The following is a 115,343-nucleotide window of genomic DNA, read 5'->3' as shown; positions in this document are numbered from 1 at the left end:
GGACCTCGCCTTCACCGACGGCACGTACCTGAGCGAGCTGAAGGCCACCGACAGCCACGGCGGGCTGCTGACGCCGCAGGGCCAGGCGGACGCCAAGCGCCTCTACGTCAACCAGTGGAACAAGGTCGCCGCCCGCCTCGGCACGGTCGCCGCGGGCAAGACCGTCGACCGGATCCTGGTGGCGTACGACTCCCCCAAGGGGAAGGCGAAGTTCCAGGGCTGGATCGACGACATCACGATCGCCCCGAGGAAGCCCGAGAAGCGCAAGGCGCATCTGTCGGACTACGCGCTGACGACCCGCGGCACCAACTCCAGCGGCGGCTTCTCGCGCGGCAACAACATTCCGGCCACGGCGGTCCCGCACGGCTTCAACTTCTGGACGCCGGTGACCAACGCCGGTTCGCTGAGCTGGCTGTACGACTACCACCGGGGCAACAACGCGGACAACCTCCCCACGCTCCAGGCCTTCAGCGCCAGCCATGAGCCGAGCCCCTGGATGGGCGACCGGCAGACCTTCCAGCTGATGCCGTCGGCGGCGAGCGGCACCCCGGACGCGTCCCGGACGGCCCGCGCGCTGCCGTTCCGGCACGAGAACGAGACGGCGAAGCCGCACTACTACGGCGTCACGTTCGAGAACGGCCTCAAGGCCGAGATGACGCCGACCGACCACGCGGCCCGGATGCGGTTCACGTACCCCGGCAAGGACGCGAGCCTGGTCTTCGACAACGTCACGAACGACGGCGGCATCACCCTCGACCCCAAGACCCGCTCCTTCTCCGGCTATTCGGACGTCAAGAGCGGCCTGTCCACCGGGGCGACCCGGATGTTCGTGTACGGCGTCTTCGACGCGCCGGTCACCGACAGCGGCAGGCTGAAGGGCGGCGGGGGCGACGACGTCACCGGGTTCTTCCGCTTCGACGCGGGCAAGGACCGCACGGTCAACCTGCGGCTGGCCACCTCGCTGATCGGGGTCGACCAGGCGAAGCAGAACCTGGCCATGGAGATCCCGGAGTCCGCCTCCTTCGACCGGGTGCAACGGGGGGCGCGGGGCGCCTGGGACGACATCCTGCGGACGGTCGAGGTCGAGGGCGCCGACGCCGACCAGCTGACGACGCTCTACTCCAGCCTCTACCGGCTCTACCTCTACCCGAACTCCGGCCACGAGAAGGTGAAGGGGAAGACCAGGTACGCCAGCCCCTTCTCCAAGGCGGTGGGCGAGAACACCCCGACGAAGACCGGCGCGAAGATCGTCGACGGCGAGGTGTACGTCAACAACGGCTTCTGGGACACCTACCGCACGACGTGGCCCGCCTACTCCTTCTTCTCCCCGAAGAAGGCCGGCGAGCTGGTGGACGGCTTCGTCCAGCACTACAAGGACGGCGGCTGGACCTCGCGCTGGTCCTCCCCCGGCGCGGCTGACCTGATGACCGGCACCAGCTCCGACGTGGCGTTCGCCGACGCGTACGTCAAGGGCGTGAAGTTCGACGCCGAGGCGGCGTACGACGCGGCCCTCAAGAACGCCACCGTGGCCCCGCCGTCCTCGGGCGTCGGCCGCAAGGGCCTTCAGACCTCGGTCTTCACCGGCTACGCGGACACCGAGACCCACGAGGGCCTGTCCTGGTCGCTGGAGGGCTACGTCAACGACTACGGCATCGCCCGGATGGGTCAGGAGCTGTACGAGAAGACGAGGAAGGCGCGGTACAAGGAGGAGTCCGAGTACTTCATGAACCGCGCGCAGAAGTACGTCAAGCTCTTCGACGACAAGGCCGGGTTCTTCCAGGGCAAGAAGCCGAACGGGGACTGGCGTCTGCCCTCCGGGGAGTACGACCCCCGCGTCTGGGGCTACGACTACACCGAGACCAACGGCTGGGGCTATGCCTTCACCGCCCCGCAGGACAGCCGGGGCCTGGCCAACCTGTACGGCGGCCGCGACGGTCTCGGCAAGAAGCTCGACACGTACTTCTCCACGCCGGAGACGGCGGGTCCGGAGTTCGTCGGCAGCTACGGCGGCGTCATCCACGAGATGACCGAGGCGCGTGACGTGCGGATGGGCCAGTACGGGCACAGCAACCAGGTCGCCCACCACGCCACGTACATGTACAACGCGGCCTCGCAGCCGCACAAGACGCAGGAGAAGGTCCGCGAGGTGCTGGGCCGGCTGTACGTCGGCAGCGAGATCGGGCAGGGCATCCACGGCGACGAGGACAACGGCGAGCAGTCGGCCTGGTTCCTCTTCTCCTCGCTCGGCTTCTACCCGCTGGTCATGGGCAGCGGGGAGTACGCGATCGGCTCGCCGCTCTTCAGAGAGGTCACCGTCCGCATGGACAACGGCCGCAAGCTGACCGTCAAGGCCCCGAAGAACAGCGACAAGAACATCTACGTGCAGGGCGTGAAGGTCAACGGCGAGAAGTGGACCTCCACGGCGCTCCCCCACGACGTCCTGGCCAAGGGCGGCACGCTGGAGTTCGACATGGGCCCGAAGCCGTCGGCATGGGGCACGGGCAAGGACGCGGCCCCGGTCTCCGTCCAGAAGGACGACAAGGTCCCGACGCCCAAGGGCGACGCGCTGAAGGGCGACGGCCCGCTCTTCGACGACACCTCCGCCACCTCGGCGACGGCCGAGTCGGTGGAGCTGCCGGTGTCCTCGGCCACGAAGGGCATCCAGTACACGCTGACGTCGGCGGCGGCCGACAAGGCGCCTGAGGGCTGGACGCTCCAGGGGTCGACGGACGGCGAGAAGTGGACGGACCTCGACCGCCGCTCGGGCCAGTCGTTCGCCTGGGACAAGCAGACCCGGGTGTTCTCGGTGGCGAAGCCCGGCTCGTACACGCAGTACCGGCTGGTGCTGACGGGTTCGGCGACGCTCGCGGAGGTGGAGCTGCTCTCCTGACCCGTACGCGATGGGCGTCGGCGGCCGGTACCCCGAGGGTGGGGTACCGGCCTCCGGCGTATCGGCGGCGGCCCTGACCCGGCAGGCCCTGGCCCGGCAGGCCCTGGAGGCTTTCGGGCAGGGCGACGTCAGTGCGGCTGGAGGCTTTCCGGCAAGGCCAGGTTGAGCGCGGCGACGACCGGCCGGCCGTGTTCGGTGCCGAGCCGGGAGAGGGCGCCGGTGGCGAGCTGGAAGAGCCGTCCCTCGGCCGGGGTCAGGCCGAGGTAGCGGGCGGTGAGGACGCGCAGGAAGTGCGAGTGCGCGACGAGCGCGATGTCCGCGCTCCCGATCCCGTCGGCGGCGGACCGGACGCCCGCGAGGACCTGGTCGGCCCGTTGCCCGATCTGGGCGGGGCTCTCACCCGGGTGCTCCTCGGAGCCGGGGTCGACGCCGTCGGTCCACAGGTTCCAGAAGGGCCGGGTGCGGCGGATCGCCGGGGTGGTGATGCCCTCGTAGCCGCCGTAGTCCCACTCCCGCAGCTCGGGGGTGACCCGGGGATCGGGGAGCCCGGCCAGCTCGGCGGTGCGGCGGGCCCGGATCATCGGGCTGGTGAGGGTGAGCCCGATGGTCCGGTCGGCCAGCAGCGGGACGAGCGCGCGGGCCTGCCGCTCCCCGACGTCGGTGAGCGGGAGGTCGGTGTAGCTCGTGTGCTGTCCGGAACGGGACCACTCGGTCTCGCCGTGCCGGATGAGGATCAGCTCGCCCATGGGGTCCGTTCGCCTTCTGTACAGGTGGTGCGGGTGGGGCCACGTACCGTAAGTCCCTCACCTGATCCTTTTCCCGTGGGGGGACCACATGTCCGACTACTTCCCGCCTCCGCCGCCCGAACAGCCGCAGCCGGAGCACCGGGCTCCGGTGGGTGCGCCGCCGCCTTCGCCGTGGGCGGCCCCGGCGGCGCCGCCGGGCAAGCAGCGTACGGGACTGATCGTGACGCTCGCCGTGGGCGGCGGGCTGGTCGTGGCGGGGGCGCTGGTGGCGCTCGTCCACTCGGTGATGGAGTCGGTCTCGGACTCCATCGCGCTGCCGCCCGGGCGGTCGGACGCGCCCTACTCCGAACCGTACGAGAGGGAGCCGTACGCCGAGGAGCCCCTGGAACCCGCCCCGCCCGGGCCGGCCGCCGGGGACGTCACGGTCACGAAGTGCACGCGCGACTCCCTGATCGGCTGGCCGCACGCCGACCTGAAGATCGTGAACAGGTCCGGAAGTCCGGCGGCGTACATCGTGTCCATCACGTTCGTGGACGCGGACGGCGCCGTGGTGTCCGACGGTATCGCGACCACCGAGGAGGTCGCCCCCGGCGCGTCGGTCGAGGTGAGGGCCCAGGGGTCCGGCGAGGTGGCCGCGGGCACGAGGTGCCGGATCGGCGAGGTCGATCGGCATGCGCTGTGACGGGCCGTTAGCCCGACAACACGCGGAAGGGCCGCACCCCGGGGAAACCCGGGATGCGGCCCTTCCTGCTCGGTCCGGCCCGCCTACTTGCGGATCAGGCTGCGGAGCACGTACTGCAGGATGCCGCCGTTGCGGTAGTAGTCCGCCTCGCCGGGGGTGTCGATGCGCACGACGCCGTCGAACTCCACACCGGTGTCGGTGGTGACCTTGACCGTGCGCGGGGTGGTGCCGTTGTTCAGCTCGGTGACGCCGGTGAAGGAGAAGGTCTCCTCGCCGGTGAGGCCGAGCGTCTCGGCGGTCTGGCCCTCGGGGAACTGGAGCGGGAGGACGCCCATGCCGATGAGGTTCGAGCGGTGGATGCGCTCGTAGGACTCGGCGATGACGGCCTTGACGCCGAGGAGCGCGGTGCCCTTGGCTGCCCAGTCGCGGGACGAACCGGAGCCGTACTCCTTGCCCGCGAGGATCGCGAGGGGGGTGCCGGCGGCCTGGTAGTTCTGCGAGGCGTCGTAGATGAACGACACGGGGCCGTCGCCCTGGGTGAAGTCGCGGGTGTAGCCGCCCTCCGTGCCCGGCGCGATCTGGTTGCGCAGGCGGATGTTGGCGAACGTGCCGCGGATCATGACCTCGTGGTTACCACGGCGCGAGCCGTAGGAGTTGAAGTCACGACGCTCGATGCCGTGCTCGGTGAGGTACTTGCCCGCCGGGGTGTCGGCCTTGATGGCGCCGGCCGGGGAGATGTGGTCGGTGGTGACCGAGTCGCCGAGCTTGGCGAGCACCCGGGCGCCGGTGATGTCCTCGACCGGGGTCGTCTCCATCGTCATGCCCTCGAAGTACGGGGGCTTGCGCACGTAGGTGGACTCGGAGTCCCACTCGAAGGTGTTGCCGGTCGGGATCGACAGCGCCTGCCACTGGGCGTCGCCCGCGAAGACGTCCTTGTAGGACTTGTTGAACATGTCCTCGCCGATGGCGTTCGCCACGACGTCGTTGACCTCGGCCTCGGAGGGCCAGATGTCGGTCAGGTAGACCGGCTTGCCGTCCTGGTCGACGCCGAGGGCGTCCTTGGTGATGTCGACCTTCATCGAACCGGCGATGGCGTACGCGACGACCAGCGGCGGGGACGCCAGGTAGTTCATCTTGACGTCGGGGTTGATCCGGCCCTCGAAGTTACGGTTGCCGGAGAGCACCGAGGTGACCGCGAGGTCGTTCTCGTTGACCGCCTTGGAGACCTCGTCCGGCAGCGGGCCGGAGTTGCCGATGCAGGTGGTGCAGCCGTAGCCGACGAGGTTGAAGCCGACCTTGTCCAGGTACGGGGTCAGACCCGCCTTGTCGAAGTAGTCGGTGACGACCTTCGAGCCCGGGGCGAGGGTGGTCTTGACCCACGGCTTGCGGGTCAGGCCCTTCTCGACCGCCTTCTTCGCCACGAGCGCGGCGGCGACCATGACGTAGGGGTTCGAGGTGTTGGTGCAGGAGGTGATCGCGGCGACGGTGACGGCGCCGTGGTCGATCTCGTACGTCGAGCCGTCGGGGGCCGTGACCGTGGTCGGCTTCGACGGGACGCCGTTGGAGGAGGCCGGGGAGTCGGAGGCCGGGAAGGACTCCTTGCCCGCCTCCTCGTCGTCGGCGACGTAGTTGCGGACGTCCTGGGCGAACTGCGCCTTGGCGTTGGCCAGGACGATGCGGTCCTGCGGACGCTTCGGGCCGGCGATGGAGGGGACGACCGTGGAGAGGTCGAGCTCCAGCTTCTCGGAGAAGTCCGGCTCGGCGGCCGGGTCCAGCCAGAGGCCCTGCTCCTTGGCGTACGCCTCGACGAGGGCGACCTGCTGCTCGTCGCGGCCGGTCAGACGCAGGTACTTCAGCGTCTCGTCGTCGATCGGGAAGATCGCCGCGGTGGAGCCGAACTCCGGCGACATGTTGCCGATGGTGGCGCGGTTGGCGAGCGAGGTGGCGGCGACGCCCTCACCGTAGAACTCGACGAACTTGCCGACGACGCCGTGCTTGCGGAGCATCTCGGTGATGGTCAGCACGAGGTCGGTGGCCGTGGTGCCGGCCGGGAGCTCGCCGGTCAGCTTGAAGCCGACGACGCGCGGGATGAGCATGGAGACCGGCTGGCCGAGCATCGCGGCCTCGGCCTCGATGCCGCCGACGCCCCAGCCCAGCACGCCGAGACCATTGACCATGGTGGTGTGCGAGTCGGTACCGACGAGGGTGTCGGGGTACGCCTGGCCGCCCCGGACCATGACCGTACGCGCCAGGTGCTCGATGTTCACCTGGTGGACGATGCCGGTGCCCGGGGGGACGACCTTGAACTCGTCGAAGGCGGTCTGGCCCCAGCGCAGGAACTGGTAGCGCTCCTTGTTGCGGCCGTACTCCAGCTCGACGTTCTGGCCGAAGGCTTCCTTGGTGCCGAACTTGTCGGCGATGACGGAGTGGTCGATGACCAGCTCGGCCGGGGCCAGCGGGTTGATCTTCGCCGGGTCCCCGCCGAGCTCCTTGACGGCCTCACGCATGGTGGCGAGGTCCACGACACACGGCACGCCGGTGAAGTCCTGCATGATCACGCGGGCCGGCGTGAACTGGATCTCCTGGCTGGGCTGCGCCTGGGAGTCCCAGCCGCCGATGGCCCGGATGTGGTCGGCGGTGATGTTCGCGCCGTCCTCGGTACGGAGCAGGTTCTCCAGCAGGACCTTCAGGCTGTACGGGAGGCGCGCGGAGCCCTCTACCTTGTCCAGCTTGAAGATCTCGTACGACTCGTCGCCCACGCGCAGCGTGCTGCGGGCGTCGAAGCTGTTCGCCGACACGACAGTCTCCTTCTTCAATGTGCGCGTATCTCCGCGCCGCGCCTCATTGGCAGTCGGCGCCGCGTTTTGCCGTCTACTGCCCCGACCATCCGCTAAGGTAAGGGTTACTTAGGTAACCCTTACCGGGTGGCGACTGCGGTGCGCCTCGGCAGATATCTCGATGTCGAGATAACTCTAGTACATAGCCGCCGCTCGGTCATGCCCAGGTGCCCCACCACACCGTCCGTGACCGCCGTCATCCGATCGAGGCGCCTGACAGCGAACCCAGCCGTTCCGGCTTCCTTGCCGGCGGACCTGGACGTACGGGGACCGCGTGACGGCCCGGTCCGAGGACGTGGCTGACGTACGACCGAGTCGCTGAACGGATCGAGCCGAAGGGCGGATCGAGCCGAAGGACGCTGAGGCGTTCGAGATCACCCGCCTGGCCTGCGACCGGGCGGGGTGGGGGTTCGAGCGGGTCGGGGCGCCAGGGGCAGTGCTGCTGGCGCATGTCCGTTGGCCGTCGCGCTACCGGCATCCCCGGTGCCGACGCGGGCTGGTCGTGGACCACCTCCTGGGGCTCAAGACGTTCCCCGTGTCGTCCCACCTTCTATGGCTCCGGGCCGTGTCCGCCGAGGGACTGGCGGTCGTGTTGACCCGCAGGTCAGCGCCGCCTGCCTGCCGACTGACTTCGCTGTCCGAGGACATCGGTGTCCTTGGACCTTCAACCCAGGCGTTCGACACCGACCCAGTCGCTTCGGCTTTCTTGCCAGTGGACCCAGGCGTACGAGGCGCGTCGTCCTCCGACGTTCCGTCACTCCTCGGGTGGAGCGGTTGGAGTCGCTCTCGCCCGCCCGGCGGAGGCGGTTCAGTACGCGGAGGGATCCTGACCGGCCTCGTCGGCTGCGAGTCTCGAAGCGCGGGCCGTCCGGCCCTCTGACGTCAGGAGCGCAGATGTCCATGACCAGGCCGACCACGACGAACGAAGGACCGGCACACGCGCCACGCGGAGAGGGGCGTCTGCGGCGGGCGTGGCGTGCGGCTCACGAGCCCGCCGCAGGGGTACCGCGCTGGGCCCGCCGGGTCGCCTACACCGTGCCGCTGGTGGTGCTCCCGTCCGGAATCTGGCGCCTGGGCGTGCTGTTCTCCGAGGACAAACGGGGCGGGGCCATCGAGGACTGGGCGATGAACGGCTACATCGTCCTCCTCACCCTCCTCTCCGAGGTCCTCGCGTTCACGGCCGTCGGGCTGGTCGCCCGCTGGGGCGAGGTGTTCCCGCGCTGGATGCCGAGGCTGCGCGGGCGCCGGGTACCGACAGCCGCCGCGGTCGTCCCGGCCACGATCGGGGCGACGATCCTGACCCTGGTCTTCACAGTCATCGCGACCGTCACCACGGTCACCCAGTCCAAGACCAATGGCGATCCGCTGCCGGCCGACTTCCCGAGCAAGGCCGGTGGCTGGGAGACCGTCTACTTCTACGCCGCCTACGTGCCCCTGGTCCTGTGGGGCCCGATGCTCGGCATCCTCACGTACGCGTACTGGCGTCGGCGCGGGTCGGCGACGACCGGGCCGCTGCTGCCGACGACGGTCGGCACCAGGTGGTAGGCGTTCCCCCGGGGCCACGGTGTCGACGGACAGAGCCGGCTCCACGTGATCCTCTGCCCATCACATCAGTCGCCGCAGGCCAGGGCGCGTCGGACGACCGGCTTCGTTGTCCAAGGACCTCACCACACCGCCGGACGCGCGCTACGCCGCGGTCGCGAGCGGGATCCCGCCGGTAGAGTCCGGGGGAGAACGACATCACTTGGGGGATTGATGACGACACCGGACGCGTCACCCATGGCCGCGGACGCACTGCCCATGGTCTTCGTGCACGGGACACGTTTCAGCGCGGGTCAGTGGAGCAGCCAGCTCGCCGCGCTCCGGAAGGAATTCCCGGTGGCCGCCGTCGATCTGCCGGGCCACGGAGCGCGCTCGGACCAGCCCTGGAGCATGAGCGCCGCGACCGGGATCATCGCCTCAGCGGTGGACTCGCTCGGCCGCGGACCTGCCCTGGTCGTCGGACACTCACTCGGCGGATACGTCGCGCTGGAGTTCGCTCGACGCCACCCGGAGCGGCTGCGGGGACTGGTCCTCGCCGCTGCCAGCGCCTCCACCCGCGGCGCGTGGGCAGCGCCGTACCGGTGGGCCACCGGACTGGTGCCCCGTATACCGGCGGACCGCCTGGCCCGGTGGAACGACTGGTTGCTGCTGCGGCTCTATCCGCCGGAGGTGGTGGAGGCGACCATCAGCTCCGGGTACGCCTTCCACACCCTGCCCGCCGCCTGGGGTGAGGTACTGGGGCGCTTCGACGCGGGTGCGATGCGACACGTGGCGGCACCGGCACTGATCCTCAACGGCGAGAAGGACAGCGTCTTCCGGTCCGGGGAGGCGGACTTCGCCCGCGCGCACCGGCACGCCCGTGTCGAACTGATCCCGCGGGCAGGGCACCTCGCGAACTTCGACGCGCCGGAAGCCTTCACCGATGCCGTACGCCGCTTCGCGCGGCAACTCACCGCGACCGGCTGAGCGCCACGCCCACAACGCGCCCGTACCCGGGACGGAGTGCCCGGAGCACGCCCGCACGCGGGACGGAGTGCTCAGACCACGCCCGCACGCAGAACGCGGTCGAGCGCCGCCCTGCCCGCGGGCCCCCAGGTCGGCTTGCCGCCGGGAAGTCCCCGGTCGCCGTTCCGGCCCATGAGCATGAGGACCAGGCTTTTCATGGCGGCCAGCCCGCGGGCGCGCCGGGCCATCGCCTCGTCCGCACGCCCGTACACCTCGAAGAACCGTGGGGCGGCGCCCTCCGGGAGGATGACCCAGGCGGCCGCGAGGTCCCACGCCGGATCGCCGGCGAACAGGTCGCCGAAGTCGATCACGCCCGAGAGCGTCCCGTCCGACACGACGACATTCGCGGGGTGGAGGTCACCGTGCACCCATACCGGCGGCCCCTCCCATCCCGGAGCCGCGACCGCGTCGTCCCAGACGGCCCGGACCTCGTCGGCGACGCCGTCGGGGACGACGGCGTGGAAGAAGTGGTCGAATCCCTCCGTGTGCACACGGGGATGACCACCTCGGTCCGAACCGGCCGGAGCGTCGACGGGCGCCTCCACGTGGAGCGCCCGGAGGAAGTCCGCCAGCACGACGGCCGCATGGTCACCGCGGCTGATCGAGGTGCGGTCCAGGGGCTCGCCGGGGACCCACGTCATGATCGTCCAGGGCTTCGGGAAGCGCGCTGACGGCTCCCCGGCCCGTACGGGGTTCGGGACGGGCAGCGGCAGGCGAGGAGCCAGGACCGGCAGCCACCGGCGCTCCTTGAGCTGAAGTTCCGGAGCGCGTTCCGTACGCGGCATGCGGACGGCCAGCTCGCCCCCGAGGCGCCACTGCTGGTTGTCCCATCCGCCCGCGACCTCCCGGACGGCCAGCCCCGCGAGGTCCGGATGCTGCTCCTGGAGCAGACCGCGGACCAGGTCCGCCGTGATCTCGATCTCGAAGTCGGTCATGCGGAGCCACGGTAGTGGGGTGGACGCGCCGGACGGGACTCGGGACCGCCCGGCGTGGGCGGGCCCCGGGGGCGTCAGTCGAGACAGAACTCGTTGCCCTCGACGTCCTGCATCACGAGGCAGGACTCGTTCTCCTCGTCGGCGAGCAGCAGTTCCCCGCGCACCGCGCCGAGCGGGATCAGCCGCGCGCATTCGGCCTCCAGCGCGGCGAGGCGCTCCTCGCCGACGAGTCCGGTGCCGACACGGACGTCGAGATGCACCCGGTTCTTGACGACCTTGCCTTCGGGAACGCGCTGGAAGTACAGCCGCGGGCCCACACCCGAGGGGTCCTGGCAGGCGAATCCCGCGTCCCGCTTCTCGGGCGGCAGTGAGAGGTCGTACTCGTCCCACGTGGCGAACCCCTCCGGCGGCGGCGGTACGACGTACCCCAACACCTCGCACCAGAAATACGCGACGCGCGAGGGTGACGCGCAGTCGAAGGTGATCTGTACCTGCCTGATCGGAGCCATCGGGCCACCCTAGTTGCACACCCGTTCGTCGGCCTCCGAGTTTCCCCCCGCAGGATGCGTAGGAGACAGGAGTCGTGCGCGTCGCACCGCGGCCGGAAAAAGGGGAAGCGGCGTGCGAAGTGCGCTGAAAGGATGACGAACTCCAGGGCCGACCGACACAGCGCGGCACACGGGCCGGGCCAGGTGGGCCTGGCCCAACCGGCTCGGCTCGGCCCACCCGGCCGGGCCACTTGGCCGGCTCGACCCAACCGGCCCGGCCACCTGGCCCGTCCGGCAACCCAGCACGATCAGCACACCCAGACAGACCCGGCGCGACCGGCGGGCCCGCACGCCCACCACGCGCCCCAGCACCAGGAGACGTACCCACCGTGACCCGCACCAGCGCCGTTTCACTGATCCGTTCCCGCACGCTCTCCGATGTGGCCGAGTACGCCTACGCGGCCACCGCGCCCGCCGAGTCCCGGCTGATCTTCCTCGCCGGTTCGTGTCCGCTCGACGAGCACGGCGACACGGTCGCCGTCGGGGACTACGCGGGCCAGGCGGCGAAGTCCGTGGAGAACCTGCGGACGGCACTCGCCGACGCGGGCGCTTGGATCGAGGACGTCATCAGCACGCGGGTCCTCGTGGCATCGGCTCGGCAGGAGGATCTCGTGGCCGCCTGGGAGGTGGTCCGGGACTCCTTCGGCGACCACGACGTGCCCAGCACCCTGATGGGCGTCACCGTGCTCGGCTACGCGGACCAGCTCGTCGAGATCGAAGCCGTGGCCGCCGTCCTCGACGCCCCGACGCCCTCGGCGTAGTGGCGGTGTGAACCTCCGCGCCCCCTCACACCGAAGGGTGCGAGGGGGCGCCGTCGGGCGTGGCGCTCACCCCGTACGGACGCGCGGACCGCGCCCTTCACTCCGGCGCGCGCCACGATGGGGAGGAGAGGCCACCTGCGCGGAGCCGGTACACACCCGTCACTCGAACGGCACACCCCCACAGCAGCCTCATCTCATATCTGAGATAACCTGCCGTCATGTCAGACGATTACCTCGTACGCATCGGCAAGCTCATCCGTGACGCCCGTCAGCACCGGGGCTGGACACAGACGCAGCTGGCCGAGGCGCTCGCCACCAGCCAGAGCGCCGTCAACCGCATCGAGCGTGGCAACCAGAACATCAGCCTTGAGATGATCGCCCGCATCGGTGAAGCACTCGACAGCGAGATCGTGTCACTCGGTTACGCCGGACCCATGCATCTGCGGGTCGTCGGCGGCCGGCGGCTCTCCGGGGCCATCGACGTCAAGACCAGCAAGAACGCCTGCGTCGCGCTGCTGTGCGCCTCGCTGCTCAACAAGGGTCGGACGGTCCTGCGCCGGGTGGCCCGGATCGAGGAGGTGTTCCGGCTCCTGGAGGTGCTGAACTCCATCGGGGTCCGCACCCGCTGGGTCAACGACGGCGTGGACCTGGAGATCGTGCCGCCCGCGCAGCTTGACCTGGAGGCGATCGACGCCGACGCCGCGCGCCGCACCCGCTCGATCATCATGTTCCTGGGTCCGCTGCTGCACCGGACGGAGCAGTTCACCCTGCCGTACGCGGGTGGCTGCGACCTCGGCACCCGCACCATCGAGCCGCACATGATCGCGCTGCGCCGGTTCGGCCTGGAGATCGCCGCCACGGAGGGCCTGTACCACGCCCAGGTCGACCGCTCCGTCTCCCCGGGCCGGCCCATCGTACTGACCGAGCGCGGCGACACCGTGACCGAGAACGCCCTGCTGGCCGCCGCCCGCCACGACGGTACGACCGTCATCCGCAACGCCTCCTCCAACTACATGGTCCAGGACCTGTGCTTCTTCCTGGAGGCGCTGGGCGTGCGGGTCGACGGGGTCGGCACGACGACGCTCACCGTGCACGGGGTCCCGCAGATCGACGTGGACGTGGACTACTCCCCCTCCGAGGACCCGGTCGAGGCGATGAGCCTGCTGGCCGCCGCGGTGGTGACCGAGTCCGAACTCACCATCCGACGGGTGCCGATCGAGTTCCTGGAGATCGAGCTCGCGGTCCTGGAGGAGATGGGCGTCGACTGCGACCGCACCCCGGAGTACGCCGCCGACAACGCGCGCACCCGCCTGGTGGACCTGACCGTGCGGCCCTCCAAACTGGAGGCGCCGATCGACAAGATCCACCCGATGCCGTTCCCCGGCCTCAACATCGACAACGTCCCGTTCTTCGCGGCGATCGCCGCCGCCGCGCACGGCCAGACCCTGATCCACGACTGGGTCTACGACAACCGCGCGATCTACCTCACCGACCTCAACCGCCTCGGCGGCCGCCTCCAACTCCTCGACCCGCACCGGGTCCTGGTAGAGGGCCCGACCCGCTGGCGCGCCGCGGAAATGATGTGCCCGCCGGCGTTGAGGCCCGCCGTGGTGGTGCTGCTGGCGATGATGGCGGCGGAGGGCACCTCCGTACTCCGCAACGTCTATGTGATCAACCGCGGTTACGAGGAGCTGGCCGAGCGGCTCAACTCGGTGGGCGCGCAGATCGAGATCTTCCGGGACATCTGACGGGCGGGGTGTTGTGCCCCTTGAAGGCAAGGGGCACAACACCTCAACATGCCAGCTGACCTGCGGATATGCACTTCACAACCCTCCACTGATCACTGTTGTTTTTCAGCACCTTGTGCAACGCACGTGCAAGATGATCTTGAACGGCTGATGATGCGTCAGAGATGACTGAGCATCCGTCAGCCATCACGGAGGGTTCTCGCCGAAGTGGCCTCGCAACGTCCGATGTCGGTCGTGCCACGCCGACCTCGTGTGGTCGACGAGGTGAACAGTCATCTGCCCGACGTCTCCGGCCTCGCGACGCAGCCCGGGGTCCGGCCGCGCATCCGAGTCCTCCGGCTGACCACTTCGCCACGCAGAAGAGGACCCGCACCACGTGGGCGCGGGTCCTCTGTCGTAGACGGGCGCCGTGTCACGGGCTCAGCCTGCGCCCACCTCGTGGGAGCACCCGCCATGACGTCCGGGCCGGCGGGGTGTCGGGCCGCCCTACGATGAGCAGCGTGACAAGCCTCCGCGCCCCAGGCTCTGGCCCTCAGCACATAGCCGTGGGGACCGCCGAGACCGACCGACAGCTGACCGACTCCACCCGCCTGATGTACTCCTCCGACATGGCCGCCTTCACTGCCTGGTGCGCGAGCGTCGGTCGGCGGCCGCTGCCTGCTACCCCGGAGACTGTCCCTGAGTACGTGGCGTACTTGACCGTAACCCCGTCACCGCCGGACGAGGGTGACGGCCGGGGCGGTGTGCTTCTCGCGGGCCATGACGTGGGCCTGTACGCGGACGCTTGAGGCGAGGACCACGGGGCCACTGGAGCGTTCGGCCTCAGCCATCGCTCGGCCGACCGCGAGCCAGGCGTTGCCCTGGTCGTGCTGTTTGAGCAGCAGGCTGGTCGAGTTCTGGTAGGCCGTGGCCAGCAACGCGGCGCGGGCGTATCCGTCGTCCCCTTCGTTGGCGGCCGGCCGGAGGTCGGCGATCAGGCCGGGCAGGATGCGTGTTCGGTCACGGTCGCACCATGCTCACGGTCAAAGCACTCACCGCGCTGAGAAGTACCGACGGGGCTTGGCCGAGATCGAGAGCGTGCTGGTGCAGCACGATGCCGGAATGGCGAACCATGTGGCCGGCGTGCGGTGCGTTGCCTTTCGCGTACACGAGGTGCCCGTTCTTCAGCCCGAGGGAGGTGCAGTACGCCAGCATCTGGTAGAGGTCGGCATCGGGATAGCCCTGCGGTCTGCCCGCCTTGTACTTCGCGTCGGCCACAGCCAGCGGAACTCCGGACTCCCCGTACCAGACGAGGTCCGGTCGCATCCGGATGGCGCCGCCTTCATCCAGGTGGATGTTCCTGGCCTGCAGTGTGGCGTGCCCGCCGTATGCAGTCAGGGCCTCGCGGAGCGCAACGCAGACGAAGTCCTCGAAGACCTTGTTCATGTCGAAGAGGAAGCCGTTCATCCGCAGCCCGCCCGGCAGATGCTCAGCCGACGCCCCGTCCAGCACCAGGCCTGCCAGATGGAGGGCGTGGTGATACCGGGCGTTGAGACGGTTCGGCTGCCATCCCGGGACCGCCTGCCCCCTCACGAGTGGGGTGGCGTCCCCAAGTCTTGCCCGCTGGTGCATCAGACGCGTGCGTACGGCTCGGGGCACGCCGGGCAGGCGCAGCAGTCGTTCAACTCCGGCCCTTAGGATGCGATTCTCAGCGATGTCCGTGGTGAACTCGTCGTACGCGATCTCCACCGGTAGCGGGGCACCGAATCGGCGCCGGATCTGCTCGGCTTCGCGGATCCGGCCTCGTACGACGAACGCCGTGGCTTCGGTGGGCCGGTAGCCCTGCAGCAGCCCCTGCCGTAGTGCCTGGTCCGTCTGCCGCTCCACTGCGTGGGCAAAGGCGGGCAGCAGTTCGTCGTGTCCGGCGGCGTCAACCGCTCCGTCCCGCCAGCCGCGCGGGTCGAGGCTGTAGCCAAGAAGGAAGAACAGGCGCTCGATGGGCACTTTGGGCGTGATCCGCAGCCGGACGGTCTCGCCTCCAGGGACGTCGAGCGCCACGGCCCCGACCTTGCTTCCTGCCCGCAGCCGCCACAGCGCCGGCTCGTACGGATCGGGTACGGCGTCCACGATCTTCGAAGCGGCCAGGGCCCGCCCTGCCGCGTCCGGGAGGGACACGACTTTCGCCGGGGCGTGTTCGACGAGGTGAACTTCGGTCACGGCGTGCCGGGGCCTTCGATGGAGTCATCCGCTTCCGGTGCCCTGCGCGCGGCCACGGCGGCCTGTAGCGCCGCCAGCCCGTACCGTTTCTCGATGTCCACGCCTTCCCCGTAATGGTGTTCTTCCAGCAGGGGCAGGATCTTTGTCCGCCAGGTGCGTTCCAGTCCGCCTTCGCGGTAGACGCCAGGTTTCATCAGGTAGGACGGCCCGAGCCGGAAGTCGGCGTCGTCGATACGGGCGTTGAGGGCGTCGAGCAGGTCGGCCGGTTCGGCGTCCTTTCCCTCGCCCTCCAGCCAGCGCCTCAGAAGTCCGCTGGTGGGCTCGGTTCTCGGCGAGAGCTCCACGAAGGCGAACCGCCGTCGCATCGCCGCGTCCACCAGCGCGATGGACCGGTCGGCGGTGTTCATCGTGCCGATCACGAACAGGTTCCGAGGTAGGGCGAAGTCCTCGCCCGAGTAGGTGAGCCGCACCGACTTCTTGCGGTACTCCAGCAGGAAGTACAACTCACCGAAGACCTTGGCCAGATTGGCGCGGTTGATCTCGTCGATGATCAGGAAGTGCGGGATGTGCCGGTTGCCCTCCAGGCGGGCGAGGTCGGCCAGTTCGCGCAGCGGGCCGGGGGTCAGCCGGAACGCGACCTCGTGTGTGTCCGGGTCTTCCCGGGGCCGGAACCCTTCGAAGAAGTCCTCGTAGGCGTAACTGGGGTGAAACTGGACCAGTTTGACCTGCTCCGGGCCGCCGCCTAGGAACTCGGCGACTTCCTGCGCGAGGTAGGTCTTGCCCGTTCCGGGCGGCCCGTAGAAGATCAGCTGACGTTCGTCCCAGAGCAGGTCCCGTACCTCGCTCAGCCACTCGAGCTTGTCAACGTTGAGCTTCCTGCGCAGCGCCTCATCGGGGTGGGGGAAGTCCAGTTCACGGCGGGCGGCGATGGCCTGAAGCGCGACGCCGGAGGTGTCGGCGGATTCCTCGGCCGCCTTCTTCAGTTCCTCGTCAGAGAACCAGAGCCCGTCGAGGATGCCCTTGACTGCCGTCAGATCGACCAGTTCGTGTCCGGCGTTCAATTTCTGCTGGAGCTCCTCCGGGAGCTCTTCGTACGGATAGCCCTCGCTCCACTCCACCGGGCGCCGCAGAACGCTCCGTCCGTCTTCTGCGGCGACCTGCTCCGCGTTCCCGGTGATCTCACCCACGTACAACTTGCCGCCGGGGAACACGCAGACGGTGTCACCCGGTCTCATCCGGGAGAGGAACGCATGAAATTCGTCGACGAACCGGGCCTTCTGGCTGTAGGCGACCGCGGATTCGTAGTCCTCGTCCACGATCGCGCGCAAGTGCTCCTTGCTGACGCCCGGGGCAACCCCTGGCCTCAGCCGGTCCGCGGCAAGCGTCACCCGTCCCTCAGTCAGCCACTCCTGGTCGGCCGAAGCGATGTCGGTGACGTTGGGGTCGCGGACCAGCCAGGCTCGGCTGGGGCCGGCCGATGCCTGTTCCAGGAAGTCGGCGAGCGGCCGACCGTCGGTTGTCTTCCACTCCAGCCAGCCGTTGGCGCTGCGGCCGAGGAGGATCTCCGCCGCGGCGGACGGTGAGTTGCACTCAACGTCGCTGACCACCTCGAGCCACCCGGGCCAGGTCGTCGTCTCCTTGATCGTGCCCTCTTCCCTCAGTTGCTCCCGCAGCCGGTGGGAGGACGGCATCCGCAAGGGGAAGGAGGGTACGACCTCGGGGCGGGCCGGCGAACCGGCCAGGACCACCATCTTCTGGCTGCCGTTGGTCCCCTTCTCAGTGAGCAGCCGCCCGCGCGCCGACGGCCCGCCGTGCGGCAGGCGCAGCAGGAACTCCGGGTACTCCTCGGTCATCCGTCTCCTCAGTCGCTCAGGTCAGGTTCAGGAACTTACGCGAGACAAGGTCCTGGCCGCTCAGAATGTAGTTCGGACGGTCCCGGCAAACCGGCCCTCGGGCGCAGCTGCGGAAGCCGTCATCTGGCCCGGACGGCTGCAAGGCGGTCCCCTGACACGGCATTCGGGCATTCTCCGGGCGGTGCGTGCCCGGATCACAGCCGTAGGAGCGTTTCCGGCCAGCGATCGGAGCCCGGATTGCCTTCCGAAGCGGGCTGCGCCCATGATCTGTTCCGATGGGGCACGATCATGAGGGGGAACAGTGAGAAGCGGAACGACAGCGGCGACGGGGAAGCCGCAGGCGGAGCCTCTGCCCGCAGCACTGGGCATGTCAGTGACGGAGCTCGTACAGGCGGTGGGCGGCTTCGAGTGTGACCCGGCCGAGATGGTTCGAGCCTCGGTGCGGACGGCTGAGCGTGCGTTCGCCGAACTCGACGCGTGCGACGACGTGATCGACAAGGCCTCGGAGGCCGGTGGGAAGGTTGCGGGCCGCCTGCGTGTCCATCTCTCGGCGGAGGCCGCTGCGGACATCCCCGCCGAGTTGGAGGAGCTGGAGACTGTCGCTGCCGGGGTGCGGAGCACCGATGAAACCCGTCGGCTGCTGAACCGTGTACTGGGCAGGGAGAACCGGGATGCGTTCACGCCTGTTGCTGTCGTCCGCCTCACCGCTGACGGCCTCCCCAAGCTCCCGTCTGCCTACGCCGAGCCCGACGACTATTCGGATCTGCTCGCGGTGGCCGGCCGCGAAGAGCAACTGAGGCCCCTGCTGAAACTCGTGCACGCGGAACGGATCGTTCGGGTGGCCTTACATCTGGTGACCGTAGTGGACCAGGTCGCTTCGGTCGGCTTCGCCGACAAGCGATTCGCCGGTGAGTCACTTCGCGAGGCATGGCACTCGTACGAGTTGTGGCAGAGGTGCTTGGCAGAGCGCCGACGGGATCTGAGCTAGGAGTATCGACAGGCCAAAGCCTTCCGCTTCCGTGACAGACGCGCTCACACAGTTCCGGTGATCTTGAATGCCGCCCAGAACAGCGGATTCTCGGCAACCTGTTGGTCCAGGTAGCTTCGCCAGTCCGGATGCACCGAGTCAATGGCCGATTCGGCGGAGAGCGCGGGCCCTGTGCGAGAGGGCGCTCGCCACTGATGTCCACGGAGGTAGCGGACGGTTTCGGCGTGAGCGGTGTGGGGGTCCGCGCTGGCACCGAGATGCGCGTGGAGCAAAGCAGAGAAGGCGATACCTTGCAGGTCAGTGATGCCCCACAGGGTGGAGATGACCGCTTTTGCGCCGCGGGCAAGGAACGCGGACTCGATGCTGCGCAGGGTCTGTACGGTACGACCGGTGCCTTCATGCGTGCCAGTTCTGCAGGCGTTGAGGATGACCAGGTCGACGCTGGAGAAGGCGCCATCGGCGAGGATCCCGCCCCGGGTGAGTGCGGCTTCTCCGAGTGAACTGCCTTGCAACGCAAGTCCGGCAGCCCAACGATCCGGGTGCGTAAGGCCATGTGATGCGACATGGACGATTCGCGCCCTGGACATCGCGCGCAGAGCACGGGCCGGGGTCGCCTCCTCTTGCGTGAGTACTTCCACGCTGTCGTGAAGGCCGGCGATCAGGTCGGCTTCGTACAGCGGCCCGCCGATCGGGGCCAGGTCGGGAATGTGGCCACCGCCGTGCGCCACCACTAGCACCTCAACCGCGGCTACATTCCGCTGGGACCATTGGATCGCGGACACAAGACGGGCTGCAGGCGCGTAGGAGACGTAATCAAAGGCATCGTTCAATGTCAAAGTGCGCGCGCTGTCGAGTGGAGCGGCATGCAGCGGCAGTAGCTCCAGCGGAGCCGTGGGGCTGAGCAGCAGCCGACGGAATTCATGGGGCGCGGCCATCTCGATGATGGCCTGCGCCAGCTCACCGCACACGGTGACCAGCTGTTCCAGATAGTCGTGCCAGATACGCCCGGGGTCATCCAGTGAATGTCGTGCCCATTCACTCACCGCGTCAGCGAGATACGTGAGGGGGAACTCCTCGCACGAAACCAGATCGAAGCGCGAGCGGCCCGCACGAGTCCGGCATGCCGCGAGCTGCAGTCTGCCATGCCGGTTGATCAGGTGGACGAACACCGTTTGTTCGTCCAGCAGAGGATTGTCAGGGCGGTCATTTGATCTCGCCTTGCCGTTCCGTCGGTCCACAGCCGCCCGGAGGAGTTCCAGAGTGCGCTGCCTGTCCTCGACAGCGGCCTTCAACTCCGCTTTCACCTCATGTGCATTTTCCCCGTCGAGCAATCGGGTGGCATGTCGAGCACGCACTCGAGCGAGGTGACGTGCGGATCTCATGAAATACCGGTACTCAGCAGCGTCGGACACCAGGGCGAGCTCGTCATGAATATCCTCGCCCTTCGCGTTTTCGCAACTCCGGAAAGCCACCTCTGCGGCCTGATCGTTGCCTTCGAGGGCAATCCTCTGCTTCATCGTCTGCGTCTCATCGCCGACAAGCCGACGAAGTGCTGTGATCGCGGCCTCTTTGCTCCGGGCGCGCACCCCTTCCGGCATCGCGAGCCAGATGCTGCCCACGGCCTGAAGTTCGCCGTCGCCGACAAGCCGGACGACGCTGAGGCGGGCATATCCGACGGTCGCGAGATGCAGAAGCTCCCAGGCGTGTTCCACCCAGGACAGGGAGTAGGTGTACGGGGCTCTGAGCGGAGGGCCCGGGTCATCCAGGGGCGTGGGATATACAAACCACAACCTCAGGCCGTCGTCGTAGTCCTCGACTTCGAAGGCGTACTGGGCGCCCGGCTCCATCAACGCCTGTGTGGCGGCGAGATGCGTGTCTGTCTCGGCTGCAGCCAACCAGACAGGGTGAGGACCTGCCTGTGCATGGAAGAAGCGCGTACCGCAGGTGACGATTTCCTCGACCATCCAGTCGGGCACTGAAGAATTCGAGGCAAGGGAATTCGGTTCCCACAACAGAGCGTCTTCCAGCATCAGTTGGGCTTGATGCAAGCCCCTGCCCTCAACCAAGCACTCTTCTCCGTACCGATCATCGCTCGTCGTGGGCGTCATGAGCGTGAACTCATGTCCCGTCAGATGGGATCTCAGCTGATCCATCTGGGCATCCCACGCATCGAGATCCTTGCGTAGACCCGCCGAGATCTCTGCTGAAAGATTCCTGACGCGACGCACCGTCTCTTCCAGATCGATGCGGTGGTGCAGGCGTTTCGCGACCTCCGTGAGGTCCGGTCTGTCAGCCAGCCCCGGCCTGGCTCGCAGGAAATCCTCAGCGATGGTGATCTTCATCCAGCCTCCGGCGACGAGGGCGTGCATACACGCCTTCGCCGTTCCGGTGGCGGACTCCTGAAAGAAGTCCGGAGGCAAGGAGGCAAATGGATCTACCGCGTTGAGGAGGACGACTTCGACATGCCAGTCCGGAACGCGCCACACCCTCGTGAGCTCATCGTGGACCGTGTCCACCGGATGAGTCGACAGCCGGCGCCCTGCCCACAACTCGACGAGCAGTTCATGGAGGCCGACCACGTCCCACCACCGCTCCCACGGCGCCCCACGCCTGCGAACCGTGCGCAGGACAGGCATGACGAGGGTGCCTACCACGACAGATTCGGGCATCCCGGGGACGACGAGGCCGGTCGATCGCAAGTGATCGCTGATGGTCTGCGGAGAACTGCCTCTGATGTCCTCCACAGCGATGCGGAGCATCACGGCAGCAAGGGCCAGTTGATCATCCGCGACCCACGAGGGGAACATGTCGGAACGGCATGCTTCGGGCCGGAGCTTGCGACAGACCTGAGCTGCCAGGCCGTCGACCCAAGCGGTTCGCATCCGTAACAGGTTGTCTCGCATCGGTCGACCCCCGGCATCCCCAACGATGAGCAATTACCACGGCAGTATGTCTGTGGCACCTGCAAGTCACCGCGAGATCGCGGAAAATCAGGCCGTCAGGGTGCGAAGCTCCCGCACCCGCTGTCCGGAAGGATCCACGGCGATGCCGCATGCGCCCACAACGGTCACCCAGGTCGTGATCGTTCTTCTCCTGGTACTACCCGGCGTGACCTACCAGTTCGTCCGCGAACGCGCCCGTGGTCTGACGCCAGGTCACAGAGATCTCGGAGAGCGCATACTCCGAGCGGTGACGGCAGGTATCGCTCTCGACACCCTTTACGTCCTGCTCGCCGGCCCATGGTTGCTGCGCCTCGTCTATGACCGTCGCCAGGGCTGGCTGGCCGGCGCGGCCGACAACCCTCGCGTCGCCGCGCTGACCGCGACAACCCTGTTGATCGTGGTGCCGGCCGTCGCCGCGTGGCTCACCTCCCGGCTGCGCTCGCGAGGAAGTCGATCCACCTATGATCCGGTCCCCACGGCATGGGACAAGGTCTTCCAGCGTCGGAGCCACTGTCTGGTACGTGCTCGTCTGAAGAGCGGTACCTGGATAGGCGGCTATTACGGGGAGAGGTCCTACACGTCGAGCTACCCGGAAGCCGCAGACCTGTATCTGCAGACCACGTGGGCCGTGTCCGAGACCGGACTGTTCGAACGCCCACTGGAACATTCCGGCGGGATCTATATTCGGATGGATGATGTGGAGTTCCTCGACTTCGTCGAAGTACCTCCCGTGACCGACGACGGAGACGGAGACACGACAGGTGACCGAAACGCGACCGCAGTTCGACCCCAACGAGAAGAGGGGGTATCGGCCCGTCGGCAGCCGTCCCGAGCCGACGCAGGCTCCGCCCACGCCTCCTCCGATCGCTGAGCCGGACACCGGCACGGCCGGCGAAGAGTGACGCGACAGGCGTCCGCCGTACACAGCGACCGCGTATTTCGCCGTGGCCAAGGTCATGGCCCATCATCACCTGAGTTGACCGGCCCCTCCTCCCTTCGGTGCGTGGTCTAGCGTGACGATGAACACCTGCCCCGGCTCGCTTGTCCCGAATGTGAGGCCTCACGTGCACATCGCGCCCCTCAGCCCCGACGACCCAGCCGAGCTGGGCGGATACGAGCTGCTCGGGCGGATCGGGCAGGGCGGCATGGGTCAGGTGTATCTGGGGGAGTCGCCGGGCGGGGAACCGGCCGCCGTGAAGGTGATCAAGCCGTCCGTCGTGGACTACGAGACCCGGCTGAGGTTCGCTCAGGAAGTGGAGATCCTCAAGACGGTCTGGGGGGCTCGGATCGCCGCCCTTCTGGACGCCGATCCGGAGGCGGACCCGCCGTGGCTGGCGACCGAGTACGTCGAGGGGCTGGACCTGAGCAGGCATGTGGGCAGCCACGGCCCACTCGACGCCCTGCTCACCGCCTCGCTCGGCGCGACGCTCGCGGAGGCGCTGGCGACGGTGCACAAGCAGGGTCTGCTCCACGCGGCAGCGGACGGTCGTCGGGGGCTCGCCGTCGCCGGCGACGGCAGCGTCCTGGTAGCACCGGGGACACGTCACCGTGCGGTCCTCCAGCCCTGCAAGCTCCGAACGGAGGCGCGCCATGCGCTCGTCCACATATGCCTGAATCCGGTTGAGGCCCTGGCGGACGGCGCCATATCGTTGTCGGCCCGGGAACGGTCCGACAGGCCTAGGACGGGAAGTAGTTGCTCGTCCACGAACGCAACCAGGAAGTCCAGGACGGTGGCAGCAAATGGTTCGATCTCCTCGCGCCTGGCGCTCAGCCCGTAGTGCTGAAGTTTATTCCTCAGCCCATGCAGTGATGCGAGGGCGCCAGCGCCCTTCGAGGAGATCTCCACGCCGGCAATGTCCCGCAGCCGACGTACAGCCTCTGCCGATCCGATGCTGTTGAACTCGCCCTTCGTGTACCTGTCCCAGGTCACGGCGTTCGTGATTCTTTCGATCACCAACGTCCAGTGAATCGCCTCCAGTCGGGCCTTGAGCAGCACTTCGGCAGCAGCTTCCAGGTGCAGCACGGCGTACTTGAGGGCGCGGGCGCTGGGCGCCTCACCTTCCTCGTCGGGCTCCAGATGGTCCACCACGCTGACGAGGTAGTCCAGGCCATTGTCGACAGGTGGGAACGCCAGGTCGGAGCCCGGGATGTCGGCCGGCCGCCACACCGGGCTCCCGAGGTGCTGCGCATCCCTGAGCCGCGTGAGCCAGTCCTCGGCCTCCGGTAGCTCCGTGGCGAACTCGTCGTCGTTCACAGTCTTGGTCCGTCTCTCTGTCGGGTAACCGGTATGCCAGGGAGAACATCCGGCAAGACCACTGCATCCATGGTCCCCGAGGCTGCACGGGTAGGCAACGATCTGTAACGATGAACAGCAACCAGACCACGCACACTCCGCCGCAGGCACCTCACGGCAGTCCTAACTGCGGGATGGAACGACACGTGATTCCACGTCGCCCCTACCCAGGCAGACGCGTCATCCGCCCTTCGCTGCAGGGACTTTTCAGGAACTTTCAGCCCTGTCTGAGGGACTTCCGAGGGACTTTCCGCTGCCTAACGCAGCAAGCCCCCGAAAGATCGGAAAGGGCCTCCGACGCAGGTCGGAGACCCTCTTAATACTCCAGCTGTAGATCGTGATCTTCATGTCTGACAGGCGGCTTGTCGGTGGTAGTGGCTGGTTCTGGATCGGGCCTGGTGGCGGCGCCGCCAGAGGGACTAGCGCAGCCGGTGGACCGAATCGGGAGCGGGGCCAACGAGCGCCGTGAACAGCCGCTGGATCTCGTTGCAGGTGAGCGGGACCAACCCGTCCGGAGCGGGATGGCGGGCATGTTCTGCCGCACGGGTGACCGCCAGGAAAGCGTGCGCGAGCATGGCCAGGGTGACCCAGCGCGAGGTGAAGCGGCGCACCTGGTGCTCGTCCAGTCCCGCAAGACCCTTCCCCGATTGGAATGTCTCCTCAACTCTCCATCTCGACCCGGCGACATGGACCAGCGTGGCAAGGGGTGCCGGAGCGGGCGAGGAGCAACGGTAGTAGGCCCGTTCGCCGGTTGTACGGTTGCGGCGGATCAGCAGTTGGTGATGATTCGGTCCGGAGTCTGTCGGCCGGGACCGGGGTCAAAGGGCACCGCTTCTACGACTGGGCAGTCATCGACTTGGCCGCTTCTTCAGGTCGCCGGTCTCGTCGACGACGAGACTGCCCGCTCGTCGTGCAGATGCTCCACGACATAGTCGCGTACGTCGTCCCGAACCACGTCGGTGTCCCAGGACGCCCGGCACAACAGATGCTGCATGCCATGCGGTGTCGCTTCCCCGGCCCACTCGGCGATCGTCCAGCAGTTCTTGCGCGGCAGGTCCGAAAGCAGCCCGAGCACCAGCCGTCCCGCCCGGCGCCGGGCCTCCACCCGCGCGAACCGTCCGGCTATGCGTCCCATCAGGCCCTCGAACCCCTCCTGCCAGCGGGCAGGGTCTACGCTGTGACCTGCGGCCACCGCATGATCGTTTGTCTTCACACACTGATGATCAACGGTGGCCGCAGCCATACCGGGCAGGAGGAACACCATGCAGATCGCTGGCGTCGACATCTACGTCAATCACCCCGTTCTGCACCTCGGGGCAACCGACTGGGTGCCACTTTCCCTCGCTCTGGACGCCGCCCCTGCAGCCAGTTGCGACACCCACGTGGCCGTCAGGGTTCGACCCCAAAGGGGCCTGATCAAGGTGCGCCTCTTCGTACCGACTGATGACCCGCAGGTCCAACGCCCGGACCCGGCGTTCACCACCGTCTTCGACGGCCCCCTCCTGCTGTCCGACGGGCGCATCGCAGTCGGCGATGTCGAGCAGCAGACCCGCTTCGTGCACCGAGTGGGCGACCGCGGCCAGTTCAACGTACGCGTCGCCGTGAACGCACCGGGGCCAGACGCCAGCGCCATCGACGTCGTCATCACCGGCTCGAGCAAGTGACCCGCGAGACGCCCATTCCAGCATGAGACCGCTCAACTCGAGGTGGCCGCCTCCTCAAGATCACGATCTACAGCTGGAGTACTAACCAGGGGCAGACAGGACGCCAGCCGCCTGAAGGGCTACGAGCGCCAGCGTCGCAGTAGCGAAAAATGCGGTTCCACCGTAGGAAGCGCTAGTCAGCACCTCCTTGCCGGCGGCCTGCGCCACGTTCGAAACGAACAAGCCGATAACGGCCCCGACAAGTAGCGCGATTATCACGTACAGCCCTGCCACCTAAATCTCCTTAACCAATTCAACTTCGTCGGTTCGGAGCGTTTAGGAATCAGTTCGCTCGTACGGATTCCGTCCACGCCAAAGAATGCCTCTTTCAGGCAGATTTCCTTGGCGGGGTCGGCAGACACGATACCCCGACGCGCACGGCATCACCAACCGTGCAGCTCAGGGCCGCACTTGGCCATAATCACCCAGGAGGAAAGCACATTCCCACCGCACAGCACGAGGTCGTCAAGCCCCAGAAGCTCGTGAACGCCGCAGTCGGAATGCTGGAGCAGGAGCTTCTCATCCCGAACCTATTCCAGAAGCAGGGCGTCGACCAGCTCAAGGGTGCCGAGAACGACACGATCAGCATGAAGGTGGAGGGGATTCTCCCCTTCCACGACTACGCATGGCGCAACGACCGAAGCTCCCCGATCGTCTTCGACGAGTACGCGGAGCGGACCCTCGCAGTCACCTTCGGCGGCAACGTGTACTCGGCCCGTCAAGCTTACCGACGAGCAGAATGATTTCGACATCGACAACTCGTCGAAGCTTCTGCGCCCGCAGTCCAAGGCCATCGCTCGCGGCCTCCAGCACCGGGCCGTCAACATGCTGACCGGCCAGGCATACAACGTCACCATCGGGAACGCCGGCCAGGCACTCCGCGGTGCCCTCATTGAGGCCCGCCGGGTTCTCAACGCCTTCCATGCCCCGAGGGGGGCCGGTACCTCCTGGTGGGTACCGAGTTCGAGTCGGCGCTCCTGAGCGACGAGAAGCTCAACCTGGCGCAGAACGTTGGTGATAGCGAGGCCGAGACCGCGCTCCGCACCGCCTCGATCGGTCAGCGCTTCGGCTTCAACATCGTGGTCGACCAGACAATCCCGTCCGATGCGGCCTATGCGTTCTCCTCGTCCGGCTTCATCTTCCTCTCCGGTGCACCGAGTGTCCCGCAGTCCGTTCCTTACGGCGCGACCACGAGCTTCGAGTCCATCGCGCTGCGGTGGGTCCGTGACTACGACCCGCTCTACATGCAGGACCGCTCAGTCGTGAACACGTACGCCGGATTCCGATCGGTACCCGACGTGCCGGTCGGCTGGGACCAGACCACCGAGAAGGAGATCGTCTCCACTCAAGAGCACTTCGTTCGCGGCATCAAGCTGACTCTCGACGGCAAGAGCGACTACCCCGAGGCCGCGAGCGAGCTGGGCCGGATCACCGGCGTCTCGGACGCGAAGGCGTGGACCCCGTCCGGCATGAAGGCGGAGACCGACCCGGCCAACGCCTAACCCAGCCGGTGGCGGGGGCGGGGATTCAGGCAGTCTCGCTGCCGCCCTCGCCCCCCGCCTCGATCTCCGCACGTTGCTTGTCGAGATGATGCTTGTGCCCAAGAATTACCAGGAGCTCTTCGACTGTTGACATGTCTGCGGGGTCAACGTCCGCGAGCAGGGGCACAAGGTCTCGCACGGGCTCGGGAACCTCGTCGTCGGGGCGCACTCCATACCATTGCTCAGCGACGAGTTCTTCTACGCGCCGCTCGGAGATCTTGAGCACGCTGGCAATGCCTGGGATGTACTTCGGCCCGGGTGGCGTCTCCATCTGGTAGTTAGCCATGTTGTTCCACCACCCCGCTGACCGGCTCCCCTCCTTGCCCCCTACCTCCCAAGTCTTTGCCTCCATCTGGCTGTAGGTCATCCCCCGGGCGTTACGTCGTCGCACTGCCTTGCTGAAAGCGTCATCGTCTGCGGCCACGCCTCCATCATTCAGCCAGATGTACAGTCTGTCTACTGAAATGGACAAACTGAGGTGACGTCCTGTCGATCCCACTGAACGAAGGAGGGCGGGTGTCTTATGCAACCCTCGACGAGCTGAGGGGCCGTCTCGACTGGGACCTCGACGCCGACGAGCTGCGGATCGCAGCCGGCGCGCCGGAAGACGCGTCCGACCTGGCGGCTACGTATGGCCGCGAGTGGCCCGAAGAGGTTTTGCCCCGCCTCGTGCGCACACTGGTCCTGAAGTCCGCCGCACGGTACGTACGCAACCCCAACGGCTACACCCAGAGCCGGGCCGGGGACGAGACGCTCGCCTGGTCCGACGCCCACGGCCGGGACTCCGGGTCCGTCTACTTCACCCGCGAAGAGATCCGGCTCCTGGAAGAGCTGGCCGGTCGCAAGCGCGGCATCGTCAGCGTGGCCGTGTCTGCGTGGGGAACGCGCGCTTCGAGCCGGGCCCGTTCCTCGACGAAGCCGAGGTGGAGCGGGTCAACTTCGCCAAGCACCGAGACATCGACCCAGAACGCGTGGAGTCGATCGTCATCGTCAAGCGCCGGGGGAAGAACTGGCGCAAGGCGTTCGTGCTGACCACGGTCGAGGCGTACTTCGGGCTGGATGCGTGATCACGACGACGCACGAAGAGGAAGCTGAACGCGACCGGCTGGTAGTCGAGTTGGGACGCTTCGACCTGAGCACAGCACCCGGCCAGGGCCTTGAAGAACTCGGATACGACGACAACAAGGGCTGGTTCGTCGGTCGGCGGCGCCAGCCAATCTTGGTCGATCAGGTCGCGCGATTCACTGCTTGAGCTTCCAGCCATGCCTCTACCTCCGACCAGCGGTAGCGCAAATAGCGGCCGACCTTGTGGGCTCGCGGACCCTGGTGTCGGTGATTCCATATGTAGACCGTATTCAGAGGTACGCCCAGGAAGTCGGCCAGCTCCTCCGCGCTCATCAAGGGACAACGGGCCCCCGCGCCACTAGCGGCTCCTTCCGCGCGGGCAGTGGTTCGACGCATGGGCACTCCAGAACGGTTCGAAGCGGGCAGGAAAGAACCACGTGTGCGGTATTCCGCCGTGGTGGTGCACGGAACGTTTGCATTAAATTCCGGCCAGAGCAAACAGAGGGACTTTCGACGAAATGCCTACGACTCTTGCGAACTCTCGAAGGACACCGGTGAATGCTTCTCTACCGCTCTGCACCCTTTGTCGCGAAGACCCCAAGAATGCATTTGACATCTTCAGCTCGCCTGGATCAACATCCAATTCACTCAGGGCGCGATGAACGGGCAGACAATCTCGCCGTCGACGATGGCCCTGATTAAAAAGAGTCCACAAATAGACTCAAAGGGCCGTTGGAAACTAGGAGTTGAGTCGATGCCGTACGACCGCTGGCACAAGTCGCGCCCGAAAGGCGGGGAGTCGACCTGCAAGGAACACGGCAAAGTCCCGACACGGGATCACGGGACGGGGAAGCGGTGGCAGGCCCGATGGCGCAACCGGGAAGATGTCCAGCAGACGGAGCTGTTCCGCACCGAGGTCGAAGCCCGCAGGCACGAGACCAAGATGCGGTCCGGAGTGGACGACGGCTCGTACATCAACCCTCGTGCCGGCGAGGTCAGGGTGGGTGAACTCGCCCTCACGTGGCTTAAGGGGCACGAACACAAGAATCCACGGACTTACCGACGCCACAAGGAGCGGATTCACCTGCACGTCGTTCCTACCGCAGTGGGGAAGATGCGCGTAAAGGACGTGAACGCCTCGTCTTTGCTGGACTGGCTGCACGACCGTCGCAGGCTGCTCGAAAGTTCCACGCTGCGCCTGGTCTTCGACAATCTTCGGGCCCATGTGCTCGCGCAGGGGGGTGGCCACCGCCCTCTGCTGATCTCTGTTGTTCTTCTCACCCGGCGGCAAGTCCGTCCGGGCCGAGCTGTCAGCGCCTTGAACAGTGTGTGGCCACTCATGGTGGGGTTTGCGCTCGGACGACAAGACCGGCAACGCGTATCTACGAAGCCCTCCGAGCCCACGGCCAATGCCGGCCTTCCTCCTGCCCAACGCTGCAGTAGGGCCGGCAGGTTCGGTGCGCCGTCAGGTGACCTGAACCGGTAGGTTCGATACTTCGGGCAGCTACGGTCTTCCTCAGCGCAGTCGACGGGCCTCAGGAACCCATCCCTTGCGATGGGCCGGTAGCCCCGGATCTGCGGCAGTAGCAAGAGCCTCCGTGCCCGGGGGGACTCAAGCTCCGAATCAGGAACGATCTCCCTGCCGGGCCCCTGACGGTCCATGAGAGCAACAGAGCCTCCTGTCTGCCGTGCCCTCAGACACGCATCCCCAGCTTCAGGGCAGCTTCGCGGGTCCTCTCGTCGGCCATGGCGATGAGTCGCTTCCGGCCGCCGTGGGTCTGGAAGTCCGCCCGCGACTTGGCCAGGAGGCTTTCCGCTCGCTCCGTCAGTTTGTGCGCTGCGTTCAGTGTCTTGATGCGGTCCTTGGTAAACCGGTTGGACGGCAGCGCGTGAACCACACCCGTCTGCGCACGGACGCTAGTGATCAGGCGGCGCACGGTCTGGCGCTGGGCTTCCAGCTCAGCGGCGCGCTGGATCGCGCGCGAGTTCGGGGACTGCCCGCGCCCGGAGCCCACGTGACTCCAGCTGGGCGTCGTCCGGCTCCATCCGGCGGTCCGGTCCTGGCGAGCAGACAGCCGAGACGCTGCCGGGTTGACTGGAGTAATGTGGCCGAGCTCCAGGAGGGAGAACAGCGCGACCCCCCTCTCGTCCGCAAACTGCAGGGCACTGGCCGTATAGCCGCCGGACGCGTAGAACAGCAGGTGGTGGTGCGCCTCCGCCACCCCCCGCAGTTCTCGGATGGGGCCGACACCGATCGGCTGACCGTAGTGCTTCACCTGCGCAATGGCATCGTGGGCGATCACGTCGATACCCCCGTCCGCACCGGAACCTGTCACCTGCGCCTCGGCGAAGCCGATACTGCGCATGTGGTCGACAGCGGCGAGCTCGGCGTCCTGCCATGTGCGAATAGTTCTCGCGCGGAACGTCCTCTCCTGTGAGCCGGTGGATTCCTTCGCATGCAAAGGCGTGGAAATCCGGCCTGGATTCCCCGGGTGTGCTCGGGGAATTCCGGAGGCGTCGCTGTCGCCCTGTGCGAGGTACGGAGGAGTGCCCGGGCCGTCGTCATCACCAGGCCGACCGGCGTCGATCAAAGCACGGGCCGGCACCGGCGAAAGGGGCTTGAGCTCCATCACCCCCTCTGGGCCGTCGAGCACGACCGCCTCGCCGAAACGCGACTGACTCCCACTCCCCAGGATGGTGAGGGGACGGCGCAGTTCCATGTGTTCCACCTTGAAGGTGCCCCGCCACAGGAGGAGACGATGACCGGTCAGCGCGCCGTGGAACCGGAGAGTGGTGAAGAGTGACTCGACCCGCTCACCGGGCGCCAGATGCGTCAGCAACTGCTCGGCCTGTGGTGAGTTGGCTACCCAGCCGCTGCCGCGGACAGCAGCGGAGGTACGAGGGTCGCTGCGGAGATTTAACACCATGCCATCTTGCATCAACTCATGCGTGCAAGCCGAGGGTTCCGGGGCGAAACCTTGCTCCCGGTGCGGAGTGCACCATGAATTCGTCGAATGCCCAGGCCAGCTTTCGACCCCGCCCGGTCGACACCGGGTATGCCGGCCTCTGGCGGCTTCTCCTGAAGTCCCAGGGAGTCCCTGGCCCACCTGCCCCGGACGGCCACCATCCTGCGCGCTGTTATCGAGGCAGCCTTCGATCACGACAGCGCCTTCAACACCCTGCGCGCCACCCACCACGGTCCCGGCCCGGCTGCCCGCCGCTGCTGATCGGCGCCTTGGGACGGGCGCGCCCTGCGCGCATTGCCGAACACACCGATACGTCTACGCCGGCAATGCGGGGAACACGACCACCGAGCCGTCCTTGTCGCGAGCAATCTCAATCGCCACGTCTGTCGGCCGGCTATTGACGGTGACGCCACGGCCCAGCTGGTGAATGCGGTGCGTCGCGCTCATGAGGCGATCCACTTCACCGGTCGTGAAGACGGGCGCCCGCAAGCCGCTCGGGCGTGCCAGCTCCAGTGCCGACAGGCGCACCAGGACACCGGCGATGCTCGACTCCATTTCATCGAGGCGCTGCTGATCGCGCCTGAGTTCGCGAGTGAAGTTCTCGAACGGATTGCCGTCGTTGCTCTGCGCGTGCTCGACGGCCTGGAGGACAACCACCCGCCGCTTCAGCGCGATGGCCAGGGAAGCCAGTTCGAGGTGGGTGCGGAACGTACCGCCATGGTCATCGACGCCGGGGAACGCCTTGGTCAGCGTGCCGAGTTCGACGGCCTCGCCCTCGCGCAGTCCGTCGAGCGCGCCTTGCCACCGGGTAGAGCGCCCGTCGGCCTTGCTCAGCGCCGTGTCGATGGCATGCACCGCCGAGTCGAGTCCCAGGGAGACACCAAGCTTGCCCCGGTCGAGCAGGATGGCCGTGGCTTTGTCGATGGCTCCACGGCAGCCGTCGAGTGTGCTGCGCTCGTCGTCGAGCTTCTCCTCCTGAAGTCGCTCAAGCAGTTCCGTGATGTGTTCGATGGCCTGTTGGCGCCTGCGGTCGGCGTGCGCGCTCACTCCCACCGCCACGGCCATGAGCACGAGCGGAGCGGCCACGGTGAGCGCCGTGCCGCCGGCGGCCGCGGCACCGGCGGTCGCACCGGCCCCGCCGGCCGTGCCCGTCGCTGCCGCGCCTCCGACCGGCACGAATCTCGGTTTGGAAGCGATCCTGCCCGTCGAATTCACGAGCTCACCGTAGATGCCGCCGACCGCCCCCTTCGGCACCATCGGGCGGACGATGCCCTGTCCCAACTGGGCGGCGACCTTCGCCGGGACCACCATGCGATACAGATTCTCGCCGGAAGCGGTCGCTCTGGCCGCCGTAAGGGAACTGCGCGTCGATTGCGTGATGAACTGGGACAAGTGCTGTGCCAGGGGACTCGCGGTGTCGAGCGCGATGCCCAGGCCTCGGTCGATCTCGTCGGGCAGCGGATGTACCTCCAGAGTGACGATCGGCTCGTCGGCCAGAGCGGCCAGCACTCCGCGGAGCTCAGCCAGGCGTTCAGCTGTCATCGACTCGCCCGCGGCCAATCCCGGCACTCGGACGTCAGCGGTCGCCAGCGTCCACACCGGCACGGTCGTCTTGTGGTCGTCAGTCATCGTCTCCCCCTTGTTCCCGACAGCAGCCTACGTCCGACATCGACTGCGACGACCCAACCCGCGAATCCGCCCATCCGTCCAACTCCTCCGGAGGCCCAGGCAACTGGCTCCCCTGACAGCCCAGCACCAGCCGCTGCCGGGCGCGGGTGATCATGACCTCGTACGCCATGCTCAAAGTCGCCGCCGTGGGGTCGGCGGCGTCGGAATCCGCGTCGGCGATAGCGACGGTGTCGAAGTCGGGGCCCTGGTGCTGGCGCGGTGGACGAGGACGACACCGGGGGCGGTCGAGGTCGCGGCAGCGACCGGACGAGGCCTCCGAGCCGTAGAGCTGGGTTCGTGGGCGAGGCCGACGCGTTCCAGGAGCCGCACCAAGTCGGCATCCAGGCGCTTGGTGTTGACGATGACACCGATACGGTCCCGCGGGAGCCGGGCCACCAGACCGGCGATGTTGTCGGCCAGGTCCTTGGTGTCGGAACAGTGGCCGACCACGGGCAGCGTCCCGTTGCGGAGGGGGATTTCGGGTCGGATGCAGTCTATGCGGAAGTGTTCGGCGAGGGAGGCGATCTCGCGGCTGTCGCGGTGGTTCCGAGCGATCTCGACGCGTCCCGTGATGCGGCCGAGAACGTCGGTGATCTCGTTGAGGGTGGAGTTCGTTTCCGTGAGGCGCTGACACCCGTCGGCGAAGACCGTGACGGAGACGGTGGCGATACGGACCAGCCGGTCGAAGCCGGGCGACAGGTCCTGGCGTTCGTCGACGACAAGATGCGGCATGGTCGCGTCGTCGGTGCCGAGTTTCCGGGCGGCCTGGCCCGTGAAGGCCGTCCAGTCGAACCAGCCGTCCTGGGTACGTGGAGCGCCGTAGTCGAAGTGGCGCAGAACCCAACCGTGGACGGTGGCGGCGGCCTCGACAGGGACACTCGGGACCGTGAGGCCCTGGAGCGGTTCCCGCACGAGCTGACGCAGGAGGTTGAAGCGAGACAGCAGCAGGGCGGGCCGGCCGGTGAGGGCGCAGCGTGCGGTGTGCAGACTCTTTGACAGGCCACCGCACTCTCTGGTCTGTTCCGCGACATCTGATATGCGGACTTGGAGCACGCCGCAGCATGAACCCGGGGGCGCAGTTCCCCGCCGCGCGCGGCGGCCCGGAGAATCGGACGCTGCCGGCCGAGAAGGGTGCGGATGAGCGGATGGAGGTGACCGGCAACATCGTCGTCGAGGCCTCACATGACCAAGTGCGTACCCGATGCGTTGCTGCTGGACGTCGAAGTCCGGGGCGGCGAGCCCTCACCCTCTACGACACCACGATTTCAACCGCGTTGGCGATCACCATAGAGACGACAAGCCGAAAGCGATCAGCGGGCCACCCACCCCGAGAACTGCTGCGGCGAGCCCGAGGGACATACCCGTGACCAGCTTCTGCTGGCTGGCTTGTGCGAAGGGCGCGGGAATCTCCGTTCCTGGCCAGCGGACGTCGTTGGCGCGGAACACCGGGTACATCGCGTGGGCGATCTGGTTCCGGTATCGCCGTACGCTTAAGCGGGTTGCTACACGACCGAGGTGCAGCTGGGCCAGCGGGTGGTCCGCGAACCCCGCGAAACGGGGCGTCCAGTCGCGGTTGAAGTAGATCAATGCGTGGTTGATCTCCCCTCTCCTGTCGGGCACGCGGATGTCGGCGGGGAGCCCACGCTCGAAGTAGGCACCGACCTGCTCCCGGAACAGGGCGTAACCCTCGCAGTCGAGCGGAACGATAACGACCAGCCGACACGGGGGCACACGTGACGCCGCCTGTTGAAACTCCCACAGCAGACCCTCGCCAAGCCCTGCTGCGATCACCACGAGTGCCGAGCTGTCCATCAGCCTGAGCACTTCCACCTGCCAGCGATCAAGTTGCCCGCCGGGCCGGTTGAGGTCGGGGGCCAGGGGGGCCAACTCGACAACGCCCAGCCCGGGCAGTGCCACGCCCGGGTTCCCGATCGCGATGGGAGGGCCGAAAGCACGCAGTACGTGAACGATTTCCTCAATATATGAGCTGCTGGAGCCCAGAATCGCCGACTTGATATTCTGCCATGGCGTGGTTTTTTCGAGAAGGGCATCGTGGTGCGCGAACGACCGCAGGTATAGGACACTAGGGCGGTGAGGGTACGGAGCGCCCGAATACCAGGATTTCCAGAGATTCATTCCGGGGTCCTGAATCACGCCACGTGGATCACGCCGGCCTGCCGCTCGGTGTTTCCTGGCCAGCGTCCCGCAGCGGGCCCCAATCGCAGCCAGGAGCAGCCAGAAGACACCGACCCATGCCGCCCCGGAAAAGCTGATCACAGCACAAGGGATTGCGAGCACGCCGCACACCGTGGCCATGACCCGAAAGAAGAGACTGCGGCGTTGGTGTTCTTTGGGCGTCCTCACAACATTTTCTGGAATCAACTCCCAGAACTGCAAGGGAATAGGCTGGCCCCACCGGTCACGATACTCGTCCCACCCACCGAAGGCGACTCTTCCCGCAGCAGAGCCGACCCATCCCTGTTCGAGGCGCCAGCCTTCATCACCATCGAGCAAATCTGCGATATCACGCCCCGAGCATTGCACGATGGGGTCAGCCGACGGCTCATGGTCGCCCAATTCCTGAAGGCGCGCATTCAGTGCCACCCCCGGCTGGGACAGGGTTAGCGGCAAGTATTGTTCGCACAGCACGAGGCACACGCCACACATCATCAGTTCGAGGAACAGCAGGGCGGTAAACTTGGCCCCCGACTCCCCCCACTGCTCGACGACCGTGGCCGACATGGCGATGAAGACCAGAGCGCCGAAAAGCCACCTGCTGAACACGAATCTCCACTGGCGCGGCAGCATGATTCCCGATGCCACCAACTTGCGTTGCAGGTCGGCAGCGATGGCGGTGCGACTGAAAGCCTCTACCAGCCGACCCCCGTTCGGGTAGTCGGAGAGGAGATCAAACACCTGGCTCTGGACAGGGTCCCGATCCGCCCCGGCCCGCGGGCCCGGGCGGATCTCCGCAACGGCACCCGGGTGGAGGGTTACGGCCCCCGCATCGGCCAACCCCGCAATCGCCGAAGCGACGACGCGGAACCAGCCGCCTCTCAGCATCGCCACGTCGTAACAGTTGAGGGAGCAGGGCGTCGGCGTGATGACTCTCCAGGGCCGCAATGCCACGTACGCGATCGCACGAATCAGGGCCGCGGCGAAGAGGAGTGCGGCGCAAAGCGCTAGATAAGGAAGGTCCGCAGCCGTGAGCAGCGAAGCTTCATCTTCTGTAAACCTCACCACTGCGTCGGCCTTGACAGTCGCCGGATAGCAGACATTCTCATAGAGAAATTCCTGTTCTGATCAGGAGAATGACCCAGAGCCCAGGATCTGGTTTTCCATCTCGTCACAGATCGGCCGGACCACACAGCCCCAACGAAAAGGTAACAAATTACAGAAATGGCATTTTCTTTTTAACCTGGCGCTCCCATGAGGCGAGCTGTCCTCTGTTTGATCGAATGGGCGGCGTGCTCTCCCGGCCTGCAACGATAGGGCTTGTCCAAGATCCTGTCAGCTGTATCAGAACTCCTGGGGGGCCTCGTCCAGGACGTCGCGGACGTGCGGGCAGCCGGAGTAGCCGTGGATGATCGACGTGTCAGTCCTGGCCCTCGTGGAACGGTGAGAGCGCAGTGCTCGTCAACCACACGATGGGCCGAGGGGCCAAAGGGCACACCATCGCAACAGGCAATCCGGCCTTCGCATACGTGCCTCACAACCCTGCACTGATCGCTGTTGCTTTTCAGCCCGCATCGCACATCGGTTCCGCCCTGCGCAGGCTCGGCCAACAGCCGTGCTTGTCCTGGAACTGGCGGGCAGGGCGGCGGGTTTCTGCTACGGCGAGATGGAGATGCGCCGCCAGGACCGCACCAACGCCACCCGCGCCGAACGCGGACTGCTGTCCGGCTACTGGCTGCTCTCCGGCTACGGCCTGCTTGCCGTCCTTCTGGGCCTGGCAGTCCTGGCCGTGTCGAACGCCATCCCAGCCCGTCCGCTCCCGGAGGAGTCGCGGGCACCTTGGCGTACGGGCTGGGTCAGGCGGCGCCGGTCTCCTCCAGCACCACCATGACCATCACCGGAAGGTCGGCGTCATGCTGGATCAGACCGGCCGTGAGAAGCAGGCCGTCGAGGGTCCACTTCTTCAGCCTGATGAACTCGTCCCTGTCCGCCTCCGTCTGCTCGGCCTCGATGAGGTGGCCGGCAAGCCGGGACTCCTCGATCTCGGGGAGGAAGTCGGCCAGCACCTCCTCCCCCAGCTCGTAGACGGCATCCAGGTCGTCGAAGTAGCCCGACTCGTCGACGTCACGGATCCAGACGAAGAACGAGACGCTGACCGCCCCACCACCGGACGTCCGGATCCAGCCCCCGACGCTGCCCTTGTCCCACGACGTCTCCACGCCGTCACGGACCTTGCCCCCGGGCGCCCACTCCTGAGCCAGGAACCGCGCCGCCGCAGCCTCGGCGGTCAGCGGGGTGATGTCCCCGAGCTCTTCCAGCATCGCGATCACTTCAGCCATGGACTCCTTCCCCTCATGGCGAGCAGCCTGTCAGCCGGCGTGGTGAGCCGGCCCGCCTTGTCGTGCTGGACATCGGGGTTGCGCGAGGATCTCCATCATGGCCCACCCTCCGTCGGCCCTCCCCGTCGCTGATCAGGTTCGGCTCGGTGAGCCACTCGTCGGGCCGGCCCGACTACGCCTCGGCCTTCGTCATCAGCTGCACCAGGCTGGAGAAGCTGTCCGCGGCGTGTCCCGCGTCCATGCCGCGCCGGAAGAGGTCGGCGACCACGGCCGGAAGGGTGGTGTCGACGCCCGCGTCGGCATTGGTGTGCAGGACGTGCTCGACACTGGCCATCCCCATGGCCAGGCGGTCCACGTCGCCCATGTGCCGGCCGGTGTCGACGCGCTCGGAGTAGAAGGTGAAGAATCCCGGCAGCGAGTTCGCGGTCTCCACGGCGTGCGGCAGGATGTCCGCCGCCGTCAGGCCGTTGGCGTCGGCGAGGGCGATGGCCTGCCAGTAGCTCAGCATGGAGGTCCAGAACATGACCATGCCGACCTGGTACAGGAGCGCGGCGAGCCCGGGGTCCTCTCCCCGGTGGTCGGTCCGCCCCGTGATGACTTCGAGCGCGGGCCGGTGCCGGTCGAAGACCTGACGCGGGCCGCTGTAGAAGGTCGAGGACTCGGCCTGCCCGATCCCGGAGGGCGGCACGGTGACGCCGCCGGTCAACTGGACTGCACCCCGCTCGGCTGCCCAGCGGGCCGCGGCGCGGGCCTTTTCCGGTGTGTCCGAGCTGAGGTTCACCAGGGTCCGATTCGCCAGCGCCTCCGCGGCGGGCTCAAGGGTGGCGTACACGGCGTCGTAGTCGGTGAGGCTGAGGATCACCAGCTCATTGGAGGCGAGGGCCTCCTTCACGTTCGGCGCGAGCACCGCCCCACGGGCGACGAGAGCGTCCGCGCGTGACGCGGTGCGGTTCCAGACGGTGACGTCGTATCCGCGGTCGAGGAAGGCTCCGACCATGGCCTGCCCCATGGGGCCGAGGCCGATGACGGTGACCGACTGCTTGGTGCTGCTCATGATGAGATCTCCACCCCTCGTTAAAACGAGCGCTCTATTTAGTGCGCGGCAAGAACGTACCACGCATCTAGAACGAGCGCTCTATTCAATGGCCGCCGCGGTACCCGCATGCGGACCACCACCCAGGCCGGATCGTCGTCGCCGCCTCAGGGCTCCCGCAGCGGCAGGGCTACGCCGGGGGTGCCGAGGCCACCACCCAGGTCGCCCGCGGCGCGGGACACCACAGGTGACGGACCGGCGACTCGCCCGCCTCGTACGCTCGTACGCGGGCCAAGGCCTGCCCGGCCGATCAGGCCGGGCAGGCCTTGGCCACCGCCGGCAGGCTGCGGACGTCGACCCGGCGGGGCAGCGCTTGCCCCTCGGAGCACTGCGGGTCGTCGCTCGTGCCTGCCCCGTCATCGTCGGAAGTCGAGCAGGACCTCCTACTTACACGCCGTCTCAGCCGGGTCGGGGCCGAACTGCTCCTCGGTCTGGGGCGGGGCGGTGTCCAGGGCATGGTCGAGGGCGGCGGCATCCTTGCCGGTCATCTCGTCCTCAAGGCTCAGATCCGGTTCCTCGATGCCCTGGGTCGCGAGCAGCTCGGCGGCGGACTGGGGCTTCCCCTCCAACTCCCCGTCGCCGATCACCTGACCGTCGAAGGGCACGGTGGAGTCCTCGCCGAGACCTCGCCACTGGCCGGGTACGGGCTCGTCGCCGGGGCTGCAGCGCGGTTCCTGCCATTCGATGGCCATGAGGTAGCTGTGACCGGCTTCGAGGCGCGGTTCGTCCTCGCCGGCCATCTTCACCCGCTGGGAGGTGTCCGGGCCCTGGAAGGACCAGCCGTAGGCCACCCAGTCGAAGGCTGTCGGCGCCGGCCGGCCGGGGGCCGCCTTGGACCACACGACGTCGTCCACACGCAGTTGAACGTTGCGCAGGATCATCCCTTCGCCACGCTCGACCTCCTCCGGGGTCGGCGGTATCTCCGACTCTGCCACCGGGGTCACGGCCACGACGTGGTCGGCGTACGTGATCCAGTCCGAGGCGGTTGTGTTGGGCAGCCGGTCGTTTCCGTTCGCGATGACGATGTCGTGGCCCTTGCCCGACCTGCCGGCCCGGACGGGATCCGACTCATGGGTGGTCAGCCCGGCGGCCACGACGATGGCGACCGCACCCGCGACGGCGGCGATACGCAGTGTTCTCTTCACGTTCGTCCTTCCTCCGTTCGCGGTCAGTAGAGGCCGTTGATGTTCTCTTTGTTGCTCGATCCGAGCGGCTCGGAGTAGTTCACCGGCGTTCGCATGCAGCCGAGTGCCTTGTTGGTCTTCGACAGCTTCGGGGAGGCGTTGGATCCATGCAGAAGGCCCACGGCATGGCCCGTTTCGTGACAGCTGAGGCCAGGGGTGTAGAAGCCACCGCCTTCGATGCGGATGTACGTCTGGTCGCACCTGTAGGTACTGGCGGTGTCGTTGCACCAGGTGGTGCCGTTGATGCTGCCGGGCACGGTCGCTTCCGCGTAGTAGATGTCGGTCTCGCTGCTTCCGCTCCACGTAGGCGTCGAGTCGTAGCTGATCGAGAGGTCCGTCGGCGCGTACTGCGAGCTCATCATCTTCTGCACGATGTTCTTGTCGACGTTCTCCAGCGCGTTACTGCCGCCGCTGTCCATGTAGTACGTGACCTGTGCGTTGTCCGTCTGGCAGACAACCCCGCTGTCGGCGCTACCGGTGTAACACCCTTTGTTGTAGTTGTTCGTGGGGACCATGTTGTCGGTGGCCGCCGCCCAGGCGACGCCGGTGGCCACCAGCAGGGCGGCCAAGCCCACCGCGGGCACGGCGGCGCGCCTGCCGAGCGATCCACGCGCCGCCCCGTCGCCCGAACCGTCGACTCGTCTCTTGGCTTTCTGTAACACGTTGGGCCTCACCGTTCGCAGAGTTGGTCAGTAGCACTGCTCGGTGAAGCCACGGACGTTCCGCTCTGCGCACACGCAAACCACGGCAGAGCGCACACGTCGTGTATGGCTCCCCCGAATCAACACAGGATCACTACATACAATCTGACGGCTCGTCGTCAACAGATGTGAACGATCAGCTCTGCTCCGACTGCCAGATCGCCGGGCACCGCGTCTGCTCGGCCTGGGGAAGCGCTTCCTCGACACTCGCCCGATTGGGGGCGAGTTCGGCGCCGCCGAAGGTGTCCGTCTCCAGGTCACGGCGTTGCGGGACCACGATGAGCAGATGCTGGCCGACGCGCCACGGCTCGCGCACGCGGGCCACGGCCGGTTCGACGACGTCGAGTTCGATCTCGCGCTCGCCCTGGGATGGTTTGATCCAGTCCTGCACGGCGAACGCCACCGTCAGTCGGCCGTCCTGGCCGGAAGGGTTCACCGCCGTCACGTCGCCGACCGCGATGGTCCGCCCGCAGGCAACCCACTCCAGCAGCGTCTGGCCCTGGCCGCCCTCCGCGTCCGGAGCCGCAGCGCCGCCTCCGCCCGGTGAGGCGGTGTTCGGATCCCCCAGCGTGACGGTCAGCAGGCCGACGCCCACGACCGCGGCCGCGACGAGCGCACCGATGGTGATGCCCCCGCGATGCCGCGCGGGCCGCCGGCGAACCGGAACCTCGGCCCGGTCGCCCCGCCCGGCCTCTTCGCCGATCAGGGCGAGAGCCCGCCGAAGCCGACTCTCCTCGGAGTCCGTCAGACCAGTCACCTCAGATCACCTCCATGTCGCGCAGCTTCGATCCCAGAGCCGAGGTAGCCGTGTGCAGCCGGCTCTTCACCGTGCCTTCCGGGATGTCGAGGTGCCGCGCTATCTGTCGAACCGTCAAGTCCGCGTAGAAGCGCAGGGCCAGGACCTGCCGGTGGGGCGCGTCCAGGCCTTCCAGCGCATCCGCGACGGAGAGCGCGAGGACCCGGTCCGCCTGCGGGTGGCGCACCGCGTCGTCCCGGGCCCAGCGCGCGGCGAGGCGCTGCCGCAACCCCTCGTCCCTGGAGCGCGACCGGTGCCAGTCGGCGGCGACACGGGAGGCCACGACCGCCTGCCAGGCCGCCGGGTTACGGATTTCCTCCCGGGCCGGGTCCGCCTCCGCCTCCAGAAGCCGCAGTCTGACCTGCTGGACCCCGTCGTCGAGGTCGCTCCAGGGCACCCCGCCCAGGGCAAGGACCGCGCGAACGGAAGCGTCCTCGGAACGAGGTGAGGACCGTGCGTCCGAGCCGGCTCGTCCGACTCCGTGCCATGCCGCCATCTGCGGTCCTCCTTCTCTTTCCCTTACGACGGAGGAACGCGGGTAAACGTTCGCGGGGGGGCGACGCGTGCTCCCGCGTCTGCGCCACGACTTCGCCGGGCATCTCGCCCGCTCACTACGGGCAGAGCGGGCGGGGCTCGGGTCCCGGAGGTACGCTCTCGCGCCATCGGTCGGCGGTGAACACGTCGCCCGCCCAGGCGCACAGTGACCGAACCGGGTCGGCCGTCGCTTCGACGTTCCACCGGCGTGCCGTGCCGTCCGTGGCCCAGCTGGTCAGCGTCGTACCGTCGGGAGTGAACGCGGCACCGGTGACGCCCGCGCCGTGGCCCTCCAGCGGAACTCCGATCTGGCGCCCGGTGGCGATGTCCCAGAGCCGGACCGTGTGGTCGTTGCCCCCGGTGGCGAGGGTGCTCCCGTCCGGGCTGAACACCACGGACGTGACGCCGCCGCGATGGCCCCGCAGTGGGGACCCGATCCGCTCCCGTGTGGCCGCGTCCCAGAGCCGTACGGTGTCGTCGCGGCTCGCGGTGGCGAGCGTCGTACCGTCCGGGCTCCAGGCCACCGCCGCTATCTGCGCGGTGTGATCGATCGGGGTCTCGCCGACACGACGGTGCGTGACCATGTCCCAGAACGCCACCGTGTCGTCCTCCGTGACTCCGGCGAGCGTGCGGCCGTCCGAGCTCACCGCGACGCTGACGGACCAGGCGCCGAGCGCTGTGCCGGTGGGAGGCCGTACCGCCAGGTCCCATACGTGTACGGACTCCCGACCGCCGCTGACGAGGGTCCTGCCGTCCGGGCCGAAGGTCAGCGCACCGACCTCGCCCGCGTCGAGCAGCGGTCCGCCCACGGGGCGGCGGGTCGCGACATCCAGAAGTCGTAGCCCGTCGGACCCGATCGCGAGCACGGCGCCGTCGGGGCGGAACGCGAGGGTGGGGCTCTGCTCGTCGACGTCGCGTGCCAGCACACCGCCGATGCGGCGTCGTGCGGCGACGTCCCACAGGCGCACGGTCCCCTCGGGGTCCGCGACGGCCAGGGCCCGTCCGTCCGGGCTGAGCGCTGTCGCCCGCTGCGGCCCCGTGTCGATCGGCGCTCCGGTCTGCCGCAGCGTACGGATGTCCCAGAGGCGGACCGTGGTGTCATCGCTCGAACTGGCCAGAACCGATCCGTCCGGACTGAACGCGACGGCGCGGGCCGTGGTGGTGTGGCCGATGAGCGGGCCGCCCGCCCGGCCGCCTCGCCGAAGATCCCAGAGCCGTACACCACCGTCCCCGTACGCGGCGGCGAGCCTCGTGCTGTCGGGGCTGAAGGTGATCGCCGTGATCCCCGTGGAGGGGGAAGCGACGTGGTCGCCGATCGGGGCCCTCGCCGCGACGTCCCACAGCTGGAGGCCGCCGTCGATGTCGGCGGCGGCGAAGGTCTTGCCGTCGGGACTGAAGGAGAGCGATGTGATGACGCCCCCGCGGCCCCTCAGCACTCCTCCGATCGGTGTGCGGGCGGCGATGTCCCAGAGCTGTACACCGTCCTGGACGGCCCTCGCGCCGATGCCGCCGTCGGAGGCCAGGGCGAGGAACTGTCCCGGACCGACGAGCGGCCGGCCGATCCGGCGGCGGGTCTCCAGGTCCCATACCCGTACGGTCCCCGAGAGGTCCTCGTCGACGGTGACGAGTGTCCTGCCGTCCCGGCCGAAGACGACGGAACGTACTTCCCCGGCACCGGAGTTGAAGGGTGCGCCGAGCTGCTTGCGGCGGGCCGTGTCCCAGAGTCGGACGGTGCCGTCGAAGCCCGAGGTCGCGAGGGTCCTGCCGTCCGGGGCGAAAACGATCGAGGTGATGCTCCGGTGGTGCCCGATGAGGGGACGCCCCGCCGTCCGCTGTGTCCCGGTCCTCCAGAGTCTCACCACCCCGTCCCCGCCACCGGAGGCGACGGTCCTGCCGTCGGGGCTGAAGGCCACCGCGTCCACGGGCACCGAGTGGGAGAGCACTCCGGACGCCGGATCGGCCGAGGCGTCGAGCACGGCGAAACGGGTCTCCGGAGTGGGGCTGATCCGCCACGCGGCCAACGCCTTCAGCCGGGCGGCGAACGGGTCCCGGTCGGCGAGCAACGAGGATTGGGTGATGAGTTGTTGGACGACGGCCTGGTCGCGCTGCCGAGTCGCCTCAGCACGTGAGAGGACCGCTACCACCGACAGGGTGCTCGCGATCAGCAGCAGACAGCCCAGGACGGCTGCGACGCCCCTGGCCGTCCGCAGGTTGCGCCGGGTGTCGCGGAGCCCTTCCGACCGGAGTTCGTCCTCGGAGAGGCCACGCACGACGGACGCGACTCCGAGGGCGACACCGTCGACGTCGGGAGAGAACCCCGCGTCACCGTCCCCGAGGAGGTCCACGGCCTTCCAGACGGGTTGCCGCGCGAACTTCCCCGCCAGCCGGGGCGGCAGCGCCGTGGACAGTTCGGGGTCCCAGCCGCCCCGCGGCTCGTCCCACACCAGCTGCCCGGCCGTGACGACGAGCAGGACGGTCTCCACCGACCTGTGCTCCAACCACCACTCGATCTCCCGGTCGACCCACGCCGAGGACCTCGCCTCCGGCGACGCCAGGACCACGAGCCAGTCGGAGCGGGCGAGACCGGCCTCGATCTTGCCCCAGAGCTCCGGGCCGATCGACACACCGGTCCGGTCGAGGAAGACCCTGATACGCGGCGGCCTGTACCAGGGGCGGGACTGCTTCTCGATCACCTGTCGCAGGCCAGGCAGCCATCGCCGGTCGCGCTCACCGCTGTAGGACAGGAAGACGCCGTACCCCAGCTCGGTCCTGACCTGTCCGCGCCCGGCCACGAGGGACCGCAGCCGGGCGGACGTCGAACCGAGCCCTCGCCGGCGCGGCAACCAGCGCGTCCGCATCAACCGGTCGGCAGGTAGTCGTGACCGTCCCAACGCAAGGTCACCTTGGCGGTGGCGCCTTCGGCACAGGAGGGATCACACCCCTTGATGGACTGGACGATCGCATACGCGCCGTCCTTGCCGGGACCGGCCGTCCTCGCGAAATAGAAGGCGAGTCTGCCGCCGCTGTAGTGGTCGTCCGCGCTCCTCCAGCCGATGTCGGCGAATCCGTCCGCGGTGGGGACGAGCACCAGGACCCCGTCGTAGCGCCCGGGGTTGTAGATCACGAAGGTGTTCTTGGTCGAGTCGGTCGCCGGAGCGGCGAATCGCAACGGGTCCTTCATGATGTTCCAGTCGACGTCCACCTCCACGGGGTCCAGCGCACGGCCGCTTCCGGTGACGGCCGCGACGCAGCCGGCCGGCCGGCTGACGGACGGGGTCCGCTGGACCAGGAACACGCGGACCGGCCCGAGGTCCGGATGGTGGATGTCCCGGTGGTCGCGCGGCTTTCCGACACATCCGGACGCGGGCGGCGGGCTCGGCGGGAACGAGGCGTCCGGGCGTGCCGACGGAGTTGGCCCGCTCCTGGCCGATCCGCTGCGGTCCGGTCCGTCGGCATCGGCGCATCCGGCGACGAACACCGCCGCCAGGGCCGACATCAGCAGGGCGGTTCGAGCCATGGCCGGGCCGCGCCGGAGTAACTGCCGCCGTAAGAACGGCAAGGAGCTGGGAGACATGTCGTTCCCTCCGCTTCGGGGTCGGGACCGATCAGGTGGAAGGACCTCGTATGGTATCGCGCGACCGCACGCGGCGGAGGGCCGTGGACCCGAGTGCGCGTGGGCCGCCGCGCCACGATCTCGATGGGCCGCCGGGTCGTTCGGCGTGGTGTCCACCGGCCGGGGCGTTGCCGGCCGCGACCTCCGTGCATCCGGTATGCCTCCGGGACTCCGGCCCACCCGGCCTGCGGGGTGGCGGGGTGGCGGGGTGGCGGGGTGGCGGGGTGGCGGGGTGGCGGGGTCAACACTGCTACCGTGAAGGCCTTTTGGCCCGTGACGAAGCCGTTTGGCGATATGTTCGTGCCCACCGGTCACGTCGCCGGTACGTACATCGCGCGGTTGCACAGGGGCACGAGGAGTCGGTGGGAGCGGATGAGCGCAGCGCAGCCCGGAGGGGTACCGAACCAGAGGTGGAGGATCCTGAGGGGCACGACGCTCCGGCTGCTGAGCGCGGCGGTCGTCGGGGCGGTCATCGGGCTCGCCGTCTTCAGCCTGACCCAGGTCACGAGCCGCAGCCTGTTCGCCATCACCGGCGGCATCGCGGGCGCGGCGGCCGTGGTGGCGGTCCAGTGGTACCAGCGCACCGCCCGTCTCACCGAGGTGAAGGTGACGGTCCCGCAGTTGAGCGAGCTCACGTTCGCCGTCAACAACGATTCCCGGCAGGTGGCCTGGCAATTGTTCGTGGAGACGGTGACGAGGGTGTCCACCCAGCCGCTCGCCAGCGACCAGGGGGTGGTCCGGGAGGCACTCAGCTCGATGTACGGGCTTTTCGCGACGACGCGCGAGACGCTCAAGGCAAGCCGTCCGTCTGCCTCCGTGCCGAGCGGGCAGACGGTGGAGTACCTGGCGATCACGATGCTCAACCAGGCGCTGCGGCCGTTCCTTTCCCAATGGCACCCCCGTCTGCAGGAGTTCGAGAGGGCGCATCCGGACGGCCAGGAATCGGCGTGGTCGCAGAACGCGGCCTGCCGGGCCGCGTTGCGGGAGGTCCAGCGCGACATCTACGACTACGCGGTCGGCTTCGCCCGCCTCGCCGGTGTACGTGAGGCCGAGGCACTGATCGGTGTCGTCCCCGCGCCCCGCTCACCCGAGGGCGGGACGGGCGGCGACCACAGGCCCTCGACGGGTGGCGCCGCACGCACCCGGGGCTGAGGGGCGTCGGGCCCGGCCGTCGCGGGGCGGCGGCCGGGCGGACGGACAACGGGTCGGCGCCCGCGGCACCGGTGGGGCGGCACGGCTACGCGCGGCAGGGGGCGCCGACGGCCAGATCGCTCAGGTACCGGTCGTAGTCCGCCTTGCTCAGCGGGTCGTCCACGATGTGGCACAGCTGCGCCCGCCAGTCGGCGAGGTCGAGGGACCGGCCCAGGAGGGTCCCCGCGGAGTCGAGGGTGAGGACATCGCTGCCGGTGCCGGGCACGACCTGCAGGGAGGGTTCTTCCGCGGAGGACGGGGCGGGCGCTCCCAGCACCCATTCGCCCCTGTGTTCGCCGCTTCCGGCGTCCCAGAACTCCAGCCCGCTCCGGGTGTCGGTGCTGAAGGCGTGCGCCAGGGTGCGGGCGTCGCGGCTGAAGACGACTTCCCGGAGTCCCGGCTCCTCGACCGCGGAGCTGAGGACGGCCCGGCCGGAACCGACGTCGAAGAGAGAGATGCGTCCGTCGGAGTCCACCGAGGCCAGCTTCTCGCCTCCATGGCTGACGGCGACCCGCAGGTTCCTGGACGAGGGAGGCGTCTCGCCCGTCATCACCTCCTCGAAACCCTCTTCGCTTGACCACCGCCACACATGGACAGCACCCGCGGTCGACTCGACGGCAGCCAGGGTCCTGCGGTCGCCGGCCATGGCCAGGAGTTGGTAGGGGCTGTCGTCGGGGAGGAGGGTCTGCTTCACGTTCCAGGTCCGGGTGTCGATCAGGTGGATGCCGCTGTCCCAGGCGGTCACCACGTGGATGTCGTCCGCCAGGTAGAACAGGCGCAGCCCCTGGTCGGGCTCGGACCGGTAGTCGAAGGACTTCTCCTCCCCCACCAGCTTCCCGGTGCGGGGGTCCCAGGTGGAGAACATGCCCTCGTCGACCACGGTGACCCGGCTGCCGTCGCTCGTGGCGGCGACGGCCATGTCGGACGCGCGCATCGGGCGGGGTATCCGGCCCAGTCTCCGGAGGCCGCCTTCGCCGTCGGAGACGGCCCACAGCTCCGTGTCCTCCGGCCCGGACCGGTAGGCGATCCGTCCGTCCGCGGCGAGTTCACCCGCCTTCAGCCGTCCCGCGTTCGGCAGGCCCCGCTGGAAGCCCGCTCCGTGCACGGCGAAGAGCGAGACGGCTCCGTCCCCGGACCCGGCGGCCACCCACCGGCCGTCGTTCGAGGCCGCGACGCTCTTGACGGGCCACTCGAAGGAGCCCAGCGTACGCGGTCGGCGCAGCGTGGCGTCGAAGAGGGCCACCTGCCTGCCCTGGGCGGCCACGACCGACCCGGAGCCGTCCGCCGGAAGCGCGGCGCGTTGCAGCGAACCGGTGGCCGTGGCGAGCCGCTTGCCTGCGGAGAGGTCCCACAGCTCGGCCGCTGCCGTGTCCGTCGAGCCGAACAGGGCCGTACCGGCACCGCCTGCCGAGAGGGTGACGGAGCGGTCCTCGGTCGGGATGTCCGGCAGTGCGCCGGCGTTCTTCCACTGCCGGGTCTTCGCGTTCCATGTGCTGAGGCCGGCTCCGGAGGTGTCCAGTGCCCGCAGGAGGCGGGAGTCCGCTGTGAAGGAGAGCCGAAGGTCTCCCCCGGCCCGCCGGTGGTCGACGCGTTCGCCGGTGCGTACGTTCCAGACGGTGAGCCACAGGGTCTCCTCGTCTCCGGGCCTCCGGTAGGTGGCGGCGATCCATCGGGCGTCGCCGGACAACGCGTACGCGTGCAGGCGCTTGCTCACCTGCGCCAGCTCTCTGCCCTCGCTCGCGGTGATCGTGCGGAGCGGTTTCGCCCGCCGGACGTCCCAGAACTCGATCCTGTTGTACGGGGCTTCCAGCATCAGGGTCCGGCCGTCCGCGCTCAGCTCCAGCGCGCCTCCGCCCAGGGGCCACTGGGCCCTGAGGTCCTTCATCGCCCGGCCCTCGCGGATGTCGTAGACATGCACCTCCCGGTCCCGTCCCGCCTCTCCGCCGAGGTCGGAGAAGTAGGCGAGTGTGCTGCCGTCACCACTGACGGCGACCTGGGTGGCGGCTTCGCCCCCCGAGCCGGTGTAGCTGGCCGCGGCGCCCAATCCGCCCTGGAGATGGCGTGCGACGCCGCTGTTGGCGTCCATGGCCCGGGTCAGCGCCCGCGCCGACTCGCTCGTCGGCTCGACCTCGTCGGCGTACAGGGCGAACTGGGCGGCCTTGCGCGGATCGGTGTCGGCCAGCTCCATGGAGTGGGCCGCGAGAGCCTGTGAGGCGGAGACGAGAGCGCGGTCCAGGGCCTCGCCGCGCTTCTGCCAGGCATAGCCGCCCGCGGCGAGGGAGGTGACGAGGAGGAGGGCGAGGACCGTGACGGCACCTCGGAGCAGGCGGAGGGCGATACGGCGCTGCTGGATGTCCTCACTGTCCAGTTCGTCCTTGCCGCGGCCGTGCAGGGGTGCGGCAAGGGCCGCGACGGCGCTGCGGAACTCCGGCTGCCGCAGGGAGTACTTCTGGCTCGTGCGCACCTCCACCAGGTCCACCCAGAGCGGCTCGGCGCGGAACACCCCTTCGAGCATCCGCGGCAGCGCGGTCGTCCGGGACCAGTCGAAGTCGCCCGCCGAGGGGTCCCAGTGAACGGTCCCGGAGCCGACCGCGATGAGGATGCGCTCCGGCGAGCGGTTGTCCAGCCAGAACTGGATCTCCTTCTGGACCCAGCGCGAGGCCGCCGCCTCGGGTGAGGCGAGGTAGATGAAGTAACGGGACCGCTCCAGCTCACCGAGGATGGACGACCAAAGGTCGTGGTTGGCGGAGAGGCTCGTGGTGTCCCGGAAGACGCTGATCTGCTGACGTCGCGTCCATGGCCGCGCGAGTTCGTGCATCCCCCGCTGGAGGGCCTGCGCGAGCTGTCTGTCGCGCAGGTGGCTGTACGAAATGAATCCGTCCCGTTCCATTGACGCTCCCCCAACGTGCCCACTGGCCCACGGTCCGACAACTCGTAGGATCGCATGTGGTGTTCGGCGCACATCGGCGTTCACCCCTGCGATGTCCGCGCGACACCCCGAGCGGCCCGGTCAGTCAAGAACCTTTGCTTTGCGCTCACTTGTGAGCGAAGTCGGAACGCCTCCGTGCGATCGGTGCGCAGATTTTTCGAGGATTCACCCATCCGGAGGCGCGCACTACGGCATAGGATCATGCCGCGCGCCGCTGGGGCCTCTCCTGCCCCACGGGCACCGCTCCTCCCACCCGCAAGCATCGTCCCCCCACCCCAGCACGCCCTCACCGACACCCCCACGATCCGTAAACAGGTACAGGTATCCGCGTGTCACCGATACTCGAGCCCGGCTCCGGCGACGGAGCCGCGCAGTGAAAATCAATCGTCGCCTCGTCCTCCTGGTCACCGCACCGCTCACCGTGGCCGTCGCCTTCTCGGTCCTGGCACTCGCACCCGCGACCAACCAGGCACTCCAGGCCGACCGACTGACCGCGATGGTCGAAGCCGCGCGCGGAGCAAGCGAGTTGGCCAGCCGATTACAGAGTGAGCGGGCGGCGGCCACCGCCCTGGTCTCCGAGCAGGGAGACGCGGAAGCCTTCCGGTTGCGCGCGAACGCGACCGACGAGAGCGTCGCCGGATTCCGCGGCCGGATCAAGGACCTCTCCTCCGTCCCCGGCAGTGCGCGGGGCGCCCTGGAACGCATCGAGCGCTTCGTCGAGGAGATGCCCGGCCTGCGCGCCCAGGTGCGCTCGGGAAGCAGCACCGTCTCCGCCCTCGCCTTCGGCTACCGCATCGTGATCGCCGACCTCAACAGCTACCGCGACGGCATCGCGCAGGCGGACGGCGTGGACGCCGATATCGCGGACCGGATCCGCGCCGCCGCCGCCCTGTCCGAGGCCGCCGAACACACGGCCCAGCAGCAGGTCACCGTCATGAGGGCGCAGGCCGCGGGCGGCTTCACCACCGCCTCGCAGCGCACCTTCGACGCCGGTCGGATGGGCTACACCGAGTCGACCGGCGCCCTGTTCGACCTCGGGCCGGGCGAATGGCGGACCTGGCTGGAGCGCACCCTCTCCGGGGCGAAGGCGCTGGAGGCCCGACGCCTTGAGGACGAGATCGGTCGGACGGGAGCCGGCGAGGACATCACGGTCACCCCGAAGGAATGGCAGAAGGCCGCCGCCGACCGCCAGGAGCTGCTGCGTTCGGTGGAGAAGCGGGTCGACGCGGCCGTCCTCGCCCAGGTCTCCGACGTACGCACCACTCTCGTCCGGACGGCCGGCGCGGAGGTCGCGCTGGTGGTGCTGACCCTGGTCGGTGTCATCGTCGTCGCGATCCGTCTGGGCCGCGCCATGGTCCGGCGGCTGCGCGATCTGCGCAACGCCGCGCACGAGGTCGCCCACTCCGGGCTGCCCGCCGTGATGAGCGAGCTGTCCCAGCCCGGCGCACTGCGCGGCGCGACGCCCGAGGAGGTGGCCCGGCGGACCGGCGACCCGGTCGGGACCACGGGCGAGGACGAGATCGGCGAGGTCGGTGAGGCGTTCAACGCCGTCCACCACGAGGCCGTCCGCCTCGCGGCCCAACAGGCTCATGTGCACGAGCAGTTGGCCGAGACACTGGTCGGTGTCGCACGTCGGGGCGCGCGGTTGACCGCGGTCATGGTGTCCGAGCTGGACACCGTGCAGCGCGACGAGGCCGACCCTGTGCGGATGAAGACCCTCTTCGCTCTCGACCACCTCGCCGTCCGCATGGAGCGCAACACCAACAACCTGCTGGTGCTGGGCGGTTACGGCAACGCCCGGGTGCGCTCGGCGGATGTGGGCTGCTCCACCGTCATCGTGGCCGCCGCCCAGCAGATCGAGCGGTTCGACCGCGTCTCCCTCGGCGTGATCGAGTCGGGGATCGGGATCACCGCCCGCGCCGTGCACGACGTGGCGCACATCCTGGCGGAGCTGCTCGACAACGCGACCCGGTACTCGCCCCCGGACAAGCAGGTCGGGGTCGCCGTCTGGCGGCTGTGGGACCGGGCCGTCGTGCAGATCGTCGACGAGGGCGTAGGGATCACGGCGGAGCGCCGCGCGGTCCACAACGCCGCCCTGCTCGAACCGCAGGCCGGCATCGGCGACGTACGGTCCATGGGGCTGCATGTGGTGGCACGGCTCGCCGCGCGCCACGGCATCGTCGTCGAACTGCGCGACTCATCCGGCCCCGGCACCATCGCGGAGGTCACACTGCCCGCGAAGGTGCTGGCCCTGGACCTGGAGCAGGACCGGGCTCCGACGCCGGGCACGCTCGGCAACGACGGCGGCTACGAGGCGCCCCGGCCGATCACACCGCCCGGGCCGGAGGGCCGGCGGCATCCGGCCCCGGCGAACGCGGGCCACGACAGCACCCCGGTCGGGGCGGCGGGCGCCGGCACCACCGGGGCCGGTGCTCCCGGGGCCGGTGCTCCCGGAACCGGTGCTCCCGTCGGCGGCGGGCCGGGCAGCGGCACACCTGAGCGGGAACACGGCACCACGCCAGCGCCGCACCGCGTGCACGACGAGCCGGTGTCACGTGTCGCCGGCGTCAGCTCCTCGGGGCTGCCCCTGCGGCAGCGCAGAGCGCCTCAGCAGTGGCCCGCCACGGGGAAGCGGGAGGGTTCCGAGCAGCGCCGTCCCGGAGCCGGCGCTCCGCGGCCGTCGCCCCGCCGCCGGGACTCCCGACAGGTCTCCGACGTGCTGGCGGCCTACGCCCAGGGGATCAACCGGAGCACGAACCACCGGGGGCGTTCCGCCCCGGACGACACCACCGAACGGACCGAGAAATGACCACCTCCTCCGACCTGAGCTGGATCCTGAGCGATTTCGCCGGGCGCCTCCCGGAAGTCACCCAGGCGATAGCCGTGTCCGTCGACGGACTCGCGCTGGCCTACACCGGCGTAGAACGCGACGACGCCGAGCGGCTGGCCGCCATCGCGTCCGGCGTCGTCAACCTGCTCTCCGCGGCTGCCCAGTTGACCGCCACCGATCCCGTGGAGCACAGCCTCACCGCGATGGAGGGCGGCTACATGTTCTCGATGGCCGTCTCCAGCGGCGCCTCGCTCCTCGTCACCACCACCAGGGACGCGGACATCGGCGAGGTCAGTTACATGATGTCCGAACTGATCAACCAGGTCGGCGACTCGCTGTCTCCCCAGGTCCGCGATCCGAGCCTCCCGCCCCTTCGCTGACCGCCGGTCCGACCGTCCGCCCCTCCCGTACCGCTCGCCGGTCCGGAGTCCCACGGACGGTGGCAGACCGCCGCACCCGTCCCGACCGGCACCCCCGACGCCCCTCCCCCCGACACTGTGATGAGAGCCCCCATGTTCTTCTCCGCCCCGCCCCGTCCCCACCGCCGCGGATTCCGGTCGGCCGGCGCTGCCGCCCTCGCCCTCGGCCTGGCGGCCGTCACCGGTTGCAGCGGCGACAGCGGCACCGACGACGACACCGTGAAGGTCGGCCTGGTCGCCTCGCTCTCGGGCACCTACGAGCCGGTCGGCACGGAGCTGCGGGACGGCTTCAAGCTGTATCTGGAGACCCACGGCAACAAGCTGGGCGGCCGAAAGGTCGAGCTCATCGTGGCGGACGAGGGCGACGGCCCGCCGACCGCCGTGCCCGCGGCCACCAAGCTCGTCAAGAAGGACAGGGTCGACGTGCTGACGGGCCTCGTCGGCGGCGGTTCGGTCAACGCGGTGCTGCCACTGATCCAGCAGGCCAGGATCCCCTTCCTGGGATCGAACGCCCGGCCTCCGGTCAAGGACATCGAGTACGTCTGGACGACCAGCTTCCTGTCCGACGAGCCGGGCCGGGCCATCGCCCCGTACATCAAGGACAAGGTCGACGGACCGGTCTACGCGATCGGCCCCGACTACCAGGGCGGCCACGACGAACTGCGCGGCTTCACCGACGAGTTCAAGCGGGTCAAGGGGAAGCTCGCCAACCCGGACGGCAAGACCACCTGGACGCCGTTCCCGAAGACGACCAACTTCATGCCGTACTTCGCGGAGATCGCCAAGACGGACGCCGAGGCGGTGTACTGCTTCTACGCGGGCAAGGCCGCGATCGACTTCGCCAAGCAGTACGCCCAGTCGGACATCGCCGATCTGCCTCTGTACACGGCCTTCGTCACCGAGGGCAGCGTGCTCCAGGCGCAGGGCCCGGCGGCGAAGGACATCTACTCCGTCCTGAACTACGCCGCCGACCTGGACAACGAGGCCAACCGCACGTTCGCCGCCGACTGGACGGCGGAGCACGACACGCAGCCCACCACCTACGCGATGGCCTCGTACGACGCGGCCGCCGTGCTGGACAAGGCGATCGCCGACGCGGCGAAGGACGGCGACGTGACGTCGGCGACCATCAACAAGGCCATCGCGGGTCTGGGCCAGATCGACAGTCCGCGCGGCGCCTGGGAGTTCGGCGACAAGGCCCACTCGCCGGTGCAGACGTGGTATCTGCGCCAGGTGCGGCCGGACGGCGCCCAGTTGGCCAACGTCATGGTCCAGGACCTGGCGACGCTCGGCAGCTGACGTGGACCTCCTCGATGCCCACCTCGTACCGGCGGTGGACGGAGTGGCCTTCGGGCTGCTGCTGTTCGTGGTCGCCGCCGGCCTGAGCCTCGCCTTCGGCACGGCGGGTGTGCTGAATCTGTCGCACGGCACGCTCTACGCGATCGGCGCCTACACGGGGGCCGAGCTGAGCGACGGGACCTGGGGCGGTCTCGCCCTCGGCCTGGCCGCCGGGACCGCGGCGGCGTGCGTCGCCGGGGCGGGGCTGTCCGCCGCGACGGCCCCGCTCGCCCGGCGTGGGCATCTCGCGCAGGCACTGCTGACGTTCGGGCTCGCCCTGATCGGCGGTGATCTGCTCATCCAGCTCTTCGGGGCGGACGAACTCCCCGTACGCGTCCCCGAGGCGCTCGACTCCTCGGTGACGCTGCTGGGACACCGCTACCCCGCCTACCGGCTCTGCTTCATCGTGATGGCCGTGCTGCTCGCGGCGGGCGGGACCTGGGTGCTGACCCGGACCCGCATGGGCGCGGCGGTACGGGCCGCCGCCGACGATCCGCAGATGCTCGCGGCCACCGGTCGCAACCCACGGGCTGTGCACACCGGCGTCCTCGCGGCGGCGGGTGCGCTGGCCGGGGCGGCGGGCGTACTGGGGGCGCCGATCATCGGCCCCGGCCCCGGTACGTCCGAGAACGTGCTGATGCTCTCGCTCGTGGTGGTCGTGCTGGGCGGGCTGCGCTCGCTGTGGGCGACCTTCTTCGCGGCGATCGCGGTGGGCGAGGTGCAGACGCTGGGCGTCTCGCTGGCGCCCGACCTGGCTCCGTATCTGCTCTTCGCCGCGATGGCGGCGGTGCTGGTGCTGCGCTCCCGCTTCGCGGAACCGGCGACGGCGCACGGTCCCGGGGACGGCCCCGCCACGGACCCGGTCGCCCGGCTCCGGAGTCACCTGGCCGGCCGCCTGCGACGACGGACGCGCGGAACGCCGGGGACGGCAGGAGCCCCAAAGACGTCAGGGGCCGCGGAGGCGTCGGGAGCAGGGGCGTCGGCCGCAGAGGCGTCGGGAGCAGGGCGGACCGCGGAGGCGACCGGGGCGGACCGGCCCGGGACGGCGCCCCGCGAGCACGGGAGCCGGGTGCCGGCGAGGATCGGCCGGCTGCCGGGCGGGGCCGCGTGGCGGCAGGCGGCCCCGCTGCTCGTCCTGCTCGTGGTGCTGGTCTCCCTGCCGGCCCTGCTCGACGCCTACAGCATCTCGCTGGCCGGTTCCGCCCTCGCCCTGGGGCTGCTCGCGGTCAGCGTCACCATCCTCACCGGCTACGCCGGACTGCCCACCCTCGGGCAGACCGCGCCGTTCGCCGTGGGCGCGTACGCCACCGCCAACCTCGCGGACGCGGGGTGGACCGTGGGCCCCGTCCAGATCGTCCTCTCGGCGTTCGCCGCCGCCGTCCTCTCCGCGGTGGTGGGGCCCGCGGTGATCCGGGCCCGCGGCACCACCGTCCTGATGATCACGCTCGCCGTCGGCGAGCTGACCGGAGCGGTCGTCAACCAGCTCAAGTCCGTCACCGGCGGCGCCGACGGTCTCGTCGGCTTCCCGGCCACCCGGGCGCTGTGGGGCGGGGCGGAGATGCTGGAGGAGAGCCAGCTGTACAACTACGCGCTCGTCGTCGCCGTCGTCGCCGTCTCCGTCACCCTGCTCGTCCTGCGCTCCCCGGCGGGGAAACTGCTGACCGGCACCCGGGGCGCCGAGGCGCGGATGCGCGCCTCCGGCCACCCGGTGGGGCGCTACCTGCTGGTGGCCCACATCTGCGCGGGCGCGCTGGCCGGGGTGGGCGGTTCGCTGATGGTGACCGTCCAGCAGTACCTCTCCCCCGCCGACGTCGGGTTCGAGATCGCCGCGTTCGCTCTGCTGGCGGTGGTCATCGGCGGTACGACGTCGGTGATCGGCGCCCTGTTGGGCGCCGGGCTCATCGTCGCCACCCGGGACTGGGTCGCCGGTTCCTGGCCCGGCCACGGGCCGCTGCTGCTCGGCGTGCTCTTCGTCGCCACCGTGTACCTGCTGCCGCGCGGCCTGGCGGGGCTGCGCGGCGGATCCGGCGGCGGGAGCGGGCGGCCGCCGGAGGCTCCCGCGACCGGGGATCGGCCCTCGCCGGCACCCGCAACGAACCTCGCCGGGAAGGTCTCCCCATGACAGCAGCACCGACCGCCGCGGCGGTCGCGCCCCCCGTACTGGACCTCACCCGGCTCACCCGCCGGTACGGCACTCTCACCGCCGTCGACGATGTCGGCCTGCGGCTCCCGGCGGGCGCCCGGCACGCCGTCATCGGGCCCAACGGCGCCGGCAAGACCACGCTGCTCAACCTCATCGCGGGCACGGACCGGCCCGACCGCGGCACGATCGCCCTGAACGGCACCGACATCACCCGGACGCCGACGGCCGGGCGCAGCCGTCTCGGCATCGCACGCAGCTTCCAACAGCCCTCGGTGATAGCCGACCTGTCGGTGCTGGACAACATCGTCCTGGCCGGCTGGCCGCACCACCCGAAGCGCCGCGGGGCCTGGCGCAGCCCGTCCCGTTACCGGCTGCACACCGCGTCCGCGGGCCTCCACCTGGAGACCGTCGGCCTCGCCCATCTCGCCCACCGGCCGGCGTCCACGCTCTCGCACGGGCAGCGCCGCATGCTCGACCTCGCCGCCGCGCTGGCGGGCGACCCCCGACTGCTGCTCCTGGACGAGCCGGCGGCGGGACTGACCGACGACGACATCGGCCGACTGCTCGGCATCCTCGACGCTCTGCCGTCGAGCGTCGCGGTCATCCTGGTCGAGCACCACGTCGAGGTGGTCGCCCAAGTCGCCTCCACCGTGACGGTGTTGGCCGCCGGGAGGGTGCTCGTCACCGGCCCGACCCAGGAGGCCCTGGCGCATCCCGAGGTCCGCGAAGCGTACCGGGGCACCGGCGCGGAGACCGGCCCGGCCGCCGAGCCGGGACGGGAGGCCGGGGCCGCCGCACCGCACGAGGGGGCCGGGACCGCCGACCCGTCCGGCGCACCGACGAGAGGATGACCGACGCCCGATGCTCGAACTCATCGGCCTGACCGCGGGCTACCACGGCGGCACCGTCCTCCACGGGCTCGACCTGTCGGTGCCCGCCGGCACGGTCCACGCCGTCGTCGGCCACAACGGCGCCGGCAAGACCACCCTCGTCCACACCGTCGCCGGACTGATGCGCCCGAGCTCCGGAACCGTACGCCTCGACGGCCGCGAGGTGACGGGGCAGCCCGCACACCGGATCGCCCGCGCCGGGATCGGGCTCGTACCGCAGGGCCGCCGGGTGTTCGCCGGGCTCACCGTCGACGAGCACCTGAGGCTGTCGTACCGTCCGCCGCGCCGGGGCGACACGGCCCGCCCCCGTGTGTGGACCCCCGCACGCGTCCTGGAGCTGCTGCCCCGGCTGGGCGAGCGCCGGGGCAACCGGGGCACGGAGCTGTCCGGCGGCGAACAGCAGATGCTGGCGCTGGCCCGCGCCCTGCTCGGCTCGCCGCGGGTGCTGCTTCTCGACGAGCCGACCGAGGGCCTCGCGCCGGTACTCGTCCGGCAGGTCCACGCGTTGGTGGCCACGCTGGCGGCCGAGGGCATCGCCGTACTGCTGGTGTCCCCCAGCCCGGCGCGGGCCGTCGAGTCCGCCGGGTCGCTCACGGTCCTCACCTCGGGGCGGACGGCGCTGCGCATGGACGGTGCGGACGCCCGTGCCGACGGCACCGCGCTGTACGCGGCGCTGGAGCTGGCGCGGACGGCGGTCTGATACGCGGGGCGAGCGGACGGCGGTCCGATACGCGAGCGGGAGGGGCGCAGTGCCGCGCCGCCCCCTCTCCGCCCCATCCTCCCCCCCCCGGAGGGTCTACCCGGCCTTCATGCTGTGGCCGCCGAAGCCGCTGCGCCGGTCGGAGCCCTTGTTCTGGTCCTGCCACCACGTGTCGAACGCGGCCCGGCCCATGGCGGACCAGTCGGGTGTGTTCTCGACCTGTGCGGCGCCCATCCGGCGGGCGAGCGCGACCATGGCCGACCCGACGGGCCCGCGCCCGGCGTCGTAGCTCTCCAGGATCTCCTTCCAGCCGCTCCCGGCCGTCCAGGCGGCCTCCAGGGCGGTGGCGTCCTGGAGCGCCTTCACGCTGCCACCGCCGATGTGCGGCCGGGCGACGCTGGCCGCGTCGCCGACGAGCACCATCCGTCCCGAGGTGTAGCGCGGCACCTCCAGGTCGTAGATGGGCTGGATGAAGGTGGTCTCGGCGGGGGTGCGCAGCACCCTCGCCGCCCAGTACGGCGGGAAGTTGTCGGCGACCAGGGCCCTCAGGTGCTCGGTGAGCTCGGAGTCGAGCCGGCCCGGCGGGAGAGAGGTGGGGGCCCGCAGGTCGGGGTGGAGGCCGTCGGCCTCGGGGGGCGCGGTGTAGAGCACCCAGTTGAGCACGTGACCGCCGGCACCGTCCGGGATGCGGTAGATCATGCAGTGACCGCCGGGGAAGACGATGTTGTGCGCGTCGTGGCCGTCCGACGGAAGGTCGGCGACGTCCGGCGACGTCCCGCGCCATCCGATGTATCCGGCGTACGAGGCGTTCGTGCCGGGGAACATCGCCTCGCGGACGACGGAGCGGTAGCCGTCCGCCCCGATGACGAGGTCGAAGTGTTCCCGGTGCCCGTCCGCGAGCCGCAGCGTCACCCCGTCGGCGTCCGGCTCCACCCCGGTGACCACCGCCCCGGAGCGGTAGGAGACCTCTTCGGGCACCCGGCGGCGCAGTTCGCTCCACAGAGAGCCCCAGCTGTAGGCGCGGAAGGGGAACGGCTGCTCGCCGACGACCCGCCCGTGATCGGCCTCGCCGTCCCGCACGCTCCACACCCGCCGGGTCAGCGGCGCCCAGGGCATCTCCGGAGCGACGTACCCGGCTTCCCTCAACTCGTCGTAGCGGTCGCTGTGGAGGGCGATGCCCACCCCTCGGTCACGGAGCCGGGCATCGGCGCGTTCCAGAACGGTGATTCGCTCGGCTCCCCCGCGCGACGCGGCCAGCGCCGCGGCACACCCCGCTATGCTGCCGCCGACCACGGCGACGCTTCCTCCACGCATGTCCGGCACTCCACTCACTCGACGTTCCGGCCTTCCGGCCCTGCCCATCGGGCGCCCTGCCCACCCGACGCGATGCCCGTTCAGCGCTTCCGGAATGCCACGTCCAGGTTGGGGACCTCGACGGAGGCGTGCAGGGTGATGCCGTCGGCAGGCTCGATCCGGGCGGCGATCAGATCGAGTACGGCGTCCGCGAGGCGGGTCTTGGCCTCGTCGGTGCGGCCGTGGAGCAGGCGTATCTCGATGTGCAGGACGGCGTGGCCCTCGGCCCGGTCGCCGATGACGAAGTCGTCGACGCGGCGGAAACGGGTCTTGCAGGCCTCCGGGCGGGCGTCGACGGTGGCGACGACGAGCGGGTGCAGGGCGAGTGCGAAGGCCTGACGGTCGAAGGCCGCAGCGAGCGTGCCGGAGTAGTCGACGGTAATCTGCGGCATGGGGGCAACTCCTCGGAGAACAGCGTGGGCCGGGGACGTCGGCTCGTACGGGGGAACGGTAGCCGAACGCACATCCAGGCAGGGGCTCGCCCACCGTCCGGGTCGTCGCCTGCTCCGGCCGGCCCCGCCCGTACTGCGCTCCCGGGCGCACGACCTTACCGTCTGTGCTGACGTCGTCACACAGGCAGCCGGTCGTCGCGGAAGTCCGCACCTGGCGGGGCGCCCGTCCCACCCCGTACAGGAGGAACCCATGCCGGAGCTGTTCATCGATGGTCAGTGGACCGCCGCCGCCGAGGGGCGGACGCGGGAGATCCGCTGTCCGGCCGACGGCACACTGGTGGCAGAAGTCGACGAGGGCGGGGCCCAGGACGCCGCCGCGGCCGTCGCCGCGGCCCGGCGGGCCTTCGACCACGGGCCCTGGCCGGGGAGGCCGTCCGCCGAGCGGGGGCGGCTGCTGCTGCGGGTGGCGGAGCTGCTGGAGCGGGACAAGGACGTCTTCGCGCGGGCCGAGTCGCTGGACACGGGCAAGCGGCTGGTCGAGAGCGCCTACGACATGGACGACATCGCGCACTGCTTCCGCTACTTCGGCAACCTCGCCGCCGCCGGGGGCGCCGACCGGGTCGTCGACACCGGGAGCCCCGACACGGACAGCCGTGTCGTGCATGAGCCCGTCGGGGTCTGCACGCTCATCACGCCGTGGAACTATCCGCTGCTCCAGACCGCCTGGAAGGTCGCTCCCGCGCTCGCGGCCGGCAACACCTTTGTGCTCAAGCCGAGCGAGCTGACCCCGCACACGGCCGTCCTGCTCATGGGTCTCCTGACCGAGGCCGGGCTGCCGGACGGGGTCGCCAATCTGGTGCTGGGGGCCGGTGCCGTCGTGGGCGCGCCGCTGACCGAGGACCGGCGCGTGGACATGGTGTCGTTCACCGGAGGGCTCGCCACCGGGCGGCGCGTCATGGCCGCCGCTGCGCCCACCGTGAAGAAGGTCGCCCTGGAGCTGGGCGGCAAGAACCCCAACATCGTCTTCGCCGACGCCGACTTCGACACCGCCGTCGACTACGCGCTGATGGCGGTGTTCCTGCACGCGGGGCAGGTCTGCTCCGCCGGGGCGCGGCTCCTCGTGCAGGACGAGCTGCACGACCGGTTCACCGACGAGCTGGTGGCGCGGGCCCGCCGGATCCGGCTCGGCGGGCCGTTCGACGAGGACGCGCGCAGCGGGCCGCTGATCTCCGCCGCGCACCGCGACAAGGTCGAGGCCTACGTGGCCGGCGGCATCGCGGAGGGGGCGGTGCTGCGCTGCGGCGGGGCGCGGCCCGACGATCCTGCGCTGGCGAGCGGCTTCTACTACCCGCCCACCGTGCTGGACGAGTGCGCGACCTCGATGTCCGTGGTCCAGGACGAGTCGTTCGGACCGGTGCTCACCGTCGAACGGTTCCGGGACGAGGACGACGCGGTCCGGCTGGCCAACGACACCGTGTACGGGCTGGCGGGCGCCGTGTGGACGCAGGACGGAGGGCGCGCCCACCGGGTGGCCTCACGGCTGCGGGCGGGCACCGTGTGGATCAACGACTTCCACCCCTACGTACCGCAGGCGGAGTGGGGCGGTATGAAGCAGTCCGGCTTCGGACGCGAGCTGGGTCCGGCCGGGCTGGCCGAGTACCAGGAGGCCAAGCACATCTGGCGCAATGTCGCGGCGGTTCCCCAACGGTGGTTCGAGTGAGCGCGGAAAGCGGTCCGGACCGGGGTCCCGCGGCTGAGGTCCGCAGTCGCGACCAGGACGACGACGACACGCTCGGCGAGCTGGGCTACCGGCCCGAACTGCGGCGTACGCTCGGCAACTTCCACACCTTCGCCGCCGGGATCAGCTACATCTCGATCCTGACGGGCACGTTCCAGCTGTTCTACTTCGGCGTCAGTTTCGGCGGTCCCGCCTACTGGTGGTCCTGGCCGATGGTCTTCTGCGGGCAGCTGATGGTGGCGCTGTGCTTCTGCGAGCTGGCGGCCCGCTATCCGGTGGCCGGTTCGATCTACAACTGGGCCAAGAGGATGGGTGGTCCGCACGTCGGCTGGCTCGGCGGCTGGATGATGATGACGGCCACCATGGTCACCCTGTCGGCCGTGGCGCTGGCCTACCAGATCACGCTGCCGCAGATCGACGACCGGTTCCAGTTCGTGGGCGACGGGCGCGGCAGGAACGACCAGGCGGCCAACGCCGTGCTGCTGGGCAGCGTGCTGATCCTGTTCTCCACACTGGTGAACGCGTTCGGGGTCAAGCTCATGGCCCGGATCAACTCCGCGGGCGTCTTCATCGAACTGATCGCCGCCGTCCTGCTCATCATCTTCCTGGCGGCCCACATCACCCGTGGTCCCGGCACCGCCCTGACGGAGACGTACGGACTGGGCAGCGGCCGGTCGCTGGGCTACTTCGGCGCGTTCCTCACCGCGTCGCTGGCCTCGGCCTATGTGATGTACGGCTTCGACACCGCGTCCTCGCTCGGCGAGGAGTCGCACGATCCGGGCCGCAACGCGCCCCGCGCCATTCTGCGGGCGCTGATCGCGTCGTTCCTGATCGGCGCGTTCATCCTGCTGTTCGCGCTGCTGGCGGTACCGGACCTCAAGGCCGAGGAACTGTCGACGGGCGGATTGCAGTACGTGGTGCCGGCGACGCTCGGCGACACCGTCGGTGAGGTCTTCCTCTGGGCGGTGGTCGTCGCGATCACGGTCTGTGTGCTGGCGGTGCAGGCCGCCGGGATCCGGCTGATGTTCGCCATGGCGCGGGACAACAACCTGCCCGCCGGGTCGAAGCTGGCCAGGGTCAGCCCCCGCTTCGGGACGCCCGTGGTGCCCGCCGTGCTGATCGGGGTGGTCGGCGTCGTCATCCTGGTGGTGAACATCAACCAGCCGCAGATCTTCTCGGTGATCACCAGCATCGCGATCATCATGATCTACGTGGCCTATCTGCTGGTCACCGTGCCCATGCTGCTGCGTCGGCTGCGCGGCGGCTGGGAGCCGCGCGAGGGCGCGTTCTCGCTGGGTCGCTGGGGGCTGCCGGTCAACGTCGCCGCCGTGCTCTGGGGCGCGGCCATGTCGCTCAACCTGGCCTGGCCGCGCGCCGAGGTGTACAACGCGACCGGCCCGCAGCACTGGTATCTGCGCTGGGGCGCGTTCCTGTTCATCGGCGTCGTCGCGGTCGGCGGCTTCGCCTACTACTGGTTCGTCCAGCGGCACCGTACCGGCGTGCTCGCCGAGCACCGGTCCGGGACACCGGACCCCGCCGACCCCGGGGCCCCCGCCGCTCCCCCGTCCCCGCCGGCCGCCTGAACCCTGGAGTCGTGATGCCCGACGCGAGCCCCCGTTCCGTGTTCGACTACGTCGTGGTCGGCGGCGGTACGGCCGGAGCGGTCATCGCCGCCCGGCTCACCGAGGATCCCGCCGTCACCGTCTGCGTACTGGAGGCGGGCCCCTCCGACGTGGGGGACGAGAGCGTCCTGCGGCTGGACCGGTGGATGGCCCTGCTGGAGTCCGGTTACGACTGGGACTATCCGGTGGAGCCGCAGGCGCGGGGCAACAGCTTCCTGCGGCACGCCCGTGCCAAGGTGCTCGGCGGCTGTTCCTCGCACAACTCGTGCATCGCCTTCTGGGCCCCGGCCGAGGACCTCGACGCGTGGGGAGCCCTGGGCTGTACGGGGTGGAGCGCGGCGGACTGCTTCCCGCTGTACCGGCGGCTGGAGACCAACGACGCGCCCGGCGACCACCACGGCCGCTCGGGTCCGGTCACCATCCGGACCGTGCCGCCGCTCGATCCCTGCGGCGGCGCCCTGCTGTCGGCCTGCGCGGCGGCCGGCATCCCCACCGTCCCGTTCAACACGGGCTCCACGGTGATCCGGGGCGCGCACTGGTTCCAGATCAACGCCCGCGAGGACGGCACCCGCTCCTCGGCCTCGGTGTCGTACCTGCACCCCGTGCTGGGGAAGCGGCCCAACCTGGAGGTACGGACGGGGCTCCAGGCCAAGCGGCTGCTGTTCCAGGGCGAGCGATGCTCCGGGGTGGAATACCTGGAGCCCGACACCGTCCACAGCGGGAGCGTGGACGCCCGGCGCGAGGTGATCGTCTCCTGCGGGGCGATCGACTCCCCGAAGCTGCTGATGCTGTCCGGCATCGGCCCGGCAGGGCATCTGCGGGACACCGGGGTGGACGTGCGGGTGGACTCGCCCGGCGTCGGCTCGCACCTCCAGGACCACCCGGAGGGCGTGATCATGTGGGAGGCGAAGCGGCCCATGGTCACCGCCTCCACCCAGTGGTGGGAGATCGGGATCTTCGCGGACACCGAGCCGGGCCTCGACCGGGCGGACCTGATGTTCCACTACGGCTCGGTGCCGTTCGACCTGAACACCTACCGGCGCGGCTACCCGACCTCGGACAACGCGTTCTGCCTGACCCCGAACGTCACCCGCGCCCGGTCCCGGGGCACGGTGCGGCTGCGGACCCGGGACTTCCGGGACAAGCCCCGGGTCGATCCGCGCTACTTCACCGACGAGCACGACGTACGGGTGATGACGTACGGGCTGCGGCTGGCGCGGGAGATCGTGGCGCAGCCCCCGATGGCCGACTGGGCCGGCGCGGAGCTGGCTCCGGGGCCGGGCGCGACCACGGACGCGGAGCTGTTCGCCTACGTCCGCGAGACGCACAACACCGTGTACCACCCGGCCGGAACCGTCCGCATGGGCCCGGCGGGCGACCCGGACTCGCCGCTCGACCCGCGGTTGCGGGTCAAGGGGGTGACAGGGCTGCGGGTGGCCGACGCGTCCGTCATGCCGGTCCTGCCGACGGTCAATCCGTGCATCACCACGATGATGATCGGCGAGAAGTGCGCCGATCTGATCGGGGAGGGCTGAGCCGGAGTTCCACCGCCGAACAATATTCGCACACATGCTCGAATAACGTTACGCTCTCCCCATGGCCGTACACCTGCAAAGCTCGCTTTTCGACCAGGAGGCCGAGGTCGGAACCGACTCCCTGAGCGGACTGCGGCGTACCGATCTGGGGCACGGGGCATGGATGGACGTGCTGCCGCAATGGCTCCGGGGCGCGGACACCCTGTTCGAGACGCTGGTCCGCGAGGTCGACTGGCGGGCCGAGCAGCGCGTCATGTACGAGCGCGTGGTGGCGGTCCCCCGGCTGCTGGCCTTCTTCGGCCGCCACGATCCCCTGCCGCATCCGGCCCTGGAGGCCGCCCGCACCGCGCTGAGCAGGCACTACGCCGCCGAGCTGGGCGAACCGTTCACCACGGCGGGGCTGTGCTTCTACCGGGACGGGCGGGACGGGGTCGCCTGGCACGGCGACACCATCGGCCGGGGAAGCACCGAGGACACGATGGTCGCGATCCTCTCCCTGGGAGCCCCCCGGCACCTCGCGCTGCGGCCGCGCCGCCCGGGACCCGCCCCCGTCCGCAGGCCGCTCGGGCACGGCGACCTGATCGTCATGGGCGGCAGTTGCCAGCGCACCTGGGAGCACGCGGTCCCCAAGACCGCGCGGGCCGTCGGACCGCGCATCAGCGTGCAGTTCCGGCCCGACGGGGTGCGCTGAGCCCGGTGCCCGGCGGGCGCGGCCCGGATCACCGCGGTTGTGCCGACCTGGGGCAGGGCGGATTCTGAGGGTAATGAACCGGGCCGGTGTCGCGCCGTGAGCGCGGCGAGCACGGCGGAGAGCGCCGATTTCCGCGGCCCCCTGGACATCACCAGGGCGGCCACGATGGTCCTGGACGCCGAGAGCACCGTCATCGGCTGGAGCCCCGCCGCAGCCGAGCTTCTCGGCTACGACCCCTCCGAGGCCCTGGGGCGGCCCCTGACCGCGTTCCTCTCGGTGCGCCCGGCCAGCGGCGTCCTCCCGGCGGAAGCGGCCGGGATGACCGGCCCCGGCCCCGGCCCATCGTCGCTCATCGGCAACGAGATCCATGTGGCACGCACCCGGGACGGCCGTGAGCTGCTGGTGGCGACGGCGACCTGTCCGCTGCCCGGCGGAGCCGGGGTGCGCGGCCCCGGCGCGCCGGACCGGATCCTGGTGGCGGCCGAGGTGGAGGCGCTGCGGCACTGGGAGGCACGGCTCGCCCTGCTCCAGGGGCTGGCCACCCAGTCGCCCGTCGGTCTGGCCATCTACGGCGCCGACCTGCGGCTGAGCTGGAGCAACACCGCCTTCGAGCGGGAGATGGGGCAGCCGCTGGCGGCGTTCCGGGGCAGGCGGGCCGAGGAGTTGTACGGGGCGGGCTCCTTCGTGACCCCCGGCTATCCGCACACACTCGCCGGCGTCATGCGTCAGGTGCTCGACACCGGTGAGCCGGTCCTGGACCTGCACTTCCGGGGGCGGCCGCCCAGCGACCCGGGAACGGACCACCTGTGGTCCTGCGCGTACTACCGGCTGGAGGACTCCCACGGGCATGTGCTCGGCGTGTGCGAGGACGCGTTCGACATCACCGACCGCTACCGGGTCCAGGAGCGGTTGACCCTCCTCGTCGAGGCCGGCCGGCGCATCGGCACGGTCCTGGACGTGGCCACCACCGCCGAGGAGATCGCCGCGGTGGCTGTGCCGGACTTCGCCGTCACCGTACGGGTCGATGTCACCCGGGCGGCCGTGACCGGGGAGACCGCGGCGGTGGGCAGCCCGGCGGACATGACCCTGCTGCGGGTGGCGGAACGGTCGGCGCCGGGGTCCGGTACACCGGATCCCGGCCTGCCGGGGGCGGAGCAGTCGGAGGGCGGGCAGGCGGGGACGGATCTCCCGGGTGCGGGCGGCCTCCGGGAGACCGGCCCACCCGGAACAGCGCGGGGCCCCGGCGAGCCGCGGCATCCGCATCCGCCTACGCCCCCGCATCCGTCCCCGTCTCCGTATCCATCTCCGCCTCCGTCCCCGTCTCCGTCTCCGTATCCATCTCCGCCTCCGTCCCCGTCTCCGTATCCATCTCCGCCTCCGTCCCCGTCTCCGCCTTCGTCTCCATATCCGCCGGTCGCGTATCCGCCCGGATCGCCGCAGCACCGCAGCCTGTCCTCGGGCGGGCTCGTGCTCGACGAGGGCACCCTGGTCGTCCCGTTGCGGGCCGGGGGCGGCATCCTGGGGCTCGTCACCTTCGACCGGGGCGCGGGCCCCGGCGCCCCGGGCCGGCCGCTCGGCCCCGACCGGGCGACCACGTTCGACAGCGGCGAGGTCGCCCTGGCCGACGAGCTGGCGGCCCGGACCGCCGTCTGCATCGACAACGCGCGCCGCTACACGCGCGAGCGCACCGCCTCCCTCGCCCTCCAGCGGCAGTTGCTGCCCCATCACCTGCCGCCGCGGTCCGCCGTCGAGACCGCCTACCGCTACCTGCCGGCCGACGACGTGAGCGGCGTCGGCGGGGACTGGTTCGACGTGATCCCGCTGTCCGGGACCCGGGTCGGCCTCGTGGTGGGGGACGTGGTCGGGCACGGGCTCCGGGCGGCCGCCACGATGGGCCGGCTCCGCACCTCCGTACGGGCCTTCGCCCAGCTCGACATGGCCCCCGACGAGCTGCTGACGCGGCTGGACGATCTGGTGGGACAGCCGGCGGAGGACCGGCCGGACGCGTGCGGCGGGCCGGTCGAGACCTACGACGTGACCACCGGGGCGACCTGCCTGTACGCCGTCTACGATCCGGTCTCCCGGCGTTGCGTCATGGCCCGGGCCGGACATCTGCCGCCGGCGATCGTCGGCCCGGGAGGCCAGGTGTCGTTCCCGGACCTGCCCGCCGGGCCGCCGCTCGGTCTCGGCGGGCTGCCGTTCGAGTCGATGGAGATCGACCTGCCCGTGGACAGCCTGCTGGCGCTCTTCACCGACGGCCTGGTCGAGGCCCGGGACCACGACGTCGGACACGGCCTCGACACACTGGGCCGGGTACTCGGCGACCGCTCGGCGTCACTGGAGGAGCTGTGCGACCGGGTGGTGTCCGAGCTGGTGCCCGGCGGCACGAGCACCGACGACACCGCCCTCCTCCTGGTCCGCACCCGCGAACTCGACGCGGAACGGGTGGCCGACTGGGAGCTGACCGCCGAACCGGTGTCGGTGGGCCGCGCCCGCGAGCTGGCCACCGGACAGCTGGAGGCCTGGGGTCTGGAGGAGCTGGTGTTCGCGACCCAGCTGGTCGTCAGCGAGCTGGTCACCAACGCGGTCCGGCACGCGGGCGGGCCGCTGGGGCTGCGCCTCGTCCGGGACCGCACCCTGGTGTGCGAGGTCGCGGACACCGGCCACACCTCCCCGCACCTGCGGCACAGCGAGGCGGACGACGAGGGCGGTCGCGGACTCTTCATCGTGGCGCAGCTCGTCCAGCGGTGGGGCACGCGGTACACCCCGACCGGGAAGACCATCTGGACCGAGCAGACCCTGCCGCCGCCCGGAACCGGCTGACCCGGACCGCCCGGAAGGCACCGCCCGCGACCGGCGCCACGGTGATGACGGCAACTCCCGCGGTTGCGCCATTCGTTGGTGCCGGATTGCTGATCCACCGGCGCGCCAGGAGGCGCGCGGACGGCACGTTCTGAACCCTCGGAACATCGCCCGCCCCTCGGGTCGGGCGGGGCGAAGACCCACCCGACGGAAATTGATTGGACTAGACCAAGCTCGCGTGTGCACACTCTCAGCCCGACCTCGCCCGACAGGGCACGGCCCGCTCCAGGAGAGGCACACATGCCCGTCATCGAGGTGGCAGACCTCGTCAAGGAGTTCAGCCGGCCCAGACGGCAGGAGGGCGCCTTCGCGGGCATCCGCACGCTGCTGACACGCGAACAGATCGTCAAGCGTGCGGTCGACGGCGTGGACTTCACGGTCCAGCAGGGCGAGATGGTCGGATATCTCGGCCCCAACGGTGCGGGGAAGTCCACCACCATCAAGATGCTCACCGGCATCCTCGTGCCCACGTCCGGCACGGTCACGGTCGCCGGCGCCACGCCCTGGCGAGACCGGTCCCGCAACGCCCGCCGGATAGGCGTGGTCTTCGGCCAGCGCAGCCAGCTCTGGTGGGACCTGCCACTGCGCGACTCGCTCTGGCTGATCAGCCGTCTCTACGATGTGCCGCAGGCCCGGTTCCTGGAGAAGCAGCGGCAGTTCAGCGAGGTGCTCGACCTCGGTCCGTTCCTCGACACCCCCGTCCGCCAGCTCTCCCTGGGCCAGAGGATGCGCGGCGACCTCGCCGCCGCGATGCTCTACGACCCGGACATCCTCTACCTGGACGAGCCGACCGTCGGGCTCGACGTCATCGCCAAGGAGCGGATACGCACCTTCGTCGGGGAGCTGAACCGCGAGTCGGGTACCACGGTCGTCCTCACCACCCACGACCTCGACGACGTCGAGGAACTCTGCGACCGGATCATCCTCATCGACCACGGCAAGGTCGCCTACGACGGCGCGGTGGACGAGCTGAAGAGCCGCTACGCCCCGCACCGCGAACTCGTGGTGCAGACCGATCGGCTGGAGAGCGTCGAGGGCGCGGAGGTCGTCCGCCGCGAGGGCGGCAAGGTGTGGCTGCGCTTCGACCCCGTCCGCACACCACCCGCCGAACTGGTGGCCGCGGTGCTGGCACAGCACCGGGTGACCGACCTGTCGATCGTGGAACCCGAGCTGGAGAGCGTCATCCACCGGATCTACGCGGACCGCGGATGACCGCCCCGACGGCCCGCGCCGCCGCGAAGCAGCCGTCCTGGACGCCGCTGCGGGCCCATCTCGCGTGCGCCCGCATTGAGTTCCGCGCCGCCCTCACCTACCGCACGGCCTATCTGTCGTCCTTCGCGATGATGCTCCTCCAGATCTGGTTGCTGACGGTGGTCTGGAAGGCCTTCTACGACGGCCGTGAGGAGGTGGACGGGCTCAGCCTCACCACCATGACGGCGTACGCGACACTGACGACGCTCCAGTACCAGCTCGTCAGCCCGTGGCGGTCCTCACCCATCGACCAGCGGGTGCGGGAGGGCAAGGTCGCGGTGGATCTGCTGCGGCCCATCGGCTTCCCCGGGCAGATGCTCGCCGGCCAGCTCGGGTGGGCTTCGGCCGCGGTCCCGGTCCTGCTGGTGGCGCTGCCGTTCGCGTTGCTGGTCGGCGCGGGCCAGGCACCTGCCTCGGTGGCCGCGGGGATCGCCTACCCGGCGGCGCTGATCGGCGCGCTGCTCGTGAACCAGCTGCTCGGGCTGCTGCTCGGCATGATCTCCTTCTGGACCCTGGAGGTGAGCGGCGCCCTCATGGCCTACCGCTTCGTCGCACAGTTCTTCTCCGGGGCCCTGATCCCGTTGTGGTTCATGCCCGGCCCGGTCAGGGCCGCCGCGGAGTGGCTGCCCTTCCAGGCCACCGCCTACACCCCGGCGGCCGTCTACTTGGGCCAGGTCGAGGGGGCCGGCATCGCGGCCGCCCTCGGGGTCCAGCTCGCGTGGATCGCCGCGCTCGGCGCACTGGCCGCGTTCGTCTGGTCGCGCGCCCGGCGCCGCGTCATGTCGCAGGGGGGATGAGAGGTGATGCGAGGTCTGCGCGTCTATCTCCTGCTGGCCGGTGCGGCGTTCCGCGCCGAGTTCCAGTACCGGGGGAACCTGTTCATCAACATCATCGGCGGCCTGTTCTACCAGGGGGTCGGTCTGGCCTTCATCTGGGCGGTCCTGGACCGCTTCGGGCAGGTCGGCGGCTGGGGCCTGGGGGAGATCGCCTTTCTCTACGGAATGAGGCTCACCGCCCACGGCCTGTGGCTGCTCCCCGGTCACCAGCTGATCCACGTCGACGAGGTCGTCATCGAGGGCGAGTACGACCGCTACCTCGTCCGTCCGGTGCCGCCGCTGGTTCAGCTCCTCACCCGCAGGGTGCGGCTGAGCTCGCTCGGTGACCTGGCGGGCGGTGCGGTTCTCCTGTCCATCGCCTCGGCCTCCGCGCCGGTCGACTGGTCGCCGCTGGCCGTCTGCTTCCTCCTGCTCGCGGTGGTGGGCGGCGCCCTGGTGGAAGGCGCGCTGCAACTGGCCGCCTCCGCACTGGTCTTCAGGATGAAGAGGGTCTCCCCCATCAAGTTCGCCATCGACATGATCTTCAGCGACTTCGGCAACTACCCGCTGAAGATCTTCGGCCCGGTGGCCGGTTTCGGGCTGACCTTCGTCTTCCCGCTGGCCTTCGTGGCCTATCTGCCGGCGACCGTGCTGATGGACCGGGAGGAGGAACTCGCCGTACCGGAATGGCTCGCCTGGGGCACGCCGGGCATCGGCGTCGCGCTCATGTATGCCGCGTACCGCTTCTGGGAGCGGCAGTCCCGGCATTACGAGAGCAGCGGGCACTGAGCGGACCGCGCAGGCGGCGCCTGCGCGGCAGGCGCGGAGCTCCGGGCACGGGCTCTGCGGCTGCTCGCCGACCCGCCCGGCCGACCCCGAGGGCCGGGAGGGCCCGCCCGCCTGCCGGTTCGCGCGCTCCCTGCGGAGCGCACCTGAGCCAGAGCCGCCGCGGGCCGCTCCCGGTGACAACCGGCACAAGCGCTTACCCGTCTGTCGCTCCATCAACATCCTTTGGCACAAGGCGACATCAGTAGGTTCCGGGCGATCGGAGATGTCTGGACCGAGCCGCCTGAACTTCACGGGAACTCCAGCGAAATGGCACGTGTGTGGATATCGTGCACCGAGCGAGGGCGCGTCCGTCAGTCCACGGGATCGGCGGATGCGTCACGTTTGTGGGGGTGCGACTGTGACTGGGGGGTTCATGGGGCATGTCGAAATACCTGATACCGACCTATCCGGACCGGTGGGGCTCCGGGGCGCGCCGCGCCCCCGCACCGCCGCGTCCCGGAACCGCACGGCGGCCCTGGAACAGCTGTGGAGGGCCCCGACAGCACAGCGCGACCCGGCCGGCCGACCGCCGGTCCGGCGGAAGCCGGCGCCCGGCCCGGCCTTCGCCGCGCTGACCGACCTGGTGGGCCTGGCCGGTCCGGCCTGGCTGCTGCTGCGTGCGGGCGACCAGCCGCGCCCGGTGACGGCCGCCGCGGTGGCGGGGCTGGTCTGGGTCGGGCTGCGTGGCGTCCGGGGGCGGTACGCGGACCGGCCGGCGGCCGGGTCCGGCGTGCTCGGCCCGGTCGGGGACTGGCTGGTGCTCATCGGCCTGCTGGCCGTCCTGCACACGGCGGCGGGAAGCCCGGTGGACCCGGCCGCGGCCGTCGTGGCCGTGGCGCCGGGGCTGCTGGTCGCCACGGCGGCGGCGGGGCTGCGCCGGTGGCCGCGCTCCGGGCGCCGGGTCCGCAGGGTGCTGATGGTCGGCGAGGCGTCGGGCGTCGGGCGGGCGGCCGAGCTGCTCAACTCCCGTACGGACCACGACTACCGCTTGGTCGCCGCCATACCGGTGGGCACCGCCCGGCTGGAGCTGGACGGTGTGCAGGTGCCGGGGCGCCTCGGGTCCTGCCCGGCCGACGACGACGTGACCACGGTGCTCGGCGGGGTCTACGCCCACGCGGCGGACCTGGTGCTGGTGGCTCCCGGGCCGCAGCTGACCGGCGACCGGCTGCGCCGGCTCGGCTGGGGTCTGCACGACGGCGGCGTCGCGCTGTCCGTGGTCTCGGAGCTGTCCGGGGTGACGGCCGAACGGGTGCGACCCGTCACCGCGGCCGGGCTCACCCTGCTGCACATCGCGCCGCCGCTGCGCGGGGGCCCGCAGGCGGTGCTGAAGAACGTGCTGGACCGCACGGGGGCCCTGTTCGGGCTGCTGGCCCTGGCCCCGATGCTCCTGGCGGTGGCCCTGAGCATCCGGCTGTCCTCGCGGGGACCGGTCTTCCACCGGCAGATCCGGCAGGGACAGCACGACCGGCCCTTCACCATGTGGAAGTTCCGCACGATGGTGGCGGACGCGGAGAGCCTCAAGGCGCAGCTCGTCGCGGCCAACGAGGTCGACGGCCCGCTGTTCAAGATGCGCAGCGACCCTCGGGTGACGCCGGTCGGGCGGCTGTTGCGGCGGACCTCGATCGATGAGCTTCCGCAACTGCTCAATGTGCTGCTGGGGCACATGTCACTGGTGGGCCCGCGCCCGCCGCTGCCGGAGGAGGCGTCGCGGTACGACGAGCGGGAGCACCGCCGGCTCACCGTGAAACCGGGGCTGACCGGCCTGTGGCAGGTGAGCGGCCGCTCCGATCTGACCTGGCCGGAGACCGTCTCGCTGGACCTCTGGTACGTCGACAACTGGTCGGTCTCCGCCGACCTGGGTCTACTCGCCCGTACGGTGCGCGCCGTCGCCGACGGCCGCGGGGCCTACTGAGGGCGGCGGGCGTGCGGATACGAGGAGCGCGGCCGGAGCGCCGCCGCGAGGGACCACTCCGCGGCGGCGAACGGTCAACGTCCGGGCGGGAGTTGCCCGAGCCACCAGGCGTAGGTACGGGCGATGCCGTCACGCAGCGGGATCCGCGGCGTGAAGCCGAGGGAGGAGAGGCGCGTGACGTCGAGCAGCTTGCGGGGCGTCCCGTCCGGCTTCGAGGTGTCCCAGCGGACACTGCCCTGATAGCCCGTCACCTCGGCGACGGTCTCCGCGAGTTCGCGGATGGACAGGTCGTCGCCGCAGCCGATGTTGACGGGTTCGTCGCCGTCGTAGGCCTCCAGCAGGCGCACACAGGCGGCGGCGAGGTCGTCGACATGGAGGAACTCGCGGCGCGGGGAACCGGAGCCCCACAGGGTCACCTCGGGCGCCCCGTCCCGCCGCGCCTCGTGGAAGCGGCGGATCAGCGCGGGCAGCACGTGCGAGGTCTCCAGGTCGAAGTTGTCGCCGGGCCCGTAGAGATTGGTGGGCATGGCGCTGATGTAGGAGGCGCCGTACTGCCGTCGGTAGGACTGGGTCTGGACGATTCCGGCGATCTTGGCGAGGGCGTAGGCCTCGTTGGTGGGCTCCAGCCGGCCGGTGAGCAGCGCGTCCTCGCGGATCGGCTGGGGCGCGAGCCGGGGGTAGATACACGAGGAGCCGAGGAAGAGCAGCCGCTCGGTCCCGGCCGCGTGCGCGCCGGCGATCACGCTGAGCTGGATGCGCAGGTTGTCCTCCAGGAACTGCACCGGGTAAGTGCTGTTGGCCATGATCCCGCCGACCTTGGCGGCGGCCAGCACCACGGCGTCCGGGCGGACCTCCTTCAGATACGTCCCGGTCCGCGCGGCGTCGCGCAGGTCGAGGAGGTCGCGGCCGCGGGTGAGCACCTCGTGGCCGTCTTCGGCGAGGCGGCGGGCCACCGCCGAGCCGACCAGACCGCGGTGTCCCGCGACGAATACGCGGGAGCCGGGTCGCAGTAGGGGGCGGGCGGATTCCTGGGAGGGGACGGGGAGTTCGGTCGTCATGGCTCGGATTGTGCCAGCAGAGAGGGACTGCGGTGACACTTCGCCGCAGAACGTCCCAATTCAGATATGTCGGTGAACGTCGCCGCCGAGGCGATCAGCAGAGAAGGGGGAATCGTGGCGAAGACCGCGCTCATCACCGGAGTGACCGGCCAGGACGGTTCGTATCTGGCCGAGTTGCTGCTCGACAAGGGGTACACGGTGCACGGGCTCATACGCCGTTCCTCCAGCTTCAACACCGAGCGGATCGACCACATCTACCAGGGACCCGAGGAGCCGGAGCGCTCCTTCGTCCTGCATCACGCGGACCTGTCCGACGGTGTGGCGCTGGTGAACCTGCTGCGCGACATCCAGCCCGACGAGGTCTACAACCTGGGCGCGCAGTCGCATGTGCGGGTGTCCTTCGACGCCCCGCTGTACACCGGGGACGTCACGGGCCTGGGCACCATCCGGCTCCTGGAGGCGGTCCGGGCCAGCGGCATCGAGACCCGGATCTACCAGGCCTCGTCCTCCGAGATGTTCGGCGCCAGCCCGCCCCCGCAGAACGAGAACACCGCGTTCCACCCGCGCAGCCCGTACAGCGTGGCGAAGGTCTACGCCTACTGGGCCACGGTCAACTACCGCGAGGCGTACGACATGTTCGCGGTGAACGGGATCCTCTTCAACCACGAGTCGCCGCGCCGGGGCGAGACCTTCGTGACCCGGAAGATCACCCGTGGCGTGGCCCGGATCAAGGCCGGGCTCCAGGACCGGCTGCACCTGGGCAACCTCGACGCGGTCCGGGACTGGGGGTACGCGCCGGAGTACGTGGACGCCATGTGGCGGATGCTCCAGTGCGACACGCCCGACGACTACGTGGTCGCCACCGGGGAGGGCGTCAGCGTCCGGCAGTTCGTGGAGTTCGCCTTCGAGCACGCGGGGCTGGACTGGCGCGAGCACGTGCGCTACGACCCGAAGTACGAACGCCCCAGCGAGGTCGACGCGCTGATCGGAGACGCGTCCAAGGCCGAGGAACTGCTGGGCTGGAAGCCCGAGGTGAGGTCGCGCGAGCTGGCCCGCATCATGGTCGACGCCGACGTCCGCCGACTGGACGACCAACTGAGCGGCGCCGCCGTCCGGGTGGACAGGTGAACGGGCCGGGCGGCACGTTCCCGCGCGTCCGCCCGGCGGCCCGCTCCGGACCGATGGCCTCCTGCGCCGACGGCGGCTGCGTGGTGCCGTTCACCGGCGCCCGCGCCGCGTCGTCGGCCACCCCCAACTCCCGGCCGGCGCCAGCCGCGCCCGTGCTCGGGACGATCACCGGCGCGACCGCCGTCTCCACCGGCTCCCCGGTGGAGCTCACCGCGCCGGCACCGGGCGGAGCCCTCGGCTCCGCCTACTCACTCACCCGACCGGCAGCGCGACGGACAGTCCGCGCGTCCGGTCGGGCGAGGCAGGATACGCGGCCTCCAGGCCGCAGCTCGAATCTCACCTTCGGAGCTGAATGATGAACGGAAGTACGGGGCGGGGAACCGGAGGACGCGGCCGTGTACGGGCCGCTTCCGCCGCTCTCGGCCTACTGGCCGGAGCCCTGACCGCGACCGCGGCCGGGAGCTCTCCGGCGGCGGCGCTGACACCACCGGTCGCCATCACCGCTGACGACCTCACCACCTGGCAGACCAACGGCATCGTCTGGTCGATGGCCGCCGGCGACGGCGTCGTCTACGCGGGCGGCACCTTCTCGACCCTGCGGCCCCCCACCGCCGCTCCCGGAACGGACGAGCAGCCCGCGGTGAACTTCGCCGCGTTCGACGCGGCGACCGGGGCGCCCACCGACTGCTCGCTGTCCTTCACCATCTCCTCGGGGACCGCGACCGTCCGGGCGCTGGCACTGTCCCCGGATGGCGAAACGCTTTACGCGGGCGGCCAGTTCGGGGCAGTGAACGGCGTCGGGGTGAGCAACATCGCGGCGATCGACACCGAGACCTGCACGGTCAGCAACACCTTCAAGATCGGTGTCTCGGCGACCGTGCGGGGGCTCGCCGTCACCGACGACACGGTCTATCTGGCGGGCGACTTCACCACGGTCGGCGGGCAGACCAGGAGCCACTTCGCCGCCGTCACGACCGGAGCCTCTCTGCTGCCCTTCACCGCCAACGCCGACGAGGTGGCCCGGGCCGTCGAGCTCACCCCGGACGGGCGACATGTGCTGCTCGGCGGTGACTTCTTCCGGATCAACGGCACGAACACCCACGCACTGGCGGTGGTCGACGCCACCACCGGACAACTCACCAAGTCCTATCCGGGGTTCATCCACAACAACTCCACGGTCCAGGACATCACCACCGACGCCACCGGTTTCTACACCGGCAACGAGGGCACCGGTGGCGGGGTCTTCGACGGGCGGATCGCACTGGATCTCGACGACTTCGACCAGCGCTGGCGGGACACCTGCCTCGGCGCGACCCAGGCGGTACTGGTGCACTCGGGCGTGCTGTACAGCGGCAGCCACGCCCACGACTGCTCCAGCATGGGGGCCTTCCCCGACCAGCCGCGCAAGCATCTGCTGGCCCAGGCGGTCGGCGACCCGAAGCTGCTCCCGTGGTTCCCGGACACCAACGACGGCATCGGGGAGCCGGTCGGACCACGGGTGATGACCCAGGCGAGCAGCGGGGGCCGCCACTACCTCTGGGTGGGCGGCGAGTTCACCACCGTGAACAGCAGGCCGCAGCAGGGTCTCACCCGGTTCGCGGACGGCCCGGACACGGGTGCGCCCTGGGTGCCCAACGTCAGCCTGTCCACGCTGACACCCGGGCGGATCGACGTGAACTGGCAGACCAGCTTCGACACCGACGACGGTGAACTGACCTACCGGATCTACAAGGACGGCTCGAACACCCCGGTCCACACGACGACCGGCTACTCGGTCTTCTGGGACCGGCCCCAGCTGACCTGGACAGACACCGACGTCGCGCCCGGCGAGGAGCACTCCTACCGGATCAGCGTGAGCGACGGGACCAACACCAGCGCCAAGTCCCCGGCCCAGACGGCGACCGCGGCGAGCTCGACGGAGGCGTATCCGGCCCGGGTCAGGTCCGACGGGGCGGGCCTCTACTGGCGCTACGACGAGGGCACGTCCACCTTCGCCCACGACAGCAGCGGGAACCTGAACAACGGCTTCCTGCGCAACGGCCCCGCCTACCGGCAGACCCCGGCGGCGGTCGCCGGGCCCTCGACGGCGATCGGCTTCAACGGCACCGACGACTACGCCTACAGCAACCGGCAGCACGCCGCGCCGTCCCGGTTCTCGGTGGAGACCTGGATCAGGACCACCACCACCCAGGGCGGGAAGATCATCGGCTTCGGGAACATGACGCAGCAGAACAGCACCCGTCAGGACAAGAACGTCTACATGCGCAACGACGGGCGGCTGGTCTTCGGCGTGCAGAGCGGCGGGGCACGGACCGTGACCAGCTCGGGCGCCTACAACGACGGCCAGTGGCACCACGTCGTCGCCACCCAGGGCCCGCTGGGGCAGGGCATGGCGCTGTACGTCGACGGGCAGCTGCGCGCGTCGAACATCCTGGTCTCCGGCAACGACGGCAACCCCGGCTACTGGCGGGTCGGCGGGGACAACCTGTCCGGCTGGCCGAGCCGCCCGACGAGCAACTTCTTCGCCGGGCAGATCGACGAGACCGCCGTCTACCCGACCACGCTGACCTCCTCGCAGGTCAGCGCGCACTACGCCCTGAGGAATGGCTGATCCGATGAGGAACCCGTTCCTGGCCGGCGCCGTCGTCGTCATGACGACGGCGGCACTGGCCGCCTGCGGTTCGTCCGTCGGCGGGAACGGGCCGGAGGCCGCGGGCGCCCAGCGCCCCGCGGCCTCCGGGCCCGCCGCCCCCGGCCCGTCCGCCGGTACGTCCACCCCACCCGCCACGCCCTCCGCCGGGGAGCCCGAGGAGCCGGCCGCCGCTGGCCCCTCCGCTTCCGCCCCGGGCCCCAAGACACCGTCCGACGAGATCACCCCGGCCACCGGGACGTTCACCGAGAGGCAGAAGGAGTACCTGGAGGACCGGGTGCCCAAGGGCATGGACCCGGCCGCCGTGCTCCAGACCGGTCAGGAGACCTGCGACAAGCTCCGCTATCTGGTCAAGGCCGACCGGGACACCGCCGTCGGGGCCATCGCGACGGACGAGATCCCGGACGCGGCCGACGCGGTCGCCGGGCTCTGCCCCCAGCACCAGGGCCTGGTGGACGGAGCCGCGTACGCCTACCCGGACGGCGCCCACACCGGCAAGGACCTCCGGCCGGGCGTCTACCGCTCCGCGTCCCCCACCACGGCCTGCTCCTGGCAGATCACCGGCGCCGGAGGCAAGGAGCTGTCCTCCGGCGCCTCCGACACCGGCACGTCCCAAAAGATCACGATCCCGAAGTCCGCCCGCACGTTCACCTCCACAGGCTGCTACGCCTGGCTGCCCGAAGGAGCCGAGGGATGACCGCAGGAAAGCCGAAGCTGCCCATAGCCGTGGCGATTCCCACCAAGAACGAGGGCCTGAACATCGCGGAGGCGGTGAAATCGGTGCTCGGCCACTTCGAGGCGGTGGTGGTGGTGGACTCCCACAGCACCGACGACACCGTCAAGATCGCCGAGGAGTGCGGGGCCGAGGTGGTCACGTACACCTGGGACGGGGGCCACCCGCGCAAGAAGCAGTGGTGCCTGGAGAACGTCCGCACCGATCTGGACTGGATCCTGCTCCTGGACGGCGACGAGCGGCTCAGCCCCGGGCTGCTGGCCGAGCTGCGGGAGACCTTCCGGGACCCGGCGGCCCCGAAGCCCGCCGCGTACGACATACCGCTCGGCTACTGGTTCTCGGGGAAGCGGCTGCGCCACGGATACACCATCCGCAAGCGGTCGTTGACCGACCGGACCCGCTCCCACTACCCGGAGGTCGGCGACCTCGACGCCCCGGGCATCGGTGAGGTGGAGGGCCACTACCAGCCGGTCGCGGCGACGGTGGGGACGCTCACCCACCCCATCGAGCACCAGGACCTCGATCCGGTGACCGCCTGGTTCGAGCGGCACAACCGCTACTCGGACTGGGAGGCATGGCTGGAACAGCACCCCCAGGTGAAGGAGCAGGTGCGCCAGGTCAAGTCCCGCCAGGGGCAGTTGTTCCACAAGGCGCCGTTCAAACCGGTGGTGTCGTTCGCGTACATGTACCTCTACCGGCGGGGCTTCCTGGACGGCCGGGCGGGCTTCGACTTCGCGCTGGCGATGAGCTTCTACCGCTGGCAGATCGCCCTCAAGTCACGCGAGAAGCCACTGCGTTGACCACCGGCCGGTCACCGTCCCCGCTTCCGGCGGACCACGTCCTCGTAGGTCCGCCGGAGGGTGGCGGTGACGGCCTCGATGGTGAACTGCTCGTTCACCAGCTCCCAGGCGGCCTTGCCCGCCTGCTCCGCCGCCTCCGGCTCCAGCAGCTCCAGGATCGCGTCGGCGACCTTGCGGGCGTTGGCCGTGTCCTCGCCGACCCGGCTGTCGATGACCCGGCCCGCTCCCGCCCCGGCGACGTCGGGGGCCTGCCCGCAGGTGCGGGTGATGACGACCGGGGTGCCGACCGACATCGACTCCAGCACCGAGACCGGGAACGGCTCCTCGATCGCCGGCAGCACATACACGTCGGCTTCGCGGTCGGCGGCCAGGACCTGATCGTGCTCCAACGGGCCCACGTGGTCGAGGGAGTCGGCCACACCCAGCCTCCGGGCGAGCGCGAGGGTGCCGGCCAGCGCGCCGGTGTCCGGCCCGGCCAGCACGAACCGGGCGTCCGGGTGGCGGGCGAGGACGTGGGGCATCGCGGCGACGAAGTCCTCGGGCCGCTTGCGCTCCTGGATCCGGGCGAGGAAGAGCACGGTGGGCGGGCGGCCCGGTTCACGGGCGGGCTTGCGCTCCTGCGGGCGGACCCCGTTGACCAGCCGTACGGTGCGGGTGAGCGGTACGGGCGCGGCGACGGCGTTCACATCGACCCGCTCCATCTCCGTGAGGTGCAGGACGGCGTCCGCCGAACGCAGCACCTTGCGGACCCCGAGCAGGTCGGTGAGCTGGGCGACCTTCTTCTCGGTGGGGTCGATCATGCCGTGGGTCTGGACGACCAGGGGCGTCCGGGACGCGAGCGCGAGGAGCGCCGCGGGCAGGGTCACCAGGTCCCGCATCAGATGGACGTGTACGAGGTCGGCGCCGCGCATCATGCGGCGTGCGGTGTTCAGCAGTGCCGCCGAGGTGATGCCGCTGACCTCGAACATCGGGAGCAGGTGCCGCGCCTGGAAGAGGTGGACCGGAACTCCTTCCACGTGGCCGGGCAGTTCACCGCCGGGGAAGCCGTCGCCGAGGGCCATGACGCGGGCGTCGTCCCCGGCGGCCCGCTGGACCCTGGACAGGTTGAACGCCACCCGGGTCGGACCACCGAAGGCGTGGTCCGGAGTGTGGAGCGTGACAACGTGCAGGATTTTCACCGGAGTTCCCCTCGACCATGGCCACTTGTTCACAGAGTAGCCATCGGTCCACCTCAAGTGGGCCGATTCGTTAGAGTGTTCAGCGGTTCACTGATCCCTGGGGGGCGCATGACGTCGGTGCACACGTCGGCGCAGGAGCAGGCCGGCCGTGTGGCTGCCCGGCCGGGCGCCCCGGGCGGCCCTCCGGAGCCCCCCGAGCGGCCGATCGCCTGGTCGATGCTGTCGCGGGCGCTGTCCGTGCCGCTCATCCTGGGGCTGGTCTGCTTCCTGCCCGCGGTGATCGCCGCCCAGCCCGGCAGCGGGGTCCGGGACGCGGCGTACTGGCTCCAGCTGGTGCTGACCTGCTATGCGGGGGCCCGGCTGGCGACGATGATCCTCTCGACCCGGCGGCGGCTGCTCCAGGGCGTCTTCTGGATGTTCGTGTACATCGCGATGGGCGTGGCGCCGTTCGCCCAGGTGGTGATCGGACAGACGCCGACGCCGATGGTGGGGCCGCGTCAGGACCTGGTGACCGCGATCTCGATGATCCTGGTGGGGTGTGCCGCCTACGACCTGGGGGCGCTGCTGGCCTCGCGGCGCCCGCTGCGCCGCCGGGCGCCCTCCGCACGGGGCTCGGGCCAGGGGCCCGCCCGGGCGCACCGGGTGCGGCTGCGCCTTCTCGTGCTGCTGGCCTTCGCGGCGAGCGCGTTCTACGTGATGAAGCTGGGCGGGCCCGCGGTCTTCTTCTCCAGTCGGCAGGAGATCAACGAGACCGTCGCGGCGAGTGGGGTGGTGACGGAGGGGTCCAATGTGGGCTCGGCGTTCATCAAGGGCTTCGGCCAGGTCCCGGCGCTGCTCGCGCTGCTGTTCTACACCCGCCGGCTGGCGACCTCCCGCCGCGCCCGGCGCACCCCGTCGACGGTGTTGGTGTGGGTGGCGCTGGCGATGTTGAACCTCGTGGTGAACAACCCGATATCCAATGCCCGTTACTGGTTCCTGACGGTGCTGATGGCGTTCGTGTTCACCGCGTTCCCGAGCAGTGCCGCGTTCTACCGCACGGTGCTGGCGACGGGGGTGGTGGGGGCGCTGGTGGTGTTCCCGTACGCGGACAAGTTCCGGTACGAGGAGGGGGGAGAGCGGCCCGTGCAGTCGGCCTCGGTCTTCGATCCGCTGGTGACCAAGGACTACGACCAGATGGTGATGTTCGCCAACACCATCTCGTGGGTCGACACCCGGGGGCACACCTACGGCCGCCAGCTGACGGGCTCCGCGCTGTTCTTCGTGCCGCGGGCGGTGTGGAGCGGCAAGCCGGAGGACACCGGGGTCCGGGTCGGGCAGTGGATGGGGCTGCGGATGACCAACCTCTCGGCCCCGCTGTGGACCGAGTTCTGGGTCGATCTCGGTCCGGCCGGGATGGTCGGCGGGCTGGCGCTGATCGGCTACGCGTCGGCCCGCACCGACCGCAGGTACGCCCTCGCGGTCACCCGGGCGGGTCCGGGTTCGGGCAGTGTGCTGGCCATCGCGGCCCCGCTGATCGCCGGATACACCTTCATCCTGCTGCGCGGCCCGCTGCTCCAGGCGGTGGGGAAGCTCGCCATCGCTGCCCTGTGCCTGGTGCTGATCACCACGTTCAGGGAGCAGCGGGCAGCGCGTCGGCGCTGACGGGCTCCTCGGGCGCGGGCCGCCGGCGGCACATCCGGGCCACCCTGGTCCAGGTCGCGACGGCCTTGCAGAGCGAGCCCAGGGCGAGCCCCCAGGCGGCTCCCGGGACGCCCCCGACGACGTAACCGCCCGCGAGGAACGCCACTGTGGTGAGCGAGAAGACGACCTGGACGCTGAGTGTGGTGCGCGGGTCGAGCATGCGCAGGGCGAGCAGCCCGCACGTGCCGGCGGCCATCGCCGCGTACTGGCTGCCCGTGGCGGGGAGCAGGGCGGCGGCCGTGGGCCAGGTGTCGCCGAGCAGTTCGCGTCCGGCGCGCTCGGGCAGCAGGGCGAGCACGGTGGCCCAGAGCGCGGCGGTCGCCGCGAGGACGGCGGCGAGGGCGGCGGTGGCACGGACCCGGCGGCGCTCGTCGCCGATGCGGCCGAGCAGCGGCGGGCCGAAGGAGGTGGCCGAGGTGTAGAGCACGTTGAGCGGTCCGAAGAGGGTCGTCGCCCCGCGCAGCGCGCCGACGAGGAGCGGGTTGCCGACCGCGCCGAGGCCGAGCACGGAGAGCTGGCCGGTCGCGTTGCCGACGCCGAACTCGACGGTGAAGCGCTGCCCGAGATATCCGCGCCGCAACATCGGGCGCAGCCGCACCGGGGCCCCCGCCGTGGCCCGGTGGAGGAGGGCGGCGGACAGGAGCAGGGCGGGCAGGGCGGAGAGGCCCCAGACCGCGATCAGGCGGGCCGGGGACGCCCCGTAGTCCTGCGCGGCGAGCGCCCCCAGCACGCAGCCGAGCCGCAACAGGTCCGTGGCCAGCGCGAGATGGGGCCGCTGGAGGGTGGAGAAGGCGTACCGCCCGGCGTCCTGCCCCAGCACCACGGGGAGCACGAGACCGAGCGTCATCAGCGCGCGGGCGGTGTCGCCGGGGACGAGGACGCAGACCGCCGCGAGCGGTGCGCCGAGGGTCGCCGAGGCGAGGACGGTGAAGGCCACGGCGGACCGGCAGGCGGCCCGGGTCTCCTCCCCCGCACCGCGCTTGAGCACCAGTGGCTGCCCGGTGTACGCGCCCGCGACGCCGAGGAGCACCGTGAAGACCAGGTAGACCGCGGAGAAGCGGGCGAAGTCGGTGACGCTGGAGAGCCGGGCGGCGGCGAGGAGCACCAGGATGTTGGTGAGCGCCGCAACCCCCTGGTCCGCGACCGAACAGAGGACGGCGGTGCGGGCTCTCACCGGCGCGCGGCCGGCAGGGTGAAGGCGCGCAGACCGAGGGTCTCGGTGGGATCGCCGGTGTTCCCGGGTGCGTCCGGCCCGGGGGTGGGGGTGGGCCCGCCGCCACCGCCCCGGCGCCGGGTCGGCTTCGACCGCCGCCGCGCGCGGCGCAGTCGGCCGCGTCCCGGGTGGAGCAGCGCGCCGAGAACGGAGCCTCCGGAGGCTCCGATGATCTCGCGGATGCGTTCCAGGTCGCTGCGGTGCACCTCGCGCGGATCGCAGACGATCATGACGCCCTCCACCCGGTCGACCAGGGCGACGGCGTCCGCGTAGGACAGGACGGGCGGGGCGAGGACGATGACGACGTTGCCGGTCCGGTCGGCCTCGGCGACGATGCGGCCGACGGGCGGGGAGGTCAGCGCGCGGGGGACGTTGTCGACGGTGGTCCCGGGGATCAGGGCGAAGGCGCCGGATCCGGGCACGTCCACATTGGTGCGTCCGCCGGCGGGCCAGCCACCGCCGCCCTCCTCGGCGGCCCAGCGCGGCGGACGCACCTCGTGGGCGGCGGAGCCCAGGGCGCGGGCGAGCGAGGGGGTGCGCAGGTCGGCCTCGACGAGCAGGACGTCACGGCCCATCTCGGCGAAGGCGGCGGCCAGGTTGGCGGCAGCGGCGGCGGCCGCCGTGCTGTCGCCGCGCGGGGCCGTGACCAGCAGGCGGCGGCTCTCGGCGAACGACGGGTCGTAGGCGAGCCGGAAGGCGACGGCGCGGTACTCCTCGGCCAGCCGGGAGGTGCCGCGGCCGATGGCGAGCAGGCTGCCCGCGGCGGCGCGTTCCCGGGGCAGGGCGCCGAGCAGGGGTGCGCCGAGCGAGCGGACGAGCTCGCGGGTGGAGCGTACGGCGGGGTCGAAGACGAGGCGCACCCAGGAGAGCAGCAGCCCCAGCGCGAGGCCGACGACGCCGCCGAGCCCGAGGAGCAGGGGCAGGCCGGGGCCGGTGGGCGAGGTGGGGGCGACGGGCTTCTTGTTGAGGTAGCCGGGGGTGGTGTCCAGGGCCTTCAGCTCCGAGATCTTCCGGCTCAGCTCGGAGATGGAGACGATGATGTTGGCGCGGGCGCTGCTGACGTCGTCCTCCGCGCCCGCCCCGATCTGGTCCTCCAGCAGGTCGCGCTTCTCCTCCAGCGGTCCGAGCTGGGCCCGGTAGCCGTCGGACATGTTCTGGATGCTCTCCTCGGTGCGCGCCTTGCGGTGGGCCAGATAGGCCCCGGCGAGGGCTTCGGCGCGGGCGCGGGCCTGTTCGGGGGTGGCGGCCGTGTAGGAGAACCGGAGGGTGAGGGTGTTGGGCGGGTTGGTGACCTGGAGTCCGGTGAGCAGCGTGCGGGAGGTGACGTCGTCGCCCGCCTTGAGCAGGGTCCCGGCGGCCAGGGTGCCCACCGTGTCGCTGACGGCGGTCTGGCGCTCGGAGCCGATGTTGATGCCCTTGTCGGCGGTGGATCCGGCGGCGAAGGGGTCGGAGATCGCTGAGCGGACGAGCACCTCGCCGGTGGCGGTGTAGGCGTCCTCGCCGCCGAGGGCGAGATAGCCGCCGCCGAGCAGGCCGACGACGACTCCGGTGGCCAGCAGGGAGCGGTAGCGCAGGAGTTGGCGGAACTGGTCGCGCAGGAGGGCCGGCTCGTCCTGGTCGTCCGGGGCGCGGTGGTGCGACGTCATCGGCGGGTACTCCCTTGTGCGTCCGGCAGGACCTCGGCGAGCAGGTCGTCGAAGCGGGCGAGGCCCGCCTCCCGGCTCAGATGGCGGGCGACGTAGCGCGGGCCCTCGGCCCCGAGGGCGTCGGCGGCGGCCGGGTCGGCGGTCAGCTTCCGCACCGCTTCGAGCAGGGCGGCCGGGTCCTCGGGGGCGACGAGCATCCCGGCCGCCGAGCGGCGGACCTCGTCGGCGGTGCCGCCCTCGTCGGCGACGGAGGCGATCACGGGGCGTCCGGAGGTGAAGTAGGAGGTGAGCTTGGAGGGGACGCTCATGTCGAGGACCGAGGCGCGCTGGGTGACCGCGAGGACGTCGGCGGCGGCGAGGACGTCGGTGAACTCCTCGGCCGTCGCGGGCTCCAGGAAGTCCACGTTGGCCAGGCCCTCGGCGCGGGCGCGCAGGGCGTCGCGCTGGTTGCCGTCGCCCATCAGGACGACGCGGACGTCCGGGGCGATGCGGGCGGTGTCCACCAGGACGTCCAGGCCCTGCTTGAGGCCCATGTTGCCGGAGTGCAGGATGACCGGGGTGCCCTCGGGCCAGCCGAGCCGGGCGCGGGTCGCGGCGCGGTCGGCGGTGGGGCCCTGCACATGGGTCCAGTTGGGGACGACACGGATGCGGCCGGGGTCGACCCCGAGTGCGGTGACGCCGGGGACGAAGCTCTCGTGGATGACGCCGACGAGGGCGGCCCCGCGCAGTGCGTGCCGCTCGGCGGCCGCGGCGATGGTGGCGGCCCTGCCCCCGCCCCGGATGCCGCTCTGCGCGGCGGCGGCGCCCATCAGGTCCTGGACGACGGGCAGATGGGGGACGCGGTGGCGTCGGGCGAGACGGGCGCCGATGACGCCGCCCGCGAGGCTGGGCATCTGGGATATCACGGCGTCGGGGCGTCCGGGCGGTGGCGCGTACAGTCCGGTCGCGAGGACGCTCGCCTCGAAGGCGGCCCGTTTCAGTGCGGTCTGACGGGACGGCACATAGTGTCTGCGCCGGTGCACGCCGACGCCGCCGCGTATCTCCACCGTCCGCCAGAGACCCCGGTATCCCTCCTCCAGCCGCCAGGACGGGTAGTGCGGCATGCCGGTGAGCGCCCGGACCCGGGCGCCGGACGCGGCCCAGTGCTCGGCCAGTTGGGTGGCGTAGGGGCCTATGCCGGTCAGCTCCGGTGCGTAGTTGGTCGAAACCACCAGAAGTCGGCGGCCTCGGATCGGACTGTGCCTTGACGCTTCGGACATCGGACGATCGCCTTCCCCCCACGACAGCCGCTGTCCCCACCGGGGAACAGCCCCTGCCGAGCTTATCCGTTCACGGCTTGCACAAGTGTTCTTCACAGTATGGTCGTTGGAACATCACCGGATCACGTTCACCGTGGGGGGAGAGATACGGATGGTGCAGCACAGGGTGGGTTACGCACCCGGGGTGTACGACCTGTTCCACGTCGGGCACCTCAACATCCTGCGGCACGCCCGCAGTCAATGCGACTACCTGGTCGCGGGGGTCGTGTCGGACGAGATGGCGGCCCTCGCCAAGGGCCACACGCCGATGATCCCGCTCCGCGAACGACTGGAGATCGTCCGCAGCGTGCGCTTCGTGGACGCCGCGTTCGTGGAGACCGTGCCGGACAAGGTCGAGACCTGGCAGCAGGTCCGGTTCGACGTGATCTTCAAGGGAGACGACTGGCGGGGCACGGAGAAGGGGGAGAAGCTGGAGCGCGACTTCGCCGAAGTGGGCGTGGAGGTCGTCTACTTCCCGTACACCGTGCACACGTCCAGCACCCAGCTGCGCCGGGCGCTGGACGTGCTCGTCAACCGGCCCGGAGCGCTTTCAGCTCCCTGAACCACTTGGCGAGGAAGGCCGCCAGGAACACCGCCTGCACCACCGCGAGCACGGCGTACCCGGCGCGGAAGGCCCCGGGTGCGCCGAGCAGCAGGAACACCAGGCAGAACACCCCGTAGTCGGCGGGCAGCAGCGCCACGGCCCGCACCCGCGAGACGGGCGCCGGTGCGTCCGGCGCCGCCCAGGACGGGCCTCGGGCAGTCACCGCCGCCTTGCCCAGCTGTTCGCGCAGCAGCCCCGCACAGAAGGTCACCACCGCCGCCAGCTGGAAGCCGAGCGGAAGCAACAGCCAGGCTTCCGAAGGCAGTTCGCCGAAGCGGTAGAAGGAGATCAGGACGGCGGCGTGGACGAGCAGCAGCTTGCCGCAGTCCACGACGTGGTCCAGCCACTCCCCGTCGGGCCCTCCCCGGCCGGTGAGCCGGGCGAGCTGCCCGTCGGCGGAGTCGAAGGCGAAGCCGACCGCGAGGGCCGCCCAGACCAGGACTCCGAGCGACCAGGACGGCTCGACGAGCGCGACCGACGCCACCGCGCCATAGGTGAACAGCGCGCTGGTCACCGTGACGTGATTGGGCGTCATTCCCGCCCGAAACGCCCCGGCAGCGAGCACCCGCCCGGCGGGCCGGTTCACGTACCGCGAATAGAGCGAGACGCCCTTGGCGCTCTTCTGTGCGCCGCGCAATTCGCGCAGCACTGTGCCCGTGCTTCCCATACGCCCCCCAGCGTCCGGCATTGCCCGCATCATGGCACGCGGACACCGGCCCGTGGGCGCTTTGGCGAGGACAGGGCGGTGCGGGAATCAGACGCGTTCCAGCGGGCGGTGCGGCCCTGTGGGGAGTTCGGCGGCGACCGTGTCGCCGGGGCGGATCACCCCGCCCTGGCGGACCACGCTCATGACACCCGCCTTGCGCACGACCGCGCCCGTCGCGTCGCGGCCGACGACCTCCTTCAGCAGCCCTTCCTGGAAGGCCTCAATCTGGAGGCAGGGGTTGCGCAGACCGGTGACCTCGACGACCGCGTCGGCGCCGATCCTCAGAAGCGTGCCGGTGGGGAGGGCCAGCAGGTCGATGCCCCGGGTGGTGAGGTTCTCGCCCAGCTCTCCGGGACCCACGGTGAATCCGGCGTCGGCCAGCTCCGTGAACAGCTCCTCGTGGATCAGGTGGACCTGTCGCAGATTGGGCTGGGTGGGGTCCTGCGCGACCCGGGACCGGTGCTTGACCCTCTCGCCCGCGTGGGCGTCGCCCTCGACGCCGAGTCCGGCGAGCAGCGTCACGCTGCCCCGGCTCTCCTTGCTGAACGTGTGCCCGGCACTGCTGCTGACCGTCGTGACCGTTCCGTACGCCATGGTTCCCTGCCCCCGCTCGACATGCGCGATGCGCGACCTCCTTGGAACCCTACGCCCGGCGGGTGACCGGCTGGCGGAGCCTCCTTACCTCCGGGGTAATCGACGGTGCCCGATGCTCGGGCCAAGGTGGGGGCATCGCCCCGGACCGCCGGGGCTCCCGAGGAGAGGGTTCACCATGACCGCGTACGACGAGGCCGTCCAGCGCTACTTCGCCGCCTGGAACAGCACCGGGGCCGAGGAGCGGGCGAAGGCCGTGGCCGCGGCGTTCACCACCGATGCCCGGTACACCGACCCGCTGGCCGAGGTGCGCGGGCACGAGGGGCTGGCGGCCGTGATCGGCGGCGTGCACGAGCAGTTTCCCGGATTCCGGTTCCGGCCCGCCGGGACGCCCGACGGGCACCACGACCTGGTCCGCTTCGGCTGGGAGCTGGTCTCCCCGGCGGACGGCTCCGCGCCGGTGGCCGGGTTCGACGTGGTCCGGCTCGCCGAGGACGGCCGGATCAGTTCGGTGAGCGGGTTCCTGGACCGCGTACCGGGGGCGTGAGCGCGGCCCGCCGCGCGTTCACCTGCTGTCGGTGAGCTGCTCGTCGAGTTCGTCGAAGAGCAGCTCGCCGTGGTCGATCTGGCCGGTGCGGTACGCGGAACGGGCCACCAGGTGCGAGGCCACCGGGCCGGTGAGCATCTGGAAGAAGGCGATGAGACCGAGGGTCGCGAGGTCCATGCCGCTGCGCAGCCGCAGCGCGACCCCGGCCAGCACCAGGATCATGCCGAGGGTCTGCGGCTTGGTCGCCGCGTGGCTGCGGGAGAGGACGTCGGGCAGCCGGATCATGCCGATCACCCCGAGCAGACAGATCGCGGCGCCGATGAGAAGCAGGGCGGCGCCGGCCGTGTCGACGATCTGGAGCCAGAGACTCACCGCGGGCCCTCCTGGGCGTCGTCGGGGTGCGGGGGGCGGGGCCGGTCGCGTACGGCGATGAAGCGGGCGATGCCCACCGAGCCGGTGAACCCGAGGAACGCCAGCACCAGCATGATCGGGAAGTAGAACGGGTCCCGGGCGAACGCCGACTTGGCGGCGAGGCCGGCGATGATCAGGGCGGCGCAGACGTCCAGGGAGATGGCCCGGTCCAGCATGGAGGGGCCCCGCCAGATCCGGGCCAGCAGCAGGGCCCCGGCGAGCAGGATCATGACGACGGCGGCGGTCAGCAGGATGTGGTCGACCTGTTCGGGCGCGGTCATGGTGCGGGTCTCCCTGCGGCGAGCTGGGGCGGTGGCGGAGGGTCGGCGACCCGGGCGATCTCGTCGGGGGTGCCGAACGCCCGTACGGTCAGTTCCTCGATCCGCCACACCTGGCGGCGGGCGGCTTCGAGCTCCTCGGGCCGGTCGGCGTCCAGGACGTGCAGGAAGACGGTGGCGGTGGCCCGGCGCACCTCGATGATGGAGCCGCCGGGGACGTTGGAGACGGCGACGGCGGTGGCCGCGAGCATCAGGTCGCTGCGGCAGCGCAGGGGCACCCCGATCACGGCGGCCCGGTGCGGCAGGCCGAAGAAGATCTGCCGGGTCACTTTCACCCCGGAGGTGTACATGTCGCAGACGAGGTAGCCGACCAGGCGCAGGATGCCCCAGAGGTGGAGCCGCAGTCCGAGGTCGACCCGGGGCAGCGGGAAGGCGAGGCAGACGGCGACCGAGACGACCAGGCCGGTGATGACGTTGGCCCAGGTGAGGGTGGACCAGAGCAGCACCCAGATGAGGGTGAGCCAGGCGATCAGCGGCAGGTCCAGCACGCGTCGGCGGCGGGTGCCGAACTCGCAGCTCAGGGGCGGCAGATCGGCGTTGCGGAACGAGAGGCGCAGGATGCGTTTCACCGGCCCAGCACCTCCTGGACGTAAGGGGTCCGCTGGAGGAGTTCGGCGGCCGTGCGGTCGGTGAAGGCGGTGAGCGGGTCGGCGAACACCGTGAAGGCGAGGCCGATCCCGATGGTCGCCGCGGTGGCCGCGACCATCGGGCGGGGCAGACGGCTGGTGGTGATGACGGCCCGTCCGTGCAGGGTCGCGGCGACGGCCTGCCCCGCCGGGCGGTGGGCCGGGGCGATGCCCTCGTCACCGGTGCCGTGGATCCGGTCGGGGCCCGCGTCCGCGTCGTCGTCGCTGTCGTCGCCGGACTCCAGGACCGTGCCGGCGGCGGCCTGGCCGGGCGGGGCGGCCCGCCAGAAGGCCAGGTTCCAGACCTTGGCGACCACGTACAGCGTCAGCAGGCTGGTGGCCGCCGAGCCCGCGACCAGCAGCCAGGCCCAGCCGCCTCCGTCGGCGACGCCGGCGCGCATCAGTCCGAGCTTGCCGATGAAGCCGGACAGCGGGGGGATCCCGGCGAGGTTCATCGCGGGGACGAAGAACAGCACGGCGAGCATCGGCGCGGCCCTGGCCAGACCGCCGAGCCGGGTCAGTTCCGTGGTGCCGCCCCGGCGTTCGATGAGCCCGGCGACGAGGAACAGGGTGGTCTGGACGGTGATGTGGTGGGCGACGTACACGATGGCCCCGCCGTACGCCTCGCGGGTGGCGAGGCCGATCCCGAAGACCATGTAGCCGATGTGGCTGATCAGGGTGAAGGAGAGCAGTCGCTTCAGGTCCGTCTGGGCGACCGCGCCGAGGATGCCGATGACCATCGAGGCCAGCGCGATGGCCATCAGGAGGTCGCCGATGCGGTTGCCGGGGAAGAGCAGGGTCTCGGTGCGCAGCATGCAGTAGACGCCGACCTTGGTGAGCAGTCCGGCGAAGACGGCGGTCACGGGGGCCGGGGCCGTGGGATAGGAGTCGGGGAGCCAGGCGGCGAGTGGGAAGACGGCGGCCTTGATCGCGAAGACCGTCAGCAGCAGCGCCTGGATCAGGGTCTGTACGCCGATGGGGAGGTCGGCCAGCCGTCCCGCGAGCTGGGCGAAGTTGGCGGTGCCGGTGGCCGCGTACGTCATGGCGATGGCGGTGAGGAAGAGCATCGAGGAGAACAGCGAGATGATCACGTAGGTGGAGCCCGCCCGCATCCGGGGTCCGGTGCCGCCGAGGGTGAGCAGGACGAAGCTGGCGACCAGCATGATCTCGAAGCCGACGTAGAGGTTGACGAGGTCACCGGCGAGGAAGGTGCAGGAGACCCCGGCGACGAGGATCAGATAGGCGGGGTGGAAGACGGCGAGCGGGGTCTCCTTGTCCCGGTCGGTCATGCCCTGGCCGAGGGAGTAGACGAGCACGCAGAGCGTGATGGCCGAGGAGACCGTGAGCATCAGCCCGGACAGCCGGTCGGCGACCAGGGTGATGCCGAGCGGCGGGGCGAAGTCGCCGAGGTGGACGGAGAGCGGGCCCTGGCGGTCGGCGGCGATCATGAGGATCACCGAGAGCGCGAGTACGGCGGACAGCACGGCGACGCTGATGAAGCGCTGGAAGCGCCCCAGACGGGTGCCGAAGGCGAGGCTGAGGCCGGTGGCGCACAGGGGCAGCAGCACGGGCAGCGGGACGAGCGCGTTCATCCGTCGGCTCCTCGGTCACGGGGGTAGCGGTCGTCCGCCTTGGCGTCGCCGTCGCGGGCGTAGTCCTCCGGGTCCGCGCCCAGCACGTCGTTCCAGAGGTTGCCGGAGGCGTCGCGGCCGCGGGCCTGGCGGGCGCGGTCGGCGCGGAGCCGGTCGCGGAGCCGGCGGCGCTCGTCCCGGTAGCGTTCGCGCTCCTCGGCGGTGGGTTCGGCCCCCGACCGGAACTGCTCGCGCAACTGGGCGCGTTCGCCGAGCACTTCGGCGCGCAGCACGACGCGGCGGTCCTCCAGGTCGTCGTGGACCTCGTCGGTGCCGGTGATCTGGTGGCTGCGGTAGGCCATCGCCAGCAGGAAGGCGGTGGTGGCCAGGGTGATGACGATGGCGGTCAGCGCGATGGCCTGGGGCAGTGGGTCGGTGACCCGGCTCAGGGACACCCCGTAGAGCAGGGGGGCGGCGCCGGCCCGGCCGGTGGAGGAGAGGACCAGCAGGTTGATGCCGTTGCCGAGGATGACGGCGCCGAGCAGGATGCGGGTCAGCGGGCGGGTGAGCATGAGGATGCCTCCGACGGCGCAGAGCACGACGGCGGTGGCGAGGAGAGCGGCGCTGACGATCATCGGGGGGTCCCTCCCGCCTCGGGGCCGCCTTCGGGGGTGAGGACGCCCGCCGCCCGTTCGATCTGCCGGTCGATCTTGGCGCCGAGGGCCCGCACGATGTCCAGGACGACGCCGAGGACCAGCAGGTAGACGCCGAAGTCGAAGAGGACCGAGGTGCTCAGGTGGTACTTGCCGAAGACCGGCAGGTGTCCGTAGTACGTGAAGGCGTGCAGGACGGTGCCGTCGAGGAGGCCGATGAGGCCCACGCCGGTGGAGATGAAGAGGCCGAGGCCGGTGAAGAGACCTGGTTGCAGGGGGGCCGCCTCGGCGAGTTCGAAGCGGCCGCCCGCCAGATAGCGGGTGATCAGGGCGAGCCCGGCGACGAGTCCGGCGACGAACCCGCCGCCGGGCAGGGACTCGGCGCAGAACAGCAGATAGACCGAGAGCACCAGGATCGGGTGGAACAGCAGCCGGGCCACCACTTCGAAGACGATCGAGCGGTGCTCGGGGGCGAGGGTGGCTCCGGCGGCCAGCCAGCCGCGTTCGGGGGCCACGTCGTCGCCCTGCGGCAGCCGTGAGGAGTGGTGCGCCGACAGGGACCAGGCGGTGCGGCCCCGCAACTCCTCCTGGACCATGGTGCCCTCGCTGCGGCGGTGCAGGTAGATGAGGCTGGTGACGCCGATCGCGGCCGCCGCGAGCACGGCGGACTCCCCCATCGTGTCCCAGGCGCGCAGGTCGACGAGGATGGTGGCCACGACGTCCTTGAGCCCGTGGTCGGCGACCTCCCGGACCATGGCGGCGCCGGCCGGTTCGGCGGTGCGCGCGGCGGCGGCGACCCACATGCCGACGCCGACGGTGGCGGCCGCCGCGAGGGCCGTCGGGATGCGGGCGGCCCGCCGCCAGGTGCTGACGGTCTCCTGGAAGTGGACGGGCATCCGGCGCAGCACCAGCACGAAGACGATCATCGAGACCGTCTCGACGCAGAACTGGGTGAGTGCCAGGTCGGGCGCTCCCTGGACGACGAAGAGCAGGGCGGCGCCGTAACCGGTGAGGCCGGCCAGGACGACGGCCTTCATGCGCCGTCGCACCGTCAGACAGAGCAGGGCGGCGGCGCAGGTCAGGGCGGCGACCGCGCCCTGGAGCGGGTTGTCCCAGAGCCGGGGGCGTACGGCCCCGTCCCAGGGGGTGTCGACCATGAGGACGGCGAGCTGTCCGGCGAGCATGACGAGGAGGGTGGTGGCGAGGTACACGGAGAGGGAGCCCCGCTGGATGAAGCCGGTGACCTGGAGGGCGAGACGTTCCTGCCCGAGCAGCAGGTGGCCGAAGACGCTGTCGGCGGTGGGCCAGGCGATCCGGCGGGAGAGCCGGGTGACGTGCGCGCGGCCGACGAAGAGCACGGCGCCCGCGGCCCAGGCGAGGGCCGACAGGAGCAGGGCGAGGCCGAATCCGTGCCAGAGGGCCAGGTGGTACGGCTTCCCGTCGGCCGGGAACGTATCGGCGTACGCGCCCAGCAGCCGGTCGGTCCAGCCGACGCCGGGGCCGAGGACCAGGCCGAGGACGGCGAGCAGGGCGGGCGGGGCGAGGAAGGCCCACCCGACGCGGTGGACGGGGGTGTCGGGGACGCCGGGCTTGCGGGCGAAGGCGCCCCAGACGAACCGCAGGCTGTACGCGGTGGTCAGCGCGGACCCGGCGACGACGGCGGCCAGCGCCCACCGGTCGGCGGCGGACCCGTGCAGCAGCGCCTCGAACGCGGCCTCCTTCGCGGCGAACCCGAGCAGCGGCGGGAGGGCGGCCATGGAGGCGGCGGCGAGCGCGGCGACACCGGCGACGTACGGCAGGGAGCGGCCGACCCCGGACAGTTCGCGCAGGTCGCGGCTGCCGGCGGCATGGTCGACGATGCCGGTGACGAGGAACAGCGGGGCTTTGAAGAGGGCGTGCCCGAGGATCATCGCGGCGGCGGCGAGCGCGGCGTTCCGGTTGCCGGTCCCGGCGAGCAGGGTGAGGAAGCCGAGCTGGCTGACGGTCCCGTAGGCGAGGACGAGCTTGAGGTCGTTCAGGCGCAGCGCCCGCCAGCCGCCGAGCAGCATGGTCGCGCCGCCGAGGACGAGCACGACGGGATTCCAGACGGGGACGTCGGCGAAGGCGGGGGCGAGCCGGGCGATCAGGTAGACACCGGCCTTGACCATCGCGGCGGCGTGCAGATAGGCGCTGACGGGGGTCGGTGCGGCCATGGCGTTCGGCAGCCACATGGAGAACGGCCAGATCGCCGACTTCGACAGGGCCCCGCACAGCACGAGGACGACGGCGACGGACACGGCGAGGGTCGTCTCGGGCGGATCGGCGACGATCGCGGAGATCCGGTACGTACCGGCGGCCTGACCGATGATCAGGAAGCCGACGAGCATGGCGAGGCCGCCGAACGTGGTGACGACGAGGGCCTGGAGGGCGGAGCGGCGGCTGTGCCGGTGTTCGCTGCCGTGACCGATGAGCAGGTAGGAGAAGACCGTGGTCAGCTCCCAGAACACATAGAGCGTGATCAGGTCGTCGGCGAGGACGAGGGCGAGCATCGCGCCCGCGAAGGCGAGCAGGTTCCCGGCGAAGCGGCCCAGTTGCGGGGTGTCGTCGGTGAAGTAGGAGGCGCAGTAGAGCAGGACGAGCGCGCCGACCCCGGCGGCGAGCAGCACCATCAGTTCGGCCAGCGCGTCCAGGCGCAGGTCGAGGGCGACTCCGTAGTCCGGGATCCACTGCCAGGACCAGGTGTCCGCGCCTCCGGACGCGGCGGTGCTCCAGCGGGTGAGGGCCCAGACGGCGGCCGCCGCCGGGGGCAGGGCCAGCACGACGAAGGCCCGTCGGCCGAGCCGGTGCACCAGCGGGCCGGCGCAGGCCGCGAGCGCGAAGTGGGCGACGATGAGCGCGATCACCGAGGAGTGTCCGGTTCGGGCGGCGGAGCATCCGAAATAAAAGGCACTAAATACAGATATATCCCTCAGGCCGATTCACCCGACCGGCGCGCCGCGCACCTCCCGGCCACTGTCTCCGGAAGGACCGCGTCAGCCGTGTCCGGCGCGGGTCCGCTGTGGTCGCGTCGAAACCGACGACGATGCCCTCGCCGTCGTAGGCGCGGGCGGCGGGGCGCGGGAGCGGCCGGCCGGTCACCGCTGACTCTCCTTGGCCGGGCTCGGCATCCTGGCTTCTCCGGCCCCGCTCCGCGGCCGCCGCGCCGCTACTCGGGCGCCGCCCTCACGGCAGGACCGCGACCCCGTCGATCTCGACCATCGCCTGCTCGTCCCAGAGCCGGGCGACGCCGATGACGGCCATCGCCGGGTAGTCGCGCCCAGCGAGCCTGCGCCAGATCCGGCCCAGCTCGGGGGCGTGGGAGCGGTAGTCGGCGATGTCGGTGGCGTAGACGGTGACGCGGGCGAGGTCGGCGGGGGCTCCGCCGGCCGCGTGGAGGGCGGTGAGCAGGTTGCCCAGCGCCACGGCGAACTGGTCGGGCAGAGTGTCCCCGAGGACCTTGCCGTCCGGGTCGAGCGCGGTCTGCCCGGCGAGGAAGACCAGGTGCCCGCCGGTGGCGACGACCGCGTGGCTGAAGCCGGTGGGCGGGGAGAGTTCGGCCGGGTTGATCCGGTGGGAGGGACTCATGCGGGCGGCTCCTGGGTTCGGCCCGCGGGCTCCACGGACTCCTGGGCGTCGGGGTGCCGAGCATCGGGCTGCTGGGCGTCGGACTGCTGAGCCGGGGGCTCGCACCGCTGGGCGGCGTTCGCGTACAGCTCCTTGGCGATGATGGTGCGCTGCACCTCGCTCGCGCCCTCGTAGATCCGTGGCGCGCGCACCTCGCGGTAGAGGTGTTCGAGCAGATGCCCCCGGCGCAGGGCGCGGGCGCCGTGCAGCTGGACGGCGGCGTCGACGACGTACTGCGCGGTCTCGGTGGCGTACAGCTTGGCCATCGCCGCCCGGCGCGGCACGCCGCTCTCCCCCGCGTCGTACGCGGCGGCCGCCGCGTACACCAGGAGGCGGGCGGCCTCGGTGCGGGTGGCCATCTCCGCGACCTGGTGCGAGACGGCCTGGAGGTCGCTCAGCGGGCCGCCGAACGCGGTGCGGTGGGCGGTGTGCTCCAGGGTCGCGTCGAGGGCGGCGCGGGCCATGCCCACCGCGAACGCCCCGACGCTGGGCCGGAAGAGGTTGAGGGTGTTCATCGCGACGCGGAAACCCCGGTCGGGCTCCCCGAGCACGTCGTCGGCGGTGACCGGTACGCCGTCGAACTCCAGGGTGCCGATGGGGTGCGGGGAGAGCATGTCGAGGGCGGAGCCGGTGAGTCCGGGGCGGTCGGACGGGACCAGGAACGCGGTGATGCCGCGGGATCCCGCCCCGGGGGTCGTGCGGGCGAAGACCACGGCGAAGTCGGCCTCGGGGGCGTTGGAGATCCAGCACTTCTCGCCGGTGAGCGCCCAGCCGGCCGGGGTGCGTTCGGCGGCCAGGCTCAGGGCCGCCGCGTCGGAACCCGCGCCCGGCTCGCTCAGCGCGAAGGCGGCCACGGCCCGCCCGGCCCGCACCTCGGGGAGCCAGCGCTCGCGATGGGCGGCTGTACCGGCCTGGACGATCGGGATGGTGCCGAGGCCCTGGAGGGCGAGCGCGGTCTCGGCCTCGGTGCAGCCCCGGGCCAGGGACTCGCGCAGCAGGCACAGGTCCAGCGCCCCGGAGCCCAGCATCCGGCCGAGGAGGCCCAGCTCGCCGAGAGCGGCCAGCAACGGGCGGTTGACGCGCCCGGGCTCTCCCTTCTCCGCCAGTGGGCGCAGCTCCCGCGCGGCGAGGGTACGGAGCTCCTCACACCAGGCGGTTTGTTCCGGTTCGAGGGAGAATGCCGTCATGGCGGCGCCTCTCTAGTCGCGTTGTGTCGCTTCGTGTCGCGTGCCCTGCCCCGGGCCCTGTCCCGTGACCTGCATCGTGCCCTGTCGCGACGCGTGGCATCTCGTCGCAGCGCGTCGCACGTCATGTCTTATCGCGGACCGTTGACTACCGTCACCCAAACGATACGCTCCAGAGGCGACAAGGGGGCGATCCTTCATGGAGCCGAATTCCTCGCCGAACACGCCCACAGCCGCCGCCGACGCGTCCGTACGCGTCCCCGGCGCGCATCCCGAACCGTCCGGGCACGCCGCGGGCGCCCACGCCGACACCTTCACGCGCGACCATCTCCCGCCGCCGGAACAGTGGCCGAAACTCCTCCTGGACGATCCCGCGCCGCACTACCCCGACCGGCTGAACTGCGGGCACGAGCTGCTGGACCGGACCGTCGAGGAACGGGGCGCGGACCGCCCCGCGCTGCTTTCCGGCGACGGGAGCGCGTGGAGCTACGGCGAGCTGCTGGAGACGGTGGACCGCATCGCCCATGTGCTCACGGAGGACCTGGGCGTCGTGCCGGGCAACCGGGTGCTGCTGCGCGGGCCGACGACGCCCTGGCTGGCCGCCTGCTGGCTCGCCGTCATGAAGGCGGGCGCGGTCGCCGTCACCGTACTGGCGCAGGCGCGCGCGGCGGAGCTGGCCACCATCTGCTCGCTGGCGCGGATCAGCCACGCCCTGTGCGACGCCCGTTCGGTGCGGGATCTGGCCGAGGCGGACGTGGACGGCCTGCGGGTCATCCTGTTCGGCGGGGAGGCGCCCGGGGACCTGACCCGGCTGGCCGAGGCCAGGACCGGGCCGTTCCGGGCGGTGGACACGGCCGCCGACGAGGTCGCGCTCATCGCGTTCACCTCGGGGACCACCGGGCGGCCCAAGGGCTGCATGCACCTGCACCGGGATCTCCTGGCCATCGCCGACACCTTCTCCCGGCACGTGCTGCGCCCCTCGGCCGACGACGTGTTCGCGGGCAGCCCGCCGCTGGGCTTCACGTTCGGCCTGGGCGGGCTGCTGGTCTTCCCGCTGCGGGCCGGGGCCTCGACGCTGCTGCTGGAGCAGGCGGGCCCGCGGCAGCTGCTGCCCGCCCTGGTCCGGCACCGGGTCTCGGTCCTCTTCACCGCTCCGACGGCCTACCGCACGATGCTCGGGCAGCTGGAGGGCCACGACCTCTCGGCACTGCGGCGCTGCGTGTCGGCCGGGGAGAACCTCCCCGGGGCGACCTGGCGGGCCTGGTTCGAGGCGACGGGGCTGCGCATCATCAACGGCATCGGGGCCACCGAACTGCTGCACATCTTCATCTCCGCCGCCGACGACGCGATCCGGCCGGGCACGACGGGGGTGCCCGTGCCGGGGTGGCAGGCCCGGGTGGTGGACGAGCACGGGGACGAACTGCCCGACGGCGAGCCGGGACTGCTGGCCGTGCGCGGGCCGGTCGGCTGCCGCTATCTCGCCGACCCCCGGCAGACGGAGTACGTCCGGCACGGCTGGAACATGACCGGCGACACCTTCGTCCGCGAGCCGGACGGCTACTTCCGCTACGTGGCCCGCGCCGACGACATGATCATCTCCTCCGGCTACAACATCGCGGGCCCCGAGGTGGAGGACGCCCTGCTGCGCCATCCGGAGGTCGCGGAAGCCGCCGTGGTGGGCCGGGCGGACGAATTGCGCGGCGAGATCGTGGTGGCGCACGTGGTGCTGCGGCACGGCTCGGAGCAGACCGCGGACTCGCTGCGCGCCCATATGAAGGCCAACCTGGCCCCGCACAAGTGCCCGCGCGTCTTCGTCTTCCAGGAAACCCTGCCGCGCACGGCCACCGGCAAACTCCAGCGGTTCCTGCTGCGGGACCAGGCCCTAGAGTGATCACGTGGCCGAGTTGCGCACCCCCCGTTCCCTGATCGTCACGCTCTACGGCGCCTACGGCCGCCCGCCGGACGGCGCCCCGTTCGCCGTGTCGGAGCTGATCCGTCTGCTGCACGCGGTCGGCGTCGACGCCCCCTCCGTGCGCTCCTGCGTCTCGCGGCTGAAGCGGCGCGGGCTGCTGGTGGCCGCCCGTGCGGCGGACGGTTCGGCGGGGTACGCGCTGTCGCCGGACGCCCGGCAACTGCTGGACGACGGGGACCGGCGGATCTACGGGCGGCCCGCACCGCGACTCTCCGACGGCTGGGTGCTCGCGGTGTTCTCCGTGCCCGAGGCGGAGCGCAACAAGCGCCATCTGCTGCGCTCCCGGCTGGCCCGGCTCGGCTTCGGCACGGCCACACCCGGGGTGTGGATCGCGCCGGCCGGGCTGTACGAGGAGACCCGGCACACCCTGGAGCGGCTCGGACTCGCCCCGTACGTGGACCTGTTCCGCGGCGAGCACCTCGGCTTCGCCGCCACCCGCGAGGCGGTGGCGCGCTGGTGGGACCTGGCGGCGGTGGCGCGGCTGCACCACGAGTTCCTGGAGCTGCACGAGCCGGTGCTGAAGGACTGGGAGGCGTCCGGGGACGCCGATGACGCGCCCCGCCCGCAGACCGCCTATCGGGACTATCTGCTGGCCCTGGACTCATGGCGGCAACTCCCCTACGCGGACCCGGGTCTGCCGTCGGAGCTGCTGCCCGGGGACTGGCCGGGTGGCCGGTCGGCGGAGGTGTTCGGCCGGCTGCACGAGCGGCTGCGGGACGCCGGGGAGCGGTACGTGAGGCCGTGACCCTCCGGCGGGGGTGAAATCCAGATGCCCCGGGCCCCGGCCCACGGGCAGGATGAGGCATGACCTGGACCTTCACGCACGACACCGGCACGTTCCTCGCCGCGGCCGGCGCGTCGCTCGCCGCGCGGCCCGTCGCGCACACGGTGGCGCTGACGGTCACCGAGCGGCTGAGCCGCAGCGGCCCGCACCACTACGGCGAGGGCGATCCGGTGCTCGGCTGGTGGCGCGGGGCGAACGGGTGGGTGGCGGGGACCGTGGTGCGCACTCCGCCGCATCCGGCACTGCTGAACTCCCTGCCCGCCCAAGCGGTGGGTCCGCTGGCCGACGCCCTGGGCGCGACCCCGGATCTGGACGCCGTCAACGTGGACCGGGACACCGCGGCGCTGCTGGCCGCCCGACTCCCCGGCTACCGGACCGAGGAGGAGCAGCGGCTGTACCGGCTGGGCCCGGCGCGAGCGCCCTTCCCCGCGCCGGAGGGCCGAGGCAGGGCGGCGACGCGGGCGGACCGGGCTCTGCTCGTGGAGTGGGTGCGCGGGTTCGCCGACGCGACCGGCCAGTCGAAGTCCTCGGCCGAGTGGCTGGTGGACGAGGGCACGGAACGCGGGGCGCTCACCCTCTGGGAGAGCGGTGGGGCTCCGGTGGCTCTCGCGGGGCGCTCCCGGATGCTGGCGGGCACGGTGCGGGTGACGTTGGTGTACACGCCGCCGGAGCTACGCGGCCGGGGGTACGCGGCCGCCGTGACGCACGAGGCCGGACGGGCCGCCCGGGAGGCGGGGGCGGCGGAGGTCGTGCTCTTCGCCGACCTCGCCAATCCGACGAGCAACGGCGTCTATCTGCGCATCGGCTACGAACCGGTGGCGGACCGGCTGCTGTTGAGGAGGAATCCGTGACGGAGCAGCCGACGGACGCGGAGCCCTCCGCGGCGGAGCCCACGGCCGAGGTGCCCGTGGCTGAGGAGACCGTGGCTGAAGTGCCCGTGGCGGCGGAGCCGTTGTGGCTCGTCGCCGCGAACGTGGTGCGGTGGCGGCGGTACGGGGACGGCGGGCAGGAACTGCGGCCCGGGACCAAGTCGTACCGGGGCGGGTCGAAGGTGCACGTCGTCGGCACCTACGGGGGCATGGGGCACGAGCAGTTGACCACCATCGGGCGCGGCCGGCACACCGGTGCCTACATCACCATCGACATGGCGACGCGCAATCTCCACACCTTCCGGCCCGTCGCGGTGTACAGCCCGGCGGTACTGCGCCGCGTGGCGGCGGTGGGCGTCGACGGGTCATGGGCCACGCGGGAACACGCCGAGGAGCTGTCCGCCCTGCTCGGGCGCCTGGCCCCGCGGTACCGCCAGGAGCACTGGCGCGGAGCGCCGCACCCGGTCCCCTGCCGGTGCCACGACTGCCTCAGCCCAGCGTGAGCCGGGGCTTGGGCCCGTCGGTGCGGCCGGTGGGCGGGGGGCGGCTGCCCGCGCCGTACGGAAGGGGCCAGGGTGCGCCGGGGCCGCTGTAGCCCTGTTCGGCCGCCGCGTGCAGGGTCCAGTGCGGGTCGTACAGATGCGGGCGGGCCAGGGCGCAGAGGTCGGCGCGGCCCGCCAGGAGCAGGGAGTTGACGTCGTCCCAGGAGGAGATCGCGCCGACCGCGATGACGGGGACGTCGACGGTGTTGCGGATCCGGTCGGCGTACGGGGTCTGGTAGGAGCGGCCGTACTCGGGGCGCTCGTCGGGCACGACCTGGCCGGTGGAGACGTCGATGGCGTCGGCCCCGTGGTCGGCGAAGGCGCGGGCGATCTCCACGGCGTCCTCCGCTTCCGTGCCGCCCTCGGCCCAGTCGGTGGCGGAGATCCGCACGGTCATCGGCCTCTCCCGCGGCCAGACTTCGCGTACGGCGTCGAAGACTTCGAGGGGGAAGCGGAGCCGTCCGGCGAGTGGTCCGCCGTGAGCGTCGGTGCGGTGGTTGGTGAGCGGGGAGAGGAAACCGGAGAGCAAGTAGCCGTGTGCGCAGTGGAGTTCGAGGAGATCGAAGCCGGAGTCGGCGGCGCGCCGGGCGGCCGCCACGAACTGCTCGCGCACGGCGTCCAGTCCGCTCCGGTCCAGCTCCGCGGGGACCTGGCTGACGCCTGGCTCGTACGGGAGCGGGGAGGCGGCCGCCAGCGGCCAGCCGCCGGTCTCCAGGGGCTGGTCGATGCCTTCCCACATCAGCTTCGTGGAGCCCTTGCGGCCGGAGTGGCCGAGCTGCACACCGATGGCGGCGCCGGGGGCACAGGTGTGGACGAAGTCGGTGATCCGCCGCCAGGCGGCGGCCTGTTCGTCGTTCCACAGGCCGGTGCAGCCGGGGGTGATGCGGCCCTCGGGGCTGACGCAGACCATCTCGGTCATGGTGAGTCCCGCACCGCCGAGCGCCCGGGCCCCGAGGTGCACGAGGTGGAAGTCGGCGGGCAGCCCGTCGACGGCGGAGTACATGTCCATGGGCGAGACGACGACGCGGTTGCGCAGTTCGAGGCCGCGCAGGCGCAGCGGGGTGAACATCGGTGGGGTGCCCGGCGGGCAGCCGAACTCCTCCTCGACGGCGGCGGTGAACGAGGCGTCGCGCAGCCGGAGGTTGTCGTGGGTGACCCGGCGGCTGCGGGTGAGCAGGTTGAAGGCGAAGCGGCGGGGCGGCTGGTCCACGTAGGTGGCCAACTCCTCGAACCAGCGCAGGCTGGCGGCGGCGGCGCGCTGGGTGGAGGCCACGACGGGGCGGCGCTCGGTCTCGTACGCGGCGAGGGCCGTCGACAGGTCCGGCTGTTCCTCGACGCAGGCGGCCAGCGCCAGGGCGTCCTCGACGGCGAGCTTGGTGCCGGAGCCGATGGAGAAGTGGGCGGTGTGGGCCGCGTCACCGATGAGCACGGTGTTGCCGTAGGACCAGCGGGAGTTGGCGACCGTACGGAAGGTGAGCCAGGAGGACCTGTTGCCGCGCAGCGGGCGGCCGCCCAGCGCTTCGGTGAAGAACTTGGCGCAGCGGGCGGTGGATTCGGCCGCGTCACCGGTGTCGAGCCCGGCTGCGCGCCAGACCTCCTCGCGCATCTCGACGATGACGGTGGAGGCGTCCGCCGCGTAGGGGTAGCCGTGCAACTGCATGACACCGTAGGGGGTTTCGGCGATCTCGAAGCGGAAGGCGTCGAGCGCGAAGTCAGCGGCGAGCCAGATGTAGCGGTTGCGGTGTTCGGTGACGCTCGGGCCGAAGGAGTCGGCGTGGGCCGCACGGGTGGCGCTGTGCACCCCGTCGGCGGCGATGACCAGGTCGTGGTGGGCGGCCAGCTCGGCGGCGGGCGGGGCCGGGGCGCGGAAGCGGAGGCCGACGCCGAGGGCGGCGCAGCGCTCGTGCAGGATCTCCAGGAGCCGGCGGCGGCCGAGGGCGGCGAAGCCGTGGCCACCGGAGGTGTGGGTCCGGCCGCGGTGGACGATGTCGATGGTGTCCCAGCGGACGAACTCGGCTCTCAGCGCGCGGTACACCTCGGGGTCGGCGTGCTCGATGGAGCCGAGGGTCTCGTCGGAGAGGACGACGCCGAAGCCGAAGGTGTCGTCGGGGGCGTTGCGCTCGAAGACGGTGACGGTACGGTCCGGGTCCAGCCGCTTGAGGAGGGCCGCGGCGTAGAGCCCGCCGGGGCCGCCGCCGATGACGGCGATCCGGCGCACGCGGTCCGGCACGGCGGCGCCGGGGCTCCGGATGGCTCCGGGGGCCGGCACGGCGGCTGCCTCCCCTGCCGCTCCGGGGGCCGGCACGGCTACCTCCCCTGCCACTTCGGGGGCCGCTTCTCGGTGAAGGCTGCGTGGAACTCGGCGTAGTCCTCGCCGTGCATCAGGAGGGCCTGGGTGTTGGCGTCCAGCTCGACGGAGGCGGCCAGCGGCATGTCCAGCTCGGCGGTGAGCAGGGCCTTGGTCTGGGCGAGCGCGAGGGCCGGTCCGTCGGCGAGGCGGCGGGCCAGCTCGGCGGCACGTTCGTCGGCCCTCCCCTCCTCGGCCAGTTCGCTGATCAGCCCGATCCGCTCCGCCTCGGGGGCGCGGACGGCGTCCCCGAGCATCAGGAGCCGGGTGGCGTGGCCGAGGCCGACGACCCGGGGCAGCAGGTAGGCCGCGCCCATGTCGCCGCCGGAGAGGCCGACCCGGGTGAAGAGGAAGGAGAAGCGGGCCGACGGGTCGGCGATCCGGAAGTCCGCCGCCAGGGCCAGCACGGCTCCGGCTCCGGCGGCGACGCCGTGGACGGCGGCGATGACCGGGAAGGGGCACTCCCGCAGGGCCCGGACGACCTGGCCGGTCATCCGGTTGAAGTCGAGGAGCTGCGCGGTGTCCATGGCCAGGGTGGCGCCGATGATCTCGTCGACGTCGCCGCCGGAGCAGAAGCCGCGCCCCTCTCCGGCGAGGACGAGGGCGCGGACGGAGCGTTCCCGGGAGAGCTCGGCGAGGAGGTCGCGCAGATCCGCGTAGGCGCCGAAGGTGAGCGCGTTGAGTTTCTCGGGGCGGGCGAATGTGACGGTGGCCACACCGTCGTCCCGGGTCAGCCGGAGATGGCGCCATTCCTCGGCGCTCGGGGCCGAGCTGGGAAACGGGCTCATGGAGGGGTCCCCTTCAGCGATCGGGCTGGTGCCGGCCGTGCGCGGGTCGCGTTCCGCCTCCGAAGTTATCACCCCTGCGTGACCGCCGTCACGAGGTCGCAATACAGCATCCATGAGACTGTTGTGGCGAAAGTCCCCTTTGCTCCGGCCGACCGCCTCTATGGCCGGCCCGGAGCGGTTCGTAAAGTTGAAACCAGGAAGTCCCGACACGAGTACCGCGTGAACCCCAGAAGTCGAGACCTCCCGCTTCGAGGAAGACCCGCTCCCGAACGGAACCCTGCCGTGCCGCCCGACGTCCCCGTCCCCGCTTCCTGGCGCATCGCCCTGCCGCACTCCACCGCGGCCGTGCCGATCGCCCGCGCCCTCATCCGTACGGCACTGTCGGACATCGACGCCCCGGCCGACAGCGACACCGCCGAGCTGCTGACCGCCGAGCTGGTGGCCAACGCGGTCGAGCACACGCTGGGCGGTGAGCCCATCGAGCTGGTCGTGGAGCTGCTGCCCACCGGCTGCCAGGTCGAGGTGCACGACCGCGACCCCGCTCCGCCGGGCGACCTGTCCCGGCCGCAGCCGGGCTTCGAGGTCGATCCCTGGCAGGAGCACGGCCGCGGCCTGCTGCTGATCCGGACCCTCAGCTCCGCGTGCGGTCACCGCACCACGGAGCACGGCAAGGCCGTCTGGTTCACGCTTCCGGCGATACCGGCGCAGCCGGGTCCGTCCCCGGGGAGCTGACCAGCCGGGAGCGGCGCCGCCCGTAGCCGGCGTACAGCAGCGAGCCGACGGCGAGGAAGACCGCGAACTGGACCCAGGTCGTCCAGCCGGTCCCGTACATCAGATACAGGCAGAACGCGACGCCCAGCAGCGGGCTCACCGGGTAGAGCGGCACCCGGAAGGTCCGCTTGAGCCCGGGGGCGCTCCGCCGGAGCACCACCACCGCGACATTGACGGCGACCATCGTGGCGAGCGTGCCGATGGTCGTCAGGTTCACGACGACGTCGAGCGGGACGAACGCGGCCGGGACCGCGAAGACGCAGGCCACGATCCAGGTGTTGGCGACCGGGGTGTGGGTCCTGGGCGAGACCCGCTCGAAGACGCGCGGGATGAGACCGTCGCGGGACATCGACATGAGGATGCGGGTCTGCCCGTACATCACGGCGAGCACCACCGAGGCGATGGCGACGACCGCGCCGAAGGCGATGATGCCGCCGCCGACCGTGGAGTCGGTGACCTGGTTGACGGCGATCGAGAGGGCCGCGCTCTTGTTCGCGACGGCGTCCGAGCCGATCGCGCCGATGGCCGAGAGCGCCACCGCGCAGTAGAGCAGGGTGACGACGCCGATGCAGACCAGGATGGCGATGGGGATGTTCCGCCGGGGGTTCTTGACCTCTTCGCCCGCGGTGGTGATGGCGTCGAAACCGATGTAGGAGAAGAACGCCAGTGAGGCGCCGGCGGTGATGCCGCCGAGCCCGTGGGTCGCGAACGGCATGAGGTTGTCGTCCTGGAAGGCGCTGAACGCCACGGCGCAGAACGCGACCAGGATGCCGATCTTGAGGATCGCCATGGCGGCGGTCGCGGTGGCGCTCTCCCGGACACCGCGCACCAGCAGCGCGGCGGCCATGGCGATCACGACGACCGCGGGCAGGTTGACCACACCGCCGTCGGCGGGACCGGCGGACAGGGCCTCGGGGATTTCCCAGCCGATCACGCTGTTCAGCAGTTCGTTGACGTACTGGCTCCAGCCCACCGCGACGGCGGAGACCGACACGCCGTACTCCAGCAGCAGGCACCAGCCGACGAGGAACGCGGTGCGCTCGCCGAGGGCCGCGTACGCGAAGGAGTACGAGCTTCCGGAGACCGGGATGGCGCTGCCCAGCTCCGCGAAGGACAGGGCGGTGAAGATGCAGGTGATCGCGGCGAGGACGAACGAGATCACGACGGCGGGGCCGGCCTCGGCGACGCTGTCGGACAGCCCCACGAAGATGCCGGTGCCGACGATCGCGCCGACTCCGAAGCAGACGAGCTGGAAGAGGCCCATCGTGCGCTTGAGGCCGTGGCCCTCCAGGTCGGCGCCGGACTCGGCGATGAGCTGATCGGGACTCTTGCGGCGCAGCCCCGGCTTCGAGGGGCCGGGGCGCTGCGGGGTGCCGGAAGCCGGCATACCGGTGCTCATGCGGGACGTTCTCATCTCTGGTGGTGCAGTGGGGGGACGTTTCCCGGTGTGCACGGCGGCCGTGGGGACCGCGGGCGGCACATGGGAAGGGGTCCGGGCAATCGCGAGCCCGAACCCCACCAAGAGGCGACATGCTAGCCACCACCACGCATGTTCACCCAATCGGGTGTATGAGCATGCGAACCCCTGCGCCGTATCCGTACCTGAACCCGTCAGTGCCGGCGGGGCTACTTCCCTGCGAGCGTCGCCACCAGCACGGCCTTGATCGTGTGCATCCGGTTCTCCGCCTGGTCGAAGACGACCGAGTGCGCGGACTCGAAGACCTCGTCGCTGACCTCCAGCTCGGTCAGCCCGTACCGGGCGTGGATGTCCCGGCCGACCTGGGTGCCGAGGTCGTGGAAGGCGGGCAGGCAGTGCAGGAACTTCACGTCCGGGTTGCCGGTGGCCCGCAGGACGTCCATCGTCACGGCGTAGGGCCCGAGAGCGGCGATGCGCTCGGCCCACACCTCCTTGGGCTCTCCCATGGAGACCCAGACGTCGGTGGCGACGAAGTCGGCGCCCCGGACGCCCTCGGCGACGTCACCGGTGAGGGTGATCGTGGCGCCGCTGGCCTCGGCCAGCTCCCGGGCCCGCGCCACGACGGCGTCGTCCGGCCAGTACGCCTCGGGGGCGACGATCCTGACGTCCAGACCGAGCAGGGCGCCGGTGATCAGGTAGGAGTTGCCCATGTTGAAGCGGGCGTCGCCGAGGTAGGCGAAGGCCGTCCCCGTGACGGGCCCCTCGCGGAACTCGGCCATGGTGAGCACGTCGGCGAGCATCTGGGTCGGGTGCCAGTCGTCCGTGAGGCCGTTGAAGACCGGCACCCCGCCGTACGCGGCCAGCTCCTCGACCGACCGCTGACTGTCGCCCCGGTACTCGATCCCGTCGAACATCCGGCCGAGCACCCGGGCGGTGTCCTTCACGGACTCCTTGTGGCCCATCTGGGAGCCCGACGGGTCGAGGTAGGTGGTGGAGGCGCCCTGGTCGGCGGCGGCGACCTCGAACGCGCAGCGCGTACGGGTCGAGGTCTTCTCGAAGATCAGCGCGATGTTCTTCCCGCGCAGCCGCTGGACCTCGGCCCCGGCCTTCTTGGCCGCCTTGAGCTCGGCGGCCAGGGAGACCAGGCCGAGAAACTCCTCGGAGGTGAAGTCCAGCTCCTTGAGGAAGTGGCGGCCGGTGAGGTCTATGGCCATGATGACTGCTCCTGGGGGTCGGACGGGGATCGGCGCACTGCGCGGGCAGAACTGGAAGTCTATACGATCCATCGCATCCCTATACAGGGGTCAGAGGTCGCGTTCCGTCCGCCCGTCACGCCACGGGGTCCCGCTCCACCGGGCAGCTCATACAGCGCGGCCCGCCACGCCCCCGGCCCAGCTCGCTGCCCCGGATCTCGATCACCTCGATGCCCTGCTTGCGCAGATAGGTGTTGGTCGTGGCGTTGCGCTCGTACGCGACGACGACCCCGGGCTCGACCGCGAGCACGTTGCAGCCGTCGTCCCACTGCTCGCGCTCGGCCGCGTGCACGTCCTGGGTGGCGGTGAGCACCCGGATGGAGTCGAGGCCGAGGGCGGCGGCCATGGCGCGGTGCATGTGCTCGGGCGGATGGTCGGTGACCTTCAGCTCGCGGGGGCCGTTGCCGGGCTCGATGGTGTACGAGCGGAGCATGCCAAGACCGGCGTACTGGGTGAACGTGTCGCCGTCGATCATCGTCATCACCGTGTCCAGGTGCATGAACGCCCGGGCCTTGGGCATGTCGAGCGCCACGATCGTGCGTGCCGAGCCGGCGTCGAAGAGGCCCCGGGCCAGCATCTCCACGGCCTGCGGCGTGGTCCGCTCGCTCATCCCGATGAGGACCGCACCCTGCCCGATGACCAGCACGTCACCGCCCTCGATGGTGGAGGGATAGTCGTCCTGGCCCTCCGACCAGTGGTGGAAGGCGCCCGCCTGAGGGCCGGTGAACAGGGGATGGTGCCGGTAGATCGCCTCGAAGTGGACGGTCTCACGCTGCCGGGCGGGCCAGCGCATCGCGTTGATGGAGACCCCGTCGTAGATCCAGGCCGAGGTGTCCCGGGTGAAGAGGTGGTTCGGCAGCGGGCCGAGCAGGAAGTCGTCCAGGTCCATCACGTGGAAGCGGACGGAGGTCGGCTCGCTGTGCCGCTCCAGGAACTCCCGCTTGGTCATGCCGCCGACCAGCGCCTCCGCCAGCTCCTGTGAGGACAACTCCTCGAAGGCGGCCCGCAGATGCTCGGTGGCGAGCGGACCGTACTCCTTCTCGTCGAAGACCCGGTCGAGCACGAGCCGCCGGGCGACCGGGATGTCGAGGGACTCGCGCAGGAGATCGCCGAAGAGGTGCACGGCGACCCCCCGGTCGCGCAGCACGTCGGCGAACCCGTCGTGCTCCTCCCTGGCGCGGCGCACCCACAGGACGTCGTCGAACAGGAGGGCGTCCTTGTTCCTGGGGGTGAGCCGCTTCAGCTCCAGATCGGGGCGGTGCAGTATGACGCGGCGCAGCCGCCCGGCTTCGGAGTCGACGTGGAATCCCATGCCTTCATCCTCACCGCGCGGAGCGCCGTTCACCCCGCGAATCGCCTACGGGTTGGGTCCAGGGGGTGCCCGGCGGATCCTGGCCGGGTCCACGACGCCGGACACCCCTGGCTCAGAGCCGGGGGTCCACCGGCTCCGACTCCAGGGCCAGGACGGCGAACACCGCCTCGTGGACCCGCCACAGCGGCTCGCCCTCCGCCAGCCGGTCCAGCGCCTCCAGACCGAGCGCGTACTCCCGCAGCGCCAACGAGCGCTTGTGGCCGAGGAACCGGGAGCGCAGGCGCTCCAGATTGTCCGGGCGGGTGTATTCGGGGCCGTAGACGATGCGGAGATACTCCCGGCCGCGCACCTTGACGCCGGGCTGGACGAGCCGGCCCCCGGCGTCCCGGACGAGGGCCCCGAGCGGCTTGACGACCATGCCCTCGCCGCCCCGCGCGGTCATCTCCAGCCACCAGTCCACGCCCGCGCGGACGGAGGCCTCGTCCCCGGTGTCGACGACGAGCCGGCGGGTGACCTGGAGCAGCCCGGTCGGGTCGTGCTCCACGAGCCGGTCCAGCCGGGCGAGCTGCTCGTCGTGCGGCACGGAGGCCAGGGAGCGGCCCTGGACGGCGAGGACCTGGAACGGGGCGAGCCGCACCCCGTCCAGCCCCTCGGTGGTCCAGCAGTAGCGCCGGTACGCCTCGGTGAACGCGGCCGCGTCCCCGGCGCGGGCCCGCTGGAGTCCGGCGAGGCCCGCCACCTCGACGCCCCGGGCGACCGCCTGGTCCAGGGCGGCGACGGCCGGCGGGAAGACCGCGCCGGCCGCCGCGCCGACAGCGGCGTACTGCGAGCGCAGCAAGCCGCCGGCCTTGAGCGACCACGGCATCAGCTCGGCGTCCAGGAGCACCCAGTCGGTGTCCCACTCCTCCCAGAGCCCGGCGGCGGCGACGGCGGTACGGAGCCGGTCCAGGACCGCCTCGGTCATCGCCGTGTCGTCCAGGAACGGGCGCCCGGTCCGGGTGTACAGCGCGCCGGTGGGGCCCGCCGTGCCGAAGCGCGCGGTCGCGGCCCCCGCGTCCTTGCAGACCAGGGCGACGGCCCGGGAGCCCATGTGCTTCTCCTCGCACACGACCCGCTCCACGCCGTCTCCGGCGTACTGCGCGAAGGCCTCGGCCGGGTGCTCCAGGAAGCCGTCCTCGCGGGAGGTGGCGGTGGGCGCCATGGTGGGCGGGAGGTAGGCGAGGAGCCGCGGGTCGACGGCGAACCGGCTCATCACTTCGAGCGCGGCGGCGGCGTTCTCCTCGCGCACGGCGACGCGGCCCAGGTGCCGGGTCTCCACGACCCTGCGGCCCTGGACGTCGGCGATGTCCAGCGGCCGGCCCTCCCGGCCCCCGGGCGCCTCGCTGGTCAGCGGCTTGACGGGCTCGTACCAGACCTTCTCGGCGGGTACGTCGACCAGTTCGCGCTCCGGATAGCGCAGCGCGGTCATCCTCCCGCCGAAGACGGCCCCCGTGTCCAGGCAGATGGTGTTGTTGATCCAGGAGGTGGTGGGCACCGGGGTGTGGCCGTAGACCACGGTGGCGCGGCCCCGGTACTCCTCGGCCCACGGGTAGCGCACGGGCAGCCCGAACTCGTCGGTCTCCCCCGTCGTGTCCCCGTACAGCGCGTGCGAGCGGACCCGGCCGGAGGTGCGGCCGTGGTACTTCTCGGGCAGCCCGGCGTGAGCGACCACCAGCTTGCCGTCGTCCAGGACGTAGTGGCTGACCAGCCCGTCGATGAACGCCCGCACCTGGCCCCGGAACTCGGGATGCTCGGCGTCCTCGCGCTCCAGCTGCTCGACGGTCTCGGCGAGCCCGTGGGTGAGCTGGACCTTGCGGCCCGCGAGGTAGCGGCCGAGCTTGTTCTCGTGGTTGCCGGGGACGCAGAGGGCGTTGCCCGCCGACACCATGGACATGACGCGGCGCAGCACGCCGGGGCTGTCGGGGCCCCGGTCCACGAGGTCGCCGACGAACACGGCCGTACGCCCTTCGGGGTGGGCGCCGTCCACGTAACCGAGCTTGCCGAGCAGGGTGTCCAGCTCGGAGCGGCAGCCGTGGATGTCCCCGATGATGTCGAACGGGCCGGTGAGGTGGCGCAGGTCGTTGTAGCGGCGCTCCAGGACCACCTCGGCGCTCTCCGCCTCCGCCTCGGTGCGCAGGACGTGCACCTTGCGGAAGCCCTCGCGCTCCAGGCCGCGCAGGGAACGCCGCAGCTCGCGGCGGTGCCGCTGGATGACGTGGCGCGGCATGGAGGCCCGGTCGGGGCGGGTCGCGTTGCGGGCGGCGCAGACGTCCTCGGGGAGGTCGAGGACGATGGCGATGGGCAGGACGTCGTGCTTCCGGGCCAGCTGGACGAGCTGCTTGCGGCTCTCGGACTGGACGCTGGTGGCGTCGATCACGGTGAGCCGCCCCGCCTCCAGGCGCTTGCCGGCGATGTAGTGCAGGACGTCGAAGGCGTCGCGGCTGGCGCTCTGGTCGTTCTCGTCGTCGGCGACCAGTCCCCGGCAGAAGTCCGAGGAGACGATCTCGGTCGGCTTGAAGTGCCTGCGGGCGAAGGTGGACTTACCCGATCCGCTGGCGCCGATGAGGACGACGAGGGAGAGGTCGGTCACCGGCAGCCTGCGCGCTGCCGTGGCGGCGGTAGCGGTGGCGGTGGCGGTGGCGAATTCTGTACCGGCGTCGCTGTGGTCGTTGGTCATGCGGCTTCTGCCTCCTTCGTCTTCCCGCTCGCCTTCCCGGCCGTTCCGGTGGTCGTGGTGGTGTCGGTCCGGGTGAACACGGCCATCTGGGTCGGCGGCCCCACCTCGGGGTCGTCCGGCCCGACGGGCACGTACCGGACGGCGTATCCGTGCCGCTCGGCGACCTGCCCGGCCCAGTCCCGGAACTCGGCCCGGTTCCACTCGAACCGGTGGTCCCCGTGCCGGACGTGCCCGGCCGGGAGGGTCTCCCAGCGGACGTTGTACTCGACGTTCGGCGTGGTCACGAGCACCGTCCCCGGTCGCGCCGCGCCGAACACCGCGTACTCCAGGGCGGGCAGCCGGTCCAGGTCCAAGTGCTCGATCACCTCACTGAGAACGGCGGCGTCATATCCCGCCAGCCGCTTGTCCGTGTAGGTCAGCGAACCCTGCCGCAGGGTGACCCGGTCCGCCTGGCGCTCGCCCATCCGGTCCAGCTTCAGCCGCCGCGAGGCGATGGTGAGGGCGCGCATCGAGACGTCGACGCCCACGATCTCGGTGAAGCGCACGTCCTTGAGGAGTGCCTGCACCAACTGGCCCTGTCCGCAGCCGAGGTCGAGCACCCGGCTCGCCCCCGCGGCGCGCAGCGCGTCGAGGATCGCGGTGCGCCGGTGCTCTGCGAGCGGGACCGGCTTCTCCTCGGTGTCGGTGCTCTCGTCCACCGCGTTGTCGACGCATCCCACGTCGAGGTCGTCCGACTCCGCGAGCCGCACCAACTCCAGGGCCTGGTCGGCCTGGCGGGTGAGCCCCCAGCGGTGGGACAGATAGCGCCGGGTGATCAGCTGCCGCTCGGGGTGGCCGGCCAGCCAGCCCTCCCCCGCGCGCAGCAGCTTGTCCACCTCGTCGGGCGCGACCCAGTAATGCTTGGCGTCGTCGAGCACCGGGAGCAGGACGTAGAGCTGCCGCAGCGCGTCGGCGAGCCGCAACTCGCCCTCCAGCACCAGGCGTACGTAGCGGGAGTCGCCCCAGGCGGGGAACTCCTCGTCCAGCGGTACGGCCGTGACGTCGACCCGCGACCAGCCGAGCGGCGCGAACAGCTTCCGCACCAGCTCGGCGCCGCCCCTGGCGGGCAGGGCGGGCACCTCGATCCGCAGCGGCAACGGGCTCCCTGCCCGCTCGGGCATGGCCCGGCAGACACCGCCGAGCGCGGACGTGAACACGGCGGCGAGGGCGACCGACAACAGCGAGGACGCCGCGTAGGGGCGGTCGTTGACGTACTGCGCGAGCGCCGCGTCGGGCGCGCCTCCCCGGCCCTTGCCCTTGCCGCGCCGCACCAGCGCCACCGGATCCACTTCCAGCAGGAGTGCGGCCGTGCAGCGCTCGGCGGACGCCTCGGGATAGAAGACGTGCGCGGAGCCGTGCGAGGTGGAGAACGCCTGCGCCTTGTCGGGATGCTTGTGCAGCAGGAAGCCCAGGTCCGTGGCAGGACGTTCAGGGGTGCCGGTCGTACCGATTGTCAGGAACACCTGTCCGAGTATGATCCTCGCCTCCTGCCCTCACCAGGCAATTTCGCCCGCACCTCAGCCTTGTGCGACAGGCTTCAGCGCTCCAGTCGGCCGGCCAGCTCCGTGATGAGGTCCGGCCCCACCCGGCAGCAGCCTCCGACGAGCCTGGCCCCCGCCCGCGTCCAGGCCCGCACCCGCCCGGGGTCGAAGGTGCCGCGCCCGGACCACCCCCGCGCTCCGGCGTCCCACCCCTCCCCACTGTTCGGGTAGACCACGGCGGGCCTTCCCGTGACCGCCACCGCCTGCTCCACCGCCCCCTGCGCCTCCTCCGGATCGCAGCAGTTGACCCCGACCGCGAGAACGGATTCCCGCCCCGCCGCCACCGCGAACGCCTCCTCCAGCGGCTGGCCGGCCCGGGTCCGGCCGCCCGCCACGCTGTACGAGAGCCAGTAGGGCAGTCCTGTCTCCTCGGCCACCCGGACCAGCGCCTCCGCCTCGTCCAGGTCCGGCACCGTCTCCAGCGCCAGGGCGTCCGGCCCCGCAGCCGCCAGCGCCGCCACCCGGGGGCGGTGGAAACGCTCCAGCTCCCGGACGCTCAGCCCGTAGCGGCCCCGGTACTCACTGCCGTCCGCGAGCATCGCGCCGTACGGTCCGACCGACGCGGCGACCCAGGTCTCCCGCCCGGGGCCGGCCCGGCGCGCCGCGTCGGCGGCGCCCCTGGCCAGCCCCACGCTGCGGGCGAGCAGGGCCCCGGTCCCTGCCCGGTCGATCCCGTACCGCCCGAACCCTTCGAAGGTGGCCTGATAGCTGGCCGTGATGAGCACCCGCGCGCCCGCCCGGAGGTAGGCGAGGTGAGCGGCCTCGATCTGTTCCGGCGCGTCCGCCAGCAACCGGGCCGACCACAGTGCGTCGGACAGATCGCAACCCTGCGCCTCCAGTTGGTTGGAGAGCCCGCCGTCCAGCAGGACGGGCCCGGCCTCCAGCGCGTCGGCGAGCGTGCGGACGCCGCTCACAGCCGCCTCCTCGTCAGGTCAGGTCAGGTCAGGTCAGGTCAGGTCAGGTCAGGTCAGCTGGGACTGGATCTGCGAGGAGATCAGTTCCAGATGGTCCAGGTCGTCCAGGTCGAGGACCTGGAGGTAGATCCTCGACGAGCCGATCGCCGCGTAGGCGCCGATCTTGTCGACCACCTCGGCGGGCGAACCCGCCAGCCCGTTCGCCTTGAGCTCCTCCACGTCCCGGCCGATGGCCGCCGCGCGCCGGGCGACCTCGGCGTCGTCCTTGCCCGTGCAGACGATCAGCGCGTTGGAGTACACGAGGTCGTCCGGCGAGCGCCCGTGGGTCTGCGCGGCGGCCCGGACCCGGCCGAACTGCTTCTCGCTGTCCTCCAGCGAGGCGAACGGGATGTTGAACTCGTCCGCGTACTGCGCGGCGAGCCGCGGGGTGCGCGTCGCACCGTGGCCGCCGATCAGGACGGGCACCTTCGCCTGGGCGGGCTTGGGCAGCGCGGGCGAATCGGTGAGCTGGTAATACGTCCCGTCATAGCTGAAGGTCTCGCCGACCTCCGTCGCCCACAGGCCCGTGATGATCGCGAGCTGCTCCTCCAGGCGGCCGAACTTCTCCTTCGGGAACGGAATGCCGTAGGCCTTGTGCTCCTCCTCGAACCAACCTGCTCCCAGCCCCAGGTCGACCCGGCCGCCGGACATCCGGTCGACCTGGGCCACCTGGATGGCCAGCACGCCCGGCAGCCGGAACGTGCCGGCGGTCATCAGCGTGCCGAGCCGGATCCGCCGGGTCTCGCGCGCCAGTCCTGCCAGGGTGATCCAGGCGTCGGTCGGCCCGGGCAGACCGTCGCCGGAGCCCATGCGGAGATAGTGGTCGGAGCGGTAGAAGGCGTCGAAGCCCAGGTCCTCGGCGGCCTTGGCGACGGTGAGCAAGGTGTCGTAGTCGGCCCCTTGCTGGGGCTCGGTGAAGATGCGAAGATCCATGCCCTCCATCCTGCCCCTCCGGCGCCCGGTCCCGCCCACCAGCCCGGCCGGACCTCCCCCGCATCT

92 protein-coding genes and 2 pseudogenes (1 of these 94 running past the window's edge) are annotated in these 115,343 nt (G+C 70.7%); 44 read left to right on the top strand and 50 right to left on the bottom strand.

The features are described 5' to 3' along the window. Positions 1-2,890 carry the 3' portion of a GH92 family glycosyl hydrolase gene (locus tag ACIRJT_RS18275; RefSeq protein ID WP_403910362.1) on the top strand. It extends 995 nt beyond the left edge of the window, so only the last 2,890 of its 3,885 coding nucleotides appear in the window; its start codon lies beyond the left edge, outside the window; its stop codon occupies positions 2,888-2,890. Between the two features lie 128 nt (positions 2,891-3,018). On the opposite strand, the gene ACIRJT_RS18270 is transcribed toward ACIRJT_RS18275, so the two are convergent. Beyond that, positions 3,019-3,636 (bottom strand): histidine phosphatase family protein, encoded by a 618-nt coding sequence (locus ACIRJT_RS18270; protein ID WP_403910360.1) that lies wholly within the window; start codon positions 3,634-3,636, stop codon positions 3,019-3,021. 88 nt (positions 3,637-3,724) lie between these two features. Here ACIRJT_RS18270 and ACIRJT_RS18265 point away from each other — a divergent pair, with 88 nt between their 5' ends. After that, positions 3,725-4,318, top strand: coding sequence for an FxLYD domain-containing protein (locus tag ACIRJT_RS18265; protein ID WP_403910358.1), 594 nt, complete (start codon positions 3,725-3,727; stop codon positions 4,316-4,318). 83 nt (positions 4,319-4,401) lie between these two features. On the opposite strand, the gene acnA is transcribed toward ACIRJT_RS18265, so the two are convergent. Further along, entirely contained in the window at positions 4,402-7,116 is a 2,715-nt protein-coding gene (gene acnA, locus ACIRJT_RS18260; protein WP_403910357.1) for an aconitate hydratase AcnA, read from the bottom strand. A 933-nt stretch (positions 7,117-8,049) separates the two neighbouring features. Here acnA and ACIRJT_RS18255 point away from each other — a divergent pair. Beyond that, on the top strand, positions 8,050-8,700 hold the full coding sequence (locus tag ACIRJT_RS18255; protein WP_403910355.1) for a hypothetical protein: 651 nt from the start codon (positions 8,050-8,052) through the stop codon (positions 8,698-8,700). A 210-nt stretch (positions 8,701-8,910) separates the two neighbouring features. Next, on the top strand, positions 8,911-9,663 hold the full coding sequence (locus tag ACIRJT_RS18250) for an alpha/beta fold hydrolase (RefSeq protein WP_403910353.1): 753 nt from the start codon (positions 8,911-8,913) through the stop codon (positions 9,661-9,663). A 71-nt stretch (positions 9,664-9,734) separates the two neighbouring features. Here ACIRJT_RS18250 and ACIRJT_RS18245 read toward each other — a convergent pair whose 3' ends face one another. Both ACIRJT_RS18245 and ACIRJT_RS18240 read right to left on the bottom strand, forming a co-directional pair. Next, a complete protein-coding gene (locus ACIRJT_RS18245) occupies positions 9,735-10,637 on the bottom strand; it encodes an aminoglycoside phosphotransferase family protein (RefSeq protein WP_403910351.1) in 903 nt (300 codons plus the stop codon). 74 nt (positions 10,638-10,711) lie between these two features. Beyond that, entirely contained in the window at positions 10,712-11,146 is a 435-nt protein-coding gene (locus ACIRJT_RS18240; protein ID WP_403910349.1) for a VOC family protein, read from the bottom strand. Positions 11,147-11,514: 368 nt separating this feature from the next. On the opposite strand from ACIRJT_RS18240, the gene ACIRJT_RS18235 reads away from it, so the two are divergent. Together ACIRJT_RS18235 and ACIRJT_RS18230 are read left to right on the top strand one after the other, a co-directional pair. Continuing rightward, positions 11,515-11,946: a RidA family protein gene (locus ACIRJT_RS18235; protein WP_403910347.1), complete on the top strand. Its 432-nt coding sequence runs from the start codon at positions 11,515-11,517 to the stop codon at positions 11,944-11,946. Between the two features lie 218 nt (positions 11,947-12,164). Beyond that, the gene (locus ACIRJT_RS18230) at positions 12,165-13,694 is read left to right on the top strand and encodes a helix-turn-helix domain-containing protein (protein WP_403910345.1); all 1,530 of its coding nucleotides are present in this window, start codon (positions 12,165-12,167) and stop codon (positions 13,692-13,694) included. Between the two features lie 716 nt (positions 13,695-14,410). Here the strand turns inward: ACIRJT_RS18230 and ACIRJT_RS18225 are convergent. From ACIRJT_RS18225 to ACIRJT_RS18215, 3 genes and pseudogenes are all read right to left on the bottom strand, one after another. Next, positions 14,411-14,683 (bottom strand): annotated as a pseudogene (locus ACIRJT_RS18225) (heavy metal transporter CzcB); the annotation flags it as partial. 10 nt (positions 14,684-14,693) lie between these two features. Next, entirely contained in the window at positions 14,694-15,890 is a 1,197-nt protein-coding gene (locus ACIRJT_RS18220) for an McrC family protein (RefSeq protein ID WP_403910343.1), read from the bottom strand. Then, a complete protein-coding gene (locus ACIRJT_RS18215) occupies positions 15,887-17,743 on the bottom strand; it encodes a DUF4357 domain-containing protein (protein WP_403910341.1) in 1,857 nt (618 codons plus the stop codon). Before ACIRJT_RS18215 ends, ACIRJT_RS18220 begins: the two co-directional genes overlap by 4 nt. 367 nt (positions 17,744-18,110) lie before the next feature. Here ACIRJT_RS18215 and ACIRJT_RS18210 point away from each other — a divergent pair, with 367 nt between their 5' ends. After that, positions 18,111-18,731 carry a hypothetical protein gene (locus tag ACIRJT_RS18210; RefSeq protein WP_403910339.1) on the top strand — a complete coding sequence of 207 codons (621 nt, stop codon included), beginning with the start codon at positions 18,111-18,113 and terminating at the stop codon, positions 18,729-18,731. A 44-nt stretch (positions 18,732-18,775) separates the two neighbouring features. On the opposite strand, the gene ACIRJT_RS18205 is transcribed toward ACIRJT_RS18210, so the two are convergent. Then, the gene (locus ACIRJT_RS18205; protein WP_403910337.1) at positions 18,776-21,634 is read right to left on the bottom strand and encodes a CHAT domain-containing protein; all 2,859 of its coding nucleotides are present in this window, start codon (positions 21,632-21,634) and stop codon (positions 18,776-18,778) included. Positions 21,635-21,776: 142 nt separating this feature from the next. Between ACIRJT_RS18205 and ACIRJT_RS18200 the strand changes: the two genes are divergently transcribed. Next, complete coding sequence (locus ACIRJT_RS18200) at positions 21,777-22,544, top strand: DUF6338 family protein (protein WP_360502882.1); 768 nt, start codon at positions 21,777-21,779, stop codon at positions 22,542-22,544. Between the two features lie 193 nt (positions 22,545-22,737). Continuing rightward, complete coding sequence (locus ACIRJT_RS18195) at positions 22,738-23,451, top strand: protein kinase (RefSeq protein WP_403910335.1); 714 nt, start codon at positions 22,738-22,740, stop codon at positions 23,449-23,451. Between the two features lie 859 nt (positions 23,452-24,310). Here ACIRJT_RS18195 and ACIRJT_RS18190 read toward each other — a convergent pair. Next, positions 24,311-25,101: pseudogene (locus ACIRJT_RS18190) on the bottom strand (transposase). Between the two features lie 127 nt (positions 25,102-25,228). Between ACIRJT_RS18190 and ACIRJT_RS18185 the strand changes: the two are divergent. From ACIRJT_RS18185 to ACIRJT_RS18175, 3 genes are all read left to right on the top strand, one after another. Beyond that, positions 25,229-25,630: a hypothetical protein gene (locus ACIRJT_RS18185; protein ID WP_403910333.1), complete on the top strand. Its 402-nt coding sequence runs from the start codon at positions 25,229-25,231 to the stop codon at positions 25,628-25,630. A 431-nt stretch (positions 25,631-26,061) separates the two neighbouring features. Beyond that, complete coding sequence (locus ACIRJT_RS18180; RefSeq protein ID WP_403910332.1) at positions 26,062-26,412, top strand: hypothetical protein; 351 nt, start codon at positions 26,062-26,064, stop codon at positions 26,410-26,412. A gap of 207 nt (positions 26,413-26,619) precedes the next feature. After that, positions 26,620-27,171 carry a hypothetical protein gene (locus ACIRJT_RS18175; protein ID WP_403910330.1) on the top strand — a complete coding sequence of 184 codons (552 nt, stop codon included), beginning with the start codon at positions 26,620-26,622 and terminating at the stop codon, positions 27,169-27,171. A gap of 25 nt (positions 27,172-27,196) precedes the next feature. On the opposite strand, the gene ACIRJT_RS18170 is transcribed toward ACIRJT_RS18175, so the two are convergent. Further along, on the bottom strand, positions 27,197-27,577 hold the full coding sequence (locus tag ACIRJT_RS18170; protein WP_360501188.1) for a hypothetical protein: 381 nt from the start codon (positions 27,575-27,577) through the stop codon (positions 27,197-27,199). Positions 27,578-28,085: 508 nt separating this feature from the next. On the opposite strand from ACIRJT_RS18170, the gene ACIRJT_RS18165 reads away from it, so the two are divergent. After that, positions 28,086-28,277, top strand: a complete 192-nt coding sequence (locus ACIRJT_RS18165) for a hypothetical protein (RefSeq protein ID WP_360450599.1) — start codon at positions 28,086-28,088, stop codon at positions 28,275-28,277. Further along, positions 28,274-28,462 carry a hypothetical protein gene (locus tag ACIRJT_RS18160; protein WP_403910328.1) on the top strand — a complete coding sequence of 63 codons (189 nt, stop codon included), beginning with the start codon at positions 28,274-28,276 and terminating at the stop codon, positions 28,460-28,462. Before ACIRJT_RS18165 ends, ACIRJT_RS18160 begins: the two co-directional genes overlap by 4 nt. On the opposite strand, the gene ACIRJT_RS18155 is transcribed toward ACIRJT_RS18160, so the two are convergent. Continuing rightward, the gene (locus ACIRJT_RS18155) at positions 28,438-28,608 is read right to left on the bottom strand and encodes a helix-turn-helix domain-containing protein (RefSeq protein ID WP_319755266.1); all 171 of its coding nucleotides are present in this window, start codon (positions 28,606-28,608) and stop codon (positions 28,438-28,440) included. The genes ACIRJT_RS18160 and ACIRJT_RS18155 overlap by 25 nt on opposite strands. Positions 28,609-29,029: 421 nt before the next feature. Between ACIRJT_RS18155 and ACIRJT_RS18150 the strand changes: the two genes are divergently transcribed. After that, on the top strand, positions 29,030-29,761 hold the full coding sequence (locus ACIRJT_RS18150) for a hypothetical protein (protein WP_403910326.1): 732 nt from the start codon (positions 29,030-29,032) through the stop codon (positions 29,759-29,761). A 208-nt stretch (positions 29,762-29,969) separates the two neighbouring features. Here ACIRJT_RS18150 and ACIRJT_RS18145 read toward each other — a convergent pair whose 3' ends face one another. The 4 genes from ACIRJT_RS18145 to ACIRJT_RS18130 form a co-directional block, all read right to left on the bottom strand. Continuing rightward, positions 29,970-31,214, bottom strand: coding sequence for a restriction endonuclease (locus tag ACIRJT_RS18145; RefSeq protein ID WP_403910324.1), 1,245 nt, complete (start codon positions 31,212-31,214; stop codon positions 29,970-29,972). A 342-nt stretch (positions 31,215-31,556) separates the two neighbouring features. Continuing rightward, positions 31,557-32,870 (bottom strand): hypothetical protein, encoded by a 1,314-nt coding sequence (locus ACIRJT_RS18140; protein WP_403910322.1) that lies wholly within the window; start codon positions 32,868-32,870, stop codon positions 31,557-31,559. 171 nt (positions 32,871-33,041) lie between these two features. Further along, positions 33,042-33,962 carry a hypothetical protein gene (locus ACIRJT_RS18135; RefSeq protein WP_403910320.1) on the bottom strand — a complete coding sequence of 307 codons (921 nt, stop codon included), beginning with the start codon at positions 33,960-33,962 and terminating at the stop codon, positions 33,042-33,044. Between the two features lie 228 nt (positions 33,963-34,190). After that, a complete protein-coding gene (locus tag ACIRJT_RS18130; RefSeq protein ID WP_403910318.1) occupies positions 34,191-36,149 on the bottom strand; it encodes a TIGR04222 domain-containing membrane protein in 1,959 nt (652 codons plus the stop codon). Positions 36,150-36,699: 550 nt separating this feature from the next. On the opposite strand from ACIRJT_RS18130, the gene ACIRJT_RS18125 reads away from it, so the two are divergent. Then, a complete protein-coding gene (locus tag ACIRJT_RS18125) occupies positions 36,700-36,975 on the top strand; it encodes a hypothetical protein (protein WP_403910316.1) in 276 nt (91 codons plus the stop codon). On the opposite strand, the gene ACIRJT_RS18120 is transcribed toward ACIRJT_RS18125, so the two are convergent. The 8 genes from ACIRJT_RS18120 to ACIRJT_RS18085 form a co-directional block, all read right to left on the bottom strand. Continuing rightward, positions 36,941-37,423: a hypothetical protein gene (locus ACIRJT_RS18120; RefSeq protein WP_403910314.1), complete on the bottom strand. Its 483-nt coding sequence runs from the start codon at positions 37,421-37,423 to the stop codon at positions 36,941-36,943. The genes ACIRJT_RS18125 and ACIRJT_RS18120 overlap by 35 nt on opposite strands. Before the next feature lie 172 nt (positions 37,424-37,595). Further along, positions 37,596-38,477 (bottom strand): NAD(P)-dependent oxidoreductase, encoded by an 882-nt coding sequence (locus ACIRJT_RS18115; RefSeq protein ID WP_403910312.1) that lies wholly within the window; start codon positions 38,475-38,477, stop codon positions 37,596-37,598. Between the two features lie 422 nt (positions 38,478-38,899). After that, positions 38,900-39,661 carry a hypothetical protein gene (locus ACIRJT_RS18110; RefSeq protein ID WP_403910310.1) on the bottom strand — a complete coding sequence of 254 codons (762 nt, stop codon included), beginning with the start codon at positions 39,659-39,661 and terminating at the stop codon, positions 38,900-38,902. Positions 39,662-39,684: 23 nt separating this feature from the next. Further along, on the bottom strand, positions 39,685-40,374 hold the full coding sequence (locus tag ACIRJT_RS18105; protein WP_403910308.1) for a hypothetical protein: 690 nt from the start codon (positions 40,372-40,374) through the stop codon (positions 39,685-39,687). 163 nt (positions 40,375-40,537) lie between these two features. Beyond that, entirely contained in the window at positions 40,538-41,158 is a 621-nt protein-coding gene (locus ACIRJT_RS18100) for a hypothetical protein (RefSeq protein WP_403910306.1), read from the bottom strand. A 1-nt stretch (position 41,159) separates the two neighbouring features. Continuing rightward, on the bottom strand, positions 41,160-41,693 hold the full coding sequence (locus ACIRJT_RS18095) for a sigma-70 family RNA polymerase sigma factor (RefSeq protein WP_403910304.1): 534 nt from the start codon (positions 41,691-41,693) through the stop codon (positions 41,160-41,162). Positions 41,694-41,808: 115 nt separating this feature from the next. Further along, entirely contained in the window at positions 41,809-44,574 is a 2,766-nt protein-coding gene (locus tag ACIRJT_RS18090; protein ID WP_403910302.1) for a toll/interleukin-1 receptor domain-containing protein, read from the bottom strand. A gap of 14 nt (positions 44,575-44,588) precedes the next feature. Continuing rightward, positions 44,589-45,248: a hypothetical protein gene (locus ACIRJT_RS18085; protein ID WP_403910300.1), complete on the bottom strand. Its 660-nt coding sequence runs from the start codon at positions 45,246-45,248 to the stop codon at positions 44,589-44,591. 468 nt (positions 45,249-45,716) lie between these two features. Here ACIRJT_RS18085 and ACIRJT_RS18080 point away from each other — a divergent pair, with 468 nt between their 5' ends. Then, a complete protein-coding gene (locus ACIRJT_RS18080) occupies positions 45,717-46,496 on the top strand; it encodes a hypothetical protein (protein WP_403910298.1) in 780 nt (259 codons plus the stop codon). An 85-nt stretch (positions 46,497-46,581) separates the two neighbouring features. Here the strand turns inward: ACIRJT_RS18080 and ACIRJT_RS18075 are convergent, their stop codons facing one another. Then, positions 46,582-49,425, bottom strand: a complete 2,844-nt coding sequence (locus tag ACIRJT_RS18075; protein ID WP_403910296.1) for a TIR domain-containing protein — start codon at positions 49,423-49,425, stop codon at positions 46,582-46,584. A gap of 412 nt (positions 49,426-49,837) precedes the next feature. Between ACIRJT_RS18075 and ACIRJT_RS18070 the strand changes: the two genes are divergently transcribed. From ACIRJT_RS18070 to ACIRJT_RS18045, 6 genes are all read left to right on the top strand, one after another. After that, the gene (locus tag ACIRJT_RS18070) at positions 49,838-52,273 is read left to right on the top strand and encodes a nitrate- and nitrite sensing domain-containing protein (RefSeq protein ID WP_403910294.1); all 2,436 of its coding nucleotides are present in this window, start codon (positions 49,838-49,840) and stop codon (positions 52,271-52,273) included. Then, positions 52,270-52,674, top strand: coding sequence for a roadblock/LC7 domain-containing protein (locus ACIRJT_RS18065; RefSeq protein WP_403910292.1), 405 nt, complete (start codon positions 52,270-52,272; stop codon positions 52,672-52,674). The genes ACIRJT_RS18070 and ACIRJT_RS18065 overlap by 4 nt, the downstream gene beginning before the upstream one ends. A 132-nt stretch (positions 52,675-52,806) precedes the next feature. Beyond that, positions 52,807-54,012, top strand: coding sequence for an ABC transporter substrate-binding protein (locus tag ACIRJT_RS18060; protein ID WP_403910290.1), 1,206 nt, complete (start codon positions 52,807-52,809; stop codon positions 54,010-54,012). Position 54,013: 1 nt separating this feature from the next. Further along, positions 54,014-56,173, top strand: coding sequence for a branched-chain amino acid ABC transporter permease (locus ACIRJT_RS18055; protein ID WP_403910288.1), 2,160 nt, complete (start codon positions 54,014-54,016; stop codon positions 56,171-56,173). Then, positions 56,170-57,045: an ABC transporter ATP-binding protein gene (locus tag ACIRJT_RS18050; RefSeq protein WP_403910287.1), complete on the top strand. Its 876-nt coding sequence runs from the start codon at positions 56,170-56,172 to the stop codon at positions 57,043-57,045. The genes ACIRJT_RS18055 and ACIRJT_RS18050 overlap by 4 nt, the downstream gene beginning before the upstream one ends. 10 nt (positions 57,046-57,055) lie before the next feature. Then, positions 57,056-57,784, top strand: coding sequence for an ABC transporter ATP-binding protein (locus ACIRJT_RS18045; RefSeq protein WP_403910285.1), 729 nt, complete (start codon positions 57,056-57,058; stop codon positions 57,782-57,784). A 96-nt stretch (positions 57,785-57,880) separates the two neighbouring features. On the opposite strand, the gene ACIRJT_RS18040 is transcribed toward ACIRJT_RS18045, so the two are convergent. After that, positions 57,881-59,098 (bottom strand): FAD-dependent monooxygenase, encoded by a 1,218-nt coding sequence (locus ACIRJT_RS18040; protein WP_403910283.1) that lies wholly within the window; start codon positions 59,096-59,098, stop codon positions 57,881-57,883. Between the two features lie 80 nt (positions 59,099-59,178). Next, positions 59,179-59,529, bottom strand: coding sequence for a 5-carboxymethyl-2-hydroxymuconate Delta-isomerase (locus ACIRJT_RS18035; protein ID WP_403910281.1), 351 nt, complete (start codon positions 59,527-59,529; stop codon positions 59,179-59,181). Positions 59,530-59,779: 250 nt separating this feature from the next. Between ACIRJT_RS18035 and ACIRJT_RS18030 the strand changes: the two genes are divergently transcribed. The 9 genes from ACIRJT_RS18030 to ACIRJT_RS17990 all read left to right on the top strand — a co-directional run bounded on the left by ACIRJT_RS18030 (position 59,780) and on the right by ACIRJT_RS17990 (position 72,783). Next, positions 59,780-61,249 (top strand): aldehyde dehydrogenase family protein, encoded by a 1,470-nt coding sequence (locus tag ACIRJT_RS18030; RefSeq protein WP_403910279.1) that lies wholly within the window; start codon positions 59,780-59,782, stop codon positions 61,247-61,249. After that, on the top strand, positions 61,246-62,850 hold the full coding sequence (locus ACIRJT_RS18025) for an APC family permease (protein ID WP_403910277.1): 1,605 nt from the start codon (positions 61,246-61,248) through the stop codon (positions 62,848-62,850). Before ACIRJT_RS18030 ends, ACIRJT_RS18025 begins: the two co-directional genes overlap by 4 nt. 14 nt (positions 62,851-62,864) lie before the next feature. Then, positions 62,865-64,424: a GMC family oxidoreductase gene (locus ACIRJT_RS18020; protein ID WP_403910275.1), complete on the top strand. Its 1,560-nt coding sequence runs from the start codon at positions 62,865-62,867 to the stop codon at positions 64,422-64,424. Between the two features lie 61 nt (positions 64,425-64,485). Further along, positions 64,486-65,115 carry an alpha-ketoglutarate-dependent dioxygenase AlkB gene (locus tag ACIRJT_RS18015; protein ID WP_403910273.1) on the top strand — a complete coding sequence of 210 codons (630 nt, stop codon included), beginning with the start codon at positions 64,486-64,488 and terminating at the stop codon, positions 65,113-65,115. 96 nt (positions 65,116-65,211) lie between these two features. Further along, positions 65,212-67,938, top strand: coding sequence for a SpoIIE family protein phosphatase (locus ACIRJT_RS18010; protein ID WP_403910271.1), 2,727 nt, complete (start codon positions 65,212-65,214; stop codon positions 67,936-67,938). A gap of 279 nt (positions 67,939-68,217) precedes the next feature. After that, positions 68,218-69,189 (top strand): ATP-binding cassette domain-containing protein, encoded by a 972-nt coding sequence (locus ACIRJT_RS18005; protein ID WP_403910269.1) that lies wholly within the window; start codon positions 68,218-68,220, stop codon positions 69,187-69,189. Beyond that, positions 69,186-70,025 carry an ABC transporter permease gene (locus tag ACIRJT_RS18000; protein ID WP_403910267.1) on the top strand — a complete coding sequence of 280 codons (840 nt, stop codon included), beginning with the start codon at positions 69,186-69,188 and terminating at the stop codon, positions 70,023-70,025. The genes ACIRJT_RS18005 and ACIRJT_RS18000 overlap by 4 nt, the downstream gene beginning before the upstream one ends. A 6-nt stretch (positions 70,026-70,031) precedes the next feature. Next, on the top strand, positions 70,032-70,832 hold the full coding sequence (locus ACIRJT_RS17995) for an ABC transporter permease (RefSeq protein WP_403910265.1): 801 nt from the start codon (positions 70,032-70,034) through the stop codon (positions 70,830-70,832). A 412-nt stretch (positions 70,833-71,244) separates the two neighbouring features. Next, entirely contained in the window at positions 71,245-72,783 is a 1,539-nt protein-coding gene (locus ACIRJT_RS17990) for an exopolysaccharide biosynthesis polyprenyl glycosylphosphotransferase (RefSeq protein ID WP_403910263.1), read from the top strand. 74 nt (positions 72,784-72,857) lie between these two features. Here the strand turns inward: ACIRJT_RS17990 and ACIRJT_RS17985 are convergent, their stop codons facing one another. Then, a complete protein-coding gene (locus ACIRJT_RS17985; protein ID WP_403910261.1) occupies positions 72,858-73,841 on the bottom strand; it encodes a GDP-L-fucose synthase family protein in 984 nt (327 codons plus the stop codon). A 114-nt stretch (positions 73,842-73,955) separates the two neighbouring features. On the opposite strand from ACIRJT_RS17985, the gene gmd reads away from it, so the two are divergent. The 4 genes from gmd to ACIRJT_RS17965 all read left to right on the top strand — a co-directional run bounded on the left by gmd (position 73,956) and on the right by ACIRJT_RS17965 (position 79,152). Further along, the gene (gene gmd / locus ACIRJT_RS17980) at positions 73,956-74,969 is read left to right on the top strand and encodes a GDP-mannose 4,6-dehydratase (RefSeq protein WP_402025915.1); all 1,014 of its coding nucleotides are present in this window, start codon (positions 73,956-73,958) and stop codon (positions 74,967-74,969) included. A gap of 352 nt (positions 74,970-75,321) precedes the next feature. Continuing rightward, positions 75,322-77,580 carry a LamG-like jellyroll fold domain-containing protein gene (locus ACIRJT_RS17975; RefSeq protein ID WP_403910259.1) on the top strand — a complete coding sequence of 753 codons (2,259 nt, stop codon included), beginning with the start codon at positions 75,322-75,324 and terminating at the stop codon, positions 77,578-77,580. A 4-nt stretch (positions 77,581-77,584) separates the two neighbouring features. Then, positions 77,585-78,316 (top strand): hypothetical protein, encoded by a 732-nt coding sequence (locus ACIRJT_RS17970; RefSeq protein ID WP_403910257.1) that lies wholly within the window; start codon positions 77,585-77,587, stop codon positions 78,314-78,316. After that, on the top strand, positions 78,313-79,152 hold the full coding sequence (locus ACIRJT_RS17965; RefSeq protein ID WP_371626475.1) for a glycosyltransferase family 2 protein: 840 nt from the start codon (positions 78,313-78,315) through the stop codon (positions 79,150-79,152). The genes ACIRJT_RS17970 and ACIRJT_RS17965 overlap by 4 nt, the downstream gene beginning before the upstream one ends. An 11-nt stretch (positions 79,153-79,163) precedes the next feature. Here the strand turns inward: ACIRJT_RS17965 and ACIRJT_RS17960 are convergent, their stop codons facing one another. Next, complete coding sequence (locus ACIRJT_RS17960) at positions 79,164-80,330, bottom strand: glycosyltransferase (RefSeq protein WP_403910255.1); 1,167 nt, start codon at positions 80,328-80,330, stop codon at positions 79,164-79,166. Positions 80,331-80,438: 108 nt separating this feature from the next. On the opposite strand from ACIRJT_RS17960, the gene ACIRJT_RS17955 reads away from it, so the two are divergent. Next, positions 80,439-81,971 carry a hypothetical protein gene (locus ACIRJT_RS17955; RefSeq protein WP_403910253.1) on the top strand — a complete coding sequence of 511 codons (1,533 nt, stop codon included), beginning with the start codon at positions 80,439-80,441 and terminating at the stop codon, positions 81,969-81,971. Here the strand turns inward: ACIRJT_RS17955 and ACIRJT_RS17950 are convergent. Genes ACIRJT_RS17950 through ACIRJT_RS17940 form a run of 3 tightly spaced genes read right to left on the bottom strand, consistent with a single transcriptional unit; the run spans position 81,940 to position 86,128 of the window. Next, positions 81,940-83,184: a hypothetical protein gene (locus tag ACIRJT_RS17950; RefSeq protein ID WP_403910251.1), complete on the bottom strand. Its 1,245-nt coding sequence runs from the start codon at positions 83,182-83,184 to the stop codon at positions 81,940-81,942. The genes ACIRJT_RS17955 and ACIRJT_RS17950 overlap by 32 nt on opposite strands. After that, on the bottom strand, positions 83,181-84,869 hold the full coding sequence (locus tag ACIRJT_RS17945; RefSeq protein WP_403910249.1) for a lipopolysaccharide biosynthesis protein: 1,689 nt from the start codon (positions 84,867-84,869) through the stop codon (positions 83,181-83,183). Before ACIRJT_RS17945 ends, ACIRJT_RS17950 begins: the two co-directional genes overlap by 4 nt. Continuing rightward, positions 84,866-86,128 carry a glycosyltransferase gene (locus ACIRJT_RS17940; protein ID WP_403910247.1) on the bottom strand — a complete coding sequence of 421 codons (1,263 nt, stop codon included), beginning with the start codon at positions 86,126-86,128 and terminating at the stop codon, positions 84,866-84,868. The genes ACIRJT_RS17945 and ACIRJT_RS17940 overlap by 4 nt, the downstream gene beginning before the upstream one ends. A 151-nt stretch (positions 86,129-86,279) precedes the next feature. Between ACIRJT_RS17940 and ACIRJT_RS17935 the strand changes: the two genes are divergently transcribed. Continuing rightward, on the top strand, positions 86,280-86,729 hold the full coding sequence (locus ACIRJT_RS17935) for an adenylyltransferase/cytidyltransferase family protein (RefSeq protein ID WP_274034273.1): 450 nt from the start codon (positions 86,280-86,282) through the stop codon (positions 86,727-86,729). On the opposite strand, the gene ACIRJT_RS17930 is transcribed toward ACIRJT_RS17935, so the two are convergent. After that, a complete protein-coding gene (locus ACIRJT_RS17930; RefSeq protein WP_403910244.1) occupies positions 86,698-87,438 on the bottom strand; it encodes a CDP-alcohol phosphatidyltransferase family protein in 741 nt (246 codons plus the stop codon). The genes ACIRJT_RS17935 and ACIRJT_RS17930 overlap by 32 nt on opposite strands. An 87-nt stretch (positions 87,439-87,525) precedes the next feature. Continuing rightward, complete coding sequence (locus tag ACIRJT_RS17925; RefSeq protein ID WP_403910242.1) at positions 87,526-88,071, bottom strand: MOSC domain-containing protein; 546 nt, start codon at positions 88,069-88,071, stop codon at positions 87,526-87,528. A 175-nt stretch (positions 88,072-88,246) separates the two neighbouring features. On the opposite strand from ACIRJT_RS17925, the gene ACIRJT_RS17920 reads away from it, so the two are divergent. Beyond that, the gene (locus ACIRJT_RS17920; protein WP_403910240.1) at positions 88,247-88,615 is read left to right on the top strand and encodes a nuclear transport factor 2 family protein; all 369 of its coding nucleotides are present in this window, start codon (positions 88,247-88,249) and stop codon (positions 88,613-88,615) included. A gap of 18 nt (positions 88,616-88,633) precedes the next feature. Here ACIRJT_RS17920 and mnhG read toward each other — a convergent pair whose 3' ends face one another. The 8 genes from mnhG to ACIRJT_RS17880 all read right to left on the bottom strand — a co-directional run bounded on the left by mnhG (position 88,634) and on the right by ACIRJT_RS17880 (position 97,043). Continuing rightward, positions 88,634-88,987: a monovalent cation/H(+) antiporter subunit G gene (mnhG, locus tag ACIRJT_RS17915; RefSeq protein WP_403910238.1), complete on the bottom strand. Its 354-nt coding sequence runs from the start codon at positions 88,985-88,987 to the stop codon at positions 88,634-88,636. Continuing rightward, positions 88,984-89,307, bottom strand: coding sequence for a monovalent cation/H+ antiporter complex subunit F (locus tag ACIRJT_RS17910; RefSeq protein ID WP_403910236.1), 324 nt, complete (start codon positions 89,305-89,307; stop codon positions 88,984-88,986). Before ACIRJT_RS17910 ends, mnhG begins: the two co-directional genes overlap by 4 nt. Beyond that, complete coding sequence (locus ACIRJT_RS17905; protein WP_403910234.1) at positions 89,304-89,933, bottom strand: Na+/H+ antiporter subunit E; 630 nt, start codon at positions 89,931-89,933, stop codon at positions 89,304-89,306. The genes ACIRJT_RS17910 and ACIRJT_RS17905 overlap by 4 nt, the downstream gene beginning before the upstream one ends. Next, positions 89,930-91,582 (bottom strand): Na+/H+ antiporter subunit D, encoded by a 1,653-nt coding sequence (locus ACIRJT_RS17900; RefSeq protein WP_403910232.1) that lies wholly within the window; start codon positions 91,580-91,582, stop codon positions 89,930-89,932. Before ACIRJT_RS17900 ends, ACIRJT_RS17905 begins: the two co-directional genes overlap by 4 nt. Next, the gene (locus ACIRJT_RS17895) at positions 91,579-92,196 is read right to left on the bottom strand and encodes a Na(+)/H(+) antiporter subunit C (protein WP_403910230.1); all 618 of its coding nucleotides are present in this window, start codon (positions 92,194-92,196) and stop codon (positions 91,579-91,581) included. The genes ACIRJT_RS17900 and ACIRJT_RS17895 overlap by 4 nt, the downstream gene beginning before the upstream one ends. Next, complete coding sequence (locus ACIRJT_RS17890) at positions 92,193-95,096, bottom strand: Na+/H+ antiporter subunit A (RefSeq protein WP_403910228.1); 2,904 nt, start codon at positions 95,094-95,096, stop codon at positions 92,193-92,195. Before ACIRJT_RS17890 ends, ACIRJT_RS17895 begins: the two co-directional genes overlap by 4 nt. A gap of 319 nt (positions 95,097-95,415) precedes the next feature. Beyond that, on the bottom strand, positions 95,416-95,817 hold the full coding sequence (locus tag ACIRJT_RS17885; RefSeq protein ID WP_403910226.1) for a RidA family protein: 402 nt from the start codon (positions 95,815-95,817) through the stop codon (positions 95,416-95,418). Continuing rightward, positions 95,814-97,043, bottom strand: a complete 1,230-nt coding sequence (locus ACIRJT_RS17880; RefSeq protein ID WP_403910224.1) for an acyl-CoA dehydrogenase family protein — start codon at positions 97,041-97,043, stop codon at positions 95,814-95,816. Before ACIRJT_RS17880 ends, ACIRJT_RS17885 begins: the two co-directional genes overlap by 4 nt. Before the next feature lie 196 nt (positions 97,044-97,239). Between ACIRJT_RS17880 and ACIRJT_RS17875 the strand changes: the two genes are divergently transcribed. The 4 genes from ACIRJT_RS17875 to ACIRJT_RS17860 all read left to right on the top strand — a co-directional run bounded on the left by ACIRJT_RS17875 (position 97,240) and on the right by ACIRJT_RS17860 (position 101,168). Further along, on the top strand, positions 97,240-98,931 hold the full coding sequence (locus tag ACIRJT_RS17875) for an AMP-binding protein (RefSeq protein ID WP_403910222.1): 1,692 nt from the start codon (positions 97,240-97,242) through the stop codon (positions 98,929-98,931). Positions 98,932-98,935: 4 nt separating this feature from the next. Then, positions 98,936-99,757: a PaaX family transcriptional regulator C-terminal domain-containing protein gene (locus ACIRJT_RS17870; RefSeq protein WP_403910220.1), complete on the top strand. Its 822-nt coding sequence runs from the start codon at positions 98,936-98,938 to the stop codon at positions 99,755-99,757. A gap of 59 nt (positions 99,758-99,816) precedes the next feature. Continuing rightward, the gene (locus ACIRJT_RS17865) at positions 99,817-100,647 is read left to right on the top strand and encodes a GNAT family N-acetyltransferase (RefSeq protein ID WP_403910218.1); all 831 of its coding nucleotides are present in this window, start codon (positions 99,817-99,819) and stop codon (positions 100,645-100,647) included. 71 nt (positions 100,648-100,718) lie between these two features. Beyond that, positions 100,719-101,168 carry a hypothetical protein gene (locus ACIRJT_RS17860; protein ID WP_403910589.1) on the top strand — a complete coding sequence of 150 codons (450 nt, stop codon included), beginning with the start codon at positions 100,719-100,721 and terminating at the stop codon, positions 101,166-101,168. Here ACIRJT_RS17860 and ACIRJT_RS17855 read toward each other — a convergent pair. Next, positions 101,155-103,476: a bifunctional salicylyl-CoA 5-hydroxylase/oxidoreductase gene (locus ACIRJT_RS17855; protein ID WP_403910587.1), complete on the bottom strand. Its 2,322-nt coding sequence runs from the start codon at positions 103,474-103,476 to the stop codon at positions 101,155-101,157. The genes ACIRJT_RS17860 and ACIRJT_RS17855 overlap by 14 nt on opposite strands. Before the next feature lie 38 nt (positions 103,477-103,514). Then, the gene (locus tag ACIRJT_RS17850; RefSeq protein ID WP_403910216.1) at positions 103,515-104,342 is read right to left on the bottom strand and encodes an enoyl-CoA hydratase family protein; all 828 of its coding nucleotides are present in this window, start codon (positions 104,340-104,342) and stop codon (positions 103,515-103,517) included. Between the two features lie 282 nt (positions 104,343-104,624). Between ACIRJT_RS17850 and ACIRJT_RS17845 the strand changes: the two genes are divergently transcribed. Further along, positions 104,625-105,074: an ATP-binding protein gene (locus ACIRJT_RS17845; RefSeq protein ID WP_007452262.1), complete on the top strand. Its 450-nt coding sequence runs from the start codon at positions 104,625-104,627 to the stop codon at positions 105,072-105,074. On the opposite strand, the gene ACIRJT_RS17840 is transcribed toward ACIRJT_RS17845, so the two are convergent. The 7 genes from ACIRJT_RS17840 to ACIRJT_RS17810 form a co-directional block, all read right to left on the bottom strand. After that, positions 105,025-106,512, bottom strand: a complete 1,488-nt coding sequence (locus ACIRJT_RS17840) for an amino acid permease (RefSeq protein WP_403910214.1) — start codon at positions 106,510-106,512, stop codon at positions 105,025-105,027. The two genes, ACIRJT_RS17845 and ACIRJT_RS17840, sit on opposite strands and share 50 nt — an antisense overlap. 227 nt (positions 106,513-106,739) lie before the next feature. Further along, positions 106,740-107,744 (bottom strand): ornithine carbamoyltransferase, encoded by a 1,005-nt coding sequence (gene argF, locus ACIRJT_RS17835; RefSeq protein WP_403910212.1) that lies wholly within the window; start codon positions 107,742-107,744, stop codon positions 106,740-106,742. A gap of 115 nt (positions 107,745-107,859) precedes the next feature. Next, positions 107,860-109,095 carry an arginine deiminase gene (locus ACIRJT_RS17830; protein ID WP_403910210.1) on the bottom strand — a complete coding sequence of 412 codons (1,236 nt, stop codon included), beginning with the start codon at positions 109,093-109,095 and terminating at the stop codon, positions 107,860-107,862. Positions 109,096-109,207: 112 nt separating this feature from the next. Then, the gene (locus tag ACIRJT_RS17825; protein WP_403910207.1) at positions 109,208-111,811 is read right to left on the bottom strand and encodes a polynucleotide kinase-phosphatase; all 2,604 of its coding nucleotides are present in this window, start codon (positions 111,809-111,811) and stop codon (positions 109,208-109,210) included. After that, positions 111,808-113,313 (bottom strand): 3' terminal RNA ribose 2'-O-methyltransferase Hen1, encoded by a 1,506-nt coding sequence (locus tag ACIRJT_RS17820; protein ID WP_403910204.1) that lies wholly within the window; start codon positions 113,311-113,313, stop codon positions 111,808-111,810. The genes ACIRJT_RS17825 and ACIRJT_RS17820 overlap by 4 nt, the downstream gene beginning before the upstream one ends. 74 nt (positions 113,314-113,387) lie before the next feature. Continuing rightward, positions 113,388-114,305 (bottom strand): homocysteine S-methyltransferase, encoded by a 918-nt coding sequence (mmuM, locus tag ACIRJT_RS17815; RefSeq protein WP_403910201.1) that lies wholly within the window; start codon positions 114,303-114,305, stop codon positions 113,388-113,390. 48 nt (positions 114,306-114,353) lie between these two features. Further along, positions 114,354-115,277 (bottom strand): LLM class F420-dependent oxidoreductase, encoded by a 924-nt coding sequence (locus ACIRJT_RS17810; protein ID WP_403910198.1) that lies wholly within the window; start codon positions 115,275-115,277, stop codon positions 114,354-114,356. Positions 115,278-115,343 lie beyond the last annotated feature (66 nt).

It is taken from the genome of Streptomyces sp. NPDC102283 (assembly GCF_044766265.1).
Classification (GTDB): Bacteria; Actinomycetota; Actinomycetes; order Streptomycetales; family Streptomycetaceae; genus Streptomyces.
Note: the sequence above shows the minus strand (reverse complement) of the source record. Positions and strands in the feature narration are given on the sequence as shown.

Coding starts and splice junctions, on each gene's coding strand:
- ACIRJT_RS18115 (WP_403910312.1), bottom strand. CDS start 38,477: ATGAGCAGCACCAAGCAGTCGGTCACCGTCATCGGCCTCGGCCCCATG.
- ACIRJT_RS17995 (WP_403910265.1), top strand. CDS start 70,032: ATGCGAGGTCTGCGCGTCTATCTCCTGCTGGCCGGTGCGGCGTTCCGC.
- ACIRJT_RS17930 (WP_403910244.1), bottom strand. CDS start 87,438: ATGGGAAGCACGGGCACAGTGCTGCGCGAATTGCGCGGCGCACAGAAG.
- ACIRJT_RS17940 (WP_403910247.1), bottom strand. CDS start 86,128: ATGTCCGAAGCGTCAAGGCACAGTCCGATCCGAGGCCGCCGACTTCTG.
- ACIRJT_RS17895 (WP_403910230.1), bottom strand. CDS start 92,196: ATGATCGTCAGCGCCGCTCTCCTCGCCACCGCCGTCGTGCTCTGCGCC.
- ACIRJT_RS18050 (WP_403910287.1), top strand. CDS start 56,170: ATGACAGCAGCACCGACCGCCGCGGCGGTCGCGCCCCCCGTACTGGAC.
- ACIRJT_RS17935 (WP_274034273.1), top strand. CDS start 86,280: ATGGTGCAGCACAGGGTGGGTTACGCACCCGGGGTGTACGACCTGTTC.
- ACIRJT_RS17945 (WP_403910249.1), bottom strand. CDS start 84,869: ATGACGTCGCACCACCGCGCCCCGGACGACCAGGACGAGCCGGCCCTC.
- ACIRJT_RS17880 (WP_403910224.1), bottom strand. CDS start 97,043: ATGACGGCATTCTCCCTCGAACCGGAACAAACCGCCTGGTGTGAGGAG.
- ACIRJT_RS17920 (WP_403910240.1), top strand. CDS start 88,247: ATGACCGCGTACGACGAGGCCGTCCAGCGCTACTTCGCCGCCTGGAAC.
- ACIRJT_RS17990 (WP_403910263.1), top strand. CDS start 71,245: ATGGGGCATGTCGAAATACCTGATACCGACCTATCCGGACCGGTGGGG.
- ACIRJT_RS17900 (WP_403910232.1), bottom strand. CDS start 91,582: ATGAACGCGCTCGTCCCGCTGCCCGTGCTGCTGCCCCTGTGCGCCACC.
- ACIRJT_RS18065 (WP_403910292.1), top strand. CDS start 52,270: ATGACCACCTCCTCCGACCTGAGCTGGATCCTGAGCGATTTCGCCGGG.
- ACIRJT_RS18085 (WP_403910300.1), bottom strand. CDS start 45,248: ATGGCTCGAACCGCCCTGCTGATGTCGGCCCTGGCGGCGGTGTTCGTC.
- ACIRJT_RS17910 (WP_403910236.1), bottom strand. CDS start 89,307: ATGACCGCGCCCGAACAGGTCGACCACATCCTGCTGACCGCCGCCGTC.
- ACIRJT_RS18005 (WP_403910269.1), top strand. CDS start 68,218: ATGCCCGTCATCGAGGTGGCAGACCTCGTCAAGGAGTTCAGCCGGCCC.
- ACIRJT_RS18215 (WP_403910341.1), bottom strand. CDS start 17,743: ATGACCGAGGAGTACCCGGAGTTCCTGCTGCGCCTGCCGCACGGCGGG.
- ACIRJT_RS18015 (WP_403910273.1), top strand. CDS start 64,486: ATGGCCGTACACCTGCAAAGCTCGCTTTTCGACCAGGAGGCCGAGGTC.
- ACIRJT_RS17955 (WP_403910253.1), top strand. CDS start 80,439: ATGACGTCGGTGCACACGTCGGCGCAGGAGCAGGCCGGCCGTGTGGCT.
- ACIRJT_RS17885 (WP_403910226.1), bottom strand. CDS start 95,817: ATGAGTCCCTCCCACCGGATCAACCCGGCCGAACTCTCCCCGCCCACC.
- ACIRJT_RS18035 (WP_403910281.1), bottom strand. CDS start 59,529: ATGCCGCAGATTACCGTCGACTACTCCGGCACGCTCGCTGCGGCCTTC.
- ACIRJT_RS18255 (WP_403910355.1), top strand. CDS start 8,050: ATGTCCATGACCAGGCCGACCACGACGAACGAAGGACCGGCACACGCG.
- ACIRJT_RS18075 (WP_403910296.1), bottom strand. CDS start 49,425: ATGGAACGGGACGGATTCATTTCGTACAGCCACCTGCGCGACAGACAG.
- ACIRJT_RS18200 (WP_360502882.1), top strand. CDS start 21,777: ATGCCGCATGCGCCCACAACGGTCACCCAGGTCGTGATCGTTCTTCTC.
- ACIRJT_RS17825 (WP_403910207.1), bottom strand. CDS start 111,811: ATGACCAACGACCACAGCGACGCCGGTACAGAATTCGCCACCGCCACC.
- ACIRJT_RS17865 (WP_403910218.1), top strand. CDS start 99,817: ATGACCTGGACCTTCACGCACGACACCGGCACGTTCCTCGCCGCGGCC.
- ACIRJT_RS18150 (WP_403910326.1), top strand. CDS start 29,030: ATGCCGTACGACCGCTGGCACAAGTCGCGCCCGAAAGGCGGGGAGTCG.
- argF (WP_403910212.1), bottom strand. CDS start 107,744: ATGGCCATAGACCTCACCGGCCGCCACTTCCTCAAGGAGCTGGACTTC.
- ACIRJT_RS18000 (WP_403910267.1), top strand. CDS start 69,186: ATGACCGCCCCGACGGCCCGCGCCGCCGCGAAGCAGCCGTCCTGGACG.
- ACIRJT_RS18040 (WP_403910283.1), bottom strand. CDS start 59,098: ATGCGTGGAGGAAGCGTCGCCGTGGTCGGCGGCAGCATAGCGGGGTGT.
- ACIRJT_RS18230 (WP_403910345.1), top strand. CDS start 12,165: ATGTCAGACGATTACCTCGTACGCATCGGCAAGCTCATCCGTGACGCC.
- ACIRJT_RS18095 (WP_403910304.1), bottom strand. CDS start 41,693: ATGGCGGCATGGCACGGAGTCGGACGAGCCGGCTCGGACGCACGGTCC.
- ACIRJT_RS18060 (WP_403910290.1), top strand. CDS start 52,807: ATGTTCTTCTCCGCCCCGCCCCGTCCCCACCGCCGCGGATTCCGGTCG.
- ACIRJT_RS18080 (WP_403910298.1), top strand. CDS start 45,717: ATGAGCGCAGCGCAGCCCGGAGGGGTACCGAACCAGAGGTGGAGGATC.
- ACIRJT_RS18020 (WP_403910275.1), top strand. CDS start 62,865: ATGCCCGACGCGAGCCCCCGTTCCGTGTTCGACTACGTCGTGGTCGGC.
- ACIRJT_RS17840 (WP_403910214.1), bottom strand. CDS start 106,512: ATGAGCACCGGTATGCCGGCTTCCGGCACCCCGCAGCGCCCCGGCCCC.
- ACIRJT_RS17985 (WP_403910261.1), bottom strand. CDS start 73,841: ATGACGACCGAACTCCCCGTCCCCTCCCAGGAATCCGCCCGCCCCCTA.
- ACIRJT_RS18210 (WP_403910339.1), top strand. CDS start 18,111: ATGTCAGTGACGGAGCTCGTACAGGCGGTGGGCGGCTTCGAGTGTGAC.
- ACIRJT_RS17925 (WP_403910242.1), bottom strand. CDS start 88,071: ATGGCGTACGGAACGGTCACGACGGTCAGCAGCAGTGCCGGGCACACG.
- ACIRJT_RS18265 (WP_403910358.1), top strand. CDS start 3,725: ATGTCCGACTACTTCCCGCCTCCGCCGCCCGAACAGCCGCAGCCGGAG.
- ACIRJT_RS18140 (WP_403910322.1), bottom strand. CDS start 32,870: ATGACTGACGACCACAAGACGACCGTGCCGGTGTGGACGCTGGCGACC.
- ACIRJT_RS18250 (WP_403910353.1), top strand. CDS start 8,911: ATGACGACACCGGACGCGTCACCCATGGCCGCGGACGCACTGCCCATG.
- ACIRJT_RS17875 (WP_403910222.1), top strand. CDS start 97,240: ATGGAGCCGAATTCCTCGCCGAACACGCCCACAGCCGCCGCCGACGCG.
- ACIRJT_RS17830 (WP_403910210.1), bottom strand. CDS start 109,095: ATGGGATTCCACGTCGACTCCGAAGCCGGGCGGCTGCGCCGCGTCATA.
- ACIRJT_RS17975 (WP_403910259.1), top strand. CDS start 75,322: ATGATGAACGGAAGTACGGGGCGGGGAACCGGAGGACGCGGCCGTGTA.
- ACIRJT_RS17810 (WP_403910198.1), bottom strand. CDS start 115,277: ATGGATCTTCGCATCTTCACCGAGCCCCAGCAAGGGGCCGACTACGAC.
- ACIRJT_RS18205 (WP_403910337.1), bottom strand. CDS start 21,634: ATGCGAGACAACCTGTTACGGATGCGAACCGCTTGGGTCGACGGCCTG.
- ACIRJT_RS18170 (WP_360501188.1), bottom strand. CDS start 27,577: ATGACCTACAGCCAGATGGAGGCAAAGACTTGGGAGGTAGGGGGCAAG.
- ACIRJT_RS17965 (WP_371626475.1), top strand. CDS start 78,313: ATGACCGCAGGAAAGCCGAAGCTGCCCATAGCCGTGGCGATTCCCACC.
- ACIRJT_RS18045 (WP_403910285.1), top strand. CDS start 57,056: ATGCTCGAACTCATCGGCCTGACCGCGGGCTACCACGGCGGCACCGTC.
- ACIRJT_RS18120 (WP_403910314.1), bottom strand. CDS start 37,423: ATGGCTGAAGTGATCGCGATGCTGGAAGAGCTCGGGGACATCACCCCG.
- ACIRJT_RS18185 (WP_403910333.1), top strand. CDS start 25,229: ATGCAGATCGCTGGCGTCGACATCTACGTCAATCACCCCGTTCTGCAC.
- ACIRJT_RS18155 (WP_319755266.1), bottom strand. CDS start 28,608: ATGAGCGCGGAGGAGCTGGCCGACTTCCTGGGCGTACCTCTGAATACG.
- ACIRJT_RS18240 (WP_403910349.1), bottom strand. CDS start 11,146: ATGGCTCCGATCAGGCAGGTACAGATCACCTTCGACTGCGCGTCACCC.
- ACIRJT_RS18145 (WP_403910324.1), bottom strand. CDS start 31,214: ATGCAAGATGGCATGGTGTTAAATCTCCGCAGCGACCCTCGTACCTCC.
- ACIRJT_RS17970 (WP_403910257.1), top strand. CDS start 77,585: ATGAGGAACCCGTTCCTGGCCGGCGCCGTCGTCGTCATGACGACGGCG.
- ACIRJT_RS17850 (WP_403910216.1), bottom strand. CDS start 104,342: ATGAGCCCGTTTCCCAGCTCGGCCCCGAGCGCCGAGGAATGGCGCCAT.
- ACIRJT_RS18245 (WP_403910351.1), bottom strand. CDS start 10,637: ATGACCGACTTCGAGATCGAGATCACGGCGGACCTGGTCCGCGGTCTG.
- ACIRJT_RS18030 (WP_403910279.1), top strand. CDS start 59,780: ATGCCGGAGCTGTTCATCGATGGTCAGTGGACCGCCGCCGCCGAGGGG.
- ACIRJT_RS18270 (WP_403910360.1), bottom strand. CDS start 3,636: ATGGGCGAGCTGATCCTCATCCGGCACGGCGAGACCGAGTGGTCCCGT.